The following is a 112,060-nucleotide window of genomic DNA, read 5'->3' as shown; positions in this document are numbered from 1 at the left end:
AAGGAGTGCCTGGATGGGTGCGACCGACGCGTTCCCCGAGGGTGCCGCCCCGGTCGGAGCCACACCGGGGCAGCCCGGCGGCCTGCTCGACGTACTGGGCGTGGCCGCGGTGATGCTGGACGCGGACGGCCGGATCGCCCTGTGGAGCCCCCAGGCGGAGCAACTCTTCGGCTGGACCGCCAAGGAGGCGCTCGGCCGGCCCGCCGCCAAGCTGCTGGTCCCGCCGGAACACCTCGACCTCGTCCTGGAGCTGTTCTCCGACGTCATGGCGGGCGGCGAGAGCTGGGCCGGGGTCTTCCCCGTCCGGCACAAGGACGGCAGCACGCGGCTGGTCGAATTCCGCAACATGCGCCTGCTGGACGAGCGCGGCGAGACCTACGCCCTCGGCATCGCCACCGACCAGTCCGTCCTGCGCCGGGTCGAGCGCGACCTGGCGCTGTCGGTACGGCTGGTGGCCCAGTCGCCGATCGGCCTGGCCGTCCTGGACACCCACCTGCGCTTCGTCATGGTCAACCCGGCCTTGGAGCGGATCAACGACCTGCCCGCGGACCAACACATCGGCCGGCACGTCCAGGAGGCGCTGTCGTTCCTCGACACCGAGGTCATCGTGGACCGGATGCGGGAGGTCCTGGAGACCGGGCGGCCGCTGCTGGACCAGTTCACCGTCGGCCGCACGGCCGCCGATCCGCACACCGACCAGGCCTGGTCGGTGTCGTACTACCGGCTGGAGGATCCCGGCGGCCGGGTCCTCGGGCTCGCCACCTCCGTCGTGGACGTCACCGAACAGCACAGCGCCGCCACCGAGGCCGCCCGCGCCCGGCGGCGGCTGGCCCTGATCGCCGACGCCTCGGCGACCATCGGCACCACCCTCGACGTCGACCAGACCGCCCACGAGCTCGCCGACGTCATCGTGCCCGAGCTCGCCGACCTGGCCGCGGTCGACGTCCTCGACGCCGTCCTGGATGCCCGGCGCCCGGCCGCGCTCGCCACCGGCGGCCCGGCCCGCTTCCGTGCCCTCGCGGTCTCCGCGGCCTACGCCACCGACGCCGTCCGCGCCGCCGACCCCACCGGCCAGATCGCCTCCTACGACACCGACCGGCTGATCACCCGCTGTGTGACCGACGCCCGCCCGGTGCTCGTCGCCCAGGTGACCGAGGACGACCTGCCGCACATCGCCGCCGACTCCGAGGGCGCCGCCCTGCTGCGCCGGGCCGGACTGCACTCCTATCTCGCGGTGCCGCTGATCGCCCGCGGCGAGGTGCTCGGCGCGCTCTCGCTCTACCGCGTACGCAACCAGGTGCCGTTCGACGAGGACGACGCGCTGCTCGCCGTCGAACTGGCCGCCCGGGCAGCGGTCTGCATCGACAACGCCCGCTCCTACCAGAGCGAACGCCGGACCGCGCTCACCCTCCAGCGCCACCTGATGAACCACCGGCCGCCGCAGCCCACGGCCATGGAGATCGCCTACCGCTACCAGCCCGCGCAGGCGGCCAGCGAGGTCGGCGGCGACTGGTTCGACGCCATCCCGGTGGCCGGCGACAAGACCGCCCTGGTCGTCGGCGACGTCATGGGCAGCGGCATCAACGCCGCCGCCACCATGGGTCAGCTGCGCACCACCACCCGCGCGCTGGCCGATCTCGATCTGGAACCCGCCGAGGTGCTCCGCCACCTCGACAACATCGCCGCCGGCCTCGACCCGGCCTTCGCCACCTGCCTGTACGCGGTCTACGACCCGGAGCACGGCCACTGCCGGATCGCCGTCGCCGGGCATCTGCCACCCGTCGTCCTCCGGGCGGGCCGCCCGCCCGAACTGCTCGACCTGCCCACCGGCGCCCCGCTCGGCGTCGGCGGCGTCCCGTTCGAGCAGACCACGGTCCCGCTGAACGACGGCGACCTGCTGGTGCTCTACACCGATGGCCTGATCGAGACCCGCGACCAGGCCATCGACACCCGCCTGGACACCCTGCTCACCTTGCTCGCCGAGCCCGAGGGGGACCTGGAGGGGCTGTGTGACCGCCTGCTGAGCGCGCTGCGCGATGAGCACGGCCACGACGACGTCGCCCTGCTCATCGCCCGGGTCCGCAGCGCCGGGAAGTGACCGGGGGCACGCCGTCCGCTCAAAGGCGGGGGAATCCTGCGCCGGTTTCCGATGCCGGGCGCAGAATCCGCACCCGCTTCCCGGTGCCGCGAAATCCGCTCCCATAGGGCAGTTAGCGCATGGATCCATGTTTCAGGAGGGTCCCTGACGACGGATTTCGTCGTCTCACACTCTTAACAAGGTATTGACGGACCTCGACGACGAGGGTTTTATTCGGGCATCGAAGCGGCGCCCGTGGTCAGCCGGGCGCTTCCGCTCATGGCGCTCTTCCCCCACGAGGCGCCCCTCCTGGCCCCCGCACCGATGGGACACGGATAACCGATATGCCCTACACGCCTGTTGCCCCCGCAGCGTCCGAGCAGGACACCCGCAGTGCGACGGAAAAAACCGCCGCCGCGCCCAAGCTCACCCGGTCCATCGGTGTGGTCGGCGGCACCCTGCTCACACTCTCCTGCCTGACGCCGGCCTCGTCGCTCTTCGTGATCGTGCCGGACTCGTTCGCCAGCCTGGGCACCGGCACCGCCCTGACCATCGCCATCGCGGGCCTGCTCTGCATCGGCGTGGCCTTCACCTACTCCGAGCTCGGCACCCTGATCCCGAGTTCCGGCGGTGAGTACGCGATGGTCGGCACCCTCATGGGCCGCCTCGCCGGCTGGCTGGTCTTCATCCTCTCGCTGATCGTCGTCATGATCGTGCCACCGATCATCGCGCTCGGCACGGCCGACTATCTGGCGCCGATCGTCCATCTCGATCCGCAGTACACCGCCGCCGGCGTGATGCTGCTGGCCACCGCCATGGGCCTGCTCGATCTGCGTGCCAACGCCTGGATCACCGGCATCTTCCTGGTCCTGGAGGTCGTGGCCTGCGCGGTCGTCGCCTACCTCGGCTTCACCCACACCCACCGCTCCGCCTCCGTGCTCGTCCACCCCGTGATCGACGCCGGACACGGACACAGCACCGCCGTCACCGCCGGACTGATCGTGACGGGACTGGCCACCGCGCTCTTCATCCTGCAGGGCTTCTCCACCGCCGTGTACCTCGCGGAGGAGATGGAGAACCCGCGCCGCAACGTCTCCCGCACGGTCCTGTGGACCCTCGGCATCGGTGCCGCCGTCGTGCTGATCCCGGTGGTCGCGATCACCCTTGGCGCACCCGACCTGAAGACCCTCGGCGCCGGTGACGTGGCCGGCATGGTCCAGAGCTGGAGCAACTCCGGCATCGGCACCTTCGTCAGCCTCTGCATCGCCCTGGCCATCATCAACGCCACCATCGTGATGGTGATCCAGAACTCCCGGGTGGTCTTCTCCTCGGCCCGCGACGCCGCCTGGCCGACCGCCGTCAACCGCGCCTTCTCGCACGTCGGCCGGCGCTTCGGGTCCCCCTGGGTGGCGACCCTCGTGGTCGGCGTCCCCGGAGCGGCGCTCTGCTTCGTCAACCTCGACACCCTGAGCGAGGTCACCGGCGTCGCCGTCGCCGCGATGTACGTCTTCGTCGCCCTGGGCGCCCTGGTCTCCCGCCGCGGCGAGCACAAGCACCGGATGGCCTGGCGGATGCCGCTGTGGCCGGTGGTCCCGGCGCTGCTGATCGTGGTGCTGGCCTGGGTGCTCTACCAGCAGAGCGCCAAGAGCCTGCTCATCACCGGCGCCCTCGTCGCCGCCGCCGCGGTCTACTGGGCGGTCTACCTCCGCCCGCGCCAGGCCACGCATTGGGTCATCTCGGTCCCCGAGGACGAGCAGGCCCCCGTGGAGGCGCCGACGGCCACCACGGCCCCCCTGCCCGGTGTGACGACGTAGCGGCACACACGGCCAGGCACACCACGAGGCCCGCCCGGAGCATCGCTCCCGGGCGGGCCTCGTGGTGTGTGGTCCGAGCAGTCGTGGTCCGGCCGGTCGTGGCCCGGGCGGTCGCGAGGGGCCCCGGGTCGGGGTGAACCAACGGCGGGCCCCCAGGTGCGCGTACGAGGGGCTCGTACGTGCGCCTGGGGGCCCGTCTGCCGGCTTCTACCGGCCGGAGGACTCCGCGGGGCGGGACAGCGCCAGCGCGTCCAGCAGCAGACAGACATGGTCGACGGCGTCCCGCCCGGCGGGGCCGTCGGCCTCCGGGGCGTCGTCGAGCAGCGCGGCGGTGCCGTGCAGCAGCCTCACGAGCCGCTCGTCGGCCGGGTCCGCCGGTTCCGGGTGTGTCAGGGCGGACCGGATCTGCTCGCCCGTGAGCGGCAGCCCGGTCTCCAGGAAGCGGAACAGCGCGCCGGCGACCCGCCGGTCGGCGTCGTTCGGCTTCCACCGGCCGAGCGCGTGGTGGTCGATGAGGGCGGCCGCGTCGGCACGGATCTCCTCGGGAAGATGCATGCCCACGAACGTCTCATACCGGCCCGCCGGCGCGTAGGCGGCCGAGCGCGTCCCCCCACGCGTCGCCGCGGCCTCCACCGGAACCCGGCGAACCGTGCTGACCAGGCAACTTCTCCCGGCGTGCCGATCACCCGAGCGGTCCCGGCCGAACGGAAGCGGGAATAAACCTGTGGGGAGAGTTACATGGACGGCCCAGAACTCGGGCGCCCGTATGTCCCGTTAGTCGAAGACGTTCGCATATGTGCGGCCGTAAAACGTACCCGGGGGTCTTCCCGCCCTCTGGCGCCCGGACCCGGATCACGGGACGATCTGCGGACAGACCATGAGGCTCTGTCGCGCGCCGCGGGGCCGGCCGGCGGCGGCTGCGCTCCGCAACGCGCGGCTCGCCCACCGTATGCGGGAGGTGTAGAAAGAGGACATGGCCGGACGCTACGGCCGCCCGCGTTCGGTTCTCAGGATGCGAACTGTCGCAGGCCAGGTCTTTCTCCTGCAGGTGGCGATCGTGGTCCTGCTCGTCGCCGCCGCCATGGCCGCCCTCGTGCTGCAGTCCCGGACCGACTCCGAACGTGAGGCCCGCAACCGATCGGTCGCGGTCGCCCGCACCTTCGCGAGCGCACCGGGCCTGGAGGCCGCACTCAAGACCCCGGACCCGACCGCCGTGCTCCAGCCGCGGGCCGAGGCCGCCCGCAAGCTCTCCGGCGTCGACTTCATCGTCGTGATGAACACCGACGGCATCCGCTACACCCACCCGATCACCAACCGGATCGGCAAGAAGTTCGTCGGCACGCTGCAGCCGGCACTGGCCGGCGGGATCGTCAGCGAACGGATCACCGGCACCATCGGGCCGCTCGTCCAGGCCGTCGTCCCCGTCTTCGGCCGCGACGGCAAGGTCGTCGGGCTGGTCTCGGCCGGCATCACCATCAGGAAGGTGAGCGGCGTGGTCGACCAGCAGTTCCCGCTGCTGTTCGGCGCCGCGGCGGGGGTGCTGCTCCTGACCACCGGCGGCACCGCCCTGGTCAGCAGGCGACTGCGCCGTCAGACGCACGGCCTCGGCCCCGCCGAGATGACCCGGATGTACGAGCACCACGACGCGGTGCTGCACGCCGTACGGGAAGGCGTGATCATCGTCGGGGCCGACGGGCGGCTGCTGCTCGCCAACGACGAGGCCCGGCGGCTGCTCGGTCTGGCGGCGGACGTCGAAGGACGCCCGGTCGCCGATCTGGGACTCGACCCGGACACCGCCCGGCTGTTGTCCTCCGGCCGGACCGTCACCGACGAGGTCCACCCGGTCGGCGACCGCCTGCTGGCCGTCAACCAGCGCTCCACCGCACAGGCCGGCGGCCCGCCCGGCAGCGTCACCACGCTCCGCGACACCACCGAGCTCCGGGCGCTCACCGGCCGCGCCGAGTCCGCCCGGGGCCGCCTCAAGCTGCTCTACGACGCCGGGACGGAGATCGGCACCACGCTCGACGTGGTGCGCACCTGCGAGGAACTGGCGGAGTTCGCCGCGGCCCGGTTCGCCGACATCGTCACCGTCGACCTGGCCGAGGACGTGCTGACCGGCGACGAACCCACGGACACCGCCGGCACCGGCACGGAGATGCGGCGCACCGCCGTCAGCGGCGCACCGCCGGACAGCGGTCTGTACCCCGTCGGCCACCTGGTCCGCTTCGACCCGTCCACCTCGGTGGGCTCCGGCATCGACCGAGGCGAGCCGGTCCTCGAACCGGACCTGACCGCGTTCCGGGGCTGGCACCTGCAGAATCCCCAGCGCGCCCGGAGGATCGTCGCGCACGGCATCCACTCGATGATCGCCGTCCCGCTGCGGGCCCGCGGCGTCATCCTGGGCGTGGTCCTCTTCTGGCGCTCCCAGGAACCGGGGCCCTTCGAGGAGGAGGAGCTCTCGCTCGCCGAGGAGCTGGTCGCGCGGGCCGCGGTGAGCATCGACAACGCCCGCCGCTACACCCGCGAGCACACCATGGCGATCACCCTCCAGCGCAGTCTGCTGCCGCGCGCACTGCCCGAGCAGAACGCCGTCGAGGCCGCCTACCGCTATCTGCCGGCGCAGGCCGGCCGCGGCGGGCTCGGCGGCGTCGGCGGCGACTGGTTCGACATCATCCCGCTGCCCGGCGCACGGGTCGCGCTGGTCGTCGGCGACGTCGTCGGCCACGGCCTGCACGCCGCCGCCACGATGGGCCGGCTGCGGACCGCCGTGCACAACTTCGCCAACCTCGACCTGCCGCCCGACGAGATCCTCTGGCACCTCGACGAACTGGTCACCCGCATCGACCAGGACGAGGGCGCGGAGGAGGCCGGCGGCTCGATCACCGGCGCCACCTGTCTGTACGCCATCTACGACCCGGCGTCCGGGACCTGCACCATGGCCCGCGCCGGGCACGTCCAGCCGATGCTGCTGCGGCCCGACGGCACCGTCGAGACCGCCGAGGTGCCGGGCGGCCCGCCGCTGGGCCTCGGGGGCCTGCCGTTCGAGACCTGGCAGCACCAACTGCCGGAGGGCAGCCGGCTGGTGCTGTTCACCGACGGGCTCGTCGAGGACCGCGACCGGGACATCGACGAGGGCACCGCGCTGCTCGCCCGTACCCTCGCCGACCGGCCCGGGCGGACCCCCGAGGAGACCTGCGAGGCCGCGCTCGGCGCGCTGCTGCCGGAGAGCCCGAGCGATGACATCGCGCTGCTCGTCGCCCGCACCCGGGTGCTGGACGCCGCGCACATCGCCGACTGGGACGTCCCGCCCGACCCTTCCGCGGTGGCCCAGGTCCGGGCCGCTGCGGTGCGCAAGCTGATCGAATGGGGCCTGGCCGCCGAGGCGTTCACCACCGAGCTGATCCTGAGCGAACTGGTCACCAACTCCATCCGCTACGCCTCCGGCCCGATCGGCGTGCGCCTGATCCGTGACACCTCCCTGATCTGCGAGGTCTCCGACCGCAGCAGCACCTCACCGCACCTGCGCCAGGCCGCCACCACGGACGAGGGCGGCCGGGGGCTCTTCCTGGTCGCCCAGCTGGCCGAGCGGTGGGGGACCCGCTACACCGCGGGCGGCAAGGTCATCTGGACCGAGCAGGCGCTGGGCGACGGCGCTCCGTTCGCCGGGGCGGACGATCTGCTCGCGGGGACCCTCGACGGCGACGAGCCCGGCGTGTGACAGGGCTCGGCCCGGGAGACCACGACCGGCGCTCCCGGTCTCCGGCTCACCGGCTGCTACGGCCTCCCGTCCGGCCGCCGGCCTCGGCGGATCCGCGAAACGCGAAGACGGCGGTGGATTACTCCGACTCGCCCAATTAACGATGAGTCAGGTTTTAGGAGGTTCTGTGAAGGTGATCCCTGAAAAGGTCGATATACCTCTTTGATCCTCCTGAGGAGCAGACATGCGCATTCGCGCCGCGATCGCCGCTAGCGCCCTGGCCACCAGCATCGTCATGGGCGGTGCGAGCGCCGCCATGGCTTCCGGCAAGGACCACGGCTACAAGCACCACCACAAGCGCCACCACCACTACAACCACCACCGCGGCCACGGCAACTACGGTGGCTGCTGGCTGAACGCGGGCGTCAGCGACTACTTCGGCCCGTACTTCAGCGAGGGCTGCCAGCACGGCGGTTACGGCTGGGGCGGCGACGGCGACTGGAAGTGATTCCAGCAGCTTCCGGCCGGTGCCGGCCCCGGCGACCACGGGTCGCGGGAGCCGGCACCGGCTTTTGTCTGTTCGCGCGCCCCTAGGGCCGCTTGCGGGGCGGTCGCAGCTCGGGCAGCGCCGACAAGGTCTGCAGCGCGCGGAGGAAGGCGGCGCGGTCCGCGGCCGGCAGCCGGGCCAGCAGCCGTTCCTCGTTCTCCTGGATCGCCGACCGGGTGGCGTCGCGCACCCGCCGCCCCTCGGGGGTGAGCGACAGCAGCCGTACCCGGCGGTCCCCGGGGTCGGGCTGACGGCGGATCAGTTCCCGGGCCTCCAGGTCGTCGAGGACGGCGATGATGCGGGTCTTGTCCGCGCGAATCGCCTCGGCGAGCGCGGCCTGGGTGCGGATCGGCGTCTCGTCCAGGTGCAGCAGGACCGAGTAGCCCCACATGGTCAGACCGTGCGCGTCGAGGGCCGGCTGCTCGGCGGCCATCAGGGCGCGGCCCAACGGCACCATCATCGCCGCCAGATCGGGGCGGTCCGCCCGTTCCCCGGAGGGGGTGCCGTGGTCGGCCGGTTTCTCGGTCATGGCACGAAAATACCCGTTGACAAATTCATATGCGGAAGCAGATCGTAAGCGCATGCCTATCAATAACCGAGCAGCTGACGGCGCGCTCACGGACTCCCACTCCGCGGACGCCCACCCCACGGACGCCCGCGGCGCGGACTTCGTCCGGCTCAAGCGGCTGCACGCGCGAGCGGTCCGGGACAGCGTGGCGCTCGTCCGGCGGATCCGCCCCGACGACCTCACCCGGCCGACCCCGTGCGCCGCATGGACGCTGGCCGATCTGCTCGCCCATATGACCGTCCAGCACCACGGGTTCGCCGCGGCCGCGCGCGGGGACGGCCGCGACCCCGCGCACTGGGCGGTCCGCCCGCTCGGGCCGGAACCGGTCGCGGCGTACGGCTCGGCGGCGGAACGGGTCATCGCCGCCTTCGCCGCCGTCGACACCCCCGACCGCGAGTGCCACCTCCCCGAATTCAGCGCCGTGCGGACCTTCCCCGCGCGCCGGGTGATCGGCTTCCACCTCATCGACTACGTCGTCCACAGCTGGGACGTCGCCCGCACCCTGGGTCTCGGTTACGACCCCGGCCCCGAGCTCCTCGGAGCCGCCCTGCCGATCGCCCGTGCCGTCCCGGACGACGACTCCCGGCTCGCCCCCGGCAGTGCCTTCCGGCCCGGCCTCCCCGTCGACGACACCGCGGGCGAACTGGACCGCATCCTGGCGCTGCTCGGCCGCTCCACGTCCTGGCGCGCCCCCGGTTACCCCGCCGGCCCGACGGCTCCCCGCGACGTGTAGCGGCCGGTTCCGGCGGAGACAGGCCGTTCCGTTTTCCGCAGAATGGTGAACCAGGGGAACCGGCGTGGCCGTGTCTCGCGCCCCCACCGCGACGAAAGGGCGTCCCACGATGGGCAGCAGCGACGGGCGGACCGGCGACCGGGCTGTCCCGGACGGGGTGCTCGACGTGCCCGTCATCGACATCTCCGGCTGGGAGAACGGCACCGAGGCCGCCCGTACGGCCCTCGCCACCGCGGTCGACAGGGCGGCGCGCACCGTCGGCTTCCTGCAGATCCGCGGCCACGGCATCCCGGAGGATGCCGCCGGAGCCTTCGCCGACGCCCTGGACGCCTTCTTCGCACTGCCCATGGAGGAGAAGAAGCGACTACGGGCGCCGTCCCCCGACATCAACCGCGGCTACACCCCGCCGCGCACCGAGAAACTCAGCCTGAGCCTCGGCGTTCCCGCGGCCGCCGAGGACCTCTTCGAGGCGTTCAACGTCGGCTCCGAGGCCTCCTCGTTCCCCGGGTCGGACCTCCCCGCAGCGCACTACCCGGCCAACGTCTGGCCGTCGCTGCCGGGCTTCCGGCAGGCCGTCGAGGAGTGGTGCCGCCAGGCCGGCGGGCTGGCCCGGCGGATGAACGGGATCTTCGCGCACGCACTGGGCCTGCCGGAGGGTTACTTCGCCCCGTTCACCGACCACTCCCTCGACGTGCTGCGCATGAACCACTATCCGCTCCCGGACCACGCACTCACCGTCGACCGCGACCGGATGGGGATGGGTGCGCACACCGACTACGGCATCGTCACCGTGCTGTGGGCCGGCCGCGTCCCCGGGCTGCAGATCCTCGACGGGGACGGCGGCTGGCACGACGTCCTGCCGGAGCCCGGGTGCCTGCTGGTCAACCTCGGTGACCTGCTGGCCCGTTGGACGAACGACCGCTGGCGGTCCACGATGCACCGGGTGCTGCCGCCCACCGACGAGCGGGGGCGGGGCGTCCGGCGCCGCTCCGCCGCGTACTTCCACGACGGCAACTGGGACGCGGAGATCAGCGCGCTGCCCGGCTGTGTCCCACCCGGCGCCGCACCGCGCTACCCGCCCACCACGGTCGGCCGGCACCTGGCCGAGAAACTGGCGGGCTCCCGGGCCGGCCGCCGCAACGAGAACTCACCCCGCGAGGCCGCCCGCCTGCGGGCCGCCAGGAGTGACTGAGCCCTTGACCTGAGCCGGCGGAGATCGCCTCAACTCCTGTCATCTGCATGTGAGTTGACGCATCGCCGACGGGCGGCCGTGACCAGACCCGCGGTCGCGAGCACGGCCAGGCCGGCAACGGTACCCAGGCCCATGAACACCAGCGGCTTGCTGCCGGCCGCCGCGCCGGCGGGCCTCCCGGGCGGCCCGGCGGGGGACCGCTGGCCTGCCGCGGCCGGTGCGGCGACGGCGTACAACAGCGCGACGAGCGTGGCCGCCACGGCGAACCCGCGGCGGAGACGGCGGCGTGGAGGCGGTGGGTCGGACGCGGACATAGCGGGTCTCACCCCTGTCTGGGACGGTCGCGCTCCGGTCCCGGAGCGGTCGTGCGGCTCTCAGCGTCGACGCCCGGGGCGGGCGGGGCGTGCCGTGCGGGGCAGCGGAGTGACGGCGGCCGACCGTCCGGGTGAAGAGGGCGCCCCGTATGTGTGGACCGGCGGCCAACGATGCGCCCCCGGCGCACCCGCACACCACCCACGCACCCTCGACGACCCCGCGCCCCGGCCCTAGCGTCCGGCGGCGTGACCACCCTTCCTCCGCCGCCCGACATCCTGTCCCCGGAGTTCGCCGCGGCCCCCTACCCCGCGTACGGGGTCCTGCGCGAGCACTACCCGCTGTTCCACGACAAGGGCACCGACAGCTACCTCCTCTCCCGCTACGAAGACGTCCAACGCGCCTTCCGGGAGCCGGTGTTCACCACTGACAACTACGCCTGGCAGATCGAGCCGGCCCACGGCGGCCGCACCCTGCCCCAGATGAACGGCCGGGAGCACGCGGTGCGCCGCGCCCTGGTGGCGCCCGCCTTCCGCGGCCGCGAACTGCAGGAGACGTTCCTGCCGGTGATCGAGCGCAACGCCCGCGAGCTGATCGACACCTTCCGGGACTCCGAGGAGACCGATCTGGTGGCGCGGTTCGCGACCCGCTTCCCGATCAACGTGATCGTCGACATGCTCGGACTGGACCGGGCCGACCACGACCGCTTCCACGGCTGGTACACCGCGGTGGTGGCTTTCATCGCCAACCTCGCCCAGGACCCCGGGGTTGCCGCCGCCGGACGGCGTGCGGGCGAGGAACTCGCCGGTTACCTCCTGCCGGTCATCCGGGAACGCCGCGCGGCCCCTGGCGCCGATCTGCTCTCCCGGCTCTGCACCGCCGAGGTCGACGGCGTCCGGATGACCGACCAGGACATCGTCGCGTTCGTCAGCCTGCTGCTGGCCGCGGGCGGGGAGACCACCGACAAGGCCATATCGCTGATCTTCCGCAATCTGCTCGCCCGCCCCGAGCAGTTCGCCGCGGTGCGCGCCGACCGGTCGCTGATCCCCGCCGCGTTCGCCGAGACGCTGCGGTACACCCCGCCGGTCCAGATGATCATGCGCCAGCCCGCCGCGGAGGTGACCGTCAGCGGCGGCACGATCCCCGCCGGCGCCACGGTCACCTGCCTGATCGGCGCCGCCAATCGCGACCCGGACCACTACGACCGGCCCGACGAGTTCGACATCTTCCGTCCCGACCTCAGCCCGGCCGGAGCCTTCACCGCGGCCGCCCAGCACATCGCGTTCGGCCTCGGCCGGCACTTCTGCGTGGGGGCCCTGCTGGCCCGGGCCGAGGTGGAGACCGGCGTCAACCAACTCCTCGACGCGTTCCCCGACATGGCCTTCGCGGACGGGGCGCCGCCGGCCGACACGGGCGTCTTCACCCGCGGCCCCAGCCACCTGCGGTTACGGCTCGGGCGGGGCGAAGGGGGGCGGAAGACGGCCTGAGAACGAACCGGACCCGTGACTGACCCAGACCCGTGACCGCCCCGGGCCCGTGACCGTCGGGGCCCGGCCGTGCCTCACCGCGGTGGGGCGGCGACATCGACGAGGAAGCCCACGAAGTCGAGGCCGTCGCGGCCGGACGTCCACCGTGGGGCCGAGGACAGGGCGGTGAGCGTGCCGCTGCCCGGCACCGGGCCGCGGGTGTGGCCGGGCTCGCCGGGCAGCGCGGCGAAGCGGCAGTGCACGGCGTGGATGCCGGTGACGGTGCCGCGGACCGGTGCCGGCTGCTCGGGGCGACCGCCGTGGTGCTCCTCGACGCCGTCGACCGTGGCCGCGGTCCTGGCTCCGAGCACCTTGGTCAGCCACTCCCGATCCGGGTCGACGACCGTCCAGGACACCTCCGACCCGATGGTGAAGGGCTCACCGCAGCACCCCATCTGCCAACTGTCCATCCACACCCTGGTGTTCATGCCTGCCGATTGTGCCGTCCCTGGTTCTGCCGCGCGGCCACGGGGCGTTCGTCGTCGTCGACGGCCGGCGGGTGGCGCAGCACGTACAGGCCGACGGTCACCGCGAGCACGATGACGCAGCCGGCGAAGGTGAGGCCGGCGCCGCGCAGTCCCAGTTCCATGGTGAGCGCGCCGACCCCGACGACCGGCAGCGAGATGCCGAAGTAGGCGACGAGGAAGAACGCCGAGATGGTGCCGCCGCGGTGCGCGGCGGGCGCCGCCCGGCTCACGGCGGTCAGCCCGGCGCGGAAGGCCAGGCCCTGGCCGGTGCCGCCGCACAGGGCGCCGAGGACCAGCACCGGCAGTGAGGTGACGGCCAGTGAGGTGGCCACCAGTGCCAGACCGATGACGAGCACCAGGCAGCCGCCCGGCAGCGCCTTGCGCACCCCGATCCGCCCGGCGAGCGACTGGCCGGCGGTCGAACCGAGGAACACGGAGAACACGATCGCCCCGGCGACGGCCAGGTTCGTCACGCCCAGCGTCTGCCCGACGAAGCTCGGTGCGACGGCGGTGAACAGGCCCAGCAGCGCGAAGCCGGCGAACGCGGCGACGGCCGAGGGCGTGAACACGCCCCGTACCTCCGGCGGCAGGTGGAGGCGCTGGGGGCGCAGACGGTGCGGCCGGTGCGGATCGCGGACGGTCTCCGGCAGCAGCCAGGTCGCCACGGCAGCCACCGCCACCAGCACCAGGTGCACCGCGAACGGCAGGATCAGCGGCCAGGGCGCGTACTGGGCGAGCAGCCCGGACAGCAGCGGGCCGCAGCCGAGCCCGCCCATGTTCGCGGCGGTCGCGGCGAATCCGGCATGGGCCTCCTGGCCCGGCTTCGCCAGCTCCAGTACGGCCGCGGTGGCGGCACCGCTGAACAGCCCGGCGGCGAACCCGGAGAGCACCCGGCCCAGGAACAGCAGCGGCAGCCCGCCCTCGAAGATGAAGCAGAGCGCGCTGGCCGCGGAGAGCGCCAGGGCGCAGAACAGCACCGGGCGCCGGCCCACGTCGTCGGAGACGTTGCCGGCGAGCAGCAGCACGGTGATCACACCGAGGGCGTACACGGCGAAGACCACGGTCACCATGAGTTCGGAGAACCCGATCTCCTGGCGGTAGAGCCCGTACAGCGGGGTGGGGAGGGTGGTTCCGGCCATGCCGATGGCGAACACGCCCGCCGCCACGGCATATCCGGGACGCCGGCCGGTTGCTGCTGCCTCGCGATCGCTGATCATGGCCCCAACGTAGGCTCCGGCCGGCCGGGGCGTCGAGGGTCGCGGCACGGAACGGCACGGTGCCCCCGCCGGCCGGCGGGGGCACCGTGGGACGACAGGCCGGGCTCAGTGCTTGGCCGACGGGGCGTTGGCCGCCGTCACGTTCACCGCCGACCAGGCCTTGTTCACCGTCTTGTACTCGGTGCTGGTGGCGCCGTAGAGGTCCTTCGCCGCGTGCAGCGTCGCGGTCCGGGCGTCGTGGAAGTCGGTCGTGGAGACCATGTACCGGGTGAGTGCCCGGTAGAAGATGGCGAGCGCCTTGGTGCGGCCGATCCCGGTCACCCGCGAGCCGTCGCGGGTGGGGGAGTCGTAGGCGACGCCGCCGATCGTCTTCTTGCCGCTGCCCTCGGCGAGCAGGTAGAAGGCGTGCGAGGAGACGCCGGAGCCGGCGTGCACCTCGGTGTCGTAGGACGCCTTCGACCAGTAGTCGACGGTGCCCTCCAGCTTGTCGAGCGACGGCTTGTCCAGGCGGCGCAGGAACTTCTGCTCAAGGCCCAGCTTCTCGCCCATCAGGTAGTTCGGCGGGTTCTTCGGGTTGTTGGTGGCAAACTCCACCGCGCTGCCGAAGATGTCCGCCAGCGACTCGTTGAGTGAGCCCGGTTCGCCGAACTGGTTGCCCTCCTCGTCGACGCGGGTGGGCTGGAGGTTGGCGGTGGCGTCGACCACGCCGTGGGTCAGCTCGTGGCCGGTGACGTCCAGGACGACCAGCGGCTTGGCGAACGTCTTGCCGTCCCCGTCGCCGTAGAGCATGCAGCCGCAGTCCGACGACCAGAAGGCGTTGCCCACGTTCTTGCCGAAGTGCACCAGGGCGTGCGCGCCGCGGCCGTCGTTCTTGATGCCCTTGCGCCCGAAGGTCTTCTTGTAGAAGTCCAGGGTGCTGGTGATGCCGTACTGGGCGTCCACGGCGGCGGTGGCCCGGTCGCTCGTGGTGCCGTTGCCCCAGCGGTTGGTGGCGGAGGTGAACGCCTTGCCGCCGGAGAACTTCTCCAGCTCCTTGTCACCGGCGTCGCGGGTCTCGGTGTTGCCGCGCGTCGAGTCCTTGAGGGTGAAGGACTTCTTGGCGGTCCGCGTGGTGGACAGCGGCACGCTGCCGACGAAGAAGGACGCGCCGGTGCCCTTGGCGGCGGCCGGGTAGCCGGCGGTGGTGGCCGCCTGGCCGGTGACCGGCGCGGCGGGCGAGAACTGCCGGGTCGCGGGGTTGAGCCGCTCGCCCCGCTCGCGCAGCTTCGCCTGGACGGCCGGCGACAGGAACGAGTCGTTGGCGGGGGTGTTGCTCAGCACCGCACCGGTGGCCGCGTCGAGGACGACCGTACGGGCGCCGCCGGCCTCGTCGGTACGGCTGTCCGCCACCTCGACCTGGTAGGCCAGGGTGAGCCGGTCGTCGCGGGCGTCCACGACGAGTTCGGCCGTACCGGCCTCGCCCTTGGCCACCTTGGCGGCCTTCGCCTCGGCCTGACCGGCCGAGAGCTTCGGGTCGGTGTCGGAGAGGTCGACCTGGTGCCGGTAGGCCCGGGTCACGCCCTCGTACGCCGAGTGGGCGCTGAGGTGGACGACGAGGTCGCCGCCGAGGACGGGCAGTCCGCGGTGGGTGCGGACGAAGCGGACGTGCTGCCGGCCGTCCGGGTCGACCATCGTGTCGACGGCCTTGAGGGTGTCCTTCTTGCCGACTCCGGTGGCCGAGCCGTGCGCGACCGCGGCGGCGCGGGCGGCTTCGACGATCTTGTCGGCGGAGGGGGCCGAGGAGGTGGCGGCGGCCGGAGCGGCCGAGTGGTGCGCGGTGGCGGCGCCCGCCACCCCGGCCGTCAGGGTCGCGGCCGTCGTCACCGCGACCGCGATGGCCAGACGGTGGCTGCGTATGTGGGGTCTACGCACAGATGTGGGTCCTTAGCGCTGCGGGGGCGGTGGTCACGCCAACCGCCCGTACACACGGTGCCGTTGGGCACCGCGGGGGCCGGTCGGCCCCGCGCAAACCCTGGTCTGCCTGGCATGAGCATGTAAAGCCATATGCTCGGTATGCGAGATTCGTGGTGAAAATTTGACAATTGATCACCTTTGGGTGATGGCAAGGTGACCAACGGTGCCTGTGTTGTCAGGGGAGACTTGATGGGGCCGGAATTGGTTGCTCCGTCGGCGCAGCAAAAAGTCCACGACCCGTCAGGTCGTGGACTCGCAAGGCCGGGACGCGGGCCCGGACTTCAGCGGAGGATTCCGGCACTCACGGACGATCCGGGCGCCCGCTGCCCGCTGCGGCGCGGCTGCCTGTTACTGCTCCTGCCGGTGGAACAGCTCGTCGAGGGTCGCCTCGGCCCGCTCCCCACCGCGGACCGCCTCCACCACGGCCTGGTGGAAGCTGCGGCTGGCCGCTTCGGAATCGCAGGGCACGGGACTGCCGGCCATCGTGTACCAGTCCGAGGACCCGGTGTACTGCACAGCTACGTGCGCCAGATTCTCCGACCAGGTCGTGTGGATGGTCAGATCGCCGTTCATCACGCCGATCTCCTCCGCGCGCACCGCGCCGGGGAGTGCGTGGATCCCGACAGTGGTCCAAGATGCCCAGGTCATGATGTTCCCCTCGGCGGCAAGGGCACCGGCCGGCGGCCGGGCGCGGTGTCTTTCAGTTTCGCACCTGCCGTCCGGCGGCGCACCGCATGCGGGGGCCCGGATTCCGCCACCGGCCCTCGACGCCCTGTGACCGCCCGCTCACGCCGTGACGGCAGGCGCGACCCATGGCGGACGGCTGTGCACCGGTGCGGTCCCCGGCGCCGCAGGGCGGGACTCAATCGATGACCGTATGGAAGAACGTGACCCCGGCGCCGAACGCCGCTCCGCCGACCAGGGTGGCGGACGCCAGGGTTCCGCCGTTGACACAGGTGAGCACACCGGCGCCGAGGGCGGTGAGGGCGCCTAGGAGGAAGATGACGGCGGCGCGCTGGCTCAGCAGGGCTGATCTGTTCTCGGACACATCAACTCCGATCTGCGCGGGAGCGGAGGACCGCTCGGGGCGGATGCTGATGCTCTGATCGATCTTCTCACCTCCCGCCCCGAATCCCCGGTAGCACACGCTGTCGGCGCAGGTCGGCCACTCGAACCGGGCAGTCAGTCGGCCGCCGGCCGGCGGGTGACCGCGAGCACCGCCATGTCGTCGTCGCGCGGCCCGCCGGTCCACCGCTCGACCTCCCGCACCAGGACGTCGATCACTTCCTGCGGGCCGCCGAACGGGCCGCGGCCCGCCAGCTGCGCCGCCGGGTCGTAGAACCGCCCGCCGCGGTCCCGGGCCTCGGTCACCCCGTCGGTGACCAGCAGCACGGTGCTGTCCACCGGGAACGGCACGTCGACCGGCTCCGGCCGGGCCACCGCCAGCTCGCCCAAACCCAGCGGCAGCCCCGGTTCACCGGTCGCAAGCGCCCGCACCTCACCGTTCCGGCACAGATACGGCGCCGGATGGCCGCAGTTCAGCAGCCGCAACTCACCACTGCCCGGCCCAACTTCCCCCAGCAGGGCGGTGATGAAGCCCTCCAGACGGCTCTCCTGGGAGAGTTGCTCGCCCGCGCGCAGCAGCGACCGCTCCAGCCGCTCGGCCAGCCCGGTCAGCTCCGGCTCCTGCTCCGCCGCCTCCCGGAACGCGCCCAGCAGCACCGACACCGCGCTCACCGCGCCCAGCCCCTTGCCCCGCACGTCGGCGATCAGCAGCCGCACCCCGTACGGCGTCCGCTGCACGGCATAGGCGTCACCGCCGATCCGGGCCTCGCTCTGGGCGGCCTGGTAGCGGGCCGCGACGGCCAGCGGCCCGATCCGCTCCGGCGGGGCCGGCAGCACGGCGAGCTGCGCCGCCTCCGCCACCATCCGCACCACGTCCAGATGACGGCCGTGCCGGGCGATCACCCGGTTCACCCCGATGCCCATCAGCGCGGCGAACAAGGTGTTGGCCAGCTCCAGATGACCCACCGCGTCACCGGCGGTGCCGTCCTTCACCGTCAGCGCGAACACCCCGAGCACCAGCACCAGCCCGACCACGACGGTGTGCCGCAGCGTCAGCAGCGCACCCGCCGTCACACTGGCCGCGGTCAGCATCGGATCACCCCAGTAGTCCTGCGGGGACAGCGCGTCCCAGAGGAGACCGCCGGCCACCAGGACGGCCGGAGCGAGTCGCACGTAACGGGGCCAGCGCACGGCCGGCGGCCGGAGCGCGGGCGCGGACGCGTGCGGATCGGCCACCGCCGAACCGGCGCGGGTGCTCAGCGGTGCTCCGGATTGGCCTGGTCCGCGCGGCAGCCGGCGTCCCACTCGGTGCGCTGGTTGCCGTGCGCCGGGATGCCGCCCGCCCGCTTGAGCATCGCCGCGACATGCATCAGGTTCCAGCTCATGAAGGCGGTGTTGCGGTTGGTGAAGTCGTTCTCCGGCCCGCCCGAGCCCGGATCGAGGTACGACGGCCCGGGCCCGGCCTCACCGATCCAGCCGGCGTCGGCCTGCGGCGGGACGGTGTAGCCCAGGTGCTGCAGGCTGTAGAGGACGTTCATGGCGCAGTGCTTGATGCCGTCCTCGTTGCCGGTGATCAGGCAGCCGCCCGCCCGGCCGTAATAGGCGTACTGGCCACGGTCGTTGAGCACGCTGGAACAGGCGTAGAGCCGCTCGATGACCTGCTTCATCACCGAGCTGTTGTCACCGAGCCAGATCGGCCCGCACAGCACCAGGATGTCCGCGGCCAGCACCTTGCGGTACAGCTCCGGCCAGGCGTCGGACGCCCAGCCGTGCTCCGTCATGTCCGGCCACACCCCGGTCGCGATGTCCTCGTCGACGGCCCGGAGCACCTCCGTCGTGACCCCGTTGCCCTCCATGACGGCCCGGCTCCGCTCGACCAGGCCCTCGGTGTTGCTGATCTCCGGCGAGCGCTTGAGGGTGCAGTTGATGAAGAGGGCGCTCAGGTCGTCGTAGCGGTACGCGGGGGCCATCGGAACTCCTTGCACGGGCGGCTGCGCCTTCGGGGTGTCTCCCCGAGCCTTCAACCCGGCCGTGCCCCCGGCCACCCCGGACGGCCCGAACGTGTGTCACCCCTTCGCGACGAGCCCGGCGCCCGGGCGGCGTCGGCCCGGACCTGCCACGCCCGGGCTCCGAGCGCGGCGACCGCGGTCGCGTCGTACGGCGCCGGGCAGCCCGTGGTGGCCAGCGCGTCGCGTCCCGTTGCGCGGCGATGAACTCCTTGACGGCACCGGGGTGTTGACCGGCGAAGGCGTCCCGCACGGTCACGCCGTGGAGGGTGGAGCTGGTGGACGCCCTGCTCCGGGTCGATGCCGGCCCGCTGCAACGCCCGTACCAGCGTCCCGTCGGAGGCCGAGCCGACGCTGCTGCAGACGCTCTCGCCGCGCAGGTCCGACAGCGAGCGCAGCGCCGAACCGGGCTTGGCGGCGATGGTGTTGGGCGCTCCGCGCAGGTTTTGTCGACGCAGAGCGTGCAGCCGTCGGTGCACTGGGACCCGTCGTTGCACTTGGATCGTCGATGGTCACGGGCACGTCGGCCCGTTGCGACGTCAGAGGCATGGCGGTCTCCAGGAAGCGGGGCAGCGGGGCAGGCCCGGGGAGGCTGGGGGATCGGGAGGCGGGAGCGGGGCGCGGACCGCGTGGGGGAGCGGCCCGGCGAGCGGCCGGGGCGCTCGGCGGGTATGCACCGCGGTGCCGCCGGCCGGACCACCCGGCCCCCGTGTCGGCAGGCCGGCCGCGCCGCCTCCGGTTAGCGTCGAGCTCCAAGGCTCCGCCGCCGCGCCCGGGAGGTTGCCGCATGGCCACATGGCCGGCCGTGCTCTTCGCCCTGCTCGCCGCGGCCAGCAACGCGCTGGCCACGGTGTTGCAGCGGCGTGCGGCCCGCACCGTCCCGCTGGCCCGCGGCCTGCGCGTGGGCCTGCTCGTCGACCTGCTGCACCGGGCCGCCTGGCTCGGCGGCATGCTCGCCGTCATCGCCGCGGCCTGCTTCCAGGCGCTGGCGCTCTCCCAGGGCGCGCTGTCCGTGGTCCAGCCGATCTTCGTCCTCGAACTCCCGCTGGCCCTGCTCATCGGCCGGCTGCTGCTCGGCGGGCGGATCTCCCGCGGCGGCTGGACCGGCGTGGCGCTGATCGTCGTCGGCCTCGGCTCCGCGCTGGCCGCCGCCGCCCCCACCATCGGCACCGACCACGCCCCGCTCAGCCGCTGGGTACTCGCCCTGGCGGTGTGTGCCGCGGTGGTCGGGTCCGCGGTCGGAGCCGCGCTGCGCCGCGGGGCCGGCGGCGTACGGGCGGCCTGCTTCGCCGCCGCCGCGGCCGTCTCCTACGCCCTGACCGCGGCCCTGATGAAGGACGCCACGCACGCCTGGCAGACCGGCGGCCCGGCCACCTTCTTCGCCTCCTGGCAGACGTACGGGTTCGCGGTCGTCGGCGTGCTGGCCCTCTTCCTCTTCGAGAACGCCATGCAGTCCGGACCGCTGACCGCCTCCCAGCCGGTGCTCACCCTCGGCGATGCGCTGGTGAGCCTGTCGCTGGGCGTCACCCTCTTCGACGAACGGGTCCGCACCGGCTGGTGGCTGATCCCCGAATGCGCCGGCATCGCCCTGGTCCTGTGGGGCGCCCTTTATCTCTCCCGCGTCGCACTGACCAGAGACGTGGTCACCGGCCAGGACACCCCTTCGGCGGTAAGTGACCGGCCCGCCCGCTGATCGTTCACCGGAGATGAACCACACCCACCACACCAGCACCGCCAGAACCGTCCTCGCCACGGCTACCGCCGCCACGGCCCTCGCCGTCTCCCTGCTCGGCCCTGCCGCACCGGCCCGCGCCGACGGCCGTCCGATGCCCGACGTGACGGGCAAGAACCTGGTCGCCGCCTACGGGGAGCTCAACTACAACACCACCGTCCGGTTCCGGGACGGCCGCGGAGCCGGCCGCCTCGTGCTCTGGCCGGCCTCGTGGAAGGTCTGCGGTCAGGACCCGGCACCGGGCACGCCGATGGACGACCGGAAGATCACGCTCACCGTGGTCAAGGCCACCGAGGAGTGCGCGGCACCCACAGCGTGAGGACCACCCCGGCGCGGCCGCCCCGGAATGCCTCCGTCCCCGGGCGCGCAGCACCCTCTCCAGGGCGCTAAGCTTGCTAGGTACAAGCAATCTATTCGCCGGATCGAGCCGGATCGATGCTTCACCGCTAAGGATCAACACGATGAGTAAGGGTCTCGTGCCGGGATGTGACCGGGCGGCCCCGCGGATCACCGTCGAGTCGGCGCTGGAAGAGGCGGCGGCCGGGCTGGGAACGGAGATCGTCCGTTTCTCCCGGCTGCTCGCGGCCTGGAAGCAGCGGGCCAAGACCGACGGCGGCGCCGCGGACCGGGTGCTGCTGGCCCGGCTGGTGGTCGGCGGCGACATGCGGGCGACCGACCTGGCCGCCGACGCGTTCCTGGACCTGTCGACGGTCAGCCGCCAGGTGCGTTCGCTGGTCGAGCGAGGGCTGGTCGCCCGCCGTCCCGACCCCGAGGACCGCCGCGGGTCACTGCTGGCCGCGACCGACGCCGGACGGGCCGCGTTCGAGAACTACCGGCGTCAGCGCGACGCCGAACTGGCCGCGCTCCTCGCACCGTGGTCGCCCCAGGACCGGGCCGACCTCATCCGGCTGCTGGGCCGGCTCAACGAGGACATGGCGACACGACAACACACACGGCTGGGTCCCGGGGGAGACCAGGGTGCCGCCGTGGAGCAGGGAGAGATACGTACATGAGCACCACCTCCCCGCCCGAGGCGGGAGCCAAGGCGATACCCGGGTCCGGAGTACTGACCCACCGTCAGATCCTCACCATCCTCAGCGGCCTGATGCTCGGCATGTTCCTCGCCGCGCTCGACCAGACCATCGTCAGCACGTCCATCCGGACCATCGCCGACGACCTGCACGGCCTCAGCCAGCAGGCCTGGGCGACCACCGCCTACCTGATCACCTCGACGATCGCCACCCCGCTGTACGGCAAGCTGTCCGACCTGCACGGCCGCAAGCCCTACTACCTCACCGCCATCAGCATCTTCGTCATCGGCTCGGTGCTGTGCACCTTCTCCACCTCGATGACCGAACTCGCCGCGTTCCGCGCGGTGCAGGGGCTCGGCGCCGGCGGTCTGATGTCGCTGGCGCTGGCGATCATCGGTGACATCGTCCCGCCCCGCGAACGCGCCCGCTACCAGGGCTACATGCTCGGCACCTTCGCCACCTCCAGCGTCGCCGGACCGCTGATCGGCGGCGCGCTGGCCGGCCAGGACCAGCTGCTGGGCGTCACCGGCTGGCGCTGGGTCTTCCTGGTCAACGTGCCGATCGGCATCATCGCGCTGTTCGTCGTCGCCAAGGTCCTCAACATCCCGCACACCCGGCGCGACCACCGCATCGACTGGTGGGGCGCGCTCACCATCTCCGTCGGCGTCGTCCCGCTGCTGCTCGTCGCCGAGCAGGGCCGGGAGTGGGGCTGGGACTCGTCCCGGTCGATCGCCTGTTACGTCATCGGCGCGGTCGGCATCCTCGCCTGGATCTTCGTGGAGCGGTGGATCGGCGAGGACGCGCTGATCCCGATGCGGCTGTTCCGCAACGGCACCTTCAGCAAGACCAGCCTGATGTCCGTGCTGATCGGCATGGGCATGTTCGGCGGGATGCTGATGATCCCGCAGTACCTCCAGATCGTGAAGGGCGCCAGCCCCACCAAGTCCGGCCTGGAGATGCTGCCGCTGATGGCGGGCATGTTCATCGCCTCCATCGCGTCCGGCCAGATCACCGCCAAGACCGGCCGCTACAAGGTCTTCCCGATCGTCGGCACCGCGCTGATGATCGCGGCGATGCTGCTCTTCCACTACCGCGTCCAGTGGGACACCCCGCTGGGGGAGACCATGGCCTACATGCTCGTCTTCGGCCTCGGCCTGGGCGGATGCATGCAGACCCTGGTGCTCGCGGTGCAGAACGCCGTCCCGCCCAAGGACATGGGCGTGGCGACCGCGTCGTCCACCTTCTTCCGGCAGATGGGCGCCACCGCCGGTACCGCGATCTTCCTGTCGGTGCTGTTCAGCACCGTCGGCGACAAGATCGCCTCGGCCTTCCGGGACGCGGCGGGCACCAAGCGCTTCCAGGCCGCCCTGCACGACCCCGCCGTCCTGCACGACCCGGCCAACAAGCCGGTGCTGGACATGCTCAAGCACCCGGGCAACGGCAACTCCTCGGGCGTGCTCAGCGATTCGTCGTTCATCCAGCAGCTCGACCCGCGGCTCGCCGAGCCGTTCAAGCGCGGCTTCGCCGACTCGATGCACACCGTGTTCCTCATGGGCGCGGTCGTCGTGGCGCTGGCGTTCCTGCTGATGTGGTTCATCAAGGAGGTGCCGCTGCGGCAGATCTCCGGGCTGCAGGCGCGGGCCCAGGCGGAGGCCGAGGCCAACGGCGAGGCCCCGCCCGCCGCGGAAGCCGCCGAGGCCCCGGCCGAACCGGCGGAACCGGCGGAACCGGCCGCACCCGCCGCCCCGGCCGGTGACGCCGTACCGGTGCCGGCGCACACCCCGGCGACCGCCGCCGCCGACGCCACCGGGCCGGCCATCAGCGGCGCGGTCCGGGACGGCTCCGGGCAGCCGGTGACGGGCGCCGCGGTCACCCTGATCAGCGTCGGCGGCCGGCAGCTCGGACGTACCCGGACCACGGACGACGGCGGCTACGCGCTGCCCACCACGGGCGCCGGCACCTATGTGCTGATCGCCTCCGCCGGTGCCCGGCAGCCGCAGGCCGTGACCGTGGTGGTCGGCGACGGACCGCTCACCTACGACCTGGTGCTCAGCGGCGCCGCCGGGCTCGCCGGCGAGGTCCGCGAGGAGAAGGGTGACGAGCCGGTGCCCGGCGCGCTGGTCGTGGCAACCGACGTGCGCGGCGAGGTCGTGGCCTCCGGTGTGGCCGGCCAGGACGGCGGCTTCGCCTTCGGGGAACTGACCCCCGGCAGCTACACCCTGGCCGTCAGTGCCGAGCAGCACCGCCCCTCCGCCCTCCAGGTGGAGGTCACCGCCGGCACCCGCAACTGGTACGAGATCCGGCTGACGCTCGGCGCCCAGGTCCGCGGCACCGTCCGCACCGCCCAGGGAGCCCCGGTGGACGACGCCCGGGTGACCCTGCTCGACCCGGCGGGCAACGTGGTCGGCACCGCCACCAGCGGCCAGGACGGCGAGTACGTCTTCACCGACCTCGACAGCGGCGACTACACGCTGATCGCCAGCGGGTACCCGCCGGTCGCCACTCCGCTCCGGCTCGGGGCCGCCGGGCAGAGCGACTGCGACATCGAGCTGAGCCATGACGCGGTGAACTGACAGCTCGGTCGGCGGTGTGCGGGGCCCGGTGTGTGAGCGCACCGGGCCCCGCACCGGTTTGGCGGACCCGGCCCCGGCTACGTACAGTTCCGCCGGTACAGCAATCGAACACAGATCCAGGAAACGGCAGCGGCGAATGACGGTGACCGAAACAGGCCGGGCCGAGGGCACGGGCATCGACGCGGAGCGCATGGCCATCTGCCTGAGCGTGCTCCAAGAGCTGGACGCGCTGCCGATCGACCACCCCGACGCGGTGACCATACGCCGCGCCACCTCCGGCATTTACCGCAAGGTCAAGCAGCGCCGGCGGCAGGAGTCCCGGGCGGCGAAGACGGCCAACGACCGGGCGGTCACCGCGGCCACCGCCACCGGAGCACCCGACCGGATCGACGACGAGACCCAGGGCCTGGCCCTCACCAGCTCCGTCACCACGGAGATCGCCGGCATCCTGACGCGCCCGCGCTCCTGCTACGTCTGCAAGAGCCGCTACACCGAGGTCGACGCCTTCTACCACCAGCTGTGCCGCGACTGCGCCAAGGAGAACCGCGCCCGCCGCGACGCCCGCACCGACCTCAGCGGCCGGCGCGCCCTGCTCACCGGCGGCCGCGCCAAGATCGGCATGTACATCGCGCTGCGGCTGCTCCGCGACGGCGCGCACACCACGATCACCACCCGCTTCCCCCACGACGCGATCCGCCGCTTCACGGCCATGCCCGACAGCGCCGACTGGCTGCACCGGCTGAAGATCGTCGGCATCGACCTGCGCGACCCGGGGCAGGTCCTCGCGCTCGCCGACGCGGTCGCCGCCGAAGGCCCGCTCGACATCCTCATCAACAACGCCGCACAGACCGTGCGCCGCTCACCCGAGGCGTACGGACAGCTCCTCGCCGCCGAGTCCGCGCCGCTGCCCGCCGGCGAACTGCCCGCCTCCCTGGTCCTCGGCCACTTCGGCAGCGGCGCTCCCGCCGCACTGCCCGCCGCCCCGGGCGCCACCGGCGCACTGACCGCCGACGACGTCACCGCACTCGCCCTGACCACCGGCTCCGCCACCCCCGCCCGGATCGCCGCGGGCACCGCGATCGACGCCGGCGGGCTGGTGCCGGACCTGCACGCCACCAACAGCTGGATCCAGAAGGTCGACGAGGTCGACCCGGTCGAGCTGCTGGAGGTCCAGCTGTGCAACATGACCGCACCGTTCCTGCTGGTGAGCCGGCTGCGCCCGGCGCTCGCCGCATCCCCCGCGCGCCGCAAGTACGTGGTCAACGTGTCCGCCATGGAAGGGCAGTTCAGCCGCGGCTACAAGGGCCCCGGCCACCCGCACACCAACATGGCCAAGGCCGCGCTGAACATGCTCACCCGCACCAGCGCCCGGGAGATGCTGGAGACCGACGGCATCCTCATGACCGCCGTCGACACCGGCTGGATCACCGACGAACGCCCGCACCCCGAGAAGATGCGGCTGGCCGAGGAGGGCTTCCACGCCCCGCTCGACCTGGTCGACGGCGCGGCACGGGTCTACGACCCCATCGTCCGCGGCGAACAGGGCGAGGACCTGCACGGCTGCTTCCTCAAGGACTACGCGCCCAGCCCCTGGTGATCCCGGGCCGGCCCGGCCGGTGCCTCCTTCCCGCCCACCGGCACCGGCAGGGCGGTGTGCAGCCGGTCGAGCAGCGCCCTGGCCGCGGGCGTGACCGGGCCCGCCGTCCGCCAGGCCAGGGCGACCCGGCCGCGCGGCCGCGGATCGGTGAGGGCGAGGGTCCGCAGCCCGTGGTCCGCCGCGACGTCCGGCGGCAGCGCCGGGATCACCGCCACCCCGAGCCCCCGCGCGGCGAGCTGCGCCAGCACCGCCGGGGCCGCCGCCTCGAACGCGATCCGCGGCCGGATGCCGGCCTGCGCGCAGGCCCGCTCCAGCACCCCGCGCAGGCCGGTCCCGCGCGGCAGGCTGATCAGCGGACGCCCCTGGAGCTCGGCCAGCGGCACAGTGGCCCGGTCCGGCGGGGTGAGCAGCGGATCGTCCGGGGCGACCGCGGCGACCAGCGGCTGGTCGACCACCAGCCGCAGCGAGATGCCCGGCGGGGCCTCCTCCTGCGCCAGCCCGATGACCGCGAGGTCGAGCTCCCCGCCGTGCAGCGCGGCCAGCATCCGCTCCGAGGTGTCCTCGGTGAGGGAGATCTCCACCTGCGGATGGTCGTCGTGGAAAGCGGCCAGCAGGGCCGGCACCTCGAAGGCGTCGAGGGCGGCGCCCGAGACCAGGCCGAGCGCGACCCGGCCGCGCAGCAGCCCGGTGAACTCGTCGACGGTGTGCCGGATCCCGTCGACGGCGGCGAGCGCGGCGCGGGCGTACCCCAGGACCGCCGCGCCCACCTCCGTCACCGTCACCCGGCGGCCCGAACGGTCCAACAGCGGCTGCCCCAGCTCCCGTTCGAGCTGCCGGATCTGCGCGCTCACGCCCGGCTGGGCCAGGTGCAGCCGGGTGGCGGCCCGGGTGAAACCGCCCTCTTCCACGACCGCGACGAAGTACCGGAGCTGGTGGAGTTCCATGCCGGTGATCCTAACCAGCCCCATAACCACTGCTTCTGGGAGGCAGAACCAGTTGCTCTTGGACTTATGGCCGGTGGCACAAGATCCTTGACGGTATGGACATCAAAGCGGCGATAGCGGCCGAACGCCGGGAGCTGGCGGACATGTTGGACGGCCTGCCGGACGCGCGGTGGGACGCGCCGACGCTGTGCGCGGGCTGGCGGGTGCGCGAGGTCGCGGCCCATATGTCGATGGGCTTCCGTCACCCGCTGCCCAAGGTGGCGGCCGAACTCCTCAAGTCCGGTGGGAACATCAACAAGATGGCCGACCGGCTCGCCCGCAAGGACGCGGCGGCCGCCACCCCGCGGCAGCTCGCCGGCTTCCTGCGGGAGCACGCGCACCACCCCTGGAAGCCGCCGGTCGGCGGGCTTGCCTCAGCGCTGGGCCACGACGTCGTCCACGGCCTGGACATCACCGTCCCTCTGGGCATCGACCGCCGGGTACCCGAGGACCGGCTGCGCGTCCTGCTGGACCACGTCACCCTCCGGTCCGCCAAGTTCTTCGGCGCCGACCTCCGCGGTCTCGCCCTGCACGCCGACGACCTCGACTGGTCCTTCGGCACCGGCACCCCGCTCACCGGCAGTGCCCAGGACCTGCTGCTGGTCGCCTTCGGCCGCAAGCTCCCGGCGGGCCGTCTGCACGGCGCGCAGCAGGACCGGTTCCTGGCCGCCTGAGCCGCCCGGCCCCGCCGCGGCCCCGGGGAGGCCGGAAATCAGCCTGCGGGCCCGGGACCGTCCGTCGCGAAGTCGTCCGTCTTGGGGTCGTCCAGTCCGTGCCGGGCCAGCAGCGGGGCGATGTCCGGATCGCGTCCGACCACCGCACGGAACGCCGCCATGGCGTCGACGCTGCCGCCCCGGGCGAGGAGTTCCCGGCGGAAGATCTCCCCGCTCTCACGGACCGGCCGCCCGTTCTCGCGGAACCACCGCACGGTGTCCGCGTCGAGCACCTCGGCCCAGCGGTAGCCGTAGTAGCCGGCCGCGTAGCCGTGGGCGAAGATGTGGTTGAAGTAGCCGGTGCGGTACCGCGGCGGGATCGCCGCCGACGCCAGGCCCGCGCGCTCCAGGGCGGCCGCCTCGAACGCCTCGGCCTGGTCCGCGTCCGGCAGGCCGCCGTCCGCGGACAGCGAGTGCCAGGCCCAGTCCAGCACCGCGGCGGCCTGGTGCTCCACCATCCGGAAGCCCGCGCCGAAGGTCTGGGCCGCGCGCAGCCGGGCCGGCAGCTCGGCGGGCATCGGCTCGCCGGTGCGGTGGTGCCGGGCGTAGTGCGCGAGCACCTCGGGCCGCTCCGCCCACATCTCGTTGACCTGGGAGGGGAATTCCACGAAGTCCCGCGGCACCTGGGTACCGGACAGCAGCGGATACCGGACGTCCGAGAACAGCGCGTGCAGCGCATGCCCGAACTCGTGGAACAGCGTGGTGACTTCGCTCCAGGTCATGAGCACCGGTTCGCCGGCCGGCGGCTTGGCGATGTTCAGGTTGTTCACGACCACCGGCCGCTGACCCAGCAGACGGGACTGGAGGATCAGCGAGTTCATCCAGGCGCCGCCCCGCTTGGACGGGCGGGAATGGAAGTCGCCGAGGTACAGGCCGAGCGGGCCGCCGTCCGCGTCGTGCACCTCGAAGACCCGGGCGTCCGGGTGGTACGCCACCAGGTCGGGCCGCTCGGTGAAGGTGATTCCGTAGACCAGCCCGGCGGCGTGGAACACCCCGTCGTGCAGCACGGTCTCCAGCTCCAGATAGGGCCGCAGGTCGGCCGCGTCGAGGTGGAACCGCTCCTTGCGGACCCGTTCCGCGTAGTACTGCCAGTCGGCCGCGCGGATCGTCGGTACCCCGGCCGCCTCGGCCAGCGCCGCGGCCTCCCGCTCCGCGTTGGCGAGGGCGGGCCCGGTCAGCCGGGCGAACATCTCCTCCACCGCGTCCGTGGTGCCCGCCGTCCGGTCGGCGACCTCCCAGGCGGCATGGCTGGCATGGCCGAGCAGCGCGGCACGTTCGGCGCGCAGCCGGGCCACCGCCACGGCGACCGGGCCGTTGCTGTCGGTGCCGCGGCTCAGGGAGGCGGCGAGCAGCCGTTCCCGCAGCGCGGGGTCGTCCAGCGCGGCCAGTTCGGTCTGCTGGGTGAAGTTCTTCAGCACCAGCGCGAACCGGCCCTCGTGGCCCAGTGCCCGGGCGTTCTCCGCCGCGGCGGTGATCTGGTCCTCGGGGAGTCCGGACAGTTCCCCGGCGCTGTCCACGATCAGCGCCGCGGCGGCGGTGGCCGCCCGGACGTTCTGCTCGAACCGTGTGGACAGCGTCGCCAGCTCGGCGTTGATCTCCCGCAACCGGCGCTGCTGTACGGCCGTGAGCCGCGCGCCGGCCCGTACCCGGAGCGTGTGGTGCCGTTCCAGCAGCCGCAGTTGTTCCGGGTCCAGGCCGAGCTCGCCGCGCCGGGCGTGCAGCGCGTCCAGCCGCGCGAACAGGCCGGGGTCGAGCAGCAGTGCGTCGTCGTGGGCGGCCAGCCGGGGTGCTGTCTCGGCCTCCAGCGCCTCGATCTCGTCATCAGTGTCCGCCCCGGCCTTGAGGAAGAACACCCGGCGCACCCGGTCCAGCAGCGCACCGCTTCGTTCCAGTGCCTCCACGGTGTTCTCGAAGGTCGGCGGACCGGCCCGGCCGGCGATCGCCGCGACCTCGTCCAGCTGCTCGGCCATGCCGCGTTCGAAGGTGGGCAGATAGTGCTCGGTGCGGATCCGCGCGAAGGGCGGCAGCTCGTAGGGAAGATCACTCGGCTCAAAGAAGGGGTTCGCCGTCACGGGTTTTGAGCCTACGCCGGGGGCGGCTCGGCCGGGCCCGTTCCCGGGAAGCGTCAGGGGGCCTTTCGTGGTGTCATCGAAGGGCGAGGCAAGCAACGCTCCTGAGACGGGAGGAATCATGGCCGGCAAGCTGCGAGCCCGAGAGATCATGACCGGCGGTGTCCGCTGTATCGGCGCGCACGAATCGCTTCAGGACGCGGCCAAGATGATGCGCGACCTGGAAGTCGGGGCCCTGCCCATCTGCGGTGACAACAACAAGCTCATGGGCATGATCACCGACCGCGACATCGTCATCACCTGCTGTGCCGAAGGTGTGGATCCGGCGACCGTGCAGGCCGGTTCGCTGGGCGGGGAACTGCACTGGATCGACGCCGAGGCGGACGCCAACGAGGTCCTGCAGACCATGGAGAACCACCACATCAAGCGCCTGCCGGTGATCGACGTCGCCGGTGGCCACCGTCTGGTGGGCATGATCACCGAACAGAACCTGGCCAAGAACCTCAGCGACCGCCAGATCGCCGAGTTCGCCACCCGCGTGTACGCGACCGCCTGAGGGGAACGCCCTCGGCGCGGCCCGCACCCGTCCGCCTGCGGGCCCGGCCCCCGGCCGGGCATGCGGGCAGGCCGTCCGCGGCGCCACGGACGGCCTGCAACCCTCACCGTGCGTCAACCGGTAACCGGGTGGGCCTGGTTACCCGGGACGATCCGGCGCGCCGGACCTCCAGAGAATCCCCATGCCCTTCGGCGGATACCGAATTCACTCGGTGGCGCCGGAGTGTCAGCGCGGTACGGCGAGCCGGGTCCCCGGGAAAATGAGGTCCGGATTCGCGCCGATCACCTTGCGGTTGACCCGGTAGAATTCCTGCCAGCGGAATCCGTGAGCGGCCGCGATACTGCTCACCGTGTCGCCGGAATTGACGACGATCGGGCCGTGGGTACTCCGATGCCGAATGGCCTTGTACCGCTTTTCGTGGAACTGCGGGTGGTGGACCCGGGCGCGGGCCGGCGCCTGGACGTGCCGCCGGGGCGCAAGGTGCGCGGTGCCGGACCGCGGAGTGCCGTGCCGGGCCGCCGAGTTGAGCCCCAGCCGGGCCGAGCAGGCGGGCCAGGCCCCCCAGCCCTGGCGCGCCAGCACCCGTTCCGCCACCTGGATCTGCCGTGCTCGGCTGGCGTGCGCGGCTCGCGAGCCGTACGCCTGGCCGCCGAACGAGCGCCAGGTGCGGTGGGCGAGCTGCAGCCCTCCGGAGAATCCGTTGCCCGTGTCGATCCGCCAGTTCCCGCTGCTCTCGCACCCGGCCAGCCGGTCCCAGGTACCGCCGCTCACCGCGGCGGCGGGCTGTTCGGTCGCCACGTTCAGCACCCCGGCCGCCAGCAGGACGGCCGCCGCCGTGATACCCCGGACCCCATTGCCCCGGAACTCGCCCCGGGTGGTCGATTCCGATACCTGAGGAAATTCCATGCGTTGCTCCCCTCGCTCGCCGCGCAGTTCCCTGGCGGCTCTTCGGAACGCCTGACGCCGTAGCGGATTTCCCGGCCGAGTGCGGTGGTGCGGGTGCTCGTGCACTCGTCGGTGAATTCCCGGTGCGGCGCCATGAATTCGACGGGCAAGAGACAACCACGCGCCGAGTTCGGCTCGGCAGAGCGCGCGGTAGCGCCGCCGCGGCCCGCCCTGCCCCCTTGTCGCGGCGGCCCGGCCGTGCCTGCGCAGGGTGCACCGGCCGTGACCGGCGGGGGCGCGCCCCCCGTGCCGTGGCGCATCCGTCCGGGGCGGCCGGCGATCACTCATCCGCTCCGGGGGGTGTCCGCCGAGCGCATCCGGACCTCTTGGTGCATGCGCTGCGCAGGCACGCATGCACCGCGCACAGGCCTCTGCCAGTGCTACGGCTCGTCGGACAGCGGGGTGTGCGGGCCACCGTCCGTACCGCCGGGGAACCCGGTGCTGCTGACGCACCGTCGCGTACGGCACGAACCCAACCACCGGGTTTCGAACGCTAGTTACCGGTGATGAAACCTCGCGTCAATGTGGCATTGATCACGCCGCATGAACAAAAGTGCAGGTCGGAAGCACAGTGTGCAATTGATCGATCACTTTCTGCTGATTCTGTGCGAAGCCTGATTAACCCTGAGGCCCCCTCTCATCGGTGAGAGGGACAGGAACGGCTTTCCGTTCCGCCCCCTCCGCAACGACGCGGAGCGGGGCTGCACCTCACAAGAAGGGAGGGCTCGTGGAGCACTTGCGGCACGAATGGCCCTGGTACGCGCTGGCACTGGTCGGCGCCTACCGGTTGACCGCCACAGGACTCGACGCCCTTGTCCGCCGCGTGCTCCGCGCCGCCTCGCAGGCCCGCGCGGAGCACCCGTACGCCCCCGCCCGTCCGTACGACGGCCCGGCCCCGCGCGGCCCCCTCGGCCCGTACCGCCCGCGCCCCGGCGCGTTCCCGGACGTCATCCGGCCGCCGCATGTACGTCAAATGGGAACGCATCCTCGCCCACGTCAACCCCAAGGCCATGACCTACACGATCCTGCACGGCGTGATCTCCGACTTCTACCGCCGCGAGATCCGCAACAGCCGGGTCCAGCCCTACGCCGACCCGCCGGACACCGCCTACCTCCAGGAGCTGCGCAGTTGCGAACCGCTCGACCTCGCCCTGGACGCACTGGAGGCCACCGCGCCGCTGCAGGCCAACTCCGTGCGCCTGCGCCACCTCGCGGGCCTCTCCTGCGAGCAGATCGCCGAGCGGCTCCACACCACCCCGGGCGCCGCCAAGGTCAGCACCAGCATCGGCCTGCAACGGCTCAAAGAGATCATGACGAACGGTTCCTGCGGGACCGGAGAGGACGCGTGATGCCCGACGACCTGCTCGTGGACCTGCTGTGCCGTCAGGCCGAGGCCATCGGCCGGGAGTTCGCCGACCACGACCCGGTGGCCTTCACCCAGCGGCTGGCCGCCCGCATCGCCGACGGCACCGGCCGGGAACCCGACCCCGTCACCCGCGGACCGGTCGGCGGCATCCGCCCCACCCCCGTCCGCCCGGCCGCCGCCCGCGGACGCAGGCGCCGCCGCCCCACCCCCCTTATGGACCCGGGCGTCCCGCCCTCGGCCGTCCTCGCCGAGGCCCGGCGGCTGTGCCACGTCGTGCTCCGCTCCAAGGACATCGACACCTTGGGCGCCTTCGCGGCCGACTACGACGCGGCCGGGGCACGCACCTTCGCCTGCCTCCTCTACACGCTCGACAAGTGGGACAGCGCCCTGTACTGGTGGCGGTTCGCGGCCGGCGCGGGCGACGAGCTCGCCGCCCACCTGCTGGCCGTGCACCACGCCGCGGTCGGCCGCAGCACCGACGCCCGGCTCTGGCGCGCCGTCGCCCGCATGATGGGCTTCGCCGCCGAACGGCACCTCCCGCTCCCGGTCCGCGGCACGACCGAACTCGCCCTGGGCTTCGCCCGCACCTGGGACCGCACCCTGCAGTCCTTCCTCCAGCACCACCACCTCCCGCGCGAACTCGCCGCCCACTGACCCCCGCCGGACCCACCGCCCGGCAGGCACGCCATGCCTGCCGGGCCTCACCCATGGGGCGCAAAGATCGCTCACCATCGAGCTCCCCGGGTGATTCCGCCCCGGGGAGGGGTACGGGCAGGGCGGGACCGGCGCGGCTCGGCACGCGCGTGACCAAGGCCGCGCGGGCGAGCGATCGAGGTCCCCGAGGCGAGCGACCAGGAGGAGCGGCGGAGATGCACACCGAAGAGAGTGACCACAGCAGCGCGGCGGGCGGGTCCGGGACCGCGGGGCCGCCCGGTGGTGCCGGCCGCGCACCGCTGGCCGGCACCGTGGCGCTGGTCACCGGCGCTTCCAGCGGCATCGGCGCGGCCACCGCGCTGGCTCTGGCCCGCGAGGGTGCGTCCGTCGCGCTGGTCGCCCGCCGCCGCGCACGGCTGACGGAACTCACCGCGACCCTCGACGAGCTGCGCGCCCCCTCCCTGGCGGTGGCCGCGGACCTGACCGACCCCGCCCTGCCGCAGCGCACCGTCGACGAGACCGTCGCCCGCTTCGGACGGCTCGACATCCTGGTCAACAACGCGGGCTACGGCGCACGCAACCCCGTCGAGCAGAGCGACCCCGAGGACTGGGACCGGATGGTCGACCTCAACCTCCGGGCGGTGCTGCGGATGTCGCACGCCGCGCTCCCGCATCTGCTCCGCGCCGCGGCCGACGCCCCGCGCGGCGTCGCCGACCTGGTGACCGTCAGCTCGGTCGCCGGCCGGGTGCCCCGGAAGGACAACAGCGTCTACTCCGCCACCAAGCACGCGGTGTGCTCCTTCAGCGAAGCGCTGCGGCAGGAGGTGACCGGCCGCGGCGTCCGGGTCGGACTGGTCGAACCGGGCATGACCACCACGGAGATGACGCTCGGCAGCCAGGCCGCCGCGGCGCACGGAATGCCGCAGGAGAGCTGGCTGCGGGCCGAGGACATCGCCCGCTCCCTCACCTTCATGGTCACCCAGCCGGCCCACGTCGCGATCAACGAGATCACGGTCCGGCCGACCGCCCAGGAACGCTGACCCCCGGCGCACGGGGCAGGGGCGCACAGCGAGCCGGGGAGGGGCGCACGCCGACATGCCGGGCGGCCGGGGGAGGGCTACCGTCGGGGCCGTGCGACTCCTGCTCCTCTCCGACACCCATCTGCCCAAGCGCGCCAAGACCCTGCCGCCCCAGTTGCTCGACGAGGTACCGCGCGCCGATGCCGTCCTGCACGCCGGGGACTGGGTCGACACCGCCACCCTGGACCTGCTCCAGGCCCGCGCCCACCGGCTGATCGGGGTGTACGGCAACAACGACGGCCCGGAACTGCGCGCCCGGCTGCCCGAGGTGGCCCACGCCGACCTGGCGGGCCTGCGGTTCGGCGTGGTGCACGAAACCGGCCCCGCCCAGGGCCGGGAGCGCCGCTGCGCCGCCCGCTTCCCCGACCTCGACGTCCTGGTCTTCGGGCACAGCCACATCCCCTGGGACTCGGTCGCCGACCGCCGGCTGCGCCTGCTCAACCCCGGCTCCCCGACCGACCGCCGACGCCAGCCGTACTGCACGTACATGACCGTGGAGATCGCCTCCGGCCGGCTGACCGAGGTCGAGCTGCACCGCCTGCCCCCGCGGACCTGAGCCCCGGCGGCGGCGCCCCTCAGTACCCGAGCAGCCCCCGTACGTACGCCGCCTGTCCCGCGTGCTGCAGACCGTCGGCGATCACGCTGACGAGGCGGACGCCCATGGTGACCGGCGGGGTCCAGGACCGGTCGACGACGCGCTTCAGGTCCTTGTCGGCGATGCCGGCGAGATACTGCACCGTGCTGTCGTGGACGACCTCGTGGTAGCCGGTGAGCAGTTCCTCGCCGATGTCCTTCACCGCCGCCACCTCCTTGCGGGAGTGGCCGTAACCGGTGTCATCGGCCGAGAACGGCAGCCCGAAGCGCTCGCACCAGCCGTCCGACGTCCACAGCTGCTCGGTGCCGGCCACCCCGGCCAGGTGATCGTCCTGGATCCGGGTCAGATGCCAGACCAGCCAGCCGATCGAGTTGGCGTCGTCCTCGGGACGGGTGCTGAGCTCGTCCGGACCGAGTCCGGTGACCGCCTCCTCGACGGCCTCCCGGATACGGCCGAAGGCATCGACGAGCAGGTCCGTGCTGGCGGTCATGACAGCCTCCTTGGCGGCGACACAGTTCCCCCGCGGCGCGCCCATCGTCGCAAGCCCGGCGCACGAATCGTGGGAGGCCGGTCCGTCCGCGTCACCACCGCGGAGGCCGCCGGCGGCCGGATCCGGCGTATCCGATATTCCGGGTCGGTCACGGCTGCAACCAGCGAGTGGGGCAAACAGTCCTACCGGGCATGAAAAGACGATTCTCGCTGCGCATACCCCGGCGCGTCCCGGGGCGGTCCGGCGCCGGACGCCGGGCCGCCGCCGCGCTCGCCCTCACCACGCTGACCGTTCCGCTGACGGTCGCCCTGGGCTCCCCGGCCCAGGCCGCCACCGCGGCCGCTGCCTGCACCGCGTCCCGCGGCCCCTACCAGAAGCAGGCCGAGCGCTTCCTCGGACTGCCCGTGGACGGCCGGCAGTCGGCCGCCGACTGCCGTGCGATCCGGGCCTTCCAGACCAGTCACGGCATCACCCCGAACATCGGGTACGCCGGGCCCGTCACCTGGGGCGTGATGAGTCTGGTCGCCCAGCAGCGGGCGGCCGGCCACAACCCCAACAAGGCGCACCACTGCCCGACCACCAAGGGCCGCATCGCCTGCGTCGACCTCACCCGCCAGCTCAGCTGGATCCAGGACGGCTCCCGGCTGGTCTACGGGCCGGTGCCGATCCGCAGCGGCCGGGACGGGTACGAGACCCGCACCGGCGCCAAGAAGATCTACTGGCGTCATCTGCACCACGTCTCGACGCTGTACCACGTGGCCATGCCGTACAGCCAGTTCTTCGACGGCGGCCAGGCCTTCCACTCCATCAGCGGCAGCGTCTGGTCGGCCCCCGGCTCGCACGGCTGCGTCAACATGCGCAGCGGCGACGCCGCGAAGTACTGGTCCCTGCTGCGGACCGGCGACGACGTCCACGTCTACGGACGCAAGCCCGGCACCTGACGGGCCGGGCGAGGGGGCCGGGCGAGGGGGCCTGGTGACGGGGCCGGGTGACGGCCGGGGGTGAGGCGCCGCGGAACGGGCCGTCGCTCCCGGCCGCCCGCTCAGTCGGTGGCCAGCAGCGTGTACAGCGCCATCGGCGTCACATAGCCGGACCAGCGGCCGTCCGCGAAGAGGTGCACCCCGCCGTCCTGGTAGCACTGGTCGACGAGCTGGGAGCAGATCATGTGCCGGGTGCTGGCGACATAGCGGCGCAGGCCCGGCACGGGCACATGGAACCGGTGCGTGGCGATCGCGAGGTAGTCGAGGAAGCTGTAGGGCACGCCGACATAGCGCGTGGCGGCCCGGCAGATGGCCGAGCGCTGCTGTTCGGTGAGCCCTTCCGGGCAGACGTAGAGCACCTCGGCGCCGTCGTACCCGGCGAGCGGCCGGATGCGCGCCCCGCCGGGCTCGGCCTCCAGCAGCCGGTTGTCCGGCAGGACCAGGAAGGCGTGTTCGTAGTCGGCGAAGCCGTCGCCGTTGATCCACTGCCCGAAGCGGATCATCCGGCCTGTGACGCCGTTGATGCGGGTGAGCCCGATGTCGCCGGGCTGGGGGTAGGTGTGCTTCATGAGCGGCTCCCGGGAGCGCGGAAGGGTGAGGCGCGGAGGGGGAGAAGGAGAGAAAGGGGAGGTGCGGAGAAGTGGTGCGGAGAAGTGGTGCGGAGAGGTGATACCCGCTGTAGGTGCCTGTGCACCCTGGGTGAGGGGGCGGAAATCCGCTCAGTTCCGCCGGTCCGCCGCCGCTTCCCCGATGGCCGTGAGGATGTCGCGGGCCCAGTGGGCGGGCGGCGGATCGTCGAGCAGCGCCGCCAGGCGGCCGAGGTGGGCGGTGCGTTCGCCGGGCGTCATGGTCAGCGACCGGTGCAGCGTGTCGACGAGGTCCTGCGGTGACCGCGGGTCGGTGAGCAGGGCGGCGGTGCCCAGCTGGGCGGCCGCGCCGGTGTGCCGGGAGAGGATGAGGACCCCGGGACGACCGGTCGCGGCGTGGCTGGCGATGAACTCCTTCGCGGTGAGGTTCATCCCGTCCTGGAGAGAGGTCACCCAGAACACCTCCGCCGCGAGGTACTGGTCGACCACCTCGGCGAACGGCCGGGCCCGCGGCAGATAGTCGATCGGCCGCCAACTTCCGTCGCCCCAGCGGCCGTTGACCTCGTCGATGGCGTGCTCCAGAGCCGCCCGGGTGGTGTCATGGATCCGGATCCCCGGCTCCGGCGGCGGACACACCAGCCGGAACACCAACGCGCCGCGCAGCGACGGACGTTGGGCGAGCAGTGCGTCGATCGCCCGGACCTTCTCCAGGGGCGCCTTGGCGTAGTCGAGCCGTTCCACCGACAGGACCAGGGCCGGCCCGCCGCGGGCCGTATCGGCGCGGACACTGCGCGCGCGGGCCAGCTCTTCGACGGCCCGGCGGTCGATGCCCAGCGGATGCACACCCGTACGCGGCATCCGCGCGGCACCGGCCAGCACCTGCCGGAAGTGGCCGGCGAACGCCTCGGTGTGGAACCCGGCCCAGTCCAGGCAGGCGAGGGAGTCGCGCAGCTGCCCCGCGGTCGGCAGCCGGCCGAAGGCGTCCGCCGGGGGAAAGGGCGTGTGGTGGAACAGCCCCAGCCGCAGATCCGGGCGCGCGACGCGCAGCATGCCGGGCACCAGCCACAGGTTGTAGTCGTGCAACCAGACCGTGGCGTCACGGGCCGCATGGGCGCTGAGGTGGTCGGCGAAGCGGGCATTGAACCGTTCGTAGTGACGCCAGGCCGAGGCGCTGTACCGCATCCGGCCGGGCTGCGACATCAGCACCGGCCACAGCGTCTCCTTGCACGCGCGGTGGAAGTACTGCCTCCACTGCACGCCGTCCACCGGCAGGAACGCCAGCGGAAGCCCGGTGTGGTGCGGACGGCCGGGCTCCGCAGCGGGGTGCGGTGCGGTGCCGTCCTCGACCAGCGCGGTGGCCCACACCCCGTCCGGCCCGTCGGCGCCGAACAGGCCCTGAAGGGTGGGCAGTACGCCGTTGGGGCTCACCGGCCGCCGCCACCGCCCGTCGGCCCAGCGCACCGGCGGCCGGTGGTACCCCACCACCACGGCGTGCGTGCGCTCGATCCAGCCCAGGCCTTCCAGGGCGGCGAGGATGCCGGCCGCACCGGCCCGGCCCGGCCGGTACACCTCGGCGCGGTCCGCGATCCGCTTCCGCAGGGCCGGCTCCGCCTCGCTCATCAGGACGCCGTGGGCGCCGAGTTCGAACAGCGACAGGTCGTTGAGCGAGTCGCCCGCCACCAGCACCGACTCCATGGACCACTGCAGCTTGCGGGCGAGCAGGGCGAGCGCCCGGCCCTTGCTCGCCGGGGCGGGCAGCACATCGAAGTAGCGCCCCGCCGAGTACGTCCAGACGCAGCCCAACCCCCGTACCGCGGCGGCGATGTCGTCGGTGAGCCGCCCGGGGCGCAGGAAGAACGAGCAGCGGCCCTCCTGCACCACCCCTTCCTGGTACTCCAGTTCCGGGAACCGCGCCATCCGCTCACGCACCCGCCCGTGTCCCGGCCAGCCTTCGCGCAACTGGTTCTGCACCACGTCGACGCGGCTCCGGTCCGATCCGTCGATCACGCTCGCCCCGACGTCGGCGATGATCCACCGGGGCCGGGGGACCAGCGGGTCCCGGTCCAGGATCCGCTCGACGGACGCCAGCGAGCGGCCGGTGGCGAACACCACGATCACCTCCGGGTGCCGGTCCAGTGCCGCCCGCAGCCGCCGGCGGTCCGCGCGGTCACCGCCGAGCAGGGTGCCGTCCAGGTCGGTGACGAGCACCTTCGGCGCGGGGGCGGGCCGTTCGTCCGGTCGCGGCGATGTCATGGTGCCCCCGTTGTCCTCGGATGCCGTGTGGTGGAACGCGGAAGAAGCTCAGTCGTGGTGCGTGGGGGTGCCGCCGGGTGATCCGGGGAGACGCGCGAGCCAGCGCTCCAGGCCCGCCGCGTCCGGTGCGGCGGCCGAACCAGTGGCCGTGACGGCCGCCGCACCACAGGCGACGCCGGCGGCCAGGCACTCGGCGAGTGTCCCGCCCGCCAGCCGCCGGTGCACGAAGCCCACGTTGAAGCAGTCTCCCGCTCCCGTGGTGTCCACGACCTCCACCGGCACCGACGGCTGCGCGATCCGTACCCCGTCCTCGGCGGCCAGGGCGCCCGCGGCGTCCTGCTTGACCACGACGGTACGCACGAGCCCGGCCAGCACCTCGACCGCGTCCGCCACGGAACCGGCCCCCGTCACCCGTAGCGCCTCCGCCGCGTTGGGGGCGAACACGGCCACCCTGCCGAGCACCTTCGCCACCTCGGGCATGTCCACCGTGCCCGCGAAGTCCTGGCAGTCCATGAACACCTCCGCCCCGACGCGGCCGGCAACGTCCAGCGCCGCGGACACCCCGGGCCCGTACTGGAGATGCGGCAGCATCACCAGCGCCGGCCGGTGGATCTCGATCAGTTCGGCCAACGGGCGGACGGCGACCGGGTCCTCGTAGGACACCATGGCGCGGTCGTCCGGCCGGGACAGGGCGACCGTCACCCTGCGCACGGGGCCCGGATGGTGCCGGAAGCCCCGCTCGTCCAGGCCCTGGTGGCGCGCGGCGGCCAGCACCTCCCGGCTGAACGGGTCGGTACCGAAGTCCGTCGCCCAGACGACCTCCCGGCCCAGCCGCCGCAGCCCCATGGCGAGGGTGTACGCCCCACCGGGCGCCATGCCGAAGCCGTCGGCCCACACTTCCTTCCCGTACGCGACGGGTTCCGCCGGTTCCCGGAACACCAGATCCACCGAGTAGGACCCGGCCACCAGCACCCGGCCGTCCACCGCGCCACGCCCATGCGTCATGGCGGGACTGTAGGCAGCCACGCAGCGCAACAAACCTGTCACGGAGGTGAATTGGCCGAAATGGCGGTCTTTCCCGGCCGGCGCGGCCCGAAGTGCGGCCTTGGGTCGCGGCTTTGGGACGCGGCCTTGGGTCATGCCCCCGCCGCGCGGCACGGCCCTCGTCGGTGAGGGACAGGGCGGGGAGCGCGTCGCGACGGGTTACGTCCTCGCGATGATCCGCGGTTTCCGCCACCGGATCATCGCCGAGTCCACCGCCGGCTGGCCCACCGAGGACCGCGCTGCCCTGGCCCGCCCGCTGACCCGCTTCGTCCGGGACTTCGAGGCCACCACTACGGGCGCATGACCTGCTGTCGTCCGCGGGCCGCCCCCGCGGCGAACCGTGCCGGCGTCGTGCCCACGTGACGGGTGAAGTGCCGGTTCAGATGCGCCTGGTCGTGGAACCCGACCGCCGCCGCGACCGCGGCCGGCCGCCGGCCGTCGAGCAGGAGCCGGCGCGCCCACTCGATCCGCTTGCCGGTCAGATAGGTGTGCGGCGGCAGCCCGTAGGTCTGTTTGAAGCAGCGGATCAGATGCGTCGGGTGGGCGTGCAGGGTGGCGGCGGCCTCCTGCAGCGAGAGGCCGGCGCTGACGCGGGCGTCGAGCAGCTCCCGCAGCGCGGCGGCCAGCCGGCTTCCCTCGCGGCCGGGCGCGCGGGGCCGCCAGGTGGCGAGGTGCCCGTGCAGCCGCTCCCGTACGAACGCCAGCCGGGATTCGGCCTCGAACGTGTCGCCGGTGGCATCGAGGGCCGTGTGCAGCTGGTGGATGCGGCGGCGCAGCAGGGCGTCGTCGAGCAGGGGCCGGTCCACCGCGCGGCCGGTCAGCCGCTCGGGAAGCACGGACGTGTCGAGGTAGAGCACCCGCTTGCGGAAGCCGCCCGCGGTGACCGTCCGGCCGTCGTGGGGGACGCCGGGAGGCAGCAGGACGACCGTCCCCGTGCCGGTCGCGTCATGACGGTCGCGGTCGAGTGCGAAGTCGACCGTTCCGTCGTCGAGGATCATCAGGTCCCAGGTGTCATGGGTGTGCGCCGGGTAGGCGTGGTCGGTGAAGTGCGCATGCAGGACTTCGGAGATGCCCGGCACGGAGGGCCGCCAGGCCGTGACCGACGTACGGGGCGGGACGACCGGCGTACGGGGCCGGGACGGGGTCGGGGGCCGGTCTGCAGTCATGTCAGGAACGTACAAGACCGCCGAGCGCGGCGTCCGGGAGGCTGTCACCAGTCCGGATGCGAACGGTCCGGGCCGACGAACGGTAAGGAAGGACCGGTATGCCCCAGGCTCCCGTCGCGATCAATCTCGCGGACAAACTCGCGCAGTTCTCCGACCTGTGGTCGCAGAAGAAGGTGGCCGGCCTCAATGACTACGAGGTCAAACTCGCCAAGCTGAAGGGGGAGTTCGTCTGGCACACCCACGAGGACACCGACGAGCTGTTCCTGGTGATCAGCGGCCGGCTCACCATCCAGCTGCGGGACGGCGATGTGGTCCTCGGCCCCGGCGAGTTGTTCGTCGTGCCCCGCGGCGTCGAGCACTGCCCGGTGGCGGACGAGGAGACCGCGGTCCTGCTGCTCGAACCGGCCGGCACGCTCAACACCGGTGATGCCGGAGGCCCGAGGACGAAGGCGGCCGAGGTCCTGGACTAGGGGAGCCGCCGGCCCCCTCCGGTCGGTGTGCCGCCTCCCGTCGTCCGGGAGGCGGCACCGGCGCAGGTGTCAGTGCTGCACCACGAACGCCCGTCCGTGCTTGCTGCCGGCCGCGCACGACGACTTCTCGGCGGCCGTCATCTTGCGGGTCTTGACCGTCACCGCGTTGCTCTGCCCGTCCGTCCCGTTGGTCGCGGGACCCGTGACGGTGTCCGGCACGAACCAGTAGTAGTGGCCCCACTTCGGGCTGTCGTAGTGCGTCTGCCAGGTGCCGGAGACCGTCTGCATGACCTGCGCGCGGGAGATCCAGCCGACCTCACCGGGCTTGACGGTCATGGTGAGGGAGCTGTTCTCGGTGTGCGAGCTGGACCAGGTGTGGCTGTACGTCGCGGTGACGCTCAGGTCGATCAGACCGGCGATCTTGCCGCCCGCGGTCACCGAGACGCCCGCGGAGTCCGTCGAACCCACCGTGTCCGACCAGCCCATCGACTGGGTGGCGTCCGAAGTGCTGCAGTTGTAGAGCGAGTCGGAGACCTGGTGGAAGTCCCCGAGGTAGGCCTTGCCGAGCACCGGCTCGTTGAAGCTGCACTTGCCCTCACCGGAGGCGCAGTCCGCCATCAGCTGCTCGCGCGTCGGATCGTCCGCCGCGACGGCCGGTGCGGCCATCGCGGTCACCAGTCCCAGCGCCACCGCGGACAGCACCGCTCCGCGGCCCGCCGACCGTATGCCGCCCCTCGTCCACCGGCTCGTCCCCCGGGTCATCGTGGTCATCGTGCGCCCGCTCCTCGTGTCTCTTCCCCCGTGTCCATCGCTGTTGCCATTGAGACTGGAGTGAAAAGTGATTCAACTACACCAAGAATTCGTAAAGTTGTAGTTGATGATGCAATAGGGCGTTTAGAGGGGATGTGAAGTGCCCGCCCCTTTGAGGACGGTGTGGACGGTGCGGGACACGAAGTCCTGGTCCAGCGGGAGTTGACGCAGCGTCAGGCGGAACCAGGCGGCGCCGGCCAGTAGGTCCACCAGCAGTGTGGGGTCGGCGTCCGCCGCGAGTTCGCCGCGGGCGACGGCCCGGTCGAAGACCGGCAGCTCCCGCGCGAGCCGGTCGGCGAAGAACTCCCTTATGTGGTCGGCGAGTTCGGGACTGTGGGTGACGGCGCCCAGCGTGGCCACCGCGACGTCGCAGGACGGCGGTGCGGTCAGGAGGGTGACGATCGCTCCCAGCAGGGCCTCCAGATCGCCCTGGAGGCTCCCCGTGTCGGGCAGGTCGAAGTCGAGCCGCCGCGCCCCGATGAGCGCGGCACCCAGGAGGGCGCCCTTGGACGGCCACCAGCGGTAGATCGTGGTCTTGTTGACGCCGGACCGCTGGGCGACGCCCTCGATGGTCAGCCCCTCGTAGCCGTGGGCGGCGAGCAGATCCAGCGTCGCGTCGAAGATCTCCTGCGCCTTCCGCGGCCCCCCGGCCCGCCTTCCGCCGGGATGCCCGCTCTCCTCACCCCGTCCGGTCCGCCGCTCCTGTCCGCCCTGCTGCCCGCTTTCGCTCATGGGGGAAGCCTAGCAGTGAAAAACAACGCAACGTTGCGTTGCATTTCCTGTTAGCGTGCCGGGCATGACACCACCACCCTCAGACACCGGGCTGCCCCTCGTCTTCGTCCACGGCATGCGCGTGAGCGGCACGATGTGGCACCCCGTGGTCGACGCCCTCGGCACCCGCCATCCAGCGGTCGCCCCCGACCTGCCGGGGCACGGCTCCCGGCGCGGCGAACCGTTCACCCTGCCCGGCGCTGTCGCGGCGGTCACCGACGCCATCGACGAGCTCGGCGGCCGGGCGATGCTCATCGGCCTGTCCCTGGGCGGCTACGTCGCGACGGCCACCGCTGCCCGCCATCCGGAACGCGTCAGCGGACTGATGGCCATGGGCTGCACCGCCGTACCCCGCGGGATGCTCCGCACCGCCTACCGCCAAGCGGCGCGTCTCGGGGGCAGGCACCCCGAGGCGGCCAACCGGCTGAGCGCCTACGCCTTCCGCCGTGCGCTGCCCGCCCCGCTGGCCGAGGCCATGGTCGCCGGCGGTCTGAGCAGCGAGCTGATGCCGAGCATCATCGAGACCGTCTGCGGGATGGACCCGGTGTCCCTGCTCGCGGGCTACCCGGGCCCGGTCTGGCTGGTGAACGGCGCCCGCGATCAGCTCCGCCGCGACGAGCGCCGCTTCCTCGCGGCATGCCGGGACGGCCGCCTCGTCGTGCGGCCCCGCTGCGGACACCTCTCCGTCCTGTCCGACACGGCCGCCGTCACGCGCCAGATCCTCGACGCCGCCACGGTCGTGGCCGCCCGCACCCACGCCCTCACCACCGCAGACGGCACTGTGCGGGAAGGAGCCGGACGATGACCGCACGTGAATGGACCGTCGAGGAGTGTCTGGAGTGCGCCGCCCCGCCGCACGTCCTCCACCGGGCCGTAGCGGACCTCCGGCGGATGAAGGAGTGGAGTCCGGAGGTCATCGGGGTGTGGCGGCGCGGTGGCCGGTTCGTGGGATTCAACCGCCGCGCCGGCTGGGTGTGGTTCACCCACTGCCGGATCGTCGTCGACGAGCCCGGCCGGGAGTTCGCCTTCGACGTCGCCACCTTCGGCCTGCCGGTGGCCCGTTGGGGCTACCGCTTCGCCCCGACGGCGGACGGCAGCGGAACCCGGGTCACCGAGTACTGGGTCGACCACCGGCGCGGCGGATGGCGCGCCCGGATCGCCGAAACGCTCGGACTGCTCTTCACCGGCACCCCGGCCGGGCGGCGCGCCACACGCAACCGCGCCGGTATGCGGGCGACCCTGCGACGGCTGTGCGCGGCCTGTGAACTCCCTTGATCCGGTGCCCGGTTCCGGGCCGGGTGCGGGCCGTCATACCGCCCTGGTCCGGGTGGCCACCACGAGCCGGCACCGGGGGCTGCCGGCCGGGCGCCGGCCGAGCTCCGGCAGGGCGTGCAAGCGCACGGTGAAGCCGGCGCGGGTCAGCTCCGCACGGACGTCACTCAGCCGGAACGGCCGGTAGTACATGACGAACGGCGGGTGCCACAGGGCGTTGCGGACCCGCATCGCCGCGTCGAAGGCCGCCAGCATCCAGTACGCCGCCGACCCGGGCCGGGACGGCGCCGCGATCGGGAACGCGAACCGGCCGCCAGGCCGCAGCACGGAGCGGACCTGCGCGAACAGCCCGGGGCGCTCGCCCGGCAGGAAGTGCCCGAACGCCCCGAAGCTCACCACGAGGTCGAAGACCGGTCCGAACGGCAGGGCCCGCGCATCCGCGCGTACCCACTCCGACCGTGGCGGCCGGCCGGTCGCCGTCTCCCGGGCGCGGCCCACCGCGAGCATCCCCGCGCTGATGTCGACCCCGGTCACCCGCTCCCGGCACACCTGGCGCAGGACGTCCATGCCCGCGCCCGTACCGCAGCACAGATCGAGGCCGCTGCCGAACGGGCCGAGCTCCCGCAGCGCCCGCGACACCGGGGCCAGCACCGACTCCGGAGTCCTGAACGGTGTGTGGTCGAACTTCGGGGCGAGCAGGTCATAGCCGTGCTCGACGGACGACAGCGCCTGCACGGCGAGTTCACGGAACGTGGGACCTTCGGGTGCGAACATCCGCCTCAGCATAGGTCGGTCCACGGTCGAAAGGGGGCGGGCCGGTCGGCGTCACAACCCCAGTAGCTGTATGAGTGCGGCGCCGAGGCCGCCCACCCCCAGGGCGAAGGCGGCACAGCCCAGACCGCCGTCCCGCCACCGGAACGGCCGGTCCAGCGCGAAGCGGCCCGGTCCGATCGCCGCGATCGCGAGTGCGGCGGCGCCGAGGCACATCGGGTACTCGATGCCGCCGACGTTCGTCCAGAGCCCGTGGGGCACGCCGAGGATCATCGCGTTGATCATCACGCCGAGGACGGCGGCCGCGGCGAGGGGCGTGAACAGACCGGCCGCGAGTCCGAGGCCGCCGAGGAATTCGGAGGCTCCGGCCAGACCGGCGTAGAACCTGCCCGGGTGGAAGCCGAGGGCGGCGAACGCCCGGCCGGTGCCGCCGAGCCCGTAACCGTCGTAGAAGCCGAAGAGCTTCTGGGCACCGTGACCGGCCATGAGCAGGCCGACGGTCAGGCGCAGGAGGAGCAGACCGAGGTCCGCGCCGAGCGGGGGAGAGCGAAGGGCGTGGGGCCGGGCCTGTACGTCCGGCCGCCGCTCAGCGAGCAGTCTCATGATGGTGTCGATTCCGGCACCGGCGCGTCGGATGCCGCGGTGTCGAACACCGGCGCCGGTGCGCTCACAGTGGGGAACGTCGAGGGGGAGCACGTCGGTCTGTGCCGACCTGTTGGGTGCTGTGTCCAAGGGGGCCGAGCGGGTTCGGGCCCGGGCCTCTACGGCCGATGGTGCTACGCCCGGCAGCCTTTGCCTAGAGGCTCAGGGAATTTTCCTTTCCTTTTCAAGGGCGCGCACCGGCCCGGCCCATCGGTTCGCAGTGCAGGTGGGCGCCTTCGGCCGCCGTGAAGCGGATCAGTTCTTCGGGGCCCGGCAGGGCGTCGCCGCCCGTCGCGTAGCGATCACCGCACCCTGCGCGACTTCGCCCGGCGGGCGCTGGCCTGGCATGATCGCGGGCATGGCTGAACGCGTGATCGCCGCATGTGACGGCGCCTCCAAAGGAAACCCCGGGCCCGCGGGCTGGGCCTGGGTGCTCGCCGATGCCGGCGAAGCCGTGGTTCGCTGGGAGGCCGGTCCGCTGGGCACCGCCACCAACAACGTCGCGGAGCTCACGGCACTGGAACGCCTGCTCACGGCCACCGACCCGGCCGTGCCGATGGAGATCCGGATGGACTCCCAGTACGCGATGAAGGCCGTCACGACCTGGCTGCCCGGCTGGAAGCGCAAGGGCTGGAAGACCGCCTCCGGCAAGCCCGTCGCCAACCAGGAACTCGTCGTCCGCATCGACGAACTGCTCGCCGGCCGCACGGTGGAATTCCGCTATGTGCCCGCGCACCAGGTGGACGGCGACCGGCTCAACGACTTCGCCGACCGCGCCGCCAGCCAGGCCGCGACCGTCCAGGAAGCCGCCGGCAGCGCCCTCGGGTCGCCGGAGCCACCGGCCGCGCCGGACACCGCCCGACCGGCCGGCACCCGCCGCCGCGGCACCAGCGGGCCCACCGCGAAAACGGCCTCCGCGCCGCGCCGCCGCACGTCCGGGAACGCCGGGCGCACGCTCAACGCGAAATTCCCGGGCCGCTGCCGCTGCGGGCGCTCGTACGCGGCCGGCGAACCCATCGCGAAGAACCCGGACGGCTGGGGCCACCCGGACTGCCGCGACGGGGTCGGAGCGAGCGCGGAGTGACCCTGCCTCCCTCGGCGGGACTCCGGTAGACGAACCAGGGCAGGAAGAACTGCGTCGTCGGGCCGACCGCGAGCGCGTACAGCACGGTGCCGGCACCGGCGCTGCCGCCGAGCAGCCGGCCCACGACCAGCACACTGATCTCGATCAGGGTCCGGACCAGCCGCAGCGAACGCCCGGTGGCCGCGGACGCGCCGGTCATCAGCCCGTCCCGGGGGCCCGGCCCGCACCGCGCGCCGACGTAGACGGCGATGGCGAACGCGTTGAGGAGGACGCCGCCGGCGAGCAGGCCGATCCGGGCGGGGAGCCCGAGGTGCTGGGGGAGCAGCCGGAGTCCGAGGTCGGACGAGCCCGCCAGGACCACGATGTTGGCGAAGGTGCCGAACGTGGGCCGCTGCCGCAGGGGGATCCACAGGAGCAGCACGAGCGCCCCCACGAGGCCGGTGAGGGTGCCGAAGCTGAGGCCGGTGCGCTCCGCCAGCCCCTCGTTCAGCACGCTCCAGGGACTGAGCCCGAGCCCGGCCCGCACCATGAGCGAGAGGCTGCCTCCGTAGAGGGTGAGGCCGACGAACAGTTGGGGCAGCCGCCGCAACGGGCGATCGGCGAGCGGGAGGTGGCCGAGCGGGGGAGGGGTGGGAACCGTGGCGTTTCGAGTGCGACGCTCCGGGTCCGTAGTGGTGATGGGCTGCCGCATGGGCTGCTTGCCTCCTGCCGTGCCGTACGTCTGTCTCCACGTACGGCGTCATCCGTCTTCACAGGTGCCTACCAGGCCTGCGCTCCAGGCCAATGCGGCCACTCTGTAGAGTGATTGGCCCGGATAACACGGCCAATCCCAGGAGAATGGTGTGGTGGACGCAGCTCCGTCCCGGCCCGCGGACCGGGCACCCCGTCCGGGCCGGACGGTGGGGGCCCGGCAGCTCGCCGCGTTGCTGCCCGATCCGGCGGGCACCCGGCCCGCCTACCGTCATCTCGCCCAGGCCATCGGCACGTTGATCCTCGACGGCCGCCTCGCGCTGCACACCAAACTCCCCGCCGAACGCGAACTGGCCGTCGCACTCGGCACGAGCCGGACCACCATCACCGCCGTGTACGACCTGCTGCGCGAGAGCGGCTACGCGCACAGCCGACAGGGCTCCGGCACCTGGACGGACCTGCCCGAGGGCCGTACCCCGCGCGGCATCTCCCGGCTCATCGGCCCGCAGGACACCGCGATCGACCTGGCCAGTGCCGCCCCGGGCCTGCCGGAACAGACGCTCGTCGACGCCCTCACCCGGGTCGCCCCGCGACTGGCCGAGCACGCCCCCACCCCCGGCTACCACCCCTACGGCCTGCCGGACCTGCGCGCCGCCGTCGCCGAGCGCTTCACCCGGCGCGGCCTGCCCACCGTCCCCGAGCAGATCCTGGTGACCTCCGGCGCCCAGCACGCCCTGACCCTCGTCATCGGACTTCTCTGCCGCCCCGGCGACCGGGCCATGGTGGAGAACCCCTCCTACCCGAACGCCCTCGATGCCCTGCGCCGCGCCCAGCTCCGTACCGTGTCGGTCCCGGTGACCGACGAGGGCTGGGACATCGAGATCATCGAGTCCACCCTGCGTCAGGTCGTGCCCCAACTCGCCTATCTGATACCGGACTTCCACAATCCGACCGGCTGCCTCATGCCCGAGCAGGAACGCGTTCGCACCCTGCGCGCGGCCGGGCGGTCCGGCACCTGGCTGGTCGTCGACGAGACCCTGGCCGACCTCGCCCTCGACGTCCCCGCGCCGCCGCCGTTCGCCGCGCACGCCACTGCCGGGGGGACCGGGCAGGTCATCACCATCGGCTCGATGAGCAAGACCCACTGGGGCGGTCTGCGCATCGGCTGGCTGCGGGCCCCCGCCCGGCTGGTCACCGAACTCGCCGGCCAGCGCGTCGCCACCGACATGGGCGGCTCCGTCGTGGACCAGCTGCTGGCCCTCACCCTGCTGGCGCAGGCCGAGGACCTGCTGCCGCCCCGCCTGGAGCAGCTGCGCCGGCAACGGGCCGCCCTCGCCGCGGCGCTGGCCGAGCACATCCCGCAGTGGACCTGGCGGCTGCCGCCCGGCGGGCTGTCGCTCTGGGTCGACCTGGGCGAGCCGGTCGCCTCGGCACTGGCCGAACGGGCGCTGGAGCACGGCGTACGGATCGAGGGCGGTGCCTACTTCGCCACCGACCCGGGCATCTTCGAACAGCGCCTGCGCATCCCCTACACCACGCCGGCGGACACCCTGCGCGAGGCGGTGCGGCGGATGGCCACCGCCCTCGCCGACGACCTCACGGTCCGGTTTGCCGCCCGTCGGCCCCACTGGGTGGCGTGAGTGCCGCCGCGGTGGCCCGTACGAAGCCCGTCGGATTGTCGAGCATGATGTTGTGCCCGCAGTCCGGGACGGCCACGACCCGCACCCCCGCCTGGACGAGGTCGTCGGCGCCCGGGAGCGGACCGTCGGCCTCCGGCAGCAGGTAGGTGCGCGGGACCGCAAGCTTCAGCAGGAGCTCCCGCATGGTCGGCGACGTGCCGCGGACGAGGTGGGTGGCACTGCGGTGCAGCGCCTCCCGGCCGGCCAGGCGCATGGTGGACCACCAGTGCGGCCCGGCCCGCTCGCCGACCTCCGCCCAGCCGCGGGAGAGGAACTCCTCCTCGGAGTACGCGGCGATACCCCGGCTGCCCCCTGTTCCGGGCGCCGCCGTGAGGGGATCGAGGTTGGCGTCGACGAGCACCAGGCGGGAGACCAGCCGCGGATGCCGGGCGGCCAGGACGATGGCCACCGAACCGCCCATGCTGTGCGCGATCAGCTCGGCACCGGCGACCCCGGCCGACTCCAGGGCGGCGGCCAGGGCATCGGCGTGTGCTTCCAGGGTGTAGTCGAAGTCCGTGGGGCGGTCGCTGATGCCGTGCCCGAGCAGATCGACGAGCAGGGAGCGGCGGCCGGCCAGCTCGGGGTGCACCGCCACCGCGGCGAAGTACGGGAGCGACGCGGCGCCCAGCCCGTGCACATACACCCGGCAGGGCTCGGCCCCCGGCAGCTCCACCCACCGCATCCGGTCGCCCCCGGGCGTCACCACGGCACTGTGCACAACCTGCTCCCCTCGCAGCGTTTCCTCTTGCCCACGTCGCTCCACGCGGCGTGAACACGATGACGCCGCACGCCCGTGCGCAAGGTCATTCTCCCGGTCCCGTCCCGCACCGGCCCCGGAAGGTCCCCCCGCTGCCCCGGCTACGCCGATTCGGCCAGTTACCGCGGAAGGGCCTGCTGAAGCCGGTCCGCGCCGGGGACGATGGTCACCAGTGACGATGTTCCCGGCACCAGGAGCCCCCCATGACCACGGACCGCCACGGGCACGTGATGAGCGACACCAGTTCCGAAGCCCTCGTCCACTACGAACAGGCGCTGGACGACCTGCTCTTCTTCCGCCCGCGGGTGGTGGACGCGGCCCGGGGCGTGCTCGCCGACTCGCCGCGGTCGGTCATGGGCCAGGCCCTCGCCGCGTATCTGGGGGTGCTCGGCACCGAGGAGAAGGACGCGGCCGAGGCTCGCACCGTCTTCCACGGCTTCCTCGCCGGCCTGGACGAGGAGAAACTGACGCCCCGTGAGCGGATGCACCTGGCCGCCGCGACGACCTGGCTGGACGGAGATATGCACGGCGCCGGCCGCATCCTCGGCGACCTCACCGTGGCCTTCCCCCGCGACGTGCTCGCCCTCGTCGCCGGGCACCAGCACGACTTCCTCACCGGTGACGCCCAGCGCCTGCGCGACCGGGTCGGCGGAGCGCTGGACGCCTGGGACGAGCACGATCCGCACCACGGCCCGCTGCTCGGCATGTACGCCTTCGGCCTGGAGGAGTCCGGCCACTACGAACGTGCGGAGGAGACCGGCCTGGCCGCCCTCGCGCAGCACCCGAACGACGTCTGGGGCATCCACGGCGTCGCGCACACCTACGAGATGCGCGGACGCTTCACCGACGGCATCCGCTTCCTGGACGACCGCACCGGCAACTGGTCCGGCGACACCCTCCTGACCGTCCACAACTGGTGGCACTACGCCCTCTTCACCCTGGAGACGGGCAACACGGCCCGGGTACTGGAGATCTACGACGCGGCCCTGCACCACGACGCGTCCCCGGGAGCGGCGATGCAACTGCTGGACGCCGCCGCCCTGTTGTGGCGGATCCACCTGGCGGGCGACGACCAGGGCACCCGCTGGGCCCGGCTCGCCGATGCCTGGGAACGCCGCGCGGACGGTCCGCACTACGCCTTCAACGACGCCCATGCCGTCATGGCCTACGTCGGCGCCGACCGCATCGACCGTGCGGAGCGACTCGTCAAGGACCGGGAGAACTGGGTGACTTCGGCCCCCGCGGTCTCCAACCGGTGGATGACCGCGGAGATCGGGCTGCCGGTCTGCCGGGCCTTGATCGCCTACGGCCGGCACGACCACGCCGCGGCCGTCGAGCACCTGCTGCCCGTCCGCCACCGCCTCAACGACTTCGGCGGCAGTCACGCCCAGCGGGACGCCCTCCAGCGCACCCTCGTCGAGGCCGCCCTCCGCGCGGGCCGTACGGACCTGGCCCGCACCCTGCTCAGCGAACGCAGCAACCTGCGCCCGGTCTGCCCGTACAACTGGTCCGCCAAGGCCCGCCTCGCCGACCTGCTCGGCGACCGCGCCGGGGCCACCGCGGCCCGCCGGCGCGCCACCGACCAGGCCGCGGTCTGAGCCGCACGGAACGAAGGGGGCAACGGGTCATGGACAGAGTGCTCAGGTGGCTGGTGTGGGCCATGGGGATCGCCTGTGTGGCGATCGGGGCCTTCCACCTCGTGCTCGGCATCGCCTCGGTACCGGGCGAGGGCTCGGCCGGCGCGACCGTGGACAGCCGGGAGCGGTTCTACAACGCGATCTTCCTCGGGTACGGCCTGGCCTGGATCTGGGCGGCCCGGCAGTCACCGATCCCGGCGAAGGCGGTGCGCGCACTCGCCGGGATCTTCCTGCTCGGCGGGATCGGCCGACTGCTCTCCCTGGCGGTGCACGGTCCGCCGCAGTGGTTCCAGGTCCCGCTGACCGTCCTGGAGCTCGTCCTGCCGCCGGTGTACTTCTGGCTGGCGGACGCGGAGGAGCGGACCCGGGCTGTCACCTCGGAGGCCTGAGCGGCACCGTGCGCACCGCGTGGCAGAACATACTTTCGAATATCTCGGTACGCTGGAGGCATGGGCACGCAACTCCAAGGTTCGCTCTTCGACCAGACCGACGAGATCCGACTCGGCCCGCTGCACGGCATCCGCCGGACCGAGCTCGGTGACGGGGCCTGGATCGATCTGCTGCCCGACTGGCTGAGCGGGGCGGACACGCTGTTCGTACGGCTCGCCACCGACGTTCCCTGGCAGGCCGAGCGCCGGCAGATGTACGACCACGTCGTGGACGTCCCGCGGCTGCTCGCCTTCTACCAGGCCGACGACCCGCTGCCGCACCCCGTCCTCACCGAGGCCAGGGACGCGCTCTCCGCCCACTACGCCGACGAGCTGCGCGAACCGTTCACCACGGCCGGGCTCTGCTACTACCGCGACGGCCGGGACAGCGTGGCCTGGCACGGCGACCGGACCGGCCGCGGCAGCCGGGCGGACACCATGGTCGCCATCCTGTCCGTGGGCGCGCCGCGCGATCTGCTGCTCCGGCCGCGCCGCGGCGGCAGCACCGTACGGCGGCCGCTCGGGCACGGCGATCTGATCGTCATGGGCGGCTCCTGCCAGCGGACGTGGGAGCACGCGATACCCAAGAGCACCCGGGCGGTCGGACCGCGGATCAGCATCCAGTTCCGGCCGCACGGCGTGCGCTGACCGGCCGGCCCGCCCGATGGCCGGCGGCACCGTCCCGCGCCCGGCCGGTGACCCCTTTTTCACGACAACTTCCGTCGCACGCTGACCGGAATGCGTCTCTCGGGCAACGTCCGTGCCGTCCGGTCGGTCCTACCGCGCGGACTTCATCCATCACCTTCCTTTGGGGGCAGAAATGCGACGGTTGGCGACAGCGGCCACGGTGGTCGTCCTGACGGGCGCCGGGGTGCTCGGGACGGCCGGAATGGCCGGCGCCGCGACCGGCCCGGCGGGCAAGCACGGCACGGTCACCGCCTGCACGACGCACTGGGGCAGCCTCGACAAGACGGCGACCGAGGCGAACGCCCGGCCGCTGAAGAACATCACCACCAGCCAGCACACCTGCTACGACCGGATGGTCTTCGACATCGGCGGCGCCACCGGCAAGGTCGGCTACCACGTCGGCTATGTCGACGCCTTCCACCAGGACGGCTCCGGCGAGCAGATACCGGTCCAGGGCGGCGCCATCCTGCAGGTCTACGTCTCCGCCCCGAGCTACGACCCGGCGACCGGCAAGCAGACCTACGCCGGCACGGCCGGCAAGCCGCTGCCGGGCGTGCACATCAGCGGATACCGGACCTTCAAGGACACCCGCTTCGGGGCGAGCTTCGAGGGGCAGACGCAGATCGGCCTGGGCGTGCGGGCCAAGCTGCCGTTCCGGGTGCAGCAGTCCGGCAGCCAGCTGATCGTGGACGTCGCCCACACCTGGTGAGCCGCCTTCAGCCGGTGAGACCGTGAGCCACCCACCGTTACAGCCGACCCGGGCCGCTCGGCCCCGGGTCTGGCTACCGGGGCGTATGGGCATATATGCCTGTGCCGATGCCCGTGCGCCTGCCGGTGCGGGTGTGGCGGACCCGGTAATTCCGCGGAAGGAGCGGTGGCGATGGAACGGACCACGTGCTGTGTGGTGGGCGGCGGTCCCGCCGGAATGGTCCTCGGCCTGCTGCTGGCCCGGGCCGGCGTGGAGGTCACCGTCCTGGAGAAGCACGGCGACTTCCTGCGCGACTTCCGCGGCGACACCGTGCACCCCTCGACGCTGGCGCTGCTGGACGACCTCGGCCTGGGCGAGCGGTTCGCGGCCCTGCCGCAACGGCGGGTGACGACCGTTCAACTGCCGCTCGGGCCGGGCCGTTCGCTGGTCACCGTCGGGGACATCGGGACACTGCCGGGCAAGTTCAACTACATCGCGATGGTGCCGCAATGGGACCTCCTCGACCTCCTGGCGGACGAGGCCCGGCAGGAGCCGTCGTTCTCCGTCCGTATGAGCACCGAGGCGACGTCGTTCCTCATGGAACGCGGCCGGGTGAGCGGCGTGCGGTACCGGACGTCCGACGGGCGGACCGGGGAACTGCGGGCCACCCTCACCGTGGCCTGCGACGGCCGCGGCTCGCTGGCCCGGACGCTGCCCGAATTGGGACGTGAGGAGTTCGCCTGCCCGATGGACGCCTGGTGGTTCCGGCTGCCGCGGCACGGCGGCGATCCGCACGGGCTCGTGGGCGGCGTCGGCGACCGCTTCCTCACCGCCATGATCGACCGCGGCGACTACTGGCAGTGCGCCGGACTGATCCCCAAGGGGACCGACGCCGAACGCCGCGCCGCCGGCCTCGACGCGTTCATGGCCCAATTCACCGCCGCCGTTCCGTGGCTCGCCGACCGGGCGCACGCCGTGCGGTCCTGGGACGAGGTCAAGCTCCTCGACGTCCGCATCGACCGGCTGCGGCGCTGGCACCGGCCCGGCCTGCTGTGCATCGGGGACGCCGCGCACGCGATGTCGCCGGTCTTCGGCATCGGCATCAACCTCGCGGTCGAGGACGCGGTGGCCGCCGCCCGGTACCTCGTCGAACCGCTGCGCGCCGGGGCGGTGGGCCTGCGGGACGTGCGCGGTGTCCAGCGCCGCCGGTGGCCGACGACGGTGCTCACCCAGGGTCTGCAGCGGGTGGCGCACGCCCGGGTCATCGAGCCGGTGCTGACCGGCCGGCCGCCGTTCGGCCATCCGCGGCGCGCCGAGCGGCTGGCCGAACTGCTCACCCGTTCCCGGTGGTTGAACCGGGTGCCGGCGTACTTCCTTGCCTACGGCGCCCTGCGCGAACGCCCGCCGGCCGCCTCGGTGCGCTGACCCGGTTCGCCGCGCCGACCGGGGTGCCGGCCCCGAAAAGCGTTTGACGTCCGCCCCCGTCCGGCGGTCGGATGACGCCCCATGAGCAGCACAGGGCCGATGCATCCCGGCCTGCACCCACTCGACGACGACCTCGTACGGCGGCTGATCGCCGGGCAGTTCCCGCGCTGGGCGGGGCTGGCGGTGGAGCGGTTTCCGTCCGGCGGCACGGTGAACGCCATGTACCGGCTGGGCGACGACATGGTCGTACGGCTGCCGCTGGTGCCGGGCGGGGCGCCGGACATCTCGTTGGAGCAGGAGTGGCTGCCCCGCCTCGCGCCGCGGCTCCCCATGGTCATCCCCGAGGTGCTCGCGGCCGGGGAGCCCGCCGAGGGGTATCCCTGGCCGTGGTCGGTGTACCGGTGGCTGGCGGGGGAGAATCCCGAGGCGGGTGCGCTGAGCGAGCCCGTGCTTCTGGCCGAGGACCTTGCCCGGTTCGTGACGGCGATGCGGGGCCTCACTCTCCACGGGGCGCCGGCGGCCCATCGCGGCGGGCCGCTCGCCTCGCTCGATGCGGCGACCCGGGCGGCCGTCGAGGAACTGCGCGGCATCCCGGAAGAGGCCGTGGACTGCGATGCGGTGGCCGCCGTATGGGAGGACGCGCTGCGCACCCCCGGCTGGGACGGGCCGCCGGTCTGGCTGCACGCTGATCTGATGCCGGGCAATCTGCTGGTGGCCGGCGGCCGGCTGACCTCGGTGATCGACTTCGGCTGCATGGGGGTGGGCGATCCGGCCTGCGACCTGTTCCCGGCGTGGAATCTGCTGCCGGCCGACGCCCGGAAGGTCTTCCGTGCGGCGCTGGGCGTGGACGACGCGACCTGGATCCGCGGCCGGGCCCGGACGCTCTCCCAGGCGCTGATCGCGCTGCCGTACTACCGGCGGACGAACCCGACGATGGCGCACAACGCCCGGCATGTGATCCGGGCGGTGCTGGCCGAGGGCTGAGTTTCCCGGAAGAGGCGGAGGCCCGGGCGGCGGGCCGAGGTTCCTCAGCCCTCGTCCGCGCCGTCGTCGGGCACCGGCGCAGCTCGTCCCCCGGCCGGCACCGGAGCGTGCGGCAGATCGCTTCGAGCGTGGTGAACCGCACCGCCTTCCGACGTCCCGACGATGGTGTCGACCCGGCGGAAGGCCGGCGGGCCGACGAGCGCGTCGCGCCGGACCAGGGCGAGCAGCCTCCACCCGGCGTCGCCTGCGCGCAGGTCAATCGATGAGGGCCCCGACCCCGTCGAGGATGCACCGCAGGCCGAACTCGAACTGGTCGTCCGGGCCGGTCTCCGCCGCCTCGATCACCCGGCGGGCGAACTGCGGGTACGCGCCGCTCTCGACGACCTCGCGGATGTACGGGCCGACACTGGCCTGCCACTGCTCCTCGGTGAGGCCGGTCCGCTGCCGGGCCTGGATCTCGGCGAGTTCCTGGGTGACCGCACCGAAGACGTACGCCAGCACGGTGTCGACGACGCGGGTGGCGAGGGTGATGTCCGGGGTGAGCGCGCCGGCCGCGGTGAGCGCGACGTCGTGCTGGCGCAGCGAGTTGGCGCCGAGTGCCGGGCGGCCGGTGAGCTCGGCGCCGAGCCACGGGTGGCGCAGCAGGGTGGTCCGCACCTGCCGGGCCACGTTCGCGAGGTCGGTGCGCCACTCGCCGGTCAGCGCGGGCGGCGCCTCCGTGCCGTGCACCTCGTCGATCATCAGGTCGAGCAGCTCGTCCCGGCCGGCGACGTAGCGGTAGAGCGAGGCGGTCCCGGACCGGAGTTCGGTGGCCACCCGGCGCATGGACAGGGCGGTCAGCCCTTCGGCATCCGCGATCGCGAGTGCCGTCCGCACGATCTCCTCCACGCCCGGGGCCTGGCGTCGTGGGGTTCGCCGGTCCTTCGTCCAGACCAGGGGTGGCGCGGGCTCCTTCGCCGCGTCGGCCATCGCAGTCCTCCTCGTAGTGGTGGTGCCGGGTCGGTCCGGGCGCCGAACTCCTGCTTCACCTGCGCCCGTTGCGAACAGCGTATCGCAATGGCTACGGTGTTTCCGTAATGGCTACGGTGTCCTCATTCGGGCTCGCCGTGGTCTCCATCGGGCTCGCCGTGGTCTCCATGGCCTGCCCGGCAGCCGAAACGGGGGAGTTGTCATGCCCGAAAACCCTGCACGTCCGATGCCCGCCCACATCCCGGTCCTGATAGCCGGGGGCGGCACGGTCGGCCTGTCCGCCGCGCTGTTCCTGGCCCACCACGGCGTCCCGTGCCTCGTCGTCGAGAGCGAGGACCGGCCGTCCCGCCACCCGCGTGCCACCGGCATCGGCCCCCGGACCGTGGAATTCCTCCGCGAGGCGGGGATCGCGGAGGCGGTCGACGCGGTGGCGATCGACATGTCCGCCGGAAACCTCGGCAAGATCTCCGCCACCACGCTGGCCACGGCCGAGCTGCCCGAGCCGGCGCCGTCCGGCCCCGCACTGCCCGCGGCCGACCCCGACGGGAAGGGCCGGTTCACCCCGACCACGCTGCGCGGCACCTGCCCGCAGAACCGCCTCGACGCCGTCCTGCTGCCGGCTGCCCGCGACCGGGGCGCGCTGGTGCACCACGCCACCCGGCTGCTCTCCTTCGAGCAGGACGCGGACGGTGTCACCGCGATCGTCGCCACCCCTCCCGGGGCCGACGGGCAGAGCGGCCGCCAGGTCGTCCGCGCGGACTACCTCCTGGCCGCCGACGGCGCCCGCAGCCAGGTGCGGGCCGCGCTCGGCATCGGCACCTCCGGCCCCGGCGGCATCGGCACGCCGATGGTGAACATCCTCTTCCGCGCCGACCTCCGTCCCTACACCAAGGGCCGGTCCTTCGTCTCCTGCGACATCACGTCCCCCGAAGCCCCCGGCATGCTGCTGACCGTGGACGGCGCCGAGGAGTGGATCTTCCACACGCCGTACGACCCGGGCCCGGACGGGTCCGGCGCGCACGAACCGAACCGGGACGTAGCGGGCCCGCGCGCCTCCGGCACGGTCCCGACGCTCGACGCGTTCACCCCCGACCACTGCCGCGCGCTGATCCGTACCGCCATCGGCGCGCCCGGCCTCGACGTCGAGGTGCTCAGCACCCTGCCGTGGCGGCCCCGGGCCCAGCTGGCCGACCGCTTCCGCGACGGGCGGGTGTTCCTGCTCGGCGACGCGGCCCACACCGTGCCGCCTGTTGGGGCGTTCGGCCTCAACACCGGGATCGCCGACGCCCACAACCTCGCCTGGAAGCTGTCCGCCGTGCTCGCCGGCCACGCCGGATCCGCTCTCCTCGACAGCTACGAAGCCGAACGCCGCCCGGTCGCCGCCCTCACACTGGAGCAGTCCAGGTTGCGGCTGGCCGACCCCCGGCTGCACTGGGACCGCAGCCCGCGGACGGCCGCCGCACGGCGCGCGGCCGGTGTGCTCGACCCGATGGTGGTGCACCTCGGATACCGCTACACCTCCGGCGCCGTGCTCGACCCGCAGCCCGAACTCCCCGACCAGGACGACCTCGCACGCCTCCTGGACGGCACCCCCGGCTCCCGCCTCCCGCACCTCTGGCTCGACGGGGACGGACGCCGGCTCTCCACGCTCGACCTGGTGCGGTCCCGTTTCACCCTGCTCACCGGACCCGGCGGCGACGCCTGGGCGGCCGCGGCACGGGATGTGGCGGACCGGCTCGGCATCGACCTCGCGGCGCACCCGATCGCACCCGGCGCCGCGGTGACCGACCCGGCAGGGCACTGGCCCGGCATCGCCGGACTCGCCGGGGACGGCGCGCTCCTGGTCCGGCCCGATCAGTTCGTCGGCTGGCGAGCGGCCACCCTGCCCGACGACCCGGCCGACGCCCTCGCCGGAGCCCTCACCCGGCTGCTCGCCCGGGACGGCGGGCCGGCGTCCGGCGGCCGCGCGCGGTAGCCGGGCCGCCCGCCCCTCCAACGGCCCCTCCCCACCTGCCCCGCGCCCCGTCCCGCGATACACAGGGACGACGAGCCGACGCCCACCGCGCATGCCGCTCACCGCACGCATGCGCCGCACACCACGCGTACCACGCGGACGTGCCCGGCCCTGAGGGTGAGAGGAGTGGCAGCGGACCGATGAACGTCGTCGTCGACCTCAATCGCTGTCAGGGCTACGCACAGTGCGCCTTCCTCGCCCCCGAGGTGTTCACGATGCACGGCGAGGAGTCTCAATGACGAAGTCAAGCCCGGTGTCCAGGTACTCGCTCTGCCGCCCCCATCGCTTGGCGACTGGCCACTACTCGAGCGGCGCGTCCTTCCGCCACGCATGTCACGCCGCCTGCTCGTGCCATCGATCGTGCACGGGCGCACTCAGGTGGTGAGAATACTGATGCCGTCCCCGAGTAGTTTCAGACCGAGAACCAAGAACAGGACAGCCATCACGGCGACGTTGTGCTGGGCTGCCCAGTCCCGCCAGGAGCCGAGTACGTGCTTCGCCCGTTCTCCCATGATCAGGTAGACGGCCAGCGGCGCGAGGACTCCGAGAGACGCGATGATCACAAAGATGGCGAGCGTCGCGACCTGCTGCGGAACGGGGATTCCAGCCGAGCTGATCGAGGCGCCTGCGGCAATGGTGAGTGGTGCGTTCTTGAGGTTGGCGGCCGACAGGGCCAGGCCCAGTGCCAGGATCTTGATGGCGGTGAAGCGATCGATCGCGGCCATCCATTTCGGCAGCTGGGCCTGGGATGGGTCGGTGGGGCGCCGGCGCCATTGCCGGGCGCCGAAGAGGACCAGCAGCACGCCCAGGGCGAGCTTGAGGCCGCCTACCCAGGTCGCCGGCTGCTTGTGTGCGGAGGCTCCGGCGGGGCCGCCGATCGCCAACATGATCGTGCCCAGTGCCGCGAGTCCCAGGACCCAGCCGAGAGCGAACAGTGATCCGTTGAGGCGTCCGCTCGGCGTGGCCAGGATGAGGATCATGGCCACGATGGGAAGCGGGCTGACCGCGACAGCGGCTGCCAGTCCCAGTACATCACCGACAGCGTGTCCCAAGGCGGCCTCCGCACGTGGTCGTAGAGATCACTCTGCACGGACAGAGGACCAGGAGACCAGCTGACCGGCCAGCGCAATCCGGCTTGGTCTCCACGTACATGGTCAGGTGGCGTCCGCCTCGAAGCGCGTTGGCCGAGACGAACGGGTGAGCGGCCGGCGCTTCGAGGGACTGCGGGAGGGCTGCGGGTGCCATCGGGTGGTTCGTGAGTGGACGCCAACGGCCGTTTCCAACGCGCGCCCGCCTTTCCGGCGTGCCTACGATGAGTCACGTGAGGGCGTTCATCAGCTGGATGCTGATTGCGCCCGCACGGCGCGTTGGTCAGTCAGTCGCACCGGTAGGACGCCCACTGTTCGGCGGGTGGCTCGATGACCGGCGATACACGCGCTGGCACTCTACTGAGGCGCTCGGGAAAGTACGTTGCCGTGCTCCCGGGACCCCAATGAAGCGCTGTGCGCCCACAAGATGCTTCAGGCAAAAGAGGAGACGGTCGCGTCATGCCTGTGCGCTTCATCCCTTACGCGCCGGATGTGGAGATCGACGAGCCCGGCTTCGACGAGAACGTGCAGAAAGTGATCGCCAAGACGGAGGAGTACATCACCGGATCGGTGACGACCGGAGGTACCGGGCAGGCGGTCCGCGACGCCCACGCCAAAGGCTATGGGCTGGTCAGGGGGGAGATGGAGATCCTCGACGGGCTGCCCGAAGAGTACGCCCAGGGCATCTACGCCGCCCCGGGCAAGCACGATGCGCTCGTGCGGTTCTCCAACGGGTCCCCCCATGCCGGGGCCGACGCGCGTCTGGGACGCGCGACGGGGCTGGCGTTGAAGATCTTCGACATCGAGGGTCCGACGCTGCTGGAGGACGAGCCCGACAGCCGGACGTTCGACTACAACCTCATCAACGCGCCGGTCTTCTTCTGCAACACCGTGCAGCACTACCTGTTCATCCAGGACCTGTTCCTCAGGGCCGGCGAGTACTTCGCCGACGGCAAGCGCGGCCGGCACCGCTTCTACCGCGAGTATGTGACCGGAAAGGGAACCCTCAGCGAGGACGACTGGGCGTGGGAGGAGTTCCTGACCTTCCTCATCGTCGCGCAGCGCCCTCTGGTCAACGTGCTGCTGTCGGCCTACACGACGATGGGGGCTGTGCGGCACGGTGAATACATCGCCAAGGTGCGTATCGCCCCCGACCCCGGCTGCGCGGCGACGGTGGTCGAGCGCCGCATGGACGTGACCTCGGCGGAGGAGGTCTTCCGGCCGGCCCTGGTGTCCGAGTTGCGTGAGAGGCCCTACACGTTCGACATCCAGGTGCAGCTGTGTGCCGACCTGGAGCGGATGCCGGTGGAGGACCTCACGGTCGAGTGGCCGGAGCAGTTGTCCCCGTACGTCACGGTGGCCAAGCTCCGTCTCCCCCAGCAGGACATCTCCGGGGAGGACAACCTCCGGCGCATGGATGCGCTGTCCTTCACGCCCTGGCGGGTGACGGAGGCGCACCGCCCGCTGGGCAGCCTGATGCGGGCCCGCAAGGAGGTCTACCGCCACTCCTCGATCCTGCGCCACCGCCTCAACCAGCAAGAACGGCGCGAGCCGCGCAACGCGGACGAGGTGCTGCTGCTGACGACCGCGGTCCCTCATCACTGACCCTCTGCGCGCATCCCCCAGGGCACGGTGCCACCACGACACGGAGACGGAACACGATGGCAGACAGCGCGGGACAGGCCGAGGAGCAGGTGCTGGAGCTGGACGACATCCAGGGCACTCTGCTCAGGCAGCGCCCCACGCCCTTCACCGGCGCCTACTTTCTGCTGCGCATCGACGACCCCGGCGGCGGCCGGCAGATGCTCGCCCGCCTGGTCCCTCACGTCGCCTCGGCGACCCAGTGGTGGGATCCCCCCAACCGTGCGTGGCTGAGCGTGGCGCTGAGTTACTCGGGGCTGCGGGCTCTCGGCGTTCCGCAGGAATCGCTGGACAGCTTCCCCGACGCCTTCCGCGAGGGCATGGCGGCGCGTGCCGGACGGCTCGGGGACACCGGCGACAGCAGTCCCGAGCGATGGGACGCCCCGCTGGGCAGCGCGGACGTCCATGTCGCGGTCTCCCTGTTCGCCCCGGACGCCGCCGCGATGGAGTCCCTGCTGGCCACGGCCCGCGAGACACTCAGGGACCTGCCCGGGGTGTCGGTCATCTACCGGCTGGATGCCTCGGCTCTGCCCACCAAACGCACCCACCTGGGCTTCGTGGACGGCATCGGCGAGCCCGACATCGAGGGCTCCGGCGTGGCGAGCATCGCGCAGCGGATGAGCGGCGGTGACTACGGCTACCTGCCCGGCTTCGGCCCCACCATCAAGGCCGGCGAGTTCGTACTCGGCTATACCAACGAGCTGGGCCGGCTCACGCCCATGCCCCAGCCCGACGTCCTGGGCCGCAATGGCACCTACGTGGCCTTCCGCAAACTGCACCTGCGGGTCGCCGAGTACCGCCGCTACTTGAAGGACAACGCCGCCTCACCCGAAGAAGAAGAGCTGCTCGCGGCCAAGATGGTCGGCCGCTGGCCCAGCGGCGCACCCCTGGTGCTCGCGCCCGAGCACGACGACCCCGACCTTGCCACCGATCCACACCGCGTCAACGACTTCACCTACCACGTGCAGGATCCGGCAGGCCAGCGCTGTCCGCTTGGCTCCCACATCCGGCGGATGAACCCGCGCGACGCCCTGACCGACACCCTGGTGGACGTGAAACTGCACCGAGCCCTGCGGCGCGGCACCCCGTACGGCCCCATGCTCCCCGAGGGGGAACTGGAGGACGACGGCGCCGAGCGCGGCATCGTGTTCATCTTCATGGGAACCGAACTCGTCCGGCAGTTCGAGTTCCTCAAGTCCCAGTGGGCCAATGACGGCGACTTCGTCGGCCTCGGCGACGAGAAGGACCCGATCGTGGGGAGCAATGACGGCACGGGCACCTTCACGATCCCCAAGCGGCCCGTGCGCCGCCGGCTCCAGCAGCTGCCCCGCTTCGCCGTGACCAAGGGAGGCGAGTACCTCTTCCTACCCGGCATCCGTGCTCTGAAGTGGATTGCCGAACGTGATACCTGAGCCGCGTGTGCAGGGCCAGACCGGATTCGATCCCGACTTGCCCCACCCACCCGCGGCGTTCCGAGAAGGGATGTCCTGACATGGCGACGAACACACAGACACCCAGCCGCCCAGGTCTGCGACAGGGCAAAACCAATGAGTTCACCCTCTTCTTCAACGTCAAGCCCGGCCACGCACAGCAGATCCGCGACCTGTTCAAAGAGGGCCCCGAGTACGAGAGGCGACGGGACGCAGCCGGCCGCATCGGCACGCTCCACGACGCACGCTGGGTCCTCTTCGACAACGACACCCGCCTTCTGTTCGCCAGCAACTTCGACGGTGACTGGGACCAGTACATCGACGACTTCGGCGCGATAGTCCCGGACCTGTTCGACGGCGTCCTGCAACACACCGAGGACTACCCGGGCATCAATGACCCCAGCATCAAGGATTTCGTCGTCGCCCACCAGGCCACAGCGTGCTCCTACTTCCGCGGCGCACCCGAAGCCACGATCACAGACATCCAGAAGGCACTACGCGTCAACAAGGCACTCCAGCAACTGCTCGACGCGGCAAGCTGACAGCCAGTTCGGCCTGAACATCAAATCCGTCGGCGTCCCCACCTTCTCCGACCAGGTGGTCATCGCCCAGGGCTCCCTCAAAGAGCTCCGGCTGGTCGCCGTCTACGGCTACCGGGGGCGGGTCACCGCGGCGGTCAGCGTCAACCAAGCCAAATCGCTGGAGTACTACCAGCGCCTGATCGAGACCGCGGCACCGTTCCCGCCCGCACCGGGCGCCGCCGACCAGGGCGAGTCCCCGGCCCCGGTCCCCTCCGACGTCCCGGACCCCAAGGTGCTCTCGCACGCCCCGACCGTCGCCCTCACCGGCCATCTGCCCGACCGTCGCCTGACCCTGGTCCAACCGGGCCGCTGAGACCACGGACGGACCACCGTCCCCCACCGCGTGAGGAGCCCCGCCCATGGCCGCGGACCCCGAGACCCTCTTCGAGCGGATCACGGACTACGCCAGCCGGCCCGACCCCTACCCGCTCTACGCCGAACTGCGCGAGCACGGCGTGGCCCGGCAGCAGAACGGCAGCTACCTGGTCGGGACGTACCACGACATCAACGCCCTGCTGCACGACCCGCGGATCAGTTCCGACCGCCGCAACCGCACCGAACCCGACGAACTGGGCGATGCGGAGCGGGGCATCCCGCCGTCCTTCATCGGCCTGGACGACCCCGAACACCACCGGCTGCGCAGCCTCGCCATGCGCTCCTTCGGGCCGCCCCACAACCCCGGCCGGATCGACGCCCTGCACGGCGAGATCACCCGCATCGTCCAGGACCTGCTCGCCCAGCTCCGCACCAAGGACCGCATCGACCTCGTCGACGAGTTCGCCTACCCGCTGCCGGTCACCGTGATCTGCCGGCTCCTGGGCGTACCGACCGAGGACGAGCCGACCTTCCGCGGCTGGTCGGACACGATCGTCTCCGGCTTCGACCCCACCCCGGGCACGGACCCCGCCGCACGGCAGCGCGCGGCCGCCGACGCCCGCCGGGCGATGGGCCTCTACCTCGGCGAACTCGCCGAATCGCGCCGCGGCAGTCCCGGCGGCGACATGCTCTCCGCGTTCGCCACCGACCCGGGCCCCGACCACGGCGGGTTCAACCAGCTCGAAATCATGACGACCGCCGTGCTGCTGCTGATCGCCGGCCACGAGACGACCGTCAACCTGATCACCAACGGCATGCTCACCCTGCTGCGCCACCCCGAGGCGCTGGAACGCCTCCGCGACGAACCGGCGCTGATGCCCCGGGCGGTCGAGGAACTGCTGCGCTACGAGCCGCCGGTGCAGATGCTGCCGCAGCGCACCCCGCTCGCCGACATCGAGATCGACGGCGTCACCGTTCCGCGCGGCGCCCCGCTGATCCTCGTGCTCGCGTCCGGCAGCCGCGACCCGCGGCGGTTCGCCGAACCGGACCGGTTCGACCCGGGCCGCGAGGACAACCAGCACCTCGGCTTCGGCGGCGGCGTCCACAGTTGCTTCGGCGCCCCGCTGGCCCGGCTGGAGACCGAGGCCGCGCTCACCGCCCTCATCCAGCACCTCGCCGGCCCCCGGCTCGTGGAGGACCCGCCCCCGTACCGCCGAAGCCCCGTCCTGCGCGGCCCCCGGCACCTGCTGATCGACCATGACCGGGCGGGTGGCTGAGGGCCGCGCGGAATGCGGCGGAAGAACGGGACGGGGCGGGAGCGGAGGAATTCAGCCGGTCGTCATCCGGCCGTTCCGCAATTGCCTCATCCGGCCGTGCCGAAGTCCTGCGTCCAGTAGTCCCCGGGCTGGGCGAGACCGACGCCGAGCTCCTTGAAGGAGCAGTCGAGGATATTGCGCTTGTGGCCGGGGCTGTTCATCCAGCCCTTCATCACGCTCTCCGGCGAGGAATATCCGTAGGCGACATTCTCGCCGTACGCGCTCCAGTTGTATCCGGCGCGGGTGATCCGCTGGCCGGGGTCCGACCCGTCGGAACCGGTGTGGGACATGTTCCGGTGCGCGGCCATGTCCTTGCTGTGGTCCTGCGCGGCCTTCGTCAGCTTCGCATTGAGCTTCAGCGGGGAACAACCGGCCTTGCTGCGCTCGCTGTTGACCAGCTTCAGGATGCTGGCCGCCGCGCTCGAGGCCGGGGCGCTGCTCGGTGCCGCGCTGGTGGACGCGGCGGGCTTCGCCGTGGTTCCCGCGCTCGGCTTGGTGTGCGATCCGGCGCTTCCCGAGTGGTGTCCCCAGTGGTGGTGGTGGGCGTGCCCGTGCCATTTCCCGTGGCCCCAATGGCCTTCGTCCGGTCCGTTCAGGCATGCCATGGCGGCGGTCGGCACGGCGAGCGCGCCGACGGCCAGGGCGCCGATGGCTATCTTCCGGTAATGCCTCGTCCGGCGGTGCTTCGTCATCGATGACCTCACTCGGTGGGGGGGAGGTCGTCATTTTTGGAAAGCCCCGCCACACAAGCAAGGAAAGGCGGTAGGCGATATCTACTAATGCGTTTAGTAGTGCGTGCCGGCCCTTGTCGTCGGCGGTGAGGTGTGCTGCCCGGTACCGGCAATTCCCGGGAATGCCTGTCGCCCCGTCAGAATTGCCTTCCGGCCCGTTCCGTGGGGACAAAAGGCCGAGGGGCCGCCTGCCGTCCGCGCGTCCGCGGGGCATCGCCGCCTCAAGGTGGACAAATCCCTTATGTCGGTGGAAGGGATTGCTACTAGCCGGCTTAGTGGCAGCCGGTGGAGGTTATGGCAGATGTCACAAGGAGGTGTCGGCGAAGGCGGCGGTCAGCTCCTCGGTGACCGCCCGGGCGCCCGGCGACACCCACCGCCTGCGGTGCCGGACGAGCTGTACGGGCACGGGCGGGGCCTCGGGCCCGTGCACGACGGCCAGTCGGCCGCCCGCCAGCTGCCCCTCGACCGTCACCTGCGGCAGCAGGGTCAGCCCCAGGCCCGCCGCCACGCACGAGCGGGCGGCATCGATGCTGCCGAACCGGGTGATTCCGGGACGAGTTCCCGGTACGCCCCGCAGGGCACGGACCAGCCGGTCGCTGTACGAGCAGCCCTCCTCGTGGACGAAGAAGCTCTCCCGGGCCAGCTCCTCCCAGTCGGCCGTCCGTCCGGCGAGCGGATGGTCCGGCGCCGCGACGTACGTCAACGGCAGCTCCGCGATCCGGTGGGCCAGGAGATCGCTCTCGACCACCTCCGGCTCCAGCACCAGGGCCAGATCGAGCCGGCCACCGCGCAGCCCGTCCACCGCCGCCGCTGTACCGACCGCGTTCAGATGCACCTCCAGTCCGGGATGGGCGCGCCGCAGGGCGGCGATCACCGACGGCAGCCGCGAGGCACACAGCGAGTCCGCCGCCCCGATCGTGACCTGGCCCGCCACGGTCCCGCTCGCCGTGTCGCCGTGCCAGGACGAGGCCGTCGCCCGCAGCCTGGCCACCGCGTCGAGCACCGCCTCGGCCTCCTCCAGCAGCCGCAGCCCGGCGGCGGTCGGAACCGTCCCCGACGGCAGCCGGTCGAACAGCGGCGTCCCCAACTCCTTCTCCAGCGTGCGGATCTGGACGGTGACCGTGGACTGTGCAAGATGCAGGGCGCGGGCCGCCGCGGTGAAGCTGCCCGCTCGCGCGAGCGCCACGAACGATTCCAGAAGCCGGGTCTCCATCCCCCCACGCTATCGCGATCCCCGATGGAGCCCAGCAAGATTTATCGTTGGACGCGATGGCCGTCGCGGTGACACGGTGAACCCATGACGAACCACACGGCACCCTCCCTCGACTCTCTCGACTCCCACACCCACCCCGCCGCATCCGCGGACGCGGACGTCGAGGTGCTGCGCTACACCGCCTTCACCACCGACCCCGCGGGCGGCAACCCGGCCGGCGTGGTGCTCGACGCCGAAACCCTCGACGACACCCGGATGCTGGCCATCGCCGCCGAGGTCGGATACTCCGAAACCGCCTTCGTCACCGCCCACGACACCGCCGCCCGCCGCTACCGGCTGCGCTACTTCAGCCCCCGCGCCGAGGTCGCCTTCTGCGGCCACGCCACCATCGCCACCGCGGTCGCCCTCGCCTCCCGGGCCGGCACCGGAGAGCTGGTCTTCGACACCCCGGCGGGGGAGATCCGGGTGTCCACCACCGTCCAGGACGGCTCCGTGCGTGCCACGCTCACCAGCGTGCCCGCGCACTCCCGCCCGGCCGGTGACGCCCTCGTCGACACCGTCCTCGGCGCGCTGGACTGGAGCCGGGACGACCTGGACCCGCACCTCCCGCCGCACATCGCCTTCGCCGGCAACGACCACCTCGTCCTGGCCGTCCGCAGCCGGGAGCGGCTGGCCGCCCTCGACTACGACTTCGACGCCCTGCACGACCTCATGCGGGAGCACGGCTGGACCACCGTGCACCTGGTGCAGCGCCAGGCGCCGGACCGCCTCGACTTCCACGCCCGGGACCCCTTCCCGGTCGGCGGCGTCGTCGAAGACCCGGCGACCGGCGCCGCCGCCGCGGCCTTCGGCGGCTATCTGCGCACCCTCGGCCTGGTCACCGAGCCGGTGCGGGCCCACCTCCGCCAGGGCGAGGACATGGGCCGGCCCAGCGACCTGTACGTCGACATCGACCCCGACGACGCACGGATCAGGGTGACCGGCGCGGCCGTTCCGCTCACGGACTAGGCCCTGGCCGCGGACGCGGGCCGGAATGCGCCCCGGCACACCGGCGATACGGATCATGCGGACGGCCTCCCGCCGTCCGCACCGTCGCCCCCGCGGCGCCCCTGCAAGCGAAAGGCAGTCATGAGCGCATCCCCGTCGTCCGGTGGAATCACCGTCCGGTATGTGGGCGGTCCCACGGCACTCCTGGAGGTCGCCGGGGTGCGGCTGCTGACCGACCCCACCTTCGACCCGCCCGGTGACTACCCCATAGGCGAGCGGAAGTTGGTCAAGACGGCGGGCGCCGCGCTCACCCCGGAGGAGATCGGCCCGGTCGACGCGGTGCTGCTCTCCCACGACCACCACCCGGACAACCTCGACCGCACCGGCCGGGCGTACACCGCCGGGGCACCGCTGGTCCTGTCCACCGCCGCCGCGCGCGAACGGCTCGGCGGCCCGGTCCGGGCGCTGGCCGACGGCGAACGGATCACCCTGCCCCGCCCGGACGGCGGCACCCTCACCATCACCGGAGTCCCCGCTCAGCACGGCCCCGACGGCACCGAGCACCTGGTCGGCGAGGTCACCGGCTTCGTGCTGTCCGGCCCCGGCCTGCCGACGGTGTATGTCAGCGGCGACAACGCCTCACTCGACGTGGTGCGGTCGATCGCCGAGCGGTTCGGGCCGTTCGACGTGGCGCTGCTGTTCGCCGGCGGGGCGCAGACCCCGCTGCTCGGCGACGCGTACCTCACCCTCCCCAGCGACCGGGCCGCCGAGGCCGCCGGCATCCTCGGCGCCCGCCAGGTCGTACCCCTGCACTTCGAGCACTGGGGCCACTTCAGCCAGGGCGGCGACACGCTGGTCGACGCCTTCCGGCAGGCCGGCATCGAGGACCGGCTGCGGCTGCTGAAGCCGGGGGAGCAGATCGAGCTGTGACCGCCCGGGCCGGCCGGTGCGTCAGGCCCGCGGGCCGGCGTTCCGGCCGGCCACCGGCACGTCCAGCGGCCGGGCGATGCCCACCACGTTTTCGTCCAGCCGCTGCAGGTGGCGCAGCACGCGGAAGGTGACGGTCCCCGACCGCAGCGCCGGGGAGTCGCTCGCCTCCAGCATCGCGGCGATGCTGGCCCCGGCCTCCACCTCGCCCTCGGCCGGCTCGTCCCGCACCCGCGCGGCGATCAGATCCAGGTTCCGCGCGATGCGCTTCCCGGCGAGCGAGAGCCGCGGATCGGCCGCGATCGTCCTGCTGTACGGCACGAGTTCGGCCGTCGCCGCCAGCGACCGGGCGTGATAGGCGCAGGTCTCCAGCAGCGCCACCAGATACTGCGCGGTCTGCCGCCGCACCCTCAACGGCGTGATCGGATGCGTCAACGGCCGGGTGGAGGCCCGCAGTTCGTCCAGCGCCGTGTCCAGATCACGGGCCAGGCCCAGCAGGTCGACGGCGGGCCCGCCGCTCAGCTGCTCGACCGCCGCGGCCACCACCTCCCGCAGCCGCACCAGCACCGTGTCCAGGTGCTCGTCCGTCCGCCGGTCGGTGTGGACCGGCAGCACCAGCATCGCGGCGATGATCCCGCAGGCCGCGCCCAGCGCCGTCTCCTCGATGCGCAGCACCAGCACGGACAGGCTGTAGGTGTCGAGGAGGGTGTAGAGCAGCCCGAGCATCGCCGTGACGAAGAACGACATCAGCGCGTACGACAGCGGCGCGGTGAAGAACATGCCGAAGATGCACACCAGCACCAGGGCGAACGCGGTCCACGTGTGGTTGCCGACCAGTCCGGCCAGCCCGACACCGGCGACCACCCCGAACACCGTGCCCACCAGCCGGCGGTAGCCCTTCACCAGGATCTCGCCCGTCGACGAGGTGTTGAGGAAGACCACCCAGCAGGTGAGCACCGCCCAGTACCAGCGCTGGCTGGACAGGAACTCCCCGCCGACGATGGCCAGCGCCGAGCCCACCGCGACCTGGAAGGCCGCCCGGGTGGTGGGCCGCTCCAGCCCGGTGCGGTCGTCCTCGGGCTCGTCGCCGTCCTCGCCCGCCCCGGCCACGATCGCGAGGTCCTCGGCGTCGAACTCCTCCCGGGACCGCGTGGTGGCCGGCGAGTCGTCGGACTCGTCCTGCGGCCCGTCCAGCGCCAGCCGCAGACCCAGCACGGCGCGCGCGGCCTCACCGATACCGCGGAAGGCGTCCTGGACGGCCGGCGAGGCCGGCGGCAGCTTGTCCTCGTCGCGGTAGCCGAGCAACCGGTTGCGTACGTGCGCCAGCGCCGTACCGCGGTCGTCCGGCGCCCGCCGCGCCACCAGCAGGTTCAGCGCCTCCAGATCCCGGCGCAGCCTGGTGTGCACATCGCCACCGGTCTCCAGCACGCTCGTGGTGGTGGGCAGTGCGGCGTGCGGGAGGTGCAGGGTGAGGGTGTCCGCGCGTTCGGCGCTGCGGGCGTTGAGCAGCAGCATCCCCAGCCGCTCGGCGGCGATCTCGGCATCCGCGACCCGGCGCTGCAGCAGCCCGGCCGTGGCCTCGTCCGGGGTGCCCTCCTCCAGGCGGCCCTGGATCATCAGCGCCGCCTCGTGCAGCCGCGCGGTGTCCCGGCGCAGATCGTCGAGGACGTCGTCCAACTGCCCGGGCTCCGCGTCCATGAGGGCGAGGTGCGTGGCCACCAGCTGCGCCAGCCGCGCCCGGAAGGCGGCGCGCAGCCGGGCGAGGGTGCGCTGCGGGGTCTCCGGGACGACGGTGAACCGTACGACCGCGCTGCACGCGAAGGCGACGGCCAGGGTCAGCGCCAGCTGGGGCAGCGCCGGCACGGTGGCCCGCACGAACAGCGACACGAAGTAGACCTGGAACCCGATCAGTCCGAGCGCCGTGCCACGGTCACCGAACCGGCGGGAGTAGACGGCACCGAAGATCAGCGCCAGGAAGGACAGATCGCCGGCGACGACATTGGCGTGCAGCAGCGCTCCGAGGGTCATCGCGGCGAGCGCGACGGGCAGGCCCAGCGCCAGCGTGATCGCCTGGCCGCGGACCTCCTTCTCCCGGATCGCGAAGGTCGCGACCATCGCCGTCATCGCGCCCGCGACCATCAGGGTGACGCCGGTGTGGAGCAGCGCCAGGACGACGAGCGTGACCAGGATCGCCCCCACCGTCCGCAGCCCCGCCATCAACCGCAGCAGCCCGGGATCGGAGGCCGCGAAGCGGTCCCAGGTACCGGTCACAGCCCGTCGTATCGCTGACATCACGCCGCCCTACACTCCCGATTCTCGTCCTGAGCAGGGATGACTCAGCATCCCATGACGGCTTTCCGGGGGCAGCGGCCGGTCGGCGCGCCCGCTCCGGAAGACGAAGAAACGGGCGAATTGCCCCGTCCGGCGGATTATTACGGTACGGCGCCGAATGCCGCCCGATGCCGGGTGAATTCCCGCGGCGAGACATTGTCCCGAAGGGCATTGCCCACCCGTTCAACTGCCCAAAGATTCAATACCCAGAAGACCGCGCACTCGGAAAACTCTTCACCAGCCGATCGGAACTTCCGGTCCAGGTAAGGCCGCTTCCGGACCCCCTGCGGGTACGGCCGTACCGCACAGTTGATTTGAGGAGTCTTCATGCGCAACAAGATGCGAATAACCGCAGCAGCCCTGACCGCCGCCGTGGCCCTCGGCGTCGCCGCGCCGGCCGCCTCCGCCGCCACCGAGGCCCCGGCCCGCACCGCCGCCGTGCAGACCCTCACCGTCGAGCAGGCCCGCACCGTCCTGCCGGCGAACCTGTCGCAGCAGCTCGCGGACGCCGCGGCGAAGACCGGTGGCGCCAGCACCGCCGCGCAGACCGGCGCGAGCCAGGTCAAGCCGCACGGCATCATCGACAAGCTGCGGAAGAAGGCCCTGAAGGCCGCCTTCAAGCGCCTGCCGAAGAGCTGGCAGAAGAAGCTCATCTCTTGGGCGAAGAAGGGCAAGGGCTACTTCACCAAGCAGTGGAACAGGCTTCCGAAGTGGATCCGCAAGACGCTGACGCTGGGCGGCATCATCTCCACGAAGGTCGCCATCGAGTGGCTGATCGACATCATCCTGTGAATCCCCGCCGCTAGCGGAATCCCAGGCTGAACGACGTGCGCCCCTGGTACGCTCCGGCGACCCGGGGCGCACGCCGTATATCCACCAATTCCCGTTCCACAGCGGCGAGTTACCGGAAGGCCACGGGTCGCCGGACGCACCCTCGGCGGACCTTTCCCGGACTCGCCGCCGATCCCGGGACGCCGGCACCGCCCGCCCGTCCACGTAACCGAGGAGCAACCATGGCGCACGAAACACAGCAGGCTTCCGGAACCGACGAATCGCCGTTGAACCACACCTGGCCCGTGCTGCTGTTCATCGTGGCGAACATCGGTACCGGCTTCGCCGCCGACCGCCCGGTCATCTTCTGGATTTCCGCGGCCGTCGGAATTCTGGGCATTCTGGCCACGGTCGGCTGCCTGAAGAAGATGTGGAACATCCGGAACGAACAGCCCAGTGCCTATTTCTGGGGCCTGGTGCTCATCGCGTATTCGGCCTACCTCATCTATTCCGTCGCCGATCACGTCGTCTGACCTCGCACGAGGGGACCGTGCCCACTACTGCCCCTTGTTCAGCACCCGGCTGACCGGGGTGAGCAGCTGGAACACCGACGTGAGGGAGGTCGCCGCCCGGGCCACTTTCCCATGGGGTCCCAGCTGATTCAGCTTGGCCAATTCGTCGTCCACGCTGAACAGCAGCGGACGGTCCGTCTGCGAGGCGTTCGCGGCAGGATGGACGGCGGCCGAGGCCCCGGCAGCCAGCAGCAGGGCGGCGAACGTACGGTTCATTTTGGTCATGCCGTTCTCAACGACAGCGCGGCCCGATGGCAACCGCGGCCGCGAAACTCACACTTTATGACGCCCGGCCGCCGCCGTCGGTCCGGTTCCGGGTTCGCCGGTTCGCCACAACCCCTCCGGGGGCTGAACTGTCTCCCTGGGCAAAGACACCCCGGGAACCCGCCTGACCACGGGCTCCCGGCGCAGAGAACGGACCTGCCATGCCCAGCGTGCAGCACACCGGTGGACCGACAAGGACGTGGAGGGAGGGGAAGCCGGCGGTGACCACCGGGAACACCACGAGTCCGGCCCACACCGCCCGTCCCGCCGGACGCAGGAGGTCCACGCTCGCCTCGGCGGCTTGCTCGGTACTGCTCGCGGCAGGCCTGGTTTCCCTGGACGCCGGCCCGGCCGCCGCCGCCACGCCCGGGCTGCGCGGTGACTTCAACGGTGACGGCCACGGCGACGTGGTGGCCACCTCGGACGGCGGGGCGGGCCGGATCACCGTGCTCTACGGCGCGGCCGGCGGCCTCGGCTCCGCACGAGCCGTCCTCGACCAGGATTCGCCGGGCGTACCGGGTCACAACGAGGACGGGGACGGCTTCGGCCGGGCCCTGGCCGCGGCGGACTTCGACGGCGACGGCTTCAGCGACCTCGCGGTCGGCATCCCGCACGAAGTGGTCGGCGCCAGCCCCTGGGAGGCCGGTTCGGTGTCGATCCTGTGGGGCGGTCCGTCCGGCCTGTCCGGCGGTACGCCCCTGCCGACCGGCGCGTCGGACCCCGAGGGCCCGTACAGCGCGATCGGCGCGACCCTCGCCGCCGCGGACTTCACCGGTGACGGCCACCCGGACCTGGCCGTCGGCCACGAGGGCGGAGTGCGGCTGCTCAAGGGCCCGTTCACCCGCACCGGTGCGCACAGCGGCGTCACCGTGCACCGGCTCCCCGAGGGGAGCGAGTGGATCGACGCCGTACGGGCCGCCGACATGAACGGCGACGGCCGCGCCGATCTGCTCGCCGAGGCGAACCCCCAGCCCGAGAACGACGCGGACACCTCCTCCGGCATCTGGTGGTTCGCCGGGGCGCCGGACGGGCTGGCAGCCGGAAAGGTGGTGCCCGGCCTGCCGGACGGCGCCCACCTCGCCGGGCGCAAGGCCTTCACCGCGGGCGACCTCGACGGCGACGGACGGGCGGATCTCGCCCTCGGCAGCCGGGGCGGGGGCAGCGGCGGTGTGGGCGGCCGGGCGACCGTCGTGTACGGGGCGGCAGCCGGTCCCGGCACCGGACGCCCGACGCTCTCCGTCGACCAGGACACCGAGGGCGTCCCCGGCACGTCCGAGCCCGAGGACGCCTTCGGCGGGGCGCTCGCCATCGGTGACGTGGACGGCGACCACATCGGTGACCTCGCGATCGGTGCCCCGGGGGAGATGCTCGGCTCGGGCACGGCGGCAGTGAAGTCGGCCGGCGCGGTGACCGTACTGCGCGGCTCATCCGGCGGACTCACGACGGCCGGGGCGCAGATGTACACCCAGGACAGCCCGGGAGTGCCCGGCGCCGCCGAGTCCGGTGACCGCTTCGGCGCGGCCCTGCTGCTCACCGATACCGACCAGGACACCCGCGCGGACCTCGCCGTGACCGCCGACGGCGAGAACGGCACCGGCATGGTCTGGCGCCTGCCCGGCAGCCCGGCCGGCCCGACCGGCACCGGCTCGGCGTACTACGGGGCTCCGGCCGCTCCCGCCGTACGGTTCGGGGTGCCGCTGGAGGGCTGAGCCGGCCCGCCGGCTGCCGGTGGCCCCCCGGGGGCGGCTTGCGCCGCGATGAGGCCGAGCAGTTCCGTGGCGGCCTCGGTGATGTGCAGGAAGTCCCGCATGGCCTTCGTGAACACCGGGAACCTGCCCTCGGCGATCGCCCGCCGGCAGTCGGCGCCCGCCTGCGCGCCCCGTCGCTGGAGCCGCGCCCACCGCTGTTGCGCCCCTGGGTCCGGCAGCGGAAGGTAGCGGCCGGCCTCCGTCGCGACCCGCTCGACGGCGATGCAGTGCGGACGGATCCGGCGGGCGGCGAAACCGCGGTCGGTGAGCGCCGACTTGTCCTGCAGCGCCGTGACGATCCCCAGGACCTCGGCGCCGAAGCGCCCCGTGAGCTTCCTTCCGCCGAGCCGGAGCCAGGCGTCCGTCTGCAGACCGAGGACCTGGGGCGAGGCGGCCGGGATCGCCTCACGGGGCACCAGCTGCTCCTTGGTGAGCGAGGCCCGGGCGGGCCGTCCGCCGTCGCCGCGGGGCAGGCTCACCGTCGCGTTGAGCGCAAGGACGGCTCCGCAGATCACGCCGACCCACACCCGTCGCGCGACCACCCGCTCCCGCCGGGGCCCGGGTCGTCTCGGCGTTCGCCGCACCTTCTGCCCAACTACCAGCGGGCCACGGGCAGTTCGACCGTCCCGACGCAGCGCCCACCGCCCGACCCGCCGCGCCCCCATGCCCAGCAGAGCGGCCGCGGCGGAGACGAAGAGCCCGAGCCCCAGCACCAGGGGCAGCAGGATCTCGGTGGCCGACCAGATCCCGCCGGGCAGCCAACGACACGTGGAGCTCAGCGTGTTGAGCGGGCCGAGGCAGCCGTCGAAGGACCCGAGCAGGAACAGGCCGGCCAGCCCGGACAGCGCCGTGGTCCCGGCCGCCACGAGAGCGAGGAGCAGCGGAAAACGGGCGGTGGTCGCGGCGGTCAGCGCGGCTGTGACGGCCGTACCGCAGACCAGCACGATCAGCACGGACGCCAGGAAGACCAGCAGATAGGTGCCGTACCGCCGGTCGACCGGCGGCTGCCAGGTGTGCATCGAGGCCATGACCGCGACGATGCCGGCCCAGCACACCAGCGCGCCGGTACCGGCGGCGTACAGGGGCCGTCGCAGCGGCGGAAGCAGCACCGCGGGCCCCTGGTCCGGCCCGGACGCCCCGCGCAGCGCACTGCGCACCCAGCGCGGCGTCGCCGCCTGACTGCTCCTCCGCCGTAGCCAGCCGAGCAGCGGCAGCAGCCACAGCAGCGCAGCGGCCCACAGCATCATCGGGTCCGTACCGATCGGCAGCAGTACCGGCAGAGCCATCGCGATCGCCGACAGCGCGCCCTCGTGCCCGGGCACCGTGCCCGGCAGATCGTGCTCCAGCGCTTCGCGGATACCGGTCCCGGAGTACGCCCACCCCATCGTCAGCACATGGCCCTCGGACTGCCACCAGGCGTACCACAGGGCGAACACCGCCCAGGTCGCCGCCAGCCCGAGCAGCATCGCCGGACGCAGGGTGCGGCCCCGCCACGACCGCACCGACAGCTCCGCGTACTGCGCCGTCCAGCACAGGATGCCCACGCTCATCACGATGAGCAGGGCGAACGCCTCCGGATGCCGGGGCAGCCACCGCGTACTCCCGGACGTCGTGCTCATCAGCAACTCGCCGACGACGAGCCCCACCCCGAGCCACCATCCCGCGCGCAGCCCCGACGGCACCCGGCCGCCGGTCAGCACCGCACGCGCCACACCGCGCCACAACGCCACGCCCGGAATCGCCGCGATCAGGCCCGCGAGCAGGGCCGTCAGCGGCCCGAGCGCCCATCCCTGCCGCACGCCCGGCAACAGGTCCGCCATCTGGTCGCCGACGATCGTCGACGTGGCGCCGGCCACGAAAAGGGTGCCGGCGTGGGGCGCGAACAGTTCCCGTGGATCGCTGAGCGACGCCACCCGCCGGTCCCACGTGGGATGCGTCCGCCACAACGCGACGAACGCGCCCCAGAGCCGGCGGGCACCGGAAGCTCGGGCGGACCCCGGGCCTCGCCACGCCCCGGCATCGGCGCCCCAGGCAAGTGCGTCCAGATCCGCATAGGTCTCACGGGTCCGTAGGACATCCGCACGGGCGAGATGGACGAACGCGATCATCGCGGCCGACAGCACCAGTTCATGCGCCATCCCGAGCCGCTCCGCAGGCCCGAGGACCGCCGACGCCGTGGACGACCTGAGGTCCAGCGCGATCCAGACCAGGTACGCCGGCAGCACCGCGACCAGGAACACGCGCCAGAGGGCGACCGTGGCGTAGGTGACGTCGACATCCCGGTTACGGATGTGCGCGAGCTCATGCAGGACCACCGCACGGAAGCCCGCCGGATCCTGCCGTCTGCGCGCCACCAGCCCGCCGTGCAGACAGACCGCATAGCGCCGCAGCCGCCCGAACACCACCGCACTCGCCGTGACCTCCGCCGGCGCGATCACGAACCGCGGCGGACGACCGGACAGCCCGGCCACCTCGACCAACTCGTCCAGCACCGCACGCAATTCGCCCCGGCCGTCGGCCCGTCCGTCGCCCGGCCCCTCATCGGGGACGTCGAGGGGGCGCCCTTCCACCGGAACGACCCGCCCGCGGCGGCCCTTCCAGCGCGGCAGCATCCAGTAGAGCCCGCCCGCCGCGGCGAGGAGCACGCCGAGCACGACGACCGGAACCCATCCCGCGGCAGACGGAACGAAGCGGTCCAGACAGGTCTGGTACGCGTCCCCGGCGCGCACCGTGGTCAGCGCGATGCCCAGGTAGTCGCTGTCCGGATCGGCTCCGGCCGCGAGCGCACACCCGACCCGGATGTTGCGGGGATCGGCGATCGACTCCACGACCTTGTCCGTCACGGTGGCACTGCTGGTCACGAACAGCACCATCAGCAAGACGAAGCGCAACCCCGTGCCCGCCCCGAGGACGCGCTCATCGACACCCGGGCCGGCCGCCGGCCCCGCGCTTGCCCGGCGCCCGGCTGATCCGTTCCCGTTCCCTTTCCCACCCTCACCCATGACGGCCGCCCCTACGCCTCCGGCCCCGGCTCCCCGGAACCGCCGTCCCCGCCCTCCTGCGCCAACTCCCGTCGCGGCGGCGGCAGCACCAGCCGCGCCACCACCCGCTCGGCCAGGGCGGTGGCCGTCTCCGACGCCAGCCCGCTCTCGGCCCCCAGTTCGAGGACCCGCTGCCGTACCGACTCCAACTGCTCCGCCGTCAGTGGGGGAACGACCCTGACCGCCGCGGGCCGGCGCGCCACCCTGCGCAGCCACGCCTTCGACCGCCGGCCCACGTTCTCGACGGCCGCGCCCGCCACTTTCCGTGCCGCCTCGTCCAGCGCCAGCCACACCACCGGCGTCACCAGCGCCGTGACCTCCTGCACCCCGAACCCGAGAGGTTCCCGGGCCCGCCCGCGCCCCCTCAGCCGCGCCACGGCCCGCTCGTCGTCGATCCGCAACAGCCCGTCGACCAGAACGCTTTCGTCCGGCGCGACCTCACCGACGACCTCCCGGACCACCTCCCGCACCGGGACCCCGCCCCGGCCACCCCCGCCGACCCCGGCCACCACGCCCTGCCCGCCCGCAGTACGACCGTCAGTGCCCCGCACCGAATCCATCCGCCCCAGCCCCCTCGTCGCCCTCAACCTCACCCCGAACGAACGACCCAACGCCCCCACATCGTAGTAACGCCACCCCGCGACAGCGGTGTTGCTTGCAGCATTGGCCTTCGAACGGTGGCCTCCAGGGAGCGAGCCGCAGGCAGCGAACTTCCGTCCCGAGCAAGGGAGCGCAAGACGATGCGTCCACCGGACGACATGAACGACAGCGAACGGCTCTTGTGGACCGCGTTCGTCGAAGGGCGCGCATGCGATCTCCGTGTCGGGAACGAGGAGTTCGATGCGGTCGAGGGCGCGGGGGAGTGGGGCCCGGAACGCCGTATCCGAGCCGATGTGGTGACCCGGCTGGCACTGGGGGAAGCCCAGGTGCCGGCGGGAAGAGCCGCCCAGGTGCTCATACGGGGTGCACGCCTCACCGGCCGGCTGACCTTGCGGCACGGCCGGGCCGTCTGCCCGCTCCTCTTCGAGGAATGCGCATTCGACGATCCCCTCGATCTCACGCGAGCTGAATTACCCGCACTCTCCCTCAAAGGATCCAGGATTCCGGGACTTGACGGCTACGCTGGCTCACCCTGGGAATCACCAGCACCGCTTGCTACTTCTCGCTGTTTCCCCCCACTCCGGCGAACGGCACGAAGGGCCCGCACCCGGACTTCTCCCCGTTCATCTATGCGGTAGATGTCCTCCTCCCCGTCCTTGACCTGGGACAGCAGCAGGCCTTTCTCGCTCACGGACCGGGCCGGTGGCTTGTCTGGGCCTCGGTCACCGGCGGTTGGATACTGGCCACGCGGTGATCGCCGGCATGACGCGTGCCCTCTCCCGGGCGTAGGCGATCCAGCGGGGCAGCCCGGCTGCCCTGATGGCAGGATGACGACATGGCTGTCGTCCACCACACCACACTCAAGCCCAGCAAACTGGAGCTGCTCACCTCATGGCTGCCCACGCAGCCCTGGTACCTCGGCACCGGGAGCGCGCCGGACCTCACCAAGGCCGGGGGCTTCCGGCTCGACGATCCGGACGGTGAAGTGGGCCTCGAATTCATGGCCGTCACCGACGCATCCGGCGACCGGCCGGTCACGTACCACGTACCGCTCAGTTACCGCGGCGCCCCGCTGGAGGGCGGTGAGCACGCGCTCGTCGGAAACACGGAGCACGGGGTGCTGGGACGCCGCTGGATCTACGACGGCACTCACGACCCGGTCCTGATCGCCCAGCTCTTCGCCCTCATCACCGGCAAGGCCCAGGCCCAGGACCAGAATGCGAGCGAAGCCGTCGACCCGTCCGTCACCGCATCGTTCACCGCCGCCACCACCGAGGCGAGCGTCAGCGGCGGCTCGGCCGCGCTCGCCCTCGTGGACGTGGTCAACGGACCGCGCGGCACCGACGCCCTCGTGGCCCTGGAGGCCACCAGGCACCTCACCCTCGCCATCCACCGCATGCTCCAGCCGCAGCGCGAGGACGGCACAACTCCGGCCGTCACTACGGCGATCGGACACGTCACCGCCGGCTGGCACCTGCCCGACGGCACTCCAGCACACGGCCCGTTCGTCACCGTCCATGACGGTGCGCCGGCCCGGACCACCGCATAGCGGGGACTCCGGTGGACCGACAACCCGTATGTGCCGGACCGACCGCCCATACGCCCCAGAGCGGCAGAAGGCTCATCCGGAGGGGGACTGATGCTCGCCGTGTGGGTCGCGGCAGGTAGCCTGCCCCGGTCAACATCCTGTTGATCTTCAGCCACAGTCGAGCAGTCCACCATGGGGGACCCCGGAATGTCCGCACCGCCGCCGTACCAGAACCAGCCGCCGCACCAGCAGTACGGCTATGCGCAGCCGGTCCAGCCGCCCGTCCAGCAGCCCTACGGACAGCAGCCGTACGGACAGCAGCCCCACGGACACCCGCAGCCCCCCGGTGGCCCGCAGCGACCGCCGCAGCGCAGCCCGTTGCGGGGGCTCATCAGCGCCGTCGTCATCCTGGCCGTCTTCGGCGGCGGGGCCTGGTACGTGTGGGACTACAACACCAATCCCAACGGCGGTAAGGCCAAGGAGGAAGCCGATCGGGTTGCCCGGCGCGAGGCGGCGGACAAGAAGTACAACCCGAAGATCGGCGACTGCGTCAAGATCAAGGACCCCCAGGGCGAGCCGGTGACGCTGATCGTCGACTGCGGCTCTGCCGATGCCGAGTACAAGCTGGGCGAGCAGTTGGCCGGGCCCGCCCAGAAGTGCGACCCGAAGTGGGACTACGGCATCGAGTACGTGGGCCGGCACACCGCCAGCTACACATTGTGCTTCAGCAAGGTCTGATCCACCGCTCGCGGCAGCTTGCTCATCGCTTGCTTGCTCATCAGTTGCCGCCGGCCGCCGCCCGCTTCCTACGGGCGGCGACCGGCTTCGAGAAACCGGGGGACGACGGACATGGACATCGATGCCGCGGTGTTCGACGTATTCGGGACGTTGACCGACTGGCGGTCCGGGGTGACGGAGGCGCTGACCGCCGTCGGCAACCGGGCCGGGCTGCAAGCCGATTGGGACGCCGTCAGCGATGCCTGGCGCCGCCGGTACCGGCCGGCTCTGCTCAGGGTCGTGACCGGCGAACTGCCCTGGCTGCCCCTGGACGGTCTGCACCGCCGCACGCTCGACGAGGCGCTGGCCGGTCACGGAGCCGGACTCGACGCCCTCGGCGAGGCGGACCGGGACGAGCTCGTCCGGGCCTGGCACCGGCTGCCTGCCTGGCCCGATGCCCCGGCCGGTCTGGAACGACTCCACGACAGCCGCGTGATCACCGCAACGTTGTCCAACGGCGGGCTCGGTCTGCTCGCCCGCCTCACCAAGCACGCCGGGCTCCGCTTCGACTGCCTCCTCTCGGCCGAGCTGGCCACGTCGTACAAGCCCGACCCGCGGGTGTACCTGACGGCCGCCGAACTGCTCGACGTGGAACCGCGACGGCTCCTGATGGTCGCCTGCCACCCGGACGACCTGGCGGCGGCCGCCGACGCCGGCCTCCGCACCGCGTACATCCCCCGCCCGCTGGAATGGGGCCCGGACGCGGCCCCGGTCCCGACCCCCACCGACGTCGACCTCGTCGCCGCCGATGTCCCCGACCTGGCACGCGTTCTGACAGCCAACGGCTGAGCACGGCCCTCGGTGTGCGGGGGCCGGGACGGGCAGCACGTGCCTAGTGGCCCGGCGGCCGTTGAGCGACCGCCGCGAGGGCGAACCGCACGTCGGTCAGCTGCTCCGACACCTCCCAAAGGCGGCGGCCGGTCTCGGCATCGGCTGCCGCGGGAGACAGCCGTACCCTTGTCGGCCCGCCGCGTAGTTCGGCCGGGCCATCGGGGCCGATGAAGGCCCCGCTCTCCATCTCCGGTGCGGTCGCCGCGTACAACTGGGGCAGCGCGCCGCGGTCCGGCGTCTGGGCGAACAGCGGATTGCCGACCTGTCGGCGGAGTTGGCGGATCGCCTGGACCTCGATGCGGACGCCGACCTGTACCCGCGGATGGCCGCCGGCATGGCGCTGAACGCCTTTGATGCCGCACTGCAACGGTGGAGCGGAAGCGACGGCGCCGAGGACCCCGCCGAATTGATCGACCGGCCTTCGCCGTCATCGCCCCGGCGCTGAACGCCCGGCGGGGCGGGAAGCCTGTCAGGCACGCCGCCCCGCCGGGTTGAGCCGGTGCCGTACGGCTCAGCCGATCAAGGGGATCCACCGCTGGTCGTCGGACCCCGTGCACGGTACGAGTGCTACCGCGCTGCGATTGCCGGCATCGGCAATGCAACCCCTGGCGAACTTACGGCTGATGAGGGCCGAGCCCTCGTCCCTGTTCGCGTAGTCCCAGTACTGGGCCTGGATTCCGGAATTGCAGTCATCCAGCGCAATCGGCTGCCCGATACCCTTGGCCGTGACGCACCGGCCGGGGTGGATGGCGCTTTCCAGCTGGTAACCCTGGAACCTTCCGGACTTCAAGTAGAAGTCCTGAGTTCCGGAGATGTCGGGAGTCCAGGACTTGAGGGTGTCGTTTCCGAAGGCGTCGAGGTTGCGGTCGCTGCCGACGTTCTGGAACGTGTACCGCACGTCCGGCCGGATCGTCGGGCCGGTCGCCGCCTGCGCGCTGCCGGTGGTCAACAGACCCACGCTCAGCAGGGCGGATGCGGACAGAACGGCGGCGATGGCCTTGCGACTTGCCACGGGCTCCTCCTGACCTGGTGACGCTGTGCGCGTCACGCGAAAAGGTTGATGGTGCACTTTCCCAAGGCATGTGCCTCGGAAAGGAACCTATGTTTCGCCGCGGCCCGCCCGGAAGTCGAGTTCCGGACGTCGAAAAGGCCGAGCGGTTTCCCGTTCAAGGGAATTGCATTCCCAGAGGAGTGGCTTTACGGCAAGGGGCCATTCGGCCTGTCCGAAGGCCGCCCGTACGGCACGTCGGCCGGTTCGGCCGAATCCGGAGAATTTCCGGCCAGTACTCGGCCGTCAGTATGCGGGGCCGGACGGGAAAGGATAGGGGCCGACGGCTACGGGGGCGGGGGCGGCCCGCGGGTCTCCATGCCCGGGAGGAAGGTTTGCGCCGACGGTTGCGTCGTCATCAGGGCGTGCGTGAGGTGGTGCGAAACCCGCCCCCCGGCGCGAAACGGTGCGCGACGGCGACGGCGTACGTGGCCGGATCCCGGCAAAGCGTGACATCGCCGCAGGTGTCGTCGTAAAGCTGCCGGGCGCGAAGGGCGGGCGCCCGAGGCGGGCGCCTCGGGAAAGGCGGAGGTGTCCGCGCGGGGCTCACCCCGTCCGTGGGGCGGGGGCACCCGCGGGGATGTGGGTGCGGGCCGAACTGGTGATGCGGTAGCGGCCGTTCGGCACGGGCGCCGCGGTGACGTGGACGGTGAGCGGGCCGGCCCACTCGTAGTCGCGTTTCGCGGCGTGGTGTGCCAGTACGTCGGTGAGTCGCTGGCCTATCTGGCCGCCCTGCGCGGCCAGTTCGTCGTGGACCTCGGGTGCGAGTTCGACCGTGTACTCATTGGGCACGAGGACACGGTGCTGGCTGCAGACGACCGCGTGGTCGTCGCATTCACGCCGCAGGTCGTCGCACAGCTCGACGGGGTCGTTCCCGGCGATCTTGGCGATCAGCGCGCTCTCGCACTCCTCCACTACCTGTTCCATCTGCTTCAGGAGTCCCATGAGAGGGCGCGTGCCCGGGAGCGCCGTGTGCATGCGGACACAAGAACTCCATGTGAACGCACAACCCTTCACATCCTTCAGGGGTCTCGTGATCGGAGTCAGTGGACTCCACGACCGATCCGGGTCCCGCCGGCCGTCTTCCACGCCGGCGGTTCCCCTCTCTCATTCGAGGAACACATGCGCATTCGTGCCACTGCCGCCGCACTGTCCGGCGCCCTGGCCATATCCGCCCTCGCCGTCCCGGCCGCACAGGCCGCGGACGCCCCGGGCGTCGGCGCCGCCAAGGCGCAGCTCTTCGCCGCGCAGTCCCCCGCCGTAGCCGGGGCGGACGACGCACGGGGAGACACCAAGATCACGAACGTCACCGTCAACGGCGGCAAGGACATCGTGGTCGGCACCAGCCTGAAGAAGACGTACACCGTCTCCGTCACCGCCACCGACCCGGCCGGCATCTACGACGGTTACGCCTTCCTGTGGCACGGCACCGACCTGGATTCCAAGACCGGTGTGGACGGTGCCATGACCCCGGGCACCGACCACGGCAGCTGCCAGCAGGTCAACGCCACGACCTCCACCTGCTCGGTCACCCTGGTCGCCGACCCCGCCTCCACGATCTACGGCAACCTCCTCGCCGGCAGGTGGCACGTCTTCGTGTCCGCGGTGGGCAAGGACGGTGACTACACCATCAAGGACACGTACAAGTCGGGCTGGGTGAAGCGTGCCTCCAAGCTGACCACGAACGCCGGGCCCGAGCCGGTGAAGGCGGGTGCGACCCTCACCGTCACCGGTGCCCTGACCCGGGCGAACTGGGACACCGGCACGTATGGCGGGTACGGCAACCAGTCCGTGCAGCTGCAGTTCCGCAAGCAGGGCGCCAGCAGCTACAGCACCGTCAAGACCGTGACGTCGGACAGCCGCGGCAACCTGAAGACGACCGTGAAGGCGTCGGCCGACGGTTCCTGGCGCTACGTCTTCGCCGGCACGCCGACGTCGTCGGTGGCGACGTCCACGAGTGACTACGTCGACGTGAAGTAACGCGCCGATGTGAGGTGCCCGGCCACGCGAGGTGACTGGCCCACGTGAAGCCGGGGACACAGGGGCGGGGCGGCCGGTTGGTGGCCGCCCCGCCCGCTGTCTTCGGTGCGGGGCCGTGGTGTCGGCCCCGCACCGCTCACGCCCCCGTCACGCCGTCGATGCGCTCCCGGAGCAGATCCGCATGGCCGTTGTGGCGCGCGTACTCCTCGATCATGTGGACCAGGATCCAGCGCAGGGAGACGTCTTGGCCGCCGACATGGCCGGCCTCTCGTTCCGAGAGCCGGCCGGAGTCGTCCAGGGAACGGCCCGCGACCAGCTCGCGGCTCCGGGCGACTTCCGCCCGCCAGACCGCCAGCGCCTCGTCGATCCCGCGCCCGGCAACGAGTGCAAAGCCATCGTCCGCTCCCTCGCGCTGGTCATCGGCGAAGACCGCGGGCACTTCCTGGCCGGCGAACACCCGCTGGAACCAGTTGCGTTCCACCTCCGCCATGTGCTGCACCAGGCCCAGCAGCGTCATCGGTGACGGCGGCACCGAGGCCACCCGTAGCTGCTGATCGTCAAGCCCCTCGCACTTGAGCGGGAGCGTGGCGCGGTGGAAGTCCAACCAGGCCTCCAGCGTGGCGCGTTCATCGGCGAGCGGTGGCGGTACGGTGCGTCCGTCCGGTGTCATGACCATGAGCCACACCTTCGCACAGGGGAGCGGGGCAGGGCCTTCTCCTATTCCTCGATGGCACCGCCGATGCGGCGGAGGTGCTGCCGGAAGGTGTAGGTGGGGTCGGTGGCGCGGCGGGCCAGGTAGTCGTCGAAGGCCGTTTGGTGGCGAAGGGTCTGGCCGGCGCGGATCTTGCGGGCTTGTTCGCGTTCCGTCCGCCGGATCTCGTGTGCGGTGGCGAGGACCTCTTCGGCATGTTCGGCGGCGAGGAACAGCACACCGTCGTCATCGCCGAGGACCAGGTCGTCGTGGCCGACCAGGTGCTCCGCGAACCGTGCCGTCGTGAGCGCCTCGGGCTCCCGCCCGTCGAGCCGTACCGGGCCGGGCGGACAGGCGCCGTAGCTGAACACCGGGCGGCCGATGTCCACCAATTCCGGTGTGTCGCGGTGCAGGCCCCACACCACCAGCCCCGCCACGCCCGCCGCTTGGGCCTCCAGGACCGTCAGGTCACCGATACACGCTTCGTCCGTCCGCCCGCCGTTGTCGATGACCAGTACGTCGCCCTCTTCGGCCTGGGCGAAGGCCTCCAGGAACACGTCCACACTGCCGTAATGCCGCACCGGCAACGCGCGGCCGGCGACCCGCTGGCCGGGGACGACGGGGTGGATACCGGCCGGTGCCGTGCGCAGCGGTACGCCATGGCGGACGCATGCGTCGGCCACCAGTGGGGTGGACAGGTCGGTGAAGGAACTCAGCATGGTGTGCTTCCCGCTCTCTGACGTGCGGCTTCCAAGATCTCTTACCGGCCGGGACTCTACGCGTCGACGCCGGACTGTGGTGAGGAGTGCCTTGTCGGCCCTCCTCCTGGCTCATCGTCCGTGAGGGGCCCCGTGCTGGACCCCATGCCGGAGCAGCCCCTCGGTGAAGTCCTCGGTCGCCGCTTCGTGCCGCGAGGTGTACGGACACGTCCAGTCCTCCTCCGTGAACCGGCCGGAGAAGTGCCGTGCGGGCTGCTCGTATTCATACACGGTGAAGCTCGGATTGACGGAACCGTTGTTCGTGGTCTCACGTCGGCGAATGGCGCCCTGCATCGAGTAGAACTTCTCACCGAGAAGCATGAACTGCGCCAGGGAGTTGAAAGCGATCGCCGACGTCGAGAAGCGACGGCTCGCCCTGGACGCGCCCGGGTGCATTCCCACGACGAAGAACGCGTGACCGCCCGTGTGAAATCCGAAGTTCGGTGTGCGGGGATCGGACGAGGCGCCCTTGTCCAGGCCGAAGGTCCGGCTGTCCAGGTCATGCATGAGCTGGAGATGTCGCCATATGAGCCCCTCGTAGGTGAGCTCGTCGACGGCCCCCGGCTCGTCGAACGTCGCGACGAACGTACGAAAGCTCTGGTCCGACAGCAGGGGCCGCACGGCCTCCACGTATTCAAGGAGGTCGCGGTAATTCTCCCGGGCCGACCTTTCGTCGCCCATTCTTCGGTAGTGCCGGTGCGTGATGGTGTCGCGTTTGAGTGCGGCGCGGGCGCCCAGGCAGCTGAACTCCCGGGTTTGAATGAAGCGGTCCAGTTGGCCGCGTACGGCTGCGGTGCTGCGCACGGCGGTATCGGGTTCAGTCATCGTGAGGACCTTGCCTTGGCTGGATGTGAGCGCTTGATGTCAGCGGCGCGGGCGGCCCGGATGCGTCCCCTGCCTCAGGGGTGCCGTTGGCGTGCCGGTGGGGGAGCGCTGGGCACGGTGGCTGCTGATCGCCGCCCTCCCGGGACGTGATCAACGGCTGACCGAATCGACACTGAGGTGTACGAGTCCCCTAGGCAATACCTAAAGCGGACAAAGTGTGGTTCATGGCGGCAACCAGCCTCAGGACGGGCAGCCGAGTCCGGCCACGAGGAGTGTCCGGGTGGTGGCCAGCGGTGTGGGCGTGCTGTCTTTTCGTGGAGCTGTGGGCGCGCCATGCCGCAACTTGCCGAATGCGTAAGGGTGTTGGGGGTCGGCATTTGGTCGGGGTGCCATATCGTGATCGCTTGCGGTGAGGATCGCCAGGGCCGACCGGACTGCCCGTCCGAGTCGCATCCCCGACGGGCCGACCTCGCCACTCCCGTCCCGTGCAACTACCCCGAAAGCCGGCCCTGGGCAATACCCGCCAGGCCAATTTATCCGCCGTGAATGTTCAAATTTTCGCCAACTCGAATTCTGGAATTTCCGGCCCGTACGAGTAATCGGTCGGTGGCTCTCCGGCGTGCAGGGGGCGCTGTGAGGCTCAACTGGGCGCCCTGGGGCGGCCCGAATGGCCCGACGCCAAATCTCTGTATTGGGCACGCATTTCCGCCGAATGTAACTATTCAGTCAACGGCTCTTTGCAGGGCTCTGAATGCTCTCTAATCTGAGGCAACTTTTCGGCCAGCCCTGTCTTGAAAGGCCTCCTATGGCAAGCGTTGACCAGATCGCTCCCCTGAAGACACGCGATCCGGGCTCCCTCCGCAGGGACGTGGGACTGATCGGCCTGATGTGGGCCTCGGTCGGTTCGATCATCGGCTCCGGTTGGCTGTACGGAGCCCAGAAGGCCGTGGTCGTTGCGGGCCCGGCCGCGATCATCTCCTGGAGCATCGGCGCGGTCGCGATCGTGCTCCTGGCCCTGGTGCACGCCGAACTCGGCGGACTGTTCCCGGTGGCCGGCGGCACGGCGCGGTATCCGCACTACGCCTTCGGCGGCCTGGCGGGCATGTCGTTCGGCTGGTTCTCCTGGCTCCAGGCCGCGACCGTGGCGCCCATCGAGGTCGAGGCCATGATCGGTTACGCCGGTCACTGGTCGTGGGCCCAGGGCTTCCTGCATGCCAATGGCACCCTCACCACCAGCGGTTTCATCGTGGCCGTCGTCCTGATGGCGATCTTCGTCGCGGTGAACTTCCTGGGTGTGAAGGTCCTCGCCCACACCAACAGCGCCGCCACCTGGTGGAAGATCGCCGTACCCCTCGGGGCGATCTTCGTCATCGCGGCGACCAACTTCCACCCGCACAACTTCACCTCGCACGGCTTCGCGCCGTTCGGCGCCAAGGGCGTGCTCAGCGCCATCAGCACCAGCGGCATCATCTTCGCGCTGCTCGGCTTCGAGCAGGCCATCCAGCTGGCCGGCGAGAGCCGCAACCCCAAGCGTGACCTGCCGCGCGCCACGATCGGTTCGGTCGTGATCGGCGCCGTCATCTACACGCTCCTGCAGGTGGTCTACATCGGCGCGCTGCCGCTGGCCTCCTTCGCGCACGGCTGGGCCAAGCTGGACTACGTCGGCATCAGCGGCCCGTGGGCCGGTCTGGCCACCGTGATCGGCCTGGGCTGGCTCGGCTGGGTCCTGTACGCGGACGCCATCGTGTCCCCCGGCGGCACCGGCCTCATCTACACCACCTCCACCTCGCGCATCTCCTACGGCCTGAGCAAGAACGGCTACGCCCCCAGGCTGTTCGAGCGGATCGACAAGCGCGGTGTGCCGTGGTTCGGCCTGATCATCTCCTTCCTGACCGGTGTGATCTGCTTCCTGCCGTTCCCGAGCTGGCAGGAGCTGGTCTCCTTCATCACCTCGGCGAGCGTCCTGATGTACGCCGGCGCCCCGCTCGCGTTCGGCGTGTTCCGCGACCGTCTGCCGAACCGCGAGCGTCCGTACCGCCTGCCCGGCGGCAACATCATCTCGCCGCTGTCCTTCGTCGTGGCCAGCCTGATCATCTACTGGGCCGGCTGGACCACCCTGCAGCGGCTCGGCTGGGCGATCATCCTCGGGTACGTGCTGCTCGGCAGCTACGCCTGGTACGCGACGAAGAAGCAGCTGCCGAACGCGCCCCGGCTGGACTGGAAGGCCGCCCAGTGGCTGCCGGTGTACCTGATCGGCATGGGCCTCATCGCCTGGCAGGGCGGCTTCGGCGGACAGGGCCACATCCCGCTGTGGTGGGACATGGTGCTCGTCACGGTGTTCGCGCTGGGCATCTACTACTGGGCCCGCAGCACCGCGGTCTCGACCGAGGCCATTGAGCAGAACATCGAGGAGGTCGCAGTCGTGGACGAGGGCGGCCACTGACCGCACTCGACCCTCCGCCTGCACGACAGGAGCCGATGGGCCCGGCCGGTTTTCCGGCCGGGCCCATCGGCCTTCGCATGGGCCTCTGGCGGCTTTCGCGTGGGCCTCTGTTTTCTCGGGTCAGGCTGCTGGGGCCTGGATCCCGCTAGCCGTCCGCCTTCCCCTGCTCGTCCGCCGGTGCTCCCTGCGCCCCGTTGAGCACCGCCAGGGCGGCCTCCACGTGCTCCTGCGTCGCGGCCTTGCTGAGGCCCGTGTCGGTGAGCACCCCCGAGCCGTTCTCGTGCTCCAGGAGTGCCAGCAGGATGTGTTCGGTGCCGATGTAGTTGTGGCCCAGACGCAGGGCCTCGCGGAAGGTGAGTTCGAGGACCTTCTTCGCGTCGGCGTCGAACGGGATGAGCGCGGGGACCGGCCCCCCGGAGGGAGGCAGGGCCGCCGTCGCCGCCTCCCGGACGGCGTCCAGCGACACGTCCTGCTCAAGGATCATCTTCCCCGCGAGCGCATCGGGTTCGGCGAGCAGCCCGAGGATGAGGTGCACGGTGCCGATCTCACCGTTGCCCGCCGCATGGGCCTCCTTCTGTGAGGCCACCACCACGCTCCTCGCCCGCGGGGTGTACCGGCTGAAGCCCTGGCTCGGATCGAGGTCCGAGTCGCCCGACGTCTTCGGCACGAACCGCTTCTGGGCGGCCTGGCGGGTGACGCCCATGCTCTTGCCGATGTCCGTCCAGCTGGCTCCGGAACGCCGGGCCTGGTCCACGAAGTGGCCGATGAGGTGATCGGCGATGTCGCCGAGGTGGTCAGCGGCGATCACCGCGTCGGTGAGCTGGTCGAGGGCGTCTGGGTGGGCCTTCTTGATGGCCTCGATCAGGTCGTCGAGGCGTACGGGATGGGTGGGTCCGCCTGGATTCGTCATGTGACAACCGTAGGTTGACAGCAGGGAGAGTGTCAACCCGTGGTTGACGATGCCTGGATCCGGGACGGAATCAGGTCGCGCGAGGTCGGTGGGGGAGGCCACGATGGCGGCCACGATGGCGATCGGGCCGGGTGGTTCCTGCGCGAAGTGACGTCCGGCGACGCCCAGGTGATGGCCCGGTGGAGGGGCAACTACCGCCGGGGGAACGAACGGTCGGCGCGCCGCCATCCACGCCATGCCACCGGCCGCTGACGGCATTCGCCGCACAGAAGAAAAGCGTCCCGGCACCGACGCCGACCTCGATGTCCGTCCTGCCCATCGATGTCCGCGCGGTGCCGGGACGCCCCGGTGCCTGGTGCCCCGTGCCGTGAGCCGGCTGGGGACTACTTCACGTTCACGCCCGCCCAGGCGGCGCCCACTGCCTTGTACTCGGCGCCGGTCGTGCCGTACAGGTCACCCGCCGCCTTCAGGGTCGCGGCGCGCGCGGCCTTGTAGTTGGTGGTGGAGGTCATGTACGTGGTGAGGGCCTTGTACCAGATCTTCTCGGCCTTGTCCCGGCCGATGCCGGTGACCTTGGAGCCGTCGACGGTGGGGCTGTTGTAGCTGACGCCGTTGATGGTCTTGGCGCCGCTGCCCTCGGAGAGCAGGTAGAAGAAGTGGTTGGCGACGCCGGACGAGTAGTGCACGTCCTTGTTGCCGACCGTGCTCGACCAGTAGTCCGCCGAGCCGCCGTCCTTGCTGGGCTTGTCCATGTAGCGCAGCGGGGTGCCGTCACCGTTGATGTCGATCTTCTCGCCGATGAGGTAGTCGCCCGGGTCGGCGGCGTTCTTGGCGTAGAACTCGGCCGAGGTGCCGAAGATGTCGGACGTCGCCTCGTTGAGGCCGCCGGACTCACCGCTGTAGTTGAGGCCGGCGGTGGCCGCGGTGACGCCGTGGCTCATCTCGTGGGCGGCCACGTCGAGGGAGGTCAGCGGGTGACTGTTGCCGCTGCCGTCGCCGTACGTCATGCAGAAGCAGCCGTCGTCCCAGAAGGCGTTGACGTAGCTGTTGCCGTAGTGGACGCGGGAGTACGCGCCCTTGCCGTCGTTGCGGATGCCGTTGCGGCCGAAGGTGTTCTTGTAGAAGTCCCAGGTGACCGCCGCACCGTAGTGGGCGTCGACGCCGGCGGTCTGCCGGCCGCCGCCCCACACGTCGTCCGCGTCGGTGAACAGCGTCCCGGTGCCGGACGTCTTCTGGTTGAGGTCGTACGTCTTGTGGCCGCCGCGGGCGCCATCGGTGAGCTGGTACGCCGTCCCGCTCTTCGTTGTGGTCAGCGGGACGTTGCCGCTGTAGGTGCTGGTCCCGGTGCCGGTCTCGATCGCCTCGTCCTCGAACAGCTTCTTGCCGGTGGCCGCGTCCGTGATGACGTGCAGGGCGCTGGGGGTGCCGTCCTTCTGGGTGCCGGTGACGACGGTCTCGTACGCGAGGACCGGCTTGCCCGAGGCGGCCCAGATCACCTTGCGCGGCGTGCCGGAGGTGCCGGTCCTGGTGTCCTTCTTCGCCGCGGCAGCGCTGAGGGCGCTCTTCTTCGCGGTGGAGGGGGCGAGCGCGGCGGTCGTACTGGCCACGGATATCCGGGCCTTGGTCGCCTTGGTGACGCTGCGGGTGCCGTTCTTGGTCTGGTGCACCACCAGGTCACCGCCCAGAACGGGCAGGCCGGCGTAGGTACGGTCGTAGCGGGTGTGCACCGTGCCGTTCGCGTCCTTGATGACGTCCCGGACGACGAGCTTCTCCTTCGCGCCAAGGCCGATCTTGGCGGCGATCGTGGAGGCGCTGCTCTGCGCCTCCTGCAACGCGGATACCCGCTGCGCTGCGGAGAGTTGGGCCGCCGACGCGCCGGTCGCGCGGTCCGCCTGCGCACTGGCCGATCCGGCCTGGACGCCGACCGCGACCATCGCGGCGGAGGCGACCAGGGCGGCAGCGCGCAGGGTGTTCTTGCGGGGGGTGGACGAAGTCCGTCTCAACTCGGTCTCCCTTGTGAGGGCCGCGGGGTCGCGGCCCAAGAGGTGGGGCCGGGCAGCCGAGGGGTGGGGTGCCCGGTGGAGGAGTGAATCGACCGAAGATTGCCACGAGTTGAGATCGATTGACAGATGTTCAACAAGCAAGAAACTGCGAATTTACGAATCGGACCGCTTCCTGACGGGTTTTGTCCCGCAGTGCGGCGTCTTGCGGACACCCGGCTGTGCTCGCGACCCCCGTTGAACCCGACTCCTGCTGCTCGCACCCCCCACATGCCGCAGGACTCACACCCACCACGGCCCGCAGGAGCAGAGCGCATCGGCACGCTCACCGACCGTGTGCCGTCCGAGGGAGGGCATTCCTGCACCTGCCAACCACAGCGCAGCGCCCTAGGCTGAACGCCAAGGCACACGGTGAGGCGGTGGCGTGCCCATGGCACTACGGCACCAGCTGATCAGGACCCGGCGGGAGACGGTATGGGCCGTCCTGGCGGACGGCTCGCGCTACCAGGACTGGGTGGTGGGAACGGTCCGCTCGCGCCCCAAGGACGACAACTGGCCGCGGCTCGGCTCCGCCCTTGAATACACCTTCCGGCTGGGGCCGTGGGAACTCGCCGGCCAGACCATCGTCCGGTGCAGCGAGCCACCACGACGGCTTGAGCTGGAGATCGACAGCGGACGGCTCGGCACCGCACGCATCGCCCTGGAACTGCGCCCCTGGGGTGAGCACACCGTGGTCATCGCCGACGAGCACCCGCTGACCGGTCCGAGCGGACGGCTGCACAACGCCGGCGTCGACATGCTGCTCCAGCTGCGCCACCGCCGCATGCTCAGCAACCTGGCCAAAGTGGCGGAAGCTGCCGACCAGGGAGGGGGCGAGGCGGGGCACCGGGGGTAAGCCGAGGGCCGGGGGAAACGACCAGCCGACGGCGAGCAGAGCGCACGAGGGACGGGAAGCACGCGGTCGGTACGCGGTCGGTCGGCGGGCTGCCGGTCAGTCGGCGGGCTTCTCCCATACGGAGACGTGCTGGTGGCTCTCGCTCGTGAAGGGCCCCTTCCCCCAACCGTCCCACCGCTCGCGCAGCCGCAGCCCCGCCAGCTGAGCCATCAGATCGAGCTCCGCGGGCCAGACGTACCGGAAGGGGATCGACCGGTACTCCCCGCGGCCGTCGACGACATCGACGTAGTTCGAGCTCATGGCCTGGGTGGCGACGTCGTAGAGATCGAAGGCCCAGCTGGTCGGGCTCACCTTGAAGGGCACGACGTTCTGGCCGGCTGGCAGCTTTCTCAGCTCCGGAACCCCGACCTCGATGACGAAACAGCCGCCCGGTTCGAGGTGGGCCGCGGCGTTGCGGAAGCATGCCACCTGTGCCGCCTGGGTCGTCAGATTCATGATCGTGTTGAACACCAGATATGCGAGGGAGAACGTCCCCGGCACGCGCGTCGTCGCGAAGTCGCCGATCGTCACGTCGATCGCCTCAGCGCCCGGCTTGTCCCGCAGCCGCGCGACCATCGCCCGTGACATGTCGATACCGTGCACCGGAACCCCGCGGCGCGCCAGCGGCAGGGCGATCCGCCCCGTCCCGATGCCCAGCTCAAGGGCCCGGCCTTCACCGGCCAGACCCGCCAGCACGTCGACCGTTTCGGCCACGACGTCCGGGGCGAACATGTCGCCCGAGGATGCGTCGTACTTCGCGGCGAGCTGTTCCCCGAAATACCCGTCCTTATCGTTCAGTTCATCCACCACGCGACCATACTGCGGAGCCGTTTCCTCGCGCTCCTCATTTTCCGAGGCCTGGCCTGGCGGGGACCTGGTCTGGCCGCGACCTGGCCGCGGACTTGTACTCGGGCTCGGCCTTGGGCTCGGCCTTGGACTCGGACCCGGTCCCGGACCGGTGCGAGATCGTACGGGCGTCAGTCGCGCATCGGCCGGTCGAGGAGCGGGGTGAGCTCGGCATCGGTCGCCGGCCTGAGGGTCGTCAGCAGGTGCCGGGCCCCGGCCAGGCCGGTGCGGCCGCTGCCCTCGACGGTCACCGTGTGGACCAGCCCGTTGCGGCGCAACCGCAGGTCCCGCCGCTTGTAGTCGCCCTCGTAGGAGACCAGTTGGCGGCCGTCCCCGTCGTCCGAGCAGTGGATCGTTTCGCCGAACGGGTCGGGACAGCCGCGCGCATCGGAACGCCGGGTGTCGTGCCCGATCCGTTCCACGGAGAGGTGCAGGTCCGGGGCGCCGGGGCGGGTGTAGGTCGCGCCGAAGGAGCTCTCGCTCGCTCCGACGTCGTCCAGCGCGTATCCGGAAGGGGGGTCACCGACCCGCAGCAGGGCGCGGTCGACGCCGTTGGCGGTGAGCCACTCGGTGAGCGTGGGCGGCTGGGCGGCCTCCCAAGCGAGGTACGAGCCGCCGGCCGCGAGGAGGCCCGCGGCGGCGAGCGCGGCCAGCCGGGTCCGGGCACCCGGGAGGAAGAAGGCGGCGCCCAAGGCGTACCAGAGGCCGCCCCAGGGATGCAGCAGAACGGTGATGTGCAAGCCGTCGTCGCGCAGGTTCGCCGCGACGGCTGCTACCGCCCCCGCCGTGCCGCAGGCGTACACGCCCGCCGCCCAGGCCCACCGTCCGCGCGCTCGGCGGGTGAGCGGCACGAACGCGCGGACGGAGGTGGCGAGTGCGGCGAGCGACGCCATGCCCAGCACCGGCCCGCCGACCAGAACGGCCACGAGCGCCGCGGTGCGCTCGGCGAAGAGCGCGATCAGCGCCGCCTGGAACTGGACGGCGGTCAGCACACAGCCGACGAACGCGACGGCTGCGAGGTGGGCGAAGAGGCGCCCTGCTGCGAGCTTCCGGACCATACTTCGTGATCACGCGGTGGCGGGCACGGCGGTTCCGCACCGACGGGACTCAGGTCACGTCAAGCACAACATCGGCTCAATGGAGGGCTGGTCAGCCGGGCTTCGGGGTGATTCGTTCATGATCGAGGGCGGTAGCCCCCTCTCCGAACCGTCGAACGGGCGGGGGCGTAGCCTGCCGTACCGAACATCGAACGGCGAGGGGGAACACTCTGTCCGCGTACACACCGCCGCCTCCCGGCGGTCCGTCCCCGTATGACCAGAACGGCCCGAACCCCTACGGTCCGCCGCCCGGACCGGCCCCCTACGGGCAGAGCGGCCCCGCCCCGTACGGGCCACCCGCTGCGGCCCCCTACGGCCAACCCGCGCCGCAGCAGTGGGGCCAGCAGCACTGGGGGCAGATCCAGCCGCAGCCGGGCGCGCCCGTGTTCGTGCCGACCGGGCCGAATCCGCGGCAGTGGCTCAGGCCGGTGATCGCGCTGGCCGTCGTGGTGGCTCTCGGCACGGTGTTCTGGCTGCTCAGCGACGGCAAGGAGCCGGAGAAGACGGCCCGTGAGGCGAGCGTCGGGGATTGCCTGGAGAACCGGGGCACGCACACCAAGCCGGTGCTGTTCACCGTCAACTGCACCGACCCCAAAGCGGATTACAAGATCCGGTTCACGCCGGGGCCGCGCGGCGAGTGCCCCGCTGAATTCACCCAGTACGAGGAGCGGGGCGGCAGGCTCGGGGACACCACACTCTGCCTGACCCACGTCGACCACTGATCCCCCACAGGCACTGACACACACAGGCACTGCCCCCCACAGGCACTGACGCCCACAGGTGCCGGACGGGGGTGCCGGGCCGGCCGCTGTGAGTGGGTCACCGCTGGGCGTCGGCCGTCGCCGCGGGCGCGTAGTGGGTGGTCCAGCCCCGGCGCAGCTCCCAGGTGCCGCCGTCCCGTGAAGCGCCGCGCAGCCCGTGAACGGTGTCGGCGCCGGCGAGTTCGACGAGCCGGGGCGTGCCGAGGGAGGCGAAGCCGACGGTGCGGGCGGGATCCCAGTCGGTGGAGCGACGCAGGCGCCGGACCAGGCGGGCGACGCCGGCCGGCGCGCCGGCCAGCACCCAGGCGTCCGGGGTCTGGGCGGTCAGCCGCCGGGCGGGGCGCAGCCACGAGGCCGCCTCCTCGGGCCAGTCGACGACCGCGAGGACGTCCAAGCCGAGCGTCTGCCAGGCCGCGGTGAACGCCCGCGCGGCGGCACGGGAATGCCCGTCCCGGCCATGGCCGACGGCGACGGACCGGATCCGCGAGCGGTGCGCCGTCAGCAACCCGACCAGGGCGGCCAGCTCCGCGTCGGTGTGCTGGGCGGGCAAGCCCTCCATATGCGACTCGGGGCCGGCGGCGGGCTCGTTCATGACGCCTCGTGGAAGACGAGGCCGAGCGTCCGTCGCACCCCGGAGCGGACGGTGCTCACGCCGTGCCGCATGGGCCCGATGGACCAGCCGCGGCGGGAGGCCACCGGCCGGTCGCGGGTGGTGAAGACCAGTGCGTGGCCCTGGGGGAGCGTGGTCGACGATCCGCGGGACTGGGCGCGGGGTCGCTGTTCCGTCATCAGGAACTCGCCGCCGGTGAAATCGACACCGGGTGCGTCGAGGCCGATGACGACCTGGAGCGGGAACACCATCTCGCCGAACACATCGCGGTGCAGTGCGTTCCAGTCACCCGCGACGTAACGCAGCAGGATCTGGGCGGACTTGGACTGCCCGGCCCGGTGGCACTTCGCCAGCCACCGCCCCAGGTCGTCCGGCCACGGGGCGCTCCGCCCGAGCTTGCCGGCCCAGTCGCGGGCGATCGGCAGAAGGTGCGGGTAGAACGCCTCGCGCAGTTCGCGGACGGCGTCCGGCAGGTCGTGGGTGAAGTATCGGTACTGGCCGGAGCCGAAGCGGTGGCGGGCCATGTCGACGGTGGTACGGAAGCGTTCGGCGTCGTCGTACAGGGCGGCGATCTCCTGGCACTGGCCGGGGGTGAGCAGCGGCCCGGTCAGCGCGCTGCCGTACTCGTTGACCTCGTCGGTGAGGGCGTTCCAGTCGGCGGCGTCGACCCGTGCGGTGAGGCTGCCGTCCGGTCGGGCGGCGTCGGTCCTGGCAGGGGTCATGGCGTCGGTCACGGTGGGGGTCATGGTGGGGTCCTTCGTTACGTGTGCGTTGCACGGCGTGATCGGCGCGGACGGCGCCCTCACCGGCTACGCGGCCAAGTCTGCGAGGTGCGCCGCACCAGGGCTGGCGGTATTCGGACGTGATACCGGGATGACGAGCGGTGGGCCCCGGCGACGTGGGTCTGGATGGTCGACAGGAGGTTTGGCGGTCAACGGTTGCGGCTACACAGTGAGGCGCGGTGATGGGCCGGAACCCGCCGCGCCGGCCGCCAGTGTCTCGGAGGGGCGATGTCGCAGCTGGACCACGACCGGCGGCGGGAGCCGCTGGACGCCTCCCAGAATCCGCGCGTCAGGGCGGGCAGCAGGATCCGGAAGTACGTGACGACCACCGATCACAAGGTGATCGGCAATATGTATCTCGTCACGGCTTTCGGTTTCTTCCTGTTCGCCGGCATTCTGGCGATGCTGATGCGCGCGGAGCTGGCCCGACCGGGCATGCAGATCGTCAGCAATCAGCAGTACAACCAGCTGTTCACCATTCACGGCACGGTCATGATGCTGCTCTTCGCGACCCCGACATTCGCCGGGTTCGCCAATGCCGTCATGCCCCTGCAGATCGGCGCCCCCGATGTCGCCTTTCCCCGGCTCAATGCCCTGACGTACTGGCTATTCCTCTTCGGCGGGCTGATGGTGGTGTCGGGTTTCGTCGTGCCGGGCGGTGCGGCACCTTTCGGCTGGTTCGCCTACGCGCCACTGAACAGCGAGGTGTTCTCGCCGGGTGCGGGCGGCGACCTGTGGGCGGCGGGTCTGGTCGTCGCCGGTCTCAGTACCACCCTCGGCTCGGTCAATTTCATCGCCACCATCATCACGCTGCGCGCCCCCGGAATGACGATGTTCCGGATGCCGATCTTCACGTGGAACATCCTCTTCACCTCCATCCTTGCGCTGCTCGCCTTTCCCGTGCTCACCGCCGCACTCCTCGCGCTGCTGGCCGACCGCAGGCTGGGTGCGCACGTCTATGACGCGGCCAATGGCGGGGCGCTGCTGTGGCAGCACCTTTTCTGGTTCTTCGGCCACCCCGAGGTCTATATCGTCGCGCTGCCGTTCTTCGGTGTGGTGACCGAGATCGTGCCCGTCTTCAGCCGCAAACCGGTCTTCGGATACGTCGGCATGGTCGGTGCGACGATCGCCATCACCATGCTGTCCGCCACGGTGTGGGCGCACCACATGTTCGCCACGGGCGCGGTGCTGCTGCCGTTCTTCTCCCTGATGTCCTTCCTGATCGCGGCACCGACCGGGGTGAAGTTCTTCAACTGGATCGGGACGATGTGGCGGGGCAGCCTGTCGTTCGAGACGCCGATGCTCTGGGCCGTCGGATTCATGGTGACCTTTCTCCTCGGGGGTCTCAGCGGCGTTCTGATCGCCTCACCGCCCATGGACTTCCATGTCACCGATACGTACTTCATCGTCGCGCATCTGCATTACGTTCTGTTCGGCACGATCGTCTTCGCGATGTTCGGCGGCTTCTATTTCTGGTGGCCGAAGTGGACCGGCCGGATGCTCGACGAGCGGCTGGGGAAGATTCACTTCTGGACGTTGTTCATCGGCTTCCAGACCACCTTCCTCGTCCACCACTGGCTCGGCGAGATGGGCATGCCGCGCCGGTACGCCGATTATCTCGCCGCCGACGGCTTCACCCTGCTGAACACCATCTCCTCGATCGGTGCGTTCCTGCTGGGCCTGTCGACCCTGCCCTTCCTCTACAACGTCTGGAAGACCGCGAAGTACGCGCCCCGCGTGGAGTCCGACGACCCCTGGGGATTCGGACGGTCGCTGGAGTGGGCCACTTCCTGTCCGCCGCCCCGTCACAACTTCGTGGCGCTTCCCAGGATCCGCTCCGACTCGCCCGCCTTCGACCTCCATCACCCCCAGTACCTCGAACTCGCCTCGGGTGAACGCGGCACGTCCGAACCGACCCCGGACACCTTGGGAGACGAGCAGAAATGAAAGCGGAGGCGTATCTCTTCGCGGGCGTGGCCCTTTTCTTCCTGCTCACCGACGCGGTGTACATCTGGTTCGCCCGGGAACCGGCCGGCATCGCCGCGCTCACGGTGTCCTGTTTCATGGCGGTCGTCATCTCGTTCTTCTGTGCCATGAATTACCGCCGCAAGGGCGAACGGCCGGAGGACCGGCAGGAATCCGAGATCCAGGAGCGCAGCGGCCCGCTGGATTTCTTCCCGCCGCACAGTGGCTATCCGATCGTGGTCGCGCTGGGTGCGGCACTGCTCGCGCTCGGCCTGGTCTACGCGGTGTGGCTGGTCCTCATCGGGGTCGGCGTCACCGTGTCCGCCGTCTTCGGCATGGTCTTCGAATTCGCCCGCCGCGATGACTGAGCGGGTGCGTTGAATGGGCGGCCGGGATGACTGAGCGGCCCGGATGACCGAGCGGTCCCGCCGGGCGTTCCTCGTCCTACCGGGGTGGCCGTAGCGGCGCGGTGGGCAGGCCGGCGTGTTCCCGTAGGCCGCGCAGGAAGTCCTCAAGGGCGTCCTGGGCGCTGTACCGGGGAGCCCAGCCCAGTTCCCGCCGGGCCCGGGCGGTGTCCATCAGGGGCAGCCGCAGCACGGCGTCGAAGAGGTGCGGCGAGACCGGCAGCAGGCGCAGATGCCAGGCACCCGACAGCAGCGCACGAGGTGGCCCGGCCGGCAGCCGCACGACGCGGGCTCCCAGGAGGTCGCCCAGCAGCGCGGCGTCGACCACCGGCTCCGCGGCCAGGTTGAACGCTCCGGAGACCGGCCGCAGCACGGCCCGCCGGTAGGCGTCGGCGACGTCGTCGGCGTGCAGCACCTGGAACCGCAGACCGGGCAGGTCGGGCACGACGGGGAAGAGCCGCTTGGAGGCCAGGACGCGCGGCGGTGTGAAGCCCGCGAACAGTCTGCTCTGCGCGCAGGCCGCGGCCCGCTGGAAGATGAAGCCCGGCCGCAGCCGTACGACACGGACCTGGGGATGCGCGGACGCGAAGCCGTCGAGGAAGCGCTCCAGATAGGCCTTCTCACGGCAGTAGGCGGCATCAGGCCAGCCGTGCGTGGGCCAGGACTCGTCGACCTGCCGGTCCTTGGGGCCGGGCGAGTAGGCGCCGACCGACGAGGCATACACCAGCGTTCCGACACCGGCCGCGGCCGCCGCCTGGAAGACCCGGATGCTGCCCAGTACGTTGTTCCGCCAGGTGCTGACCGGGTCCCGGGTGGGCTGGAACAGCCAGGCGAGGTGGATCACCGCATCGGCGCCGGCGAAGTGCCCGGTCAGGTCGTCCTCGGTGACGTCCACGGCGGCCCACGTCGTCCTGGCGCAGGACCACTGCGGTCTGCGCCGCGCCAGCCCCAGCACCGACTCGACGGCGGGTTCGGCGCTGAGCGCCCGTACGACGCTGGTGCCCACGTTGCCGGTCGCACCGACGACCACGACGCGCAGCCCCGCGGCGTCCCGGGGAGAGTCGGCAGCCATCGGTTCCTCCTAGGGGGTTTCTTCCTCGGCCGTGTGGCCGGCGCCGGCCACCGGGTCCATCGTCTTTCCGGAAATCTGCAGGCGCTCCTCCGCGGTGGTCGGCATGTCGACCCGGTCGCGGTAGTACCAGGCGCTCAGCGCGGCGCGCAGCCGCTGCCGTCGCGGTGCCCGCTCGCCCGGATGCTCCAGCGGCGCGGGCACGTCCCTCACCAGCAGGCGGTACCGCTGCTCGGTGCCGAGCGGACGGTGGCTCTCGCCGATCCCGCCGTAGACGTTCTGGCTGATCTGACCGGTCTCCTCGCCCTCCTCCAGCAGCTGACGGTCATGGGCCTGCAGGGCCAGGCAGAAGCGCTTGGTGATCAGGAACGCGAGGATCGGGCCGACGATCACCGCGATGCGGAAGATCCAGGTCAGCGCCTCGACCGACACCTCGAAGACCGCGGCGACCACGTCATTGCCGCCGGCCACCAGCAACACGGCGTAGAAGACGATCGCGGCGACCCCCAGCCCCGTACGGGTGGGGCGGTCGCGCGGCCGGTCACAGAGGTGATGCTCCATCAGATCGCCCGTCACCCACTTCTCGAAGTACGGGTAGAGATAGAGCACGAGGAAGAGCACACCGGGCAGCACCACCGCCGGGAGGAAGACGTTCCACATGATGGTGTGCCCCGCCACGTTGGTCTCCCACGGGGGCATGAGCCGCAACGCCCCTTCGAGGAAGCCCACGTACCAGTCCGGCTGGGCATTGGTGGACGCCTGGTCCGCCACGTAGGGGCCGTAGTCCCACACCGGGTTGATCTGGGCGACCGCCCCCAGCCAGGCCACCACCCCGGAGACCATCAGGAACAGTCCGGTCGACTTGGCGGTGAACTGCGGGAACATCGGCTGCCCGACGGCGTTCCGATTGGTCTTCCCCCGGGCCGACCAGTGAGTGTGTTTCAGATAGACGACCATCACCAGATGCGCACCGAGCAGGGCGATCAGGATCCCCGGCACGAACAGCACATGCACGGTGTACAGCCGGGAAATCAGGATGTGGCCGGGGAACGACCCGCCCCACAGAAAATAGCTCAGGTACGTACCGACGACGGGAATGGACAGCACGATGGTGTTCGCGGTGCGCAGCCCCGTGCCGGACAGCAGATCGTCGGGGAGGGAATAGCCGGCGAATCCCTCCAGCAGGGCGAGCAGGAAGAGCGTCACCCCGATCATCCAGTTGAACTCACGGGGACGGCGGAAGGCCCCGGTGAAGAACACCCGCAGCATGTGGACGCCCAGCGCGGCCACGAAGACCAGGGCCGCCCAGTGGTGCATCTGACGGATCAGCAGCCCGCCCCGGACATCGAAACTGATGTCCAGGGTCGACGCATAGGCGTCGGTCACCACGAGCCCGTCCAGAGGGTGGAACGCACCGTGATAGGTGCTCTGGCTCATGCTGGGTTCGAAATACAGCGTCAGATAGCTTCCGGTCAGCACCAGCACCACGAGGCTGTACAGCGCGATCTCGCCCAGGAGGAAGGACCAGTGGTCCGGGAAGGCCTTGCGCAGCAGCTCCTTCGCCAGTTCCGAGACCGGGGCCCGGCGGTCCAGCGCGCTGTAGCTGGTGACGGCCGCCTGGCGGGTCTGCGCCGCGAGCCGGGCCTTCCGCTTCTGGAACAGCATGCTCCACTCCCTCTTCGCCCCTACGGGTGCCTCCCTGGGCCCGGCACCGCACCGACGAGCACCGACCCGGGTACCCGTCCCGTTCGGAGCCAACCGAACCCGGACCCGGCGGCCGCCACCGGCGCGCCCCGGCGTACGGGCTCAGTCGGCCGTCCGGTCGGGGACCATGTGCGCCAGCGCCTCGCGCGAGGCGGCGCGGGCCCTCCGCAGCCTCCAGCAGCCGAAGGAGGCGAACGCCGCGGCGCCCGAGGCATAGCCGAGCCCCACGACGGTGGCGGCCCGCTGCGGCGGCGGCCAGTGGCGTTCCGCCGCCCGCAGCACGGCCTCATGGGCCGACAGCAGGGCCAGCGAGGCACAGACACCACCCGCGGTCAGGGCCAGGGAGCCCAGGCCCGTCTCGCGGGCCGTTTCGGTCAGCTCGTACCTCGCCCGATCGAGCTCCGCCCGGACCAGGGTGGCCACCTCCTCGGACAACCGTCCCGCAGCCTCGGAGAACCTGCCCCCCGGGTCCGGCGGATCGGGCACGCCACCGTCTTGGTACGGATGCTGCTCGGTCATCACACGAGCCCTTTCTCGACGCACACCACGAGCGCACCGCCTAGCCGTAACACCACCACGGCACGGCCAAACGGGCCGGGCGCCGCCGCCACCCGCCTGGCGCGCCGCTTTCCGGCGCATGGCCGCCGGCCGGGCACCGGCACTGACCGGGCTTGTTCCGCGGCGCGAGAAGCACACCGAGGGCCACCATGCCGAAGACCACATGGACGAGGTTGTGCAGCATGGAAACGGCGAACAGCCCGAACAGGCTGCCGGCGCCGTGCGGATCGGCGAAGGACATCTGGTCGTAGTGCGTCGTGACGCCGGGTGGCTCGTCGGTCGGCATGGATCGTCCCTCCGCCGGTCAGGACTCCGGGATCGCCCGGTCAGGAGCGCCGGGCACGGCCCCGCCGGGTGAAGAAGTCCCGTACGCCGTCCAGCAGGCCGAGGCCGGGGCTCACCGCGCGGGTGGCCAGGGCGGAGTCCGGTGCGTTGGGCCGGGGGTGCGTCGGGGCGCTGTTCCTCGCCCGCCGGACCTTCTCGCCGAGCTCCCGCCGGAGGTCCGCGGGACAGGTGGCCTGCAGCCGGGGGAAGAGCCGTTGTTCCTCGTCGAGGATGTGGCTGGTCACCCGGGTCGACAGGGCGAGGACCAGGACGGTGAAGTCCTCGTCCTGCGGCTCCCGCCGCTCCAGATCGTGCAGCAGCTCCTCGATGCGCTCGTGGTCGGAGAGCTCCTTCTCGGCCCACCGCCGCCCGTGCGCCACGTAGTCCCGTACGGCCGGGTACAGGTGCTCCTTCTCCGCGACGGAGTGCCGGACCAGGGCGGCGGACACCTGCTCGACGAGGGCCTTGCGGGCGGCACTTCCCGGTTCGGCGGCGCGGATGCGGTCGAACAGCCGCTGTACCGCGCGGTGATCGGCGGTGAGTTCCTCGATGACGTCCGGGGCGGCTCCCACCGGTCAGCGTTCCTTCGCGTAGGTGTGGGGAGGCTTCACCGGCGGCGCGGCCATGACGCCGGCGTGGCGCAGCGAGAGATCGGCCACCAGGTCCCACTTGGTGTCGATCAGCGCGGCGGTCGCCCGTTCCTCGGCGATGTGCTGCTCCAGCAGTCTCGCGGTCTGTTCGTCACCGTTGCGCACCGCGAGGTGGTGCAGCATCTCGTACCCGGCGAGCACCAGGTGGATGAGGGTGTAGGCATCGCGGGCGTGCTTTCCCGCATGGTCGCGCCGGGTCCGGGCGAGCAGCGCATAGCCCGTTCCGACGAGCCGCAGGGTCAGGTCCTTCACGGTCGACGGCTCTTCGTGGTGCGCGTGCAGCCGGCTGCCGAGCGCGGTGATGTGCCGGCGGGTCACCTCACGGTGGGCCTCCAGCGGTTTTCTGAGTTCCGGTGCGCGGGTCGAGGCGATGAGGGAACCCAGGGCGGTGTCGATCAGCCGCTCCAGGGAGCGGGTTTCCTTGAGGTGACGCAGGTACTGGTCCTCTGCCGTTTTCTCACTCATCGGCGCACCGTCCTCGGATGGTCCTTCACATCATTTCCATCTTGATGTAGCGCACCGCGTCGGGCGCGCTGAAGGCGATGGCGGTCAGTGCGGCGGCGGCCAGGACGCCGACGGTGATGCGCACCGCGATCGCGGGAATGAAGATGCCGTTCTTCATGGCGTGTTCTCCCTATGGGTGACGGGATTCCTGGAGGGAAGCGGTCCGCTGCACAGGCTGCCGAGGAGATCTGCCAGCAGCTCCACGGCCCCCTCGACCGCCTTCCCGCTCCGGGACGGGGAAGGCTCACAGGTCAGGACGAAGAGCCGGGGGAGAGGCGTCTGCCGGGCGCGGGCCAGGCGCTCGGCGGCAGCCAGCCGGCAAAACGGCCCGGCCGACTCCGCCGCGCCCGCAGTTCCGTTGACCGCCGTGGCGCCGCCGTACTCGGTGAGGTCCAGGGTGCCGGCCGGCCTGCCGAGCGACGCCGTGCCCACCACGACCGCCGATCCGTAGCCGGCCAGGAGGCGGTGCGCCAGATCGGCGCCGCGGAGCCCGAAGTCGACGAGGTGCACCTCGTCGGGCAGCGGGAGTTCGCCCAGGGCGGCGAGGAGCGCGGAGCCGAAGGCGTCGTCGGCGGCGAAGGAGTCGCCGGTGGCGGCGACGAGGACGCGCGAACCGCCCGCGGGCCCGCCGACCGGCTCGACCTCCTCCGGTGCGAAGAAGAAACGGTGCCCCAGACCGGTGGGAAAGTCCCGGCCCTCGTCGTCCACCAGGGTGACGACGAGGTGTGTCTGCCCCTCGGAGTCCTCTTCGACGGCGTCGACCTCGGCCAGCCGGCCGGCCAGGGCCAGGTCGAAGATGTCGCTGCGGCGGCCGGGGCGCAGCCGTACCCGGCTCCCCGGCCGCAGGGACCCCGGCCGTCCGGCGAGGCGGGGCGCCGTCACGCGTCTTCCTTGATCGTCCGGCGGCTCCGGATCGTGCCGCGCAGGGCGAGCAGGTCCTCGGGGGACAGCGCGGCGCAGCGATCGAGGATCTCCCGGGCCCGGGGATCGGTGGCGCGGGCCTCCCGCTGTTCCGCGGGCGTCAGGCTCAGCACGTTGAGGATGAGGAGGTGGTCGATCTCTCCGCCGTCGAAGAGGTCGCCGGGGCTCTCCGGTGCGACCGCGGGAAAATCGGAGAGGGTGACGGGCGAGGAGAGGACCGTGGTGGACCGGTGGGGGTCGCGGTCCGCTTCGGGCGCGTCGCCGATCAGCACCGGCCAGGTGCCCTCGTTGCGGCAGCCGCTCGCCGCCTCCGCCAGTTCTGCCGGCGGGTCGGCGAGGGAGACGAAGCCGCCGTCGTGGGCGGTGAGCACGGTGTGGGTGGAGACGAACGCATACGGGGCGAGCTTGTCGCGGCCCTCGCGCGGATCACCGGTGTGCGGGGGACACGGGGTGGTGTTGGTGAAGGTGACCGCCAGACGGACGGTGTCCTGCGGCCCGTTGCCCGGAACTGGCTGCGCCTCGACCTCCACGGTGCCGTGCAGCCGCTTCCAACGGCGTACGAGCATGCCGGCGGCCCGCCCGTGCTCGTCGCGCAGCGGCTCCTCGTGCGCGCCGTCCGGCAGGTCGACGACGTCGAGGGTGCGCCCGTCCGAAGGCGACCAGACCGGCAGCACCCATTCGCGTTCCGCGGCCTCGTGCCAGGTGAGGTGGGTCTCGCCGGCGACGGTGAGGGTGTCGACCGGCCGGTGCTCCCCGTCGTCCCGGCGGTAGACCTGCCGCTCGACGACCTGCAGGAACCGCAGGCGGATCGTGACGGAGGTGCCGGGGGCGGTCTCCAGCAGCGTCTCGGTGCGCATCCGGGCCGGCTCGCCGAGGGCTTCCGCCTCGCCCTTCGGGTAGACGCCGCCGAACGTCCAGCGCTTGGTGTTCTTGAGCGCCGACCGCCGGTAGGGCCACAGCAGGTAGCCCTCGTACAGGCAGGTGCGCGCGATCTTCTCGACCGAGGCTAGGGGGTCCATGTCGCTTCCGTGGTCTGTGCGGGCCGGGGCAGGGCGGTGTCCAGGAGGGCGCTGACGGCCTGCTCGGCGTCGGTCAGGCCGTGTGACGTCTGGTAGGCGCTGAGCCTGTCGTGGGTCGAGGGGGACAGGCGCAGCCAGGAAGTGGCGCCGTAGTAGCGGCTGATGAGGTCGTGCCAGAGTTCCGCGGGCAGCCGGCAGGCGGCCTCCTTGTCCCAGGGGATCTGGGCGGTGGCCAGCCGCCCGCCGGGGTCCGTGTGGAAGACGGTGCCGCGGAAGAGCAGGTCCAGGGGGACCTCGCCGTCGCGCACGGCGCGCAGGTAGGTGACGACGGCGAGCCCGGCGTCGCCGCCGCACGGGATCGCGAGGTCGATCTCGGTCCGTTCGTCGAAGGGCGGCACGACGGACGTGACCTGCGCCCAGGACAACGGCTGCATGCTCGTGGCCCATTGGTCGGGCTGCCCGAACAGCTGGGCCAGGGCGAGTGCTTCCGCGGGCGCGTAGCTGCGGCGCGCGGCATCGATCCGGACGGTGGTGGACAGCGTCAGGGACCGGATCGGGCCACCGCCGGTGCGGGCGACGGCCAGCTTGAGGACGAGGGTGGGCACCGCGGCGTGCGGCAGGGCGCTCACGCCGGTCACCGCGAACGACAGGTCGGGCAGCCCGTGGTGTGCCTCCGCCCCGCTCACCGTCCGCACGCCGCTCACTCCGGTGCTGCCGGTCATGCCGGTGACAGGTTGGGCATGCCGGGCAGGATGGGGTTCTTGGTCTTCGGATGGACCCCGGTGGACCGGCGCGAGGTCGACCTGCCGTAGGGGAGGTGACCGGGCTGCCGCTTGTAGTGGCCCTCGTGGTTGCCCCGGCGCACTCCGGGGACGTGGGCGGTGAAGTCCGGTCGTACCTGTCGCTTTCCGACGGTGATGTCAGCCATGGCTCTCCTCGGGTCCTGTTAGGCGTCCGGATCGACGGGGGTGAGGTGGTCGAAGAACTGCCGCACGTGCTGCCACACCTCGTCCCCGCCGGCCAGTCCGCTCCAGTGGGTGCGCAGCACGGCGGCGAGCCGGTAGCAGTCGTCCAGCGGCACGATCCAGTGCTCCTGACTGCCGCCGGCCCGGTTGACCAGCAGCGCCTCGGTACGCGGAACGAGGGTGGCGAGGGCAGGCCGGCCGGCCTCGATGCCGGCCCACACCCCGCGGTCCACGGGGGCGCGGATCACGCCCATCGGGCCGGGGTAGCCGGCGGTGATCTCGTCGTCGGGCGGGCCGCCGCGCAGGAAGAACGCGAGCCCGACCGGCACCCGCAGGGCGGCCCACTGCCGCGCGTCGAGCCGCATGCCGTCCAGCCGCTGCCTGCGTTCGGAAATCAGCAGGTAGGGCTGGCGGCCGCCGCTGTGCCGGTCGGCGTCGAAGAGCAGCGCGCACGCCCGACAGGTGCACAGCAGGGTGTCCGCCGTGGTGTCCAGCAGATGCCGGTGTTCCGCCGGCACGGGCTCCGCGCACAGCTCGCACCGGTCCTCGTCCCGCGGTTCCGGCAGCGGGCGGCGGGCCAGGTCCCGCAACGCCGAGGCGGTGGAGACCACGGTGCTCATGAGTGCGCCCCGCCCGTCCGGGCACCGCCGCGCGACAGTGCCTCCACGGGAATCAGCGGAGGCTCGACGGCCGCCGCGGCCGCCTCCTCGATCTCCACCCGCTCGATCTCCGGCGCGGCCCAGGCAACCGCCTCCTGCACCGCCGTACGCAGCGTCTCCCCGGAGGACCCGCAGCCGCGGGCCCGTACCCGGATCCGGGCCAACGGCCCTTTCACCGCGACGAGTTCGGCTTCGCCCAGGCCGCGCAGACTGGCGAGGGCCGTGCCGATGCGGCCCTCGGCCGGTTCCGGGTGCAGACCGTGCACGAGCAGCAGATGACCGACGAGTTCGTCGTCCGCGACCGCCCGGGCGGTGACCGCGCCGGCCAGTGCCATGACCCGGGCCAGGCATTCCCCGTAGAGCGCGACGAGTGCCTGGGCGGCCTCGGTCGCCCGGTCCCGCGCGGCGGGGTCGGACAGCGCGGAGAGCGAGGTCAGCAGCGCCTCGGTGCGGACCACGTGGTCCCGTGCCTGCCGGTCGTCCCAGGCCATGACACTCACGCCCGGTGGCCGAAGGTCGGGGAGTGACTCTGCGTCAGCGTCCGGCCGTCACCGAGGTACATGTGGACGCCGCACGGCAGACACGGGTCGAAGCTGCGGACCGTCCGCATGATGTCGATGCCCTTGAAGTCCTCCCGCCCGTTCTCCTCGAAGATCTGCAGTCCCTGCACCGCGTCCTCGTACGGGCCGGGGGTGCCGTAGGAGTCGCGGGGGCTGGCGTTCCAGGGGGTCGGCGGGTACGGGTGGTAGTTGGCGATCTTCCTGTCCCGGATCACCAAGTGGTGCGAAAGCACGCCCCGTACGGCCTCGTGGAACCCGACCCCGATGGCCTCCTTGGGGACCTTGAAGTCCTCGAAGACCTTGGTGCGGCCGGCCCGGACCTCGTCCAGGGCCCGCTCGACGAAGTACAGCGCCATCCCGGCGGCGTAGGCCACGAAGTACATCCGGGCCCGGTCGCGCTCGATGGTGTTGGGGAACGGCGGCGGCGTCCATTCCAACCTGACTTCCGGGCTGTTGGGCGTCTGCGGGAGGTCGATCTCCACGCTGTGGCCGGTCGAGCGCACGTAGGGCGTACGGACCTTGCCGGCGAGCGCCGTGGCCCACAGGCGGGCGATCGGTCCGCCGCCGGTGTCGAGCGCCAGGTGGTCGCCGGTTCGTTTGTCGAACCAGCGGGGGCTCATCACCCAGCTGTAGTTGCCGCCGTCGAGGTCCCGCTTCTGCGGCTTCGGCACGGTGGTCTGGTTCCACGGATGGCGCTGGTCGACGGGGTTGCCGAGCGGGTCCCGGTCGACATACGTCTCCTCGCCCGTCCAGTCCTGGTAGTAGGAGCTGCCGAGCAGGATGCGCATGCCGAGGTTGATGTCGACGAGGTCGGTGGTGACCAGTTCGTTGTCCACGATGATGCCGGGGGTCACGAACATCGCGTTGCCCCAGGTGTTCATGGTCCGGTAGTCGTAGTCGACCACCTCGGGGTCCTGGAAGCAGCCCCAGCAGGCCAGCAGCGTGCGGCGGCGGCCCACCTCCTCGTAGCCGGGCAGCGCCTCGTACCAGAAGTCGAAGACGTCGTCGTTCATGGCCACCGCGCGTTTGACGAAGTCCAGACAGCGGGTCAGCCGTACCAGGTAGTCGGTGAAGACCTGCGGGGTGGCGACGGTGCCCACACCGCCCGGGTACAGCGTCGAGGGGTGGACGTGCCGGCCCTCCATCAGGCAGCACATCTCCCGCGTCAGCCGGCTCATCTGGAGCGCCTCTTTGTACGTCTGCCCCTCGAAGGGGTTGAAGGCGCGCATGATGTCGGCGATGGTCTTGTGGCCGTGGACGTCGGCGTGGGGGGCCGGGGTGCGTTCGGCCCGCTCCAGGACACCGGGGTTGGTCTCCTTCACCATGCGTTCGCAGAAGTCGACGAACACCATGTTGTCCTGGAAGATCGTGTGGTCGAACATGAACTCGGCGGCTTCGCCCAGGTTGATGATCCAGTCGGCGAGCGGGGGCGGCTTGACGCCGTAGGCCATCTGCTGGGCGTAGAGCGAGCAGGTGGCGTGGTTGTCACCGCAGATGCCGCAGATCCGGCTGGTGATGAAATGCGCGTCGCGCGGATCCTTGCCCTTCATGAACACGCTGTAGCCGCGGAAGAGCGAGGAAGTGCTGCGGCATTCCACGACTTCCCGTGCCGCGAAGTCAATTTTGGTGTAGATACCGAGGTTTCCGATGATGCGGGTAATGGGGTCGAAGGCGACCTCGGTGAGTTCGCGTCGCTCCGCATCGGTGTTCTGGACGGTCGCCACGGGGTTTCCTCTCGCGGATGGCGTGGTGGGCGTGGGGGCGTGCTGGGCGTCGTGGGTATCGTGCGCGCGCCGGGCGTGCCGGGCTGTTGGGCGTAATGGGCGGGAATCTATTTACGTCCGGTCCAATGCGGGTCGTAACCGCTGGTCAGTGCATCCTCGTTATGGCGCCACTTGGGCTCTTTGTTGGCGGTGATATTGGTGAGGGAACGCAGGGTGCGGATGAACGGCCCGTACACGCCCATCAGGGCAGAGGACACCGTGCCACCGGGCGGCTCGTCCATGAACGGCATGAATTTGTCCGGGAACCCCGGCATCGTGCAGCCGATACAGATGCCGCCCACGTTGGGACAGCCGCCCACCCCGTCCATCCAGCCGCGTTTGGTGACGTTGCAGTTGACCACCGGGCCCCAACAGCCCACCTTCACCTGGCACTTGGGGGAGTTGTAGTCCTTCGCGAAATCCCCCTGCTCGTAATACGAGCCCCGGTCGCACCCCTCGTGCACGGTCTTGCCGAACAGCCAGGTGGGCCGGAGTTGCTCATCCAGCGGAATGGGCGGAGCGAGCCCGGCGGCCTGGTGCAGGACCCACAGCAGGGTCTCCATGAAGTTGTCCGGCTGAACGGGGCAACCCGGGACGTTCACGATGGGCAAGCCGCCGGCCGACCGGAAATCCCATCCCAGATAGTCGGCCAGCCCCATGCACCCGGTCGGGTTACCCGCCATGGCATGAATGCCGCCGTACGCCGCACAGGTGCCGATGGCCACGACCGCCCACGCCTTGGGAGCCAGCCGGTCGATCCACTCGTTCACCGTGATGGGCTCGCCGGTCTCCGGATCATTGCCCATGGCCGACCAATAGCCGTCACCATTGATGTTCTCATTGGGAATGGAGCCTTCGACGACAAAGATGAACGGCCCGAGCTCATCGCGGGCCGCCTGATGAAAGGCCGCCATGAAATCGTCGCCGGTCTCGTAGGCCAGCACCTTGTTGTGCAGGTGCACCTTCGGCAACCCGGGAATCGCGCCGAGAACCACGTCCTCCAGGCTGGGCAGCGTCGCCGCGGTGACCGAAACCGTGTCCCCGTCGCAGCTCATGCCTTCTGAGGTCCACAAGATGTGCACCTCGTCCAGGCCCGGCGTCATCGGTTCAAAGCCCATGGTTCGTCCCTTCGGCTGCCACCGGGGCCGACCGGCGGACTCCCAGAACCTCAACACCAATAAATCTCACATAGCTCAGAGACAGCCACAAATGGGGCGGGATGTGTGGGTGGGGGTGAGGGGTGGGGGTGGTGG

General features: G+C 71.6%; 108 protein-coding genes and 5 pseudogenes. 54 read left to right on the top strand and 59 right to left on the bottom strand.

The annotated features are described in order from the left end of the window. Nucleotides 1-13 precede the first annotated feature (13 nt). Together IG62_RS0113075 and IG62_RS0113070 are read left to right on the top strand one after the other, a co-directional pair. Nucleotides 14-2,098, top strand: coding sequence for a SpoIIE family protein phosphatase (locus tag IG62_RS0113075; protein WP_030801311.1), 2,085 nt, complete (start codon nt 14-16; stop codon nt 2,096-2,098). A 323-nt stretch (nt 2,099-2,421) separates the two neighbouring features. Further along, nucleotides 2,422-3,891 (top strand): APC family permease, encoded by a 1,470-nt coding sequence (locus IG62_RS0113070; RefSeq protein ID WP_078871974.1) that lies wholly within the window; start codon nt 2,422-2,424, stop codon nt 3,889-3,891. Nucleotides 3,892-4,098: 207 nt separating this feature from the next. Here IG62_RS0113070 and IG62_RS0113065 read toward each other — a convergent pair whose 3' ends face one another. Beyond that, nucleotides 4,099-4,446: a hypothetical protein gene (locus tag IG62_RS0113065; RefSeq protein WP_030801308.1), complete on the bottom strand. Its 348-nt coding sequence runs from the start codon at nt 4,444-4,446 to the stop codon at nt 4,099-4,101. 418 nt (nt 4,447-4,864) lie between these two features. On the opposite strand from IG62_RS0113065, the gene IG62_RS0113060 reads away from it, so the two are divergent. Next, complete coding sequence (locus IG62_RS0113060) at nt 4,865-7,609, top strand: SpoIIE family protein phosphatase (RefSeq protein ID WP_030801307.1); 2,745 nt, start codon at nt 4,865-4,867, stop codon at nt 7,607-7,609. Nucleotides 7,610-7,832: 223 nt separating this feature from the next. Further along, nucleotides 7,833-8,096, top strand: a complete 264-nt coding sequence (locus IG62_RS0113055) for a hypothetical protein (protein ID WP_030411767.1) — start codon at nt 7,833-7,835, stop codon at nt 8,094-8,096. Between the two features lie 82 nt (nt 8,097-8,178). Here IG62_RS0113055 and IG62_RS0113050 read toward each other — a convergent pair whose 3' ends face one another. After that, nucleotides 8,179-8,664: a MarR family winged helix-turn-helix transcriptional regulator gene (locus tag IG62_RS0113050; RefSeq protein ID WP_030801305.1), complete on the bottom strand. Its 486-nt coding sequence runs from the start codon at nt 8,662-8,664 to the stop codon at nt 8,179-8,181. A gap of 52 nt (nt 8,665-8,716) precedes the next feature. Between IG62_RS0113050 and IG62_RS0113045 the strand changes: the two genes are divergently transcribed. The 3 genes from IG62_RS0113045 (at nt 8,717) to IG62_RS0113030 (ending at nt 12,427) form a co-directional block, all read left to right on the top strand. Beyond that, on the top strand, nt 8,717-9,436 hold the full coding sequence (locus tag IG62_RS0113045; RefSeq protein WP_078871973.1) for a TIGR03086 family metal-binding protein: 720 nt from the start codon (nt 8,717-8,719) through the stop codon (nt 9,434-9,436). Nucleotides 9,437-9,545: 109 nt separating this feature from the next. Further along, nucleotides 9,546-10,628, top strand: coding sequence for an isopenicillin N synthase family dioxygenase (locus tag IG62_RS0113040; protein WP_051798018.1), 1,083 nt, complete (start codon nt 9,546-9,548; stop codon nt 10,626-10,628). A gap of 560 nt (nt 10,629-11,188) precedes the next feature. Next, nucleotides 11,189-12,427: a cytochrome P450 gene (locus IG62_RS0113030; protein WP_030801299.1), complete on the top strand. Its 1,239-nt coding sequence runs from the start codon at nt 11,189-11,191 to the stop codon at nt 12,425-12,427. Nucleotides 12,428-12,501: 74 nt separating this feature from the next. Here IG62_RS0113030 and IG62_RS0113025 read toward each other — a convergent pair whose 3' ends face one another. The 7 genes from IG62_RS0113025 to IG62_RS0112995 form a co-directional block, all read right to left on the bottom strand. Beyond that, on the bottom strand, nt 12,502-12,894 hold the full coding sequence (locus IG62_RS0113025; RefSeq protein WP_030801297.1) for a DUF6578 domain-containing protein: 393 nt from the start codon (nt 12,892-12,894) through the stop codon (nt 12,502-12,504). Next, nucleotides 12,891-14,150, bottom strand: a complete 1,260-nt coding sequence (locus IG62_RS0113020) for an MFS transporter (RefSeq protein ID WP_051798014.1) — start codon at nt 14,148-14,150, stop codon at nt 12,891-12,893. Before IG62_RS0113020 ends, IG62_RS0113025 begins: the two co-directional genes overlap by 4 nt. Before the next feature lie 105 nt (nt 14,151-14,255). After that, a complete protein-coding gene (locus IG62_RS0113015) occupies nt 14,256-16,061 on the bottom strand; it encodes a M4 family metallopeptidase (protein WP_030801292.1) in 1,806 nt (601 codons plus the stop codon). Between the two features lie 390 nt (nt 16,062-16,451). Next, nucleotides 16,452-16,751, bottom strand: coding sequence for a hypothetical protein (locus IG62_RS0113010; protein ID WP_030801290.1), 300 nt, complete (start codon nt 16,749-16,751; stop codon nt 16,452-16,454). Between the two features lie 214 nt (nt 16,752-16,965). After that, nucleotides 16,966-17,151, bottom strand: coding sequence for a hypothetical protein (locus IG62_RS41795; protein WP_234326463.1), 186 nt, complete (start codon nt 17,149-17,151; stop codon nt 16,966-16,968). 134 nt (nt 17,152-17,285) lie between these two features. Then, nucleotides 17,286-18,404, bottom strand: a complete 1,119-nt coding sequence (locus IG62_RS0113000) for a PP2C family protein-serine/threonine phosphatase (RefSeq protein WP_078871972.1) — start codon at nt 18,402-18,404, stop codon at nt 17,286-17,288. 20 nt (nt 18,405-18,424) lie between these two features. Beyond that, nucleotides 18,425-19,138 carry a flavodoxin family protein gene (locus IG62_RS0112995; RefSeq protein ID WP_030801283.1) on the bottom strand — a complete coding sequence of 238 codons (714 nt, stop codon included), beginning with the start codon at nt 19,136-19,138 and terminating at the stop codon, nt 18,425-18,427. Between the two features lie 823 nt (nt 19,139-19,961). Here IG62_RS0112995 and IG62_RS0112990 point away from each other — a divergent pair. From IG62_RS0112990 to IG62_RS0112970, 5 genes are all read left to right on the top strand, one after another. Continuing rightward, nucleotides 19,962-20,867 (top strand): DMT family transporter, encoded by a 906-nt coding sequence (locus IG62_RS0112990; RefSeq protein ID WP_030801280.1) that lies wholly within the window; start codon nt 19,962-19,964, stop codon nt 20,865-20,867. A gap of 13 nt (nt 20,868-20,880) precedes the next feature. Continuing rightward, nucleotides 20,881-21,225 carry a PASTA domain-containing protein gene (locus IG62_RS0112985; RefSeq protein ID WP_037838266.1) on the top strand — a complete coding sequence of 115 codons (345 nt, stop codon included), beginning with the start codon at nt 20,881-20,883 and terminating at the stop codon, nt 21,223-21,225. 142 nt (nt 21,226-21,367) lie between these two features. Further along, the gene (locus tag IG62_RS0112980) at nt 21,368-21,919 is read left to right on the top strand and encodes a MarR family winged helix-turn-helix transcriptional regulator (RefSeq protein ID WP_030801275.1); all 552 of its coding nucleotides are present in this window, start codon (nt 21,368-21,370) and stop codon (nt 21,917-21,919) included. Then, nucleotides 21,916-24,510, top strand: coding sequence for an MFS transporter (locus tag IG62_RS0112975; protein ID WP_030801273.1), 2,595 nt, complete (start codon nt 21,916-21,918; stop codon nt 24,508-24,510). Before IG62_RS0112980 ends, IG62_RS0112975 begins: the two co-directional genes overlap by 4 nt. Nucleotides 24,511-24,646: 136 nt before the next feature. Continuing rightward, nucleotides 24,647-26,107 (top strand): SDR family NAD(P)-dependent oxidoreductase, encoded by a 1,461-nt coding sequence (locus IG62_RS0112970; RefSeq protein ID WP_030801270.1) that lies wholly within the window; start codon nt 24,647-24,649, stop codon nt 26,105-26,107. Here the strand turns inward: IG62_RS0112970 and IG62_RS0112965 are convergent. After that, on the bottom strand, nt 26,086-27,051 hold the full coding sequence (locus IG62_RS0112965) for a LysR family transcriptional regulator (RefSeq protein ID WP_051798012.1): 966 nt from the start codon (nt 27,049-27,051) through the stop codon (nt 26,086-26,088). The two genes, IG62_RS0112970 and IG62_RS0112965, sit on opposite strands and share 22 nt — an antisense overlap. Nucleotides 27,052-27,146: 95 nt before the next feature. Here IG62_RS0112965 and IG62_RS0112960 point away from each other — a divergent pair, with 95 nt between their 5' ends. Continuing rightward, complete coding sequence (locus IG62_RS0112960) at nt 27,147-27,764, top strand: maleylpyruvate isomerase family mycothiol-dependent enzyme (protein WP_030801266.1); 618 nt, start codon at nt 27,147-27,149, stop codon at nt 27,762-27,764. 38 nt (nt 27,765-27,802) lie between these two features. Here the strand turns inward: IG62_RS0112960 and IG62_RS0112955 are convergent, their stop codons facing one another. After that, the gene (locus IG62_RS0112955) at nt 27,803-29,875 is read right to left on the bottom strand and encodes a M3 family metallopeptidase (protein WP_051798011.1); all 2,073 of its coding nucleotides are present in this window, start codon (nt 29,873-29,875) and stop codon (nt 27,803-27,805) included. A gap of 118 nt (nt 29,876-29,993) precedes the next feature. On the opposite strand from IG62_RS0112955, the gene IG62_RS0112950 reads away from it, so the two are divergent. Then, nucleotides 29,994-30,428 (top strand): CBS domain-containing protein, encoded by a 435-nt coding sequence (locus tag IG62_RS0112950; RefSeq protein WP_030801263.1) that lies wholly within the window; start codon nt 29,994-29,996, stop codon nt 30,426-30,428. 225 nt (nt 30,429-30,653) lie between these two features. On the opposite strand, the gene IG62_RS49830 is transcribed toward IG62_RS0112950, so the two are convergent. Next, nucleotides 30,654-31,334 carry a transglycosylase family protein gene (locus IG62_RS49830; RefSeq protein WP_030801261.1) on the bottom strand — a complete coding sequence of 227 codons (681 nt, stop codon included), beginning with the start codon at nt 31,332-31,334 and terminating at the stop codon, nt 30,654-30,656. 1,001 nt (nt 31,335-32,335) lie between these two features. On the opposite strand from IG62_RS49830, the gene IG62_RS0112940 reads away from it, so the two are divergent. From IG62_RS0112940 to IG62_RS0112925, 4 genes are all read left to right on the top strand, one after another. Further along, nucleotides 32,336-32,722 (top strand): sigma-70 family RNA polymerase sigma factor, encoded by a 387-nt coding sequence (locus tag IG62_RS0112940; protein WP_030801258.1) that lies wholly within the window; start codon nt 32,336-32,338, stop codon nt 32,720-32,722. After that, a complete protein-coding gene (locus IG62_RS43225) occupies nt 32,722-33,393 on the top strand; it encodes a hypothetical protein (RefSeq protein ID WP_234326461.1) in 672 nt (223 codons plus the stop codon). Before IG62_RS0112940 ends, IG62_RS43225 begins: the two co-directional genes overlap by 1 nt. A 215-nt stretch (nt 33,394-33,608) precedes the next feature. Beyond that, complete coding sequence (locus IG62_RS0112930) at nt 33,609-34,433, top strand: SDR family oxidoreductase (protein ID WP_078871970.1); 825 nt, start codon at nt 33,609-33,611, stop codon at nt 34,431-34,433. Nucleotides 34,434-34,524: 91 nt separating this feature from the next. Continuing rightward, the gene (locus IG62_RS0112925) at nt 34,525-35,028 is read left to right on the top strand and encodes a metallophosphoesterase family protein (protein ID WP_030801251.1); all 504 of its coding nucleotides are present in this window, start codon (nt 34,525-34,527) and stop codon (nt 35,026-35,028) included. 19 nt (nt 35,029-35,047) lie between these two features. On the opposite strand, the gene IG62_RS0112920 is transcribed toward IG62_RS0112925, so the two are convergent. Beyond that, nucleotides 35,048-35,557 (bottom strand): mycothiol transferase, encoded by a 510-nt coding sequence (locus tag IG62_RS0112920; RefSeq protein WP_030801249.1) that lies wholly within the window; start codon nt 35,555-35,557, stop codon nt 35,048-35,050. 191 nt (nt 35,558-35,748) lie between these two features. On the opposite strand from IG62_RS0112920, the gene IG62_RS0112915 reads away from it, so the two are divergent. Further along, entirely contained in the window at nt 35,749-36,498 is a 750-nt protein-coding gene (locus tag IG62_RS0112915) for a L,D-transpeptidase family protein (RefSeq protein WP_030801247.1), read from the top strand. 101 nt (nt 36,499-36,599) lie between these two features. Here the strand turns inward: IG62_RS0112915 and IG62_RS0112910 are convergent, their stop codons facing one another. The 3 genes from IG62_RS0112910 to IG62_RS0112900 all read right to left on the bottom strand — a co-directional run bounded on the left by IG62_RS0112910 (nt 36,600) and on the right by IG62_RS0112900 (nt 40,382). Next, entirely contained in the window at nt 36,600-37,106 is a 507-nt protein-coding gene (locus IG62_RS0112910) for a hypothetical protein (RefSeq protein ID WP_030801245.1), read from the bottom strand. 150 nt (nt 37,107-37,256) lie between these two features. Further along, on the bottom strand, nt 37,257-39,377 hold the full coding sequence (locus IG62_RS0112905; protein WP_051798009.1) for a trehalose-6-phosphate synthase: 2,121 nt from the start codon (nt 39,375-39,377) through the stop codon (nt 37,257-37,259). A gap of 48 nt (nt 39,378-39,425) precedes the next feature. Then, complete coding sequence (locus tag IG62_RS0112900) at nt 39,426-40,382, bottom strand: carbohydrate kinase family protein (RefSeq protein ID WP_078871969.1); 957 nt, start codon at nt 40,380-40,382, stop codon at nt 39,426-39,428. A gap of 133 nt (nt 40,383-40,515) precedes the next feature. Between IG62_RS0112900 and IG62_RS0112895 the strand changes: the two genes are divergently transcribed. Then, nucleotides 40,516-40,725 carry a hypothetical protein gene (locus IG62_RS0112895; RefSeq protein WP_030801238.1) on the top strand — a complete coding sequence of 70 codons (210 nt, stop codon included), beginning with the start codon at nt 40,516-40,518 and terminating at the stop codon, nt 40,723-40,725. On the opposite strand, the gene IG62_RS0112890 is transcribed toward IG62_RS0112895, so the two are convergent. Then, nucleotides 40,712-41,587: an AraC family transcriptional regulator gene (locus tag IG62_RS0112890; protein ID WP_078871968.1), complete on the bottom strand. Its 876-nt coding sequence runs from the start codon at nt 41,585-41,587 to the stop codon at nt 40,712-40,714. The genes IG62_RS0112895 and IG62_RS0112890 overlap by 14 nt on opposite strands. Nucleotides 41,588-41,685: 98 nt before the next feature. Here IG62_RS0112890 and IG62_RS0112885 point away from each other — a divergent pair, with 98 nt between their 5' ends. Continuing rightward, nucleotides 41,686-42,057: a cupin domain-containing protein gene (locus IG62_RS0112885; protein WP_030801234.1), complete on the top strand. Its 372-nt coding sequence runs from the start codon at nt 41,686-41,688 to the stop codon at nt 42,055-42,057. 69 nt (nt 42,058-42,126) lie between these two features. Here IG62_RS0112885 and IG62_RS0112880 read toward each other — a convergent pair whose 3' ends face one another. Continuing rightward, nucleotides 42,127-42,828 carry a hypothetical protein gene (locus IG62_RS0112880; RefSeq protein WP_234326459.1) on the bottom strand — a complete coding sequence of 234 codons (702 nt, stop codon included), beginning with the start codon at nt 42,826-42,828 and terminating at the stop codon, nt 42,127-42,129. A 123-nt stretch (nt 42,829-42,951) separates the two neighbouring features. Continuing rightward, nucleotides 42,952-43,599 (bottom strand): TetR/AcrR family transcriptional regulator, encoded by a 648-nt coding sequence (locus tag IG62_RS0112875; RefSeq protein ID WP_078871967.1) that lies wholly within the window; start codon nt 43,597-43,599, stop codon nt 42,952-42,954. A 64-nt stretch (nt 43,600-43,663) separates the two neighbouring features. Between IG62_RS0112875 and IG62_RS0112870 the strand changes: the two genes are divergently transcribed. Together IG62_RS0112870 and IG62_RS0112865 are read left to right on the top strand one after the other, a co-directional pair. Then, nucleotides 43,664-44,443, top strand: a complete 780-nt coding sequence (locus IG62_RS0112870) for an alpha/beta fold hydrolase (protein ID WP_051798008.1) — start codon at nt 43,664-43,666, stop codon at nt 44,441-44,443. Continuing rightward, nucleotides 44,440-44,913: an SRPBCC family protein gene (locus tag IG62_RS0112865; RefSeq protein ID WP_030801223.1), complete on the top strand. Its 474-nt coding sequence runs from the start codon at nt 44,440-44,442 to the stop codon at nt 44,911-44,913. Before IG62_RS0112870 ends, IG62_RS0112865 begins: the two co-directional genes overlap by 4 nt. 33 nt (nt 44,914-44,946) lie before the next feature. Here IG62_RS0112865 and IG62_RS0112860 read toward each other — a convergent pair whose 3' ends face one another. After that, the gene (locus IG62_RS0112860; protein ID WP_030801220.1) at nt 44,947-45,684 is read right to left on the bottom strand and encodes a class I SAM-dependent methyltransferase; all 738 of its coding nucleotides are present in this window, start codon (nt 45,682-45,684) and stop codon (nt 44,947-44,949) included. Nucleotides 45,685-45,735: 51 nt separating this feature from the next. Further along, the gene (locus IG62_RS0112855; protein ID WP_030801218.1) at nt 45,736-46,284 is read right to left on the bottom strand and encodes a DoxX family protein; all 549 of its coding nucleotides are present in this window, start codon (nt 46,282-46,284) and stop codon (nt 45,736-45,738) included. Between the two features lie 385 nt (nt 46,285-46,669). On the opposite strand from IG62_RS0112855, the gene IG62_RS44575 reads away from it, so the two are divergent. Continuing rightward, nucleotides 46,670-47,407 (top strand): ribonuclease H family protein, encoded by a 738-nt coding sequence (locus IG62_RS44575; RefSeq protein WP_030801215.1) that lies wholly within the window; start codon nt 46,670-46,672, stop codon nt 47,405-47,407. Here the strand turns inward: IG62_RS44575 and IG62_RS41785 are convergent. Then, nucleotides 47,358-48,098, bottom strand: a pseudogene (locus tag IG62_RS41785) (YczE/YyaS/YitT family protein); the annotation flags it as partial. The gene IG62_RS44575 and the pseudogene IG62_RS41785 overlap by 50 nt on opposite strands. Nucleotides 48,099-48,249: 151 nt before the next feature. On the opposite strand from IG62_RS41785, the gene IG62_RS0112840 reads away from it, so the two are divergent. Continuing rightward, entirely contained in the window at nt 48,250-49,737 is a 1,488-nt protein-coding gene (locus tag IG62_RS0112840) for a PLP-dependent aminotransferase family protein (protein WP_030801210.1), read from the top strand. Here the strand turns inward: IG62_RS0112840 and IG62_RS0112835 are convergent. Continuing rightward, nucleotides 49,694-50,494: an alpha/beta fold hydrolase gene (locus IG62_RS0112835; protein ID WP_030801209.1), complete on the bottom strand. Its 801-nt coding sequence runs from the start codon at nt 50,492-50,494 to the stop codon at nt 49,694-49,696. The genes IG62_RS0112840 and IG62_RS0112835 overlap by 44 nt on opposite strands. Before the next feature lie 242 nt (nt 50,495-50,736). Between IG62_RS0112835 and IG62_RS0112830 the strand changes: the two genes are divergently transcribed. The 6 genes from IG62_RS0112830 to IG62_RS0112805 all read left to right on the top strand — a co-directional run bounded on the left by IG62_RS0112830 (nt 50,737) and on the right by IG62_RS0112805 (nt 56,382). Then, on the top strand, nt 50,737-52,131 hold the full coding sequence (locus IG62_RS0112830; RefSeq protein ID WP_030801207.1) for a tetratricopeptide repeat protein: 1,395 nt from the start codon (nt 50,737-50,739) through the stop codon (nt 52,129-52,131). 29 nt (nt 52,132-52,160) lie between these two features. After that, nucleotides 52,161-52,559: a DUF4345 domain-containing protein gene (locus IG62_RS0112825; RefSeq protein ID WP_030801204.1), complete on the top strand. Its 399-nt coding sequence runs from the start codon at nt 52,161-52,163 to the stop codon at nt 52,557-52,559. A gap of 60 nt (nt 52,560-52,619) precedes the next feature. After that, nucleotides 52,620-53,246, top strand: coding sequence for an alpha-ketoglutarate-dependent dioxygenase AlkB (locus IG62_RS0112820; protein WP_030801202.1), 627 nt, complete (start codon nt 52,620-52,622; stop codon nt 53,244-53,246). Between the two features lie 172 nt (nt 53,247-53,418). Next, nucleotides 53,419-53,994, top strand: coding sequence for an AMIN-like domain-containing (lipo)protein (locus IG62_RS0112815; RefSeq protein WP_030801198.1), 576 nt, complete (start codon nt 53,419-53,421; stop codon nt 53,992-53,994). A gap of 171 nt (nt 53,995-54,165) precedes the next feature. Further along, nucleotides 54,166-55,398, top strand: a complete 1,233-nt coding sequence (locus IG62_RS0112810; protein WP_030801196.1) for an FAD-dependent oxidoreductase — start codon at nt 54,166-54,168, stop codon at nt 55,396-55,398. Between the two features lie 99 nt (nt 55,399-55,497). Next, nucleotides 55,498-56,382, top strand: a complete 885-nt coding sequence (locus IG62_RS0112805; protein WP_030801193.1) for an aminoglycoside phosphotransferase family protein — start codon at nt 55,498-55,500, stop codon at nt 56,380-56,382. A 91-nt stretch (nt 56,383-56,473) separates the two neighbouring features. Here IG62_RS0112805 and IG62_RS50085 read toward each other — a convergent pair. Beyond that, a pseudogene (locus IG62_RS50085) lies at nt 56,474-56,674 on the bottom strand (helix-turn-helix domain-containing protein); the annotation flags it as partial. Beyond that, nucleotides 56,638-57,351 carry a TetR/AcrR family transcriptional regulator C-terminal domain-containing protein gene (locus IG62_RS0112800; protein ID WP_030801191.1) on the bottom strand — a complete coding sequence of 238 codons (714 nt, stop codon included), beginning with the start codon at nt 57,349-57,351 and terminating at the stop codon, nt 56,638-56,640. The gene IG62_RS0112800 and the pseudogene IG62_RS50085, both read right to left, overlap by 37 nt. 202 nt (nt 57,352-57,553) lie before the next feature. Between IG62_RS0112800 and IG62_RS0112795 the strand changes: the two genes are divergently transcribed. Then, the gene (locus IG62_RS0112795; protein ID WP_234326457.1) at nt 57,554-59,326 is read left to right on the top strand and encodes an FAD-dependent monooxygenase; all 1,773 of its coding nucleotides are present in this window, start codon (nt 57,554-57,556) and stop codon (nt 59,324-59,326) included. Between the two features lie 140 nt (nt 59,327-59,466). Then, nucleotides 59,467-59,604, top strand: a complete 138-nt coding sequence (locus tag IG62_RS47195; RefSeq protein WP_158795038.1) for a ferredoxin — start codon at nt 59,467-59,469, stop codon at nt 59,602-59,604. 135 nt (nt 59,605-59,739) lie between these two features. Here the strand turns inward: IG62_RS47195 and IG62_RS0112785 are convergent, their stop codons facing one another. After that, complete coding sequence (locus IG62_RS0112785; protein ID WP_030801188.1) at nt 59,740-60,417, bottom strand: GAP family protein; 678 nt, start codon at nt 60,415-60,417, stop codon at nt 59,740-59,742. Nucleotides 60,418-60,912: 495 nt separating this feature from the next. On the opposite strand from IG62_RS0112785, the gene IG62_RS0112780 reads away from it, so the two are divergent. The 5 genes and pseudogenes from IG62_RS0112780 (at nt 60,913) to IG62_RS0112760 (ending at nt 65,697) form a co-directional block, all read left to right on the top strand. Next, a complete protein-coding gene (locus IG62_RS0112780; protein ID WP_030801187.1) occupies nt 60,913-62,058 on the top strand; it encodes a catalase family protein in 1,146 nt (381 codons plus the stop codon). A 56-nt stretch (nt 62,059-62,114) separates the two neighbouring features. Next, nucleotides 62,115-63,506 (top strand): Dyp-type peroxidase, encoded by a 1,392-nt coding sequence (locus IG62_RS0112775; RefSeq protein WP_199812465.1) that lies wholly within the window; start codon nt 62,115-62,117, stop codon nt 63,504-63,506. A gap of 80 nt (nt 63,507-63,586) precedes the next feature. Continuing rightward, the gene (locus IG62_RS47190; protein WP_051798004.1) at nt 63,587-64,066 is read left to right on the top strand and encodes a hypothetical protein; all 480 of its coding nucleotides are present in this window, start codon (nt 63,587-63,589) and stop codon (nt 64,064-64,066) included. Nucleotide 64,067: 1 nt separating this feature from the next. Further along, a pseudogene (locus tag IG62_RS0112765) lies at nt 64,068-64,418 on the top strand (oxidoreductase C-terminal domain-containing protein); the annotation flags it as partial. A 46-nt stretch (nt 64,419-64,464) separates the two neighbouring features. After that, the gene (locus IG62_RS0112760) at nt 64,465-65,697 is read left to right on the top strand and encodes a cytochrome P450 (RefSeq protein ID WP_030801179.1); all 1,233 of its coding nucleotides are present in this window, start codon (nt 64,465-64,467) and stop codon (nt 65,695-65,697) included. Nucleotides 65,698-65,783: 86 nt separating this feature from the next. On the opposite strand, the gene IG62_RS0112755 is transcribed toward IG62_RS0112760, so the two are convergent. Next, on the bottom strand, nt 65,784-66,428 hold the full coding sequence (locus tag IG62_RS0112755; protein ID WP_030801177.1) for a CAP domain-containing protein: 645 nt from the start codon (nt 66,426-66,428) through the stop codon (nt 65,784-65,786). A 343-nt stretch (nt 66,429-66,771) separates the two neighbouring features. Beyond that, a complete protein-coding gene (locus IG62_RS0112750; RefSeq protein ID WP_030801175.1) occupies nt 66,772-67,680 on the bottom strand; it encodes a LysR family transcriptional regulator in 909 nt (302 codons plus the stop codon). 84 nt (nt 67,681-67,764) lie between these two features. Between IG62_RS0112750 and IG62_RS0112745 the strand changes: the two genes are divergently transcribed. Together IG62_RS0112745 and IG62_RS0112740 are read left to right on the top strand one after the other, a co-directional pair. Next, nucleotides 67,765-68,688, top strand: a complete 924-nt coding sequence (locus IG62_RS0112745; protein WP_030801172.1) for a PhzF family phenazine biosynthesis protein — start codon at nt 67,765-67,767, stop codon at nt 68,686-68,688. 120 nt (nt 68,689-68,808) lie between these two features. Further along, nucleotides 68,809-69,597, top strand: coding sequence for an MBL fold metallo-hydrolase (locus tag IG62_RS0112740; RefSeq protein WP_030801169.1), 789 nt, complete (start codon nt 68,809-68,811; stop codon nt 69,595-69,597). 21 nt (nt 69,598-69,618) lie between these two features. Here IG62_RS0112740 and IG62_RS0112735 read toward each other — a convergent pair whose 3' ends face one another. After that, entirely contained in the window at nt 69,619-71,886 is a 2,268-nt protein-coding gene (locus tag IG62_RS0112735) for an FUSC family protein (RefSeq protein WP_030801166.1), read from the bottom strand. Between the two features lie 366 nt (nt 71,887-72,252). Here IG62_RS0112735 and IG62_RS0112730 point away from each other — a divergent pair, with 366 nt between their 5' ends. Together IG62_RS0112730 and IG62_RS0112725 are read left to right on the top strand one after the other, a co-directional pair. Then, nucleotides 72,253-72,717: a hypothetical protein gene (locus IG62_RS0112730; RefSeq protein WP_030801163.1), complete on the top strand. Its 465-nt coding sequence runs from the start codon at nt 72,253-72,255 to the stop codon at nt 72,715-72,717. A 221-nt stretch (nt 72,718-72,938) separates the two neighbouring features. Beyond that, on the top strand, nt 72,939-73,229 hold the full coding sequence (locus tag IG62_RS0112725) for a hypothetical protein (protein ID WP_030801161.1): 291 nt from the start codon (nt 72,939-72,941) through the stop codon (nt 73,227-73,229). Between the two features lie 24 nt (nt 73,230-73,253). Here the strand turns inward: IG62_RS0112725 and IG62_RS0112720 are convergent, their stop codons facing one another. After that, on the bottom strand, nt 73,254-73,493 hold the full coding sequence (locus IG62_RS0112720) for a hypothetical protein (RefSeq protein ID WP_030801160.1): 240 nt from the start codon (nt 73,491-73,493) through the stop codon (nt 73,254-73,256). Between the two features lie 260 nt (nt 73,494-73,753). Between IG62_RS0112720 and IG62_RS0112715 the strand changes: the two genes are divergently transcribed. Beyond that, nucleotides 73,754-75,241: a VCBS repeat-containing protein gene (locus tag IG62_RS0112715; protein WP_051798003.1), complete on the top strand. Its 1,488-nt coding sequence runs from the start codon at nt 73,754-73,756 to the stop codon at nt 75,239-75,241. Here IG62_RS0112715 and IG62_RS0112710 read toward each other — a convergent pair. Beyond that, a complete protein-coding gene (locus IG62_RS0112710) occupies nt 75,187-78,141 on the bottom strand; it encodes a M48 family metalloprotease (protein WP_158795037.1) in 2,955 nt (984 codons plus the stop codon). The genes IG62_RS0112715 and IG62_RS0112710 overlap by 55 nt on opposite strands. Nucleotides 78,142-78,293: 152 nt before the next feature. Then, nucleotides 78,294-78,881: a hypothetical protein gene (locus IG62_RS47790; protein WP_199812464.1), complete on the bottom strand. Its 588-nt coding sequence runs from the start codon at nt 78,879-78,881 to the stop codon at nt 78,294-78,296. 875 nt (nt 78,882-79,756) lie between these two features. Between IG62_RS47790 and IG62_RS0112700 the strand changes: the two genes are divergently transcribed. The 3 genes from IG62_RS0112700 (at nt 79,757) to IG62_RS0112690 (ending at nt 82,015) form a co-directional block, all read left to right on the top strand. After that, nucleotides 79,757-80,470 (top strand): maltokinase N-terminal cap-like domain-containing protein, encoded by a 714-nt coding sequence (locus IG62_RS0112700; RefSeq protein ID WP_030801151.1) that lies wholly within the window; start codon nt 79,757-79,759, stop codon nt 80,468-80,470. A gap of 171 nt (nt 80,471-80,641) precedes the next feature. After that, a complete protein-coding gene (locus IG62_RS0112695) occupies nt 80,642-81,187 on the top strand; it encodes an LppU/SCO3897 family protein (RefSeq protein ID WP_234326452.1) in 546 nt (181 codons plus the stop codon). 111 nt (nt 81,188-81,298) lie between these two features. After that, nucleotides 81,299-82,015: a haloacid dehalogenase type II gene (locus IG62_RS0112690; protein WP_030801146.1), complete on the top strand. Its 717-nt coding sequence runs from the start codon at nt 81,299-81,301 to the stop codon at nt 82,013-82,015. A gap of 43 nt (nt 82,016-82,058) precedes the next feature. Here IG62_RS0112690 and IG62_RS0112685 read toward each other — a convergent pair. Next, nucleotides 82,059-82,319, bottom strand: a pseudogene (locus IG62_RS0112685) (short-chain dehydrogenase); the annotation flags it as partial. Between IG62_RS0112685 and IG62_RS44565 the strand changes: the two are divergent. Beyond that, nucleotides 82,317-82,552 (top strand): annotated as a pseudogene (locus tag IG62_RS44565) (hypothetical protein); the annotation flags it as partial. The pseudogenes IG62_RS0112685 and IG62_RS44565 sit on opposite strands and share 3 nt — an antisense overlap. Nucleotides 82,553-82,568: 16 nt before the next feature. On the opposite strand, the gene IG62_RS0112680 reads toward IG62_RS44565, so the two are convergent. Next, complete coding sequence (locus tag IG62_RS0112680; protein WP_030801141.1) at nt 82,569-83,069, bottom strand: RICIN domain-containing protein; 501 nt, start codon at nt 83,067-83,069, stop codon at nt 82,569-82,571. Nucleotides 83,070-83,651: 582 nt separating this feature from the next. Further along, nucleotides 83,652-84,050, bottom strand: a complete 399-nt coding sequence (locus IG62_RS0112675) for a DUF3662 domain-containing protein (RefSeq protein ID WP_030801138.1) — start codon at nt 84,048-84,050, stop codon at nt 83,652-83,654. 177 nt (nt 84,051-84,227) lie between these two features. On the opposite strand from IG62_RS0112675, the gene IG62_RS0112670 reads away from it, so the two are divergent. Then, on the top strand, nt 84,228-85,085 hold the full coding sequence (locus tag IG62_RS0112670; RefSeq protein WP_030801136.1) for a hypothetical protein: 858 nt from the start codon (nt 84,228-84,230) through the stop codon (nt 85,083-85,085). A 136-nt stretch (nt 85,086-85,221) separates the two neighbouring features. Here IG62_RS0112670 and IG62_RS0112665 read toward each other — a convergent pair whose 3' ends face one another. From IG62_RS0112665 to gntA, 3 genes are all read right to left on the bottom strand, one after another. Then, complete coding sequence (locus IG62_RS0112665; RefSeq protein WP_030801134.1) at nt 85,222-85,761, bottom strand: DinB family protein; 540 nt, start codon at nt 85,759-85,761, stop codon at nt 85,222-85,224. Nucleotides 85,762-85,802: 41 nt separating this feature from the next. Beyond that, a complete protein-coding gene (locus IG62_RS0112660) occupies nt 85,803-86,495 on the bottom strand; it encodes an RraA family protein (RefSeq protein WP_030801131.1) in 693 nt (230 codons plus the stop codon). Nucleotides 86,496-86,606: 111 nt separating this feature from the next. Then, nucleotides 86,607-87,359 (bottom strand): guanitoxin biosynthesis heme-dependent pre-guanitoxin N-hydroxylase GntA, encoded by a 753-nt coding sequence (gene gntA, locus IG62_RS0112655; protein ID WP_051797999.1) that lies wholly within the window; start codon nt 87,357-87,359, stop codon nt 86,607-86,609. Nucleotides 87,360-88,164: 805 nt separating this feature from the next. Here gntA and IG62_RS0112650 point away from each other — a divergent pair. Continuing rightward, nucleotides 88,165-89,802 (top strand): APC family permease, encoded by a 1,638-nt coding sequence (locus tag IG62_RS0112650; RefSeq protein WP_030801126.1) that lies wholly within the window; start codon nt 88,165-88,167, stop codon nt 89,800-89,802. A gap of 145 nt (nt 89,803-89,947) precedes the next feature. Here the strand turns inward: IG62_RS0112650 and IG62_RS0112645 are convergent, their stop codons facing one another. Beyond that, nucleotides 89,948-90,712, bottom strand: coding sequence for a Clp protease N-terminal domain-containing protein (locus tag IG62_RS0112645; protein ID WP_030801124.1), 765 nt, complete (start codon nt 90,710-90,712; stop codon nt 89,948-89,950). Nucleotides 90,713-90,769: 57 nt separating this feature from the next. Between IG62_RS0112645 and IG62_RS50080 the strand changes: the two genes are divergently transcribed. After that, on the top strand, nt 90,770-90,964 hold the full coding sequence (locus tag IG62_RS50080) for a hypothetical protein (protein ID WP_078871981.1): 195 nt from the start codon (nt 90,770-90,772) through the stop codon (nt 90,962-90,964). 131 nt (nt 90,965-91,095) lie between these two features. On the opposite strand, the gene IG62_RS0112640 is transcribed toward IG62_RS50080, so the two are convergent. Next, entirely contained in the window at nt 91,096-92,715 is a 1,620-nt protein-coding gene (locus IG62_RS0112640; protein WP_030801120.1) for a M4 family metallopeptidase, read from the bottom strand. A 427-nt stretch (nt 92,716-93,142) separates the two neighbouring features. On the opposite strand from IG62_RS0112640, the gene IG62_RS0112635 reads away from it, so the two are divergent. After that, a complete protein-coding gene (locus IG62_RS0112635) occupies nt 93,143-93,607 on the top strand; it encodes an SRPBCC family protein (protein ID WP_030801118.1) in 465 nt (154 codons plus the stop codon). A 96-nt stretch (nt 93,608-93,703) separates the two neighbouring features. On the opposite strand, the gene IG62_RS0112630 is transcribed toward IG62_RS0112635, so the two are convergent. Both IG62_RS0112630 and IG62_RS0112625 read right to left on the bottom strand, forming a co-directional pair. Continuing rightward, the gene (locus IG62_RS0112630) at nt 93,704-94,444 is read right to left on the bottom strand and encodes a class I SAM-dependent DNA methyltransferase (RefSeq protein WP_030801115.1); all 741 of its coding nucleotides are present in this window, start codon (nt 94,442-94,444) and stop codon (nt 93,704-93,706) included. Between the two features lie 179 nt (nt 94,445-94,623). After that, nucleotides 94,624-95,550: a hypothetical protein gene (locus IG62_RS0112625; RefSeq protein ID WP_030801113.1), complete on the bottom strand. Its 927-nt coding sequence runs from the start codon at nt 95,548-95,550 to the stop codon at nt 94,624-94,626. A 422-nt stretch (nt 95,551-95,972) separates the two neighbouring features. Here IG62_RS0112625 and IG62_RS41775 point away from each other — a divergent pair, with 422 nt between their 5' ends. Then, nucleotides 95,973-96,311 (top strand): LppU/SCO3897 family protein, encoded by a 339-nt coding sequence (locus tag IG62_RS41775; RefSeq protein ID WP_037838226.1) that lies wholly within the window; start codon nt 95,973-95,975, stop codon nt 96,309-96,311. Nucleotides 96,312-96,408: 97 nt separating this feature from the next. Here IG62_RS41775 and IG62_RS0112615 read toward each other — a convergent pair whose 3' ends face one another. Next, complete coding sequence (locus tag IG62_RS0112615; protein ID WP_051797997.1) at nt 96,409-96,942, bottom strand: ABC transporter substrate-binding protein; 534 nt, start codon at nt 96,940-96,942, stop codon at nt 96,409-96,411. Then, a complete protein-coding gene (locus IG62_RS0112610) occupies nt 96,939-97,682 on the bottom strand; it encodes a 2OG-Fe(II) oxygenase (protein ID WP_030801108.1) in 744 nt (247 codons plus the stop codon). The genes IG62_RS0112615 and IG62_RS0112610 overlap by 4 nt, the downstream gene beginning before the upstream one ends. A 288-nt stretch (nt 97,683-97,970) precedes the next feature. Between IG62_RS0112610 and ctaD the strand changes: the two genes are divergently transcribed. Next, nucleotides 97,971-99,689, top strand: coding sequence for a cytochrome c oxidase subunit I (gene ctaD / locus IG62_RS0112605; RefSeq protein WP_030801106.1), 1,719 nt, complete (start codon nt 97,971-97,973; stop codon nt 99,687-99,689). Further along, entirely contained in the window at nt 99,686-100,075 is a 390-nt protein-coding gene (locus tag IG62_RS0112600; RefSeq protein WP_030801103.1) for a cytochrome c oxidase subunit 4, read from the top strand. The genes ctaD and IG62_RS0112600 overlap by 4 nt, the downstream gene beginning before the upstream one ends. A gap of 76 nt (nt 100,076-100,151) precedes the next feature. On the opposite strand, the gene IG62_RS0112595 is transcribed toward IG62_RS0112600, so the two are convergent. From IG62_RS0112595 to IG62_RS0112525, 15 genes are all read right to left on the bottom strand, one after another. Further along, entirely contained in the window at nt 100,152-101,183 is a 1,032-nt protein-coding gene (locus IG62_RS0112595; RefSeq protein WP_030801101.1) for an NAD-dependent epimerase/dehydratase family protein, read from the bottom strand. Between the two features lie 9 nt (nt 101,184-101,192). After that, entirely contained in the window at nt 101,193-102,845 is a 1,653-nt protein-coding gene (locus IG62_RS0112590) for a cytochrome b (protein ID WP_030801099.1), read from the bottom strand. A 141-nt stretch (nt 102,846-102,986) separates the two neighbouring features. Beyond that, nucleotides 102,987-103,403: a phage holin family protein gene (locus IG62_RS0112585; RefSeq protein ID WP_030801096.1), complete on the bottom strand. Its 417-nt coding sequence runs from the start codon at nt 103,401-103,403 to the stop codon at nt 102,987-102,989. 40 nt (nt 103,404-103,443) lie between these two features. Further along, nucleotides 103,444-103,728, bottom strand: coding sequence for a DUF4383 domain-containing protein (locus tag IG62_RS43220; protein WP_030801094.1), 285 nt, complete (start codon nt 103,726-103,728; stop codon nt 103,444-103,446). A gap of 40 nt (nt 103,729-103,768) precedes the next feature. Beyond that, nucleotides 103,769-104,338, bottom strand: coding sequence for a hemerythrin domain-containing protein (locus IG62_RS0112575; protein ID WP_030801092.1), 570 nt, complete (start codon nt 104,336-104,338; stop codon nt 103,769-103,771). A 3-nt stretch (nt 104,339-104,341) separates the two neighbouring features. After that, nucleotides 104,342-104,881 carry a ferritin-like domain-containing protein gene (locus IG62_RS0112570; RefSeq protein WP_030801090.1) on the bottom strand — a complete coding sequence of 180 codons (540 nt, stop codon included), beginning with the start codon at nt 104,879-104,881 and terminating at the stop codon, nt 104,342-104,344. A 25-nt stretch (nt 104,882-104,906) separates the two neighbouring features. Beyond that, the gene (locus IG62_RS49515; RefSeq protein WP_267887872.1) at nt 104,907-105,038 is read right to left on the bottom strand and encodes a hypothetical protein; all 132 of its coding nucleotides are present in this window, start codon (nt 105,036-105,038) and stop codon (nt 104,907-104,909) included. Then, nucleotides 105,035-105,802 carry a hypothetical protein gene (locus IG62_RS47785; RefSeq protein ID WP_051797995.1) on the bottom strand — a complete coding sequence of 256 codons (768 nt, stop codon included), beginning with the start codon at nt 105,800-105,802 and terminating at the stop codon, nt 105,035-105,037. The genes IG62_RS49515 and IG62_RS47785 overlap by 4 nt, the downstream gene beginning before the upstream one ends. Further along, complete coding sequence (locus IG62_RS0112555; protein ID WP_030801087.1) at nt 105,799-106,860, bottom strand: hypothetical protein; 1,062 nt, start codon at nt 106,858-106,860, stop codon at nt 105,799-105,801. The genes IG62_RS47785 and IG62_RS0112555 overlap by 4 nt, the downstream gene beginning before the upstream one ends. After that, the gene (locus IG62_RS0112550; protein WP_158795036.1) at nt 106,848-107,582 is read right to left on the bottom strand and encodes a DUF6084 family protein; all 735 of its coding nucleotides are present in this window, start codon (nt 107,580-107,582) and stop codon (nt 106,848-106,850) included. The genes IG62_RS0112555 and IG62_RS0112550 overlap by 13 nt, the downstream gene beginning before the upstream one ends. Next, nucleotides 107,579-107,788 (bottom strand): hypothetical protein, encoded by a 210-nt coding sequence (locus IG62_RS0112545; RefSeq protein ID WP_030801082.1) that lies wholly within the window; start codon nt 107,786-107,788, stop codon nt 107,579-107,581. Before IG62_RS0112545 ends, IG62_RS0112550 begins: the two co-directional genes overlap by 4 nt. A gap of 18 nt (nt 107,789-107,806) precedes the next feature. Beyond that, nucleotides 107,807-108,445 (bottom strand): DUF5947 family protein, encoded by a 639-nt coding sequence (locus IG62_RS0112540; RefSeq protein ID WP_030801080.1) that lies wholly within the window; start codon nt 108,443-108,445, stop codon nt 107,807-107,809. Then, nucleotides 108,442-108,984 carry a NifU family protein gene (locus tag IG62_RS0112535; RefSeq protein ID WP_199812463.1) on the bottom strand — a complete coding sequence of 181 codons (543 nt, stop codon included), beginning with the start codon at nt 108,982-108,984 and terminating at the stop codon, nt 108,442-108,444. The genes IG62_RS0112540 and IG62_RS0112535 overlap by 4 nt, the downstream gene beginning before the upstream one ends. Next, complete coding sequence (locus IG62_RS0112530) at nt 108,981-110,768, bottom strand: nickel-dependent hydrogenase large subunit (RefSeq protein WP_030801075.1); 1,788 nt, start codon at nt 110,766-110,768, stop codon at nt 108,981-108,983. Before IG62_RS0112530 ends, IG62_RS0112535 begins: the two co-directional genes overlap by 4 nt. A 107-nt stretch (nt 110,769-110,875) precedes the next feature. Then, nucleotides 110,876-111,925, bottom strand: a complete 1,050-nt coding sequence (locus IG62_RS0112525) for a hydrogenase expression protein HypE (protein ID WP_030801073.1) — start codon at nt 111,923-111,925, stop codon at nt 110,876-110,878. Nucleotides 111,926-112,060 lie beyond the last annotated feature (135 nt).

The organism is Streptomyces sp. NRRL S-337 (genome assembly GCF_000720175.1).
Lineage (GTDB): Bacteria > Actinomycetota > Actinomycetes > Streptomycetales > Streptomycetaceae > Streptomyces > Streptomyces siderophoricus.
Note: the sequence above shows the minus strand (reverse complement) of the source record. Positions and strands in the feature narration are given on the sequence as shown.

Coding starts and splice junctions, on each gene's coding strand:
- IG62_RS0113075 (WP_030801311.1), top strand. CDS start 14: ATGGGTGCGACCGACGCGTTCCCCGAGGGTGCCGCCCCGGTCGGAGCC.
- IG62_RS0113070 (WP_078871974.1), top strand. CDS start 2,422: ATGCCCTACACGCCTGTTGCCCCCGCAGCGTCCGAGCAGGACACCCGC.
- IG62_RS0113065 (WP_030801308.1), bottom strand. CDS start 4,446: ATGCATCTTCCCGAGGAGATCCGTGCCGACGCGGCCGCCCTCATCGAC.
- IG62_RS0113060 (WP_030801307.1), top strand. CDS start 4,865: ATGGCCGGACGCTACGGCCGCCCGCGTTCGGTTCTCAGGATGCGAACT.
- IG62_RS0113055 (WP_030411767.1), top strand. CDS start 7,833: ATGCGCATTCGCGCCGCGATCGCCGCTAGCGCCCTGGCCACCAGCATC.
- IG62_RS0113050 (WP_030801305.1), bottom strand. CDS start 8,664: ATGACCGAGAAACCGGCCGACCACGGCACCCCCTCCGGGGAACGGGCG.
- IG62_RS0113045 (WP_078871973.1), top strand. CDS start 8,717: ATGCCTATCAATAACCGAGCAGCTGACGGCGCGCTCACGGACTCCCAC.
- IG62_RS0113040 (WP_051798018.1), top strand. CDS start 9,546: ATGGGCAGCAGCGACGGGCGGACCGGCGACCGGGCTGTCCCGGACGGG.
- IG62_RS0113025 (WP_030801297.1), bottom strand. CDS start 12,894: ATGAACACCAGGGTGTGGATGGACAGTTGGCAGATGGGGTGCTGCGGT.
- IG62_RS0113020 (WP_051798014.1), bottom strand. CDS start 14,150: ATGATCAGCGATCGCGAGGCAGCAGCAACCGGCCGGCGTCCCGGATAT.
- IG62_RS0113010 (WP_030801290.1), bottom strand. CDS start 16,751: ATGACCTGGGCATCTTGGACCACTGTCGGGATCCACGCACTCCCCGGC.
- IG62_RS0112995 (WP_030801283.1), bottom strand. CDS start 19,138: ATGGCCCCCGCGTACCGCTACGACGACCTGAGCGCCCTCTTCATCAAC.
- IG62_RS0112990 (WP_030801280.1), top strand. CDS start 19,962: ATGGCCACATGGCCGGCCGTGCTCTTCGCCCTGCTCGCCGCGGCCAGC.
- IG62_RS0112985 (WP_037838266.1), top strand. CDS start 20,881: ATGAACCACACCCACCACACCAGCACCGCCAGAACCGTCCTCGCCACG.
- IG62_RS0112980 (WP_030801275.1), top strand. CDS start 21,368: ATGAGTAAGGGTCTCGTGCCGGGATGTGACCGGGCGGCCCCGCGGATC.
- IG62_RS0112975 (WP_030801273.1), top strand. CDS start 21,916: ATGAGCACCACCTCCCCGCCCGAGGCGGGAGCCAAGGCGATACCCGGG.
- IG62_RS0112970 (WP_030801270.1), top strand. CDS start 24,647: ATGACGGTGACCGAAACAGGCCGGGCCGAGGGCACGGGCATCGACGCG.
- IG62_RS0112965 (WP_051798012.1), bottom strand. CDS start 27,051: ATGGAACTCCACCAGCTCCGGTACTTCGTCGCGGTCGTGGAAGAGGGC.
- IG62_RS0112960 (WP_030801266.1), top strand. CDS start 27,147: ATGGACATCAAAGCGGCGATAGCGGCCGAACGCCGGGAGCTGGCGGAC.
- IG62_RS0112950 (WP_030801263.1), top strand. CDS start 29,994: ATGGCCGGCAAGCTGCGAGCCCGAGAGATCATGACCGGCGGTGTCCGC.
- IG62_RS49830 (WP_030801261.1), bottom strand. CDS start 31,334: ATGGAATTTCCTCAGGTATCGGAATCGACCACCCGGGGCGAGTTCCGG.
- IG62_RS0112940 (WP_030801258.1), top strand. CDS start 32,336: ATGTACGTCAAATGGGAACGCATCCTCGCCCACGTCAACCCCAAGGCC.
- IG62_RS43225 (WP_234326461.1), top strand. CDS start 32,722: ATGCCCGACGACCTGCTCGTGGACCTGCTGTGCCGTCAGGCCGAGGCC.
- IG62_RS0112930 (WP_078871970.1), top strand. CDS start 33,609: ATGCACACCGAAGAGAGTGACCACAGCAGCGCGGCGGGCGGGTCCGGG.
- IG62_RS0112920 (WP_030801249.1), bottom strand. CDS start 35,557: ATGACCGCCAGCACGGACCTGCTCGTCGATGCCTTCGGCCGTATCCGG.
- IG62_RS0112915 (WP_030801247.1), top strand. CDS start 35,749: ATGAAAAGACGATTCTCGCTGCGCATACCCCGGCGCGTCCCGGGGCGG.
- IG62_RS0112910 (WP_030801245.1), bottom strand. CDS start 37,106: ATGAAGCACACCTACCCCCAGCCCGGCGACATCGGGCTCACCCGCATC.
- IG62_RS0112905 (WP_051798009.1), bottom strand. CDS start 39,377: ATGACATCGCCGCGACCGGACGAACGGCCCGCCCCCGCGCCGAAGGTG.
- IG62_RS0112900 (WP_078871969.1), bottom strand. CDS start 40,382: ATGACGCATGGGCGTGGCGCGGTGGACGGCCGGGTGCTGGTGGCCGGG.
- IG62_RS0112895 (WP_030801238.1), top strand. CDS start 40,516: ATGCCCCCGCCGCGCGGCACGGCCCTCGTCGGTGAGGGACAGGGCGGG.
- IG62_RS0112890 (WP_078871968.1), bottom strand. CDS start 41,587: ATGACTGCAGACCGGCCCCCGACCCCGTCCCGGCCCCGTACGCCGGTC.
- IG62_RS0112885 (WP_030801234.1), top strand. CDS start 41,686: ATGCCCCAGGCTCCCGTCGCGATCAATCTCGCGGACAAACTCGCGCAG.
- IG62_RS0112880 (WP_234326459.1), bottom strand. CDS start 42,828: ATGACCACGATGACCCGGGGGACGAGCCGGTGGACGAGGGGCGGCATA.
- IG62_RS0112875 (WP_078871967.1), bottom strand. CDS start 43,599: ATGAGCGAAAGCGGGCAGCAGGGCGGACAGGAGCGGCGGACCGGACGG.
- IG62_RS0112870 (WP_051798008.1), top strand. CDS start 43,664: ATGACACCACCACCCTCAGACACCGGGCTGCCCCTCGTCTTCGTCCAC.
- IG62_RS0112865 (WP_030801223.1), top strand. CDS start 44,440: ATGACCGCACGTGAATGGACCGTCGAGGAGTGTCTGGAGTGCGCCGCC.
- IG62_RS0112860 (WP_030801220.1), bottom strand. CDS start 45,684: ATGTTCGCACCCGAAGGTCCCACGTTCCGTGAACTCGCCGTGCAGGCG.
- IG62_RS0112855 (WP_030801218.1), bottom strand. CDS start 46,284: ATGAGACTGCTCGCTGAGCGGCGGCCGGACGTACAGGCCCGGCCCCAC.
- IG62_RS44575 (WP_030801215.1), top strand. CDS start 46,670: ATGATCGCGGGCATGGCTGAACGCGTGATCGCCGCATGTGACGGCGCC.
- IG62_RS0112830 (WP_030801207.1), top strand. CDS start 50,737: ATGACCACGGACCGCCACGGGCACGTGATGAGCGACACCAGTTCCGAA.
- IG62_RS0112825 (WP_030801204.1), top strand. CDS start 52,161: ATGGACAGAGTGCTCAGGTGGCTGGTGTGGGCCATGGGGATCGCCTGT.
- IG62_RS0112820 (WP_030801202.1), top strand. CDS start 52,620: ATGGGCACGCAACTCCAAGGTTCGCTCTTCGACCAGACCGACGAGATC.
- IG62_RS0112815 (WP_030801198.1), top strand. CDS start 53,419: ATGCGACGGTTGGCGACAGCGGCCACGGTGGTCGTCCTGACGGGCGCC.
- IG62_RS0112810 (WP_030801196.1), top strand. CDS start 54,166: ATGGAACGGACCACGTGCTGTGTGGTGGGCGGCGGTCCCGCCGGAATG.
- IG62_RS0112805 (WP_030801193.1), top strand. CDS start 55,498: ATGCATCCCGGCCTGCACCCACTCGACGACGACCTCGTACGGCGGCTG.
- IG62_RS0112800 (WP_030801191.1), bottom strand. CDS start 57,351: ATGGCCGACGCGGCGAAGGAGCCCGCGCCACCCCTGGTCTGGACGAAG.
- IG62_RS0112795 (WP_234326457.1), top strand. CDS start 57,554: ATGCCCGAAAACCCTGCACGTCCGATGCCCGCCCACATCCCGGTCCTG.
- IG62_RS0112780 (WP_030801187.1), top strand. CDS start 60,913: ATGCCTGTGCGCTTCATCCCTTACGCGCCGGATGTGGAGATCGACGAG.
- IG62_RS0112775 (WP_199812465.1), top strand. CDS start 62,115: ATGGCAGACAGCGCGGGACAGGCCGAGGAGCAGGTGCTGGAGCTGGAC.
- IG62_RS47190 (WP_051798004.1), top strand. CDS start 63,587: ATGGCGACGAACACACAGACACCCAGCCGCCCAGGTCTGCGACAGGGC.
- IG62_RS0112760 (WP_030801179.1), top strand. CDS start 64,465: ATGGCCGCGGACCCCGAGACCCTCTTCGAGCGGATCACGGACTACGCC.
- IG62_RS0112755 (WP_030801177.1), bottom strand. CDS start 66,428: ATGACGAAGCACCGCCGGACGAGGCATTACCGGAAGATAGCCATCGGC.
- IG62_RS0112750 (WP_030801175.1), bottom strand. CDS start 67,680: ATGGAGACCCGGCTTCTGGAATCGTTCGTGGCGCTCGCGCGAGCGGGC.
- IG62_RS0112745 (WP_030801172.1), top strand. CDS start 67,765: ATGACGAACCACACGGCACCCTCCCTCGACTCTCTCGACTCCCACACC.
- IG62_RS0112740 (WP_030801169.1), top strand. CDS start 68,809: ATGAGCGCATCCCCGTCGTCCGGTGGAATCACCGTCCGGTATGTGGGC.
- IG62_RS0112735 (WP_030801166.1), bottom strand. CDS start 71,886: ATGTCAGCGATACGACGGGCTGTGACCGGTACCTGGGACCGCTTCGCG.
- IG62_RS0112730 (WP_030801163.1), top strand. CDS start 72,253: ATGCGCAACAAGATGCGAATAACCGCAGCAGCCCTGACCGCCGCCGTG.
- IG62_RS0112725 (WP_030801161.1), top strand. CDS start 72,939: ATGGCGCACGAAACACAGCAGGCTTCCGGAACCGACGAATCGCCGTTG.
- IG62_RS0112720 (WP_030801160.1), bottom strand. CDS start 73,493: ATGACCAAAATGAACCGTACGTTCGCCGCCCTGCTGCTGGCTGCCGGG.
- IG62_RS47790 (WP_199812464.1), bottom strand. CDS start 78,881: ATGGATTCGGTGCGGGGCACTGACGGTCGTACTGCGGGCGGGCAGGGC.
- IG62_RS0112700 (WP_030801151.1), top strand. CDS start 79,757: ATGGCTGTCGTCCACCACACCACACTCAAGCCCAGCAAACTGGAGCTG.
- IG62_RS0112695 (WP_234326452.1), top strand. CDS start 80,642: ATGGGGGACCCCGGAATGTCCGCACCGCCGCCGTACCAGAACCAGCCG.
- IG62_RS0112690 (WP_030801146.1), top strand. CDS start 81,299: ATGGACATCGATGCCGCGGTGTTCGACGTATTCGGGACGTTGACCGAC.
- IG62_RS0112675 (WP_030801138.1), bottom strand. CDS start 84,050: ATGGGACTCCTGAAGCAGATGGAACAGGTAGTGGAGGAGTGCGAGAGC.
- IG62_RS0112670 (WP_030801136.1), top strand. CDS start 84,228: ATGCGCATTCGTGCCACTGCCGCCGCACTGTCCGGCGCCCTGGCCATA.
- IG62_RS0112665 (WP_030801134.1), bottom strand. CDS start 85,761: ATGGTCATGACACCGGACGGACGCACCGTACCGCCACCGCTCGCCGAT.
- IG62_RS0112660 (WP_030801131.1), bottom strand. CDS start 86,495: ATGCTGAGTTCCTTCACCGACCTGTCCACCCCACTGGTGGCCGACGCA.
- gntA (WP_051797999.1), bottom strand. CDS start 87,359: ATGACTGAACCCGATACCGCCGTGCGCAGCACCGCAGCCGTACGCGGC.
- IG62_RS0112650 (WP_030801126.1), top strand. CDS start 88,165: ATGGCAAGCGTTGACCAGATCGCTCCCCTGAAGACACGCGATCCGGGC.
- IG62_RS0112645 (WP_030801124.1), bottom strand. CDS start 90,712: ATGACGAATCCAGGCGGACCCACCCATCCCGTACGCCTCGACGACCTG.
- IG62_RS0112635 (WP_030801118.1), top strand. CDS start 93,143: ATGGCACTACGGCACCAGCTGATCAGGACCCGGCGGGAGACGGTATGG.
- IG62_RS0112625 (WP_030801113.1), bottom strand. CDS start 95,550: ATGGTCCGGAAGCTCGCAGCAGGGCGCCTCTTCGCCCACCTCGCAGCC.
- IG62_RS0112615 (WP_051797997.1), bottom strand. CDS start 96,942: ATGAACGAGCCCGCCGCCGGCCCCGAGTCGCATATGGAGGGCTTGCCC.
- IG62_RS0112610 (WP_030801108.1), bottom strand. CDS start 97,682: ATGACCCCTGCCAGGACCGACGCCGCCCGACCGGACGGCAGCCTCACC.
- ctaD (WP_030801106.1), top strand. CDS start 97,971: ATGTCGCAGCTGGACCACGACCGGCGGCGGGAGCCGCTGGACGCCTCC.
- IG62_RS0112600 (WP_030801103.1), top strand. CDS start 99,686: ATGAAAGCGGAGGCGTATCTCTTCGCGGGCGTGGCCCTTTTCTTCCTG.
- IG62_RS0112595 (WP_030801101.1), bottom strand. CDS start 101,183: ATGGCTGCCGACTCTCCCCGGGACGCCGCGGGGCTGCGCGTCGTGGTC.
- IG62_RS0112590 (WP_030801099.1), bottom strand. CDS start 102,845: ATGCTGTTCCAGAAGCGGAAGGCCCGGCTCGCGGCGCAGACCCGCCAG.
- IG62_RS0112585 (WP_030801096.1), bottom strand. CDS start 103,403: ATGACCGAGCAGCATCCGTACCAAGACGGTGGCGTGCCCGATCCGCCG.
- IG62_RS43220 (WP_030801094.1), bottom strand. CDS start 103,728: ATGCCGACCGACGAGCCACCCGGCGTCACGACGCACTACGACCAGATG.
- IG62_RS0112570 (WP_030801090.1), bottom strand. CDS start 104,881: ATGAGTGAGAAAACGGCAGAGGACCAGTACCTGCGTCACCTCAAGGAA.
- IG62_RS49515 (WP_267887872.1), bottom strand. CDS start 105,038: ATGAAGAACGGCATCTTCATTCCCGCGATCGCGGTGCGCATCACCGTC.
- IG62_RS0112555 (WP_030801087.1), bottom strand. CDS start 106,860: ATGGACCCCCTAGCCTCGGTCGAGAAGATCGCGCGCACCTGCCTGTAC.
- IG62_RS0112550 (WP_158795036.1), bottom strand. CDS start 107,582: ATGACCGGCAGCACCGGAGTGAGCGGCGTGCGGACGGTGAGCGGGGCG.
- IG62_RS0112545 (WP_030801082.1), bottom strand. CDS start 107,788: ATGGCTGACATCACCGTCGGAAAGCGACAGGTACGACCGGACTTCACC.
- IG62_RS0112540 (WP_030801080.1), bottom strand. CDS start 108,445: ATGAGCACCGTGGTCTCCACCGCCTCGGCGTTGCGGGACCTGGCCCGC.
- IG62_RS0112525 (WP_030801073.1), bottom strand. CDS start 111,925: ATGGGCTTTGAACCGATGACGCCGGGCCTGGACGAGGTGCACATCTTG.